General features: G+C 63.2%; 103 protein-coding genes, 2 tRNA genes, 3 pseudogenes and 1 riboswitch (1 of these 109 only partly in view). Of the genes and pseudogenes, 50 read left to right on the top strand and 58 right to left on the bottom strand.

What is annotated here, in order from left to right; all coding sequences use genetic code 11:
- Positions 1–45 precede the first annotated feature (45 nt).
- The 4 genes and pseudogenes from ACX3OW_RS15745 to ACX3OW_RS15730 all read right to left on the bottom strand — a co-directional run.
- Positions 46–135, bottom strand: a pseudogene (locus ACX3OW_RS15745) (zinc-binding dehydrogenase); the annotation flags it as partial.
- 80 nt (positions 136–215) lie between these two features.
- Complete coding sequence (locus ACX3OW_RS15740) at positions 216–1232, bottom strand: zinc-dependent alcohol dehydrogenase family protein (RefSeq protein WP_459096730.1); 1017 nt, start codon at positions 1230–1232, stop codon at positions 216–218.
- A 19-nt stretch (positions 1233–1251) separates the two neighbouring features.
- Positions 1252–1728, bottom strand: coding sequence for a cyclophilin-like fold protein (locus ACX3OW_RS15735; RefSeq protein WP_459096729.1), 477 nt, complete (start codon positions 1726–1728; stop codon positions 1252–1254).
- Positions 1725–2927: an MFS transporter gene (locus tag ACX3OW_RS15730; RefSeq protein ID WP_459096743.1), complete on the bottom strand. Its 1203-nt coding sequence runs from the start codon at positions 2925–2927 to the stop codon at positions 1725–1727. The genes ACX3OW_RS15735 and ACX3OW_RS15730 overlap by 4 nt, the downstream gene beginning before the upstream one ends.
- Before the next feature lie 92 nt (positions 2928–3019).
- On the opposite strand from ACX3OW_RS15730, the gene ACX3OW_RS15725 reads away from it, so the two are divergent.
- Entirely contained in the window at positions 3020–3907 is an 888-nt protein-coding gene (locus tag ACX3OW_RS15725) for a LysR family transcriptional regulator (protein WP_459096728.1), read from the top strand.
- Between the two features lie 400 nt (positions 3908–4307).
- Here ACX3OW_RS15725 and ACX3OW_RS15720 read toward each other — a convergent pair whose 3' ends face one another.
- Entirely contained in the window at positions 4308–4880 is a 573-nt protein-coding gene (locus tag ACX3OW_RS15720; RefSeq protein WP_459096742.1) for a TetR/AcrR family transcriptional regulator, read from the bottom strand.
- Between the two features lie 142 nt (positions 4881–5022).
- Here ACX3OW_RS15720 and ACX3OW_RS15715 point away from each other — a divergent pair.
- The 4 genes and pseudogenes from ACX3OW_RS15715 to ACX3OW_RS15700 all read left to right on the top strand — a co-directional run bounded on the left by ACX3OW_RS15715 (position 5023) and on the right by ACX3OW_RS15700 (position 8798).
- A pseudogene (locus tag ACX3OW_RS15715) lies at positions 5023–6247 on the top strand (MFS transporter).
- Between the two features lie 682 nt (positions 6248–6929).
- Positions 6930–7409 (top strand): carboxymuconolactone decarboxylase family protein, encoded by a 480-nt coding sequence (locus ACX3OW_RS15710; RefSeq protein ID WP_459096727.1) that lies wholly within the window; start codon positions 6930–6932, stop codon positions 7407–7409.
- Complete coding sequence (locus ACX3OW_RS15705) at positions 7406–8266, top strand: sigma-70 family RNA polymerase sigma factor (protein ID WP_459096726.1); 861 nt, start codon at positions 7406–7408, stop codon at positions 8264–8266. The genes ACX3OW_RS15710 and ACX3OW_RS15705 overlap by 4 nt, the downstream gene beginning before the upstream one ends.
- A gap of 133 nt (positions 8267–8399) precedes the next feature.
- Positions 8400–8798 (top strand): RidA family protein, encoded by a 399-nt coding sequence (locus ACX3OW_RS15700; protein ID WP_459096725.1) that lies wholly within the window; start codon positions 8400–8402, stop codon positions 8796–8798.
- A 458-nt stretch (positions 8799–9256) separates the two neighbouring features.
- Here the strand turns inward: ACX3OW_RS15700 and ACX3OW_RS15695 are convergent, their stop codons facing one another.
- From ACX3OW_RS15695 to ACX3OW_RS15675, 5 genes are all read right to left on the bottom strand, one after another.
- The gene (locus ACX3OW_RS15695; RefSeq protein WP_459096724.1) at positions 9257–10345 is read right to left on the bottom strand and encodes an ABC transporter ATP-binding protein; all 1089 of its coding nucleotides are present in this window, start codon (positions 10343–10345) and stop codon (positions 9257–9259) included.
- Between the two features lie 3 nt (positions 10346–10348).
- On the bottom strand, positions 10349–11176 hold the full coding sequence (locus ACX3OW_RS15690) for a carbohydrate ABC transporter permease (RefSeq protein WP_459096723.1): 828 nt from the start codon (positions 11174–11176) through the stop codon (positions 10349–10351).
- Positions 11173–12087, bottom strand: a complete 915-nt coding sequence (locus ACX3OW_RS15685; protein ID WP_459096722.1) for a carbohydrate ABC transporter permease — start codon at positions 12085–12087, stop codon at positions 11173–11175. Before ACX3OW_RS15685 ends, ACX3OW_RS15690 begins: the two co-directional genes overlap by 4 nt.
- 72 nt (positions 12088–12159) lie before the next feature.
- Positions 12160–13458: an ABC transporter substrate-binding protein gene (locus tag ACX3OW_RS15680; RefSeq protein WP_459096721.1), complete on the bottom strand. Its 1299-nt coding sequence runs from the start codon at positions 13456–13458 to the stop codon at positions 12160–12162.
- A 59-nt stretch (positions 13459–13517) separates the two neighbouring features.
- Positions 13518–15863 carry an alpha-L-rhamnosidase gene (locus ACX3OW_RS15675; RefSeq protein WP_459096741.1) on the bottom strand — a complete coding sequence of 782 codons (2346 nt, stop codon included), beginning with the start codon at positions 15861–15863 and terminating at the stop codon, positions 13518–13520.
- A gap of 229 nt (positions 15864–16092) precedes the next feature.
- On the opposite strand from ACX3OW_RS15675, the gene ACX3OW_RS15670 reads away from it, so the two are divergent.
- A complete protein-coding gene (locus ACX3OW_RS15670; RefSeq protein ID WP_459096720.1) occupies positions 16093–17139 on the top strand; it encodes a LacI family DNA-binding transcriptional regulator in 1047 nt (348 codons plus the stop codon).
- A 288-nt stretch (positions 17140–17427) separates the two neighbouring features.
- Here the strand turns inward: ACX3OW_RS15670 and ACX3OW_RS15665 are convergent, their stop codons facing one another.
- The 3 genes from ACX3OW_RS15665 to ACX3OW_RS15655 form a co-directional block, all read right to left on the bottom strand.
- Positions 17428–17628 (bottom strand): hypothetical protein, encoded by a 201-nt coding sequence (locus ACX3OW_RS15665; RefSeq protein ID WP_459096719.1) that lies wholly within the window; start codon positions 17626–17628, stop codon positions 17428–17430.
- Positions 17629–17654: 26 nt separating this feature from the next.
- Positions 17655–17882 carry a hypothetical protein gene (locus ACX3OW_RS15660; protein ID WP_459096718.1) on the bottom strand — a complete coding sequence of 76 codons (228 nt, stop codon included), beginning with the start codon at positions 17880–17882 and terminating at the stop codon, positions 17655–17657.
- Positions 17883–18155: 273 nt separating this feature from the next.
- Positions 18156–18230: transfer RNA gene (locus tag ACX3OW_RS15655), tRNA-Gln, on the bottom strand.
- Positions 18231–18409: 179 nt separating this feature from the next.
- On the opposite strand from ACX3OW_RS15655, the gene ACX3OW_RS15650 reads away from it, so the two are divergent.
- Positions 18410–18486: transfer RNA gene (locus tag ACX3OW_RS15650), tRNA-Pro, on the top strand.
- Positions 18487–18534: 48 nt separating this feature from the next.
- Here ACX3OW_RS15650 and ACX3OW_RS15645 read toward each other — a convergent pair.
- Positions 18535–19137: a TetR/AcrR family transcriptional regulator gene (locus ACX3OW_RS15645; RefSeq protein ID WP_459096717.1), complete on the bottom strand. Its 603-nt coding sequence runs from the start codon at positions 19135–19137 to the stop codon at positions 18535–18537.
- 273 nt (positions 19138–19410) lie between these two features.
- Here ACX3OW_RS15645 and ACX3OW_RS15640 point away from each other — a divergent pair, with 273 nt between their 5' ends.
- Positions 19411–19830 (top strand): MarR family winged helix-turn-helix transcriptional regulator, encoded by a 420-nt coding sequence (locus ACX3OW_RS15640; protein ID WP_459096716.1) that lies wholly within the window; start codon positions 19411–19413, stop codon positions 19828–19830.
- Positions 19831–19900: 70 nt separating this feature from the next.
- Here the strand turns inward: ACX3OW_RS15640 and ACX3OW_RS15635 are convergent, their stop codons facing one another.
- Complete coding sequence (locus ACX3OW_RS15635) at positions 19901–20512, bottom strand: biotin transporter BioY (RefSeq protein ID WP_459096715.1); 612 nt, start codon at positions 20510–20512, stop codon at positions 19901–19903.
- Positions 20513–20679: 167 nt separating this feature from the next.
- Between ACX3OW_RS15635 and ACX3OW_RS15630 the strand changes: the two genes are divergently transcribed.
- Complete coding sequence (locus tag ACX3OW_RS15630) at positions 20680–21522, top strand: MBL fold metallo-hydrolase (protein ID WP_459096714.1); 843 nt, start codon at positions 20680–20682, stop codon at positions 21520–21522.
- 18 nt (positions 21523–21540) lie between these two features.
- On the opposite strand, the gene ACX3OW_RS15625 is transcribed toward ACX3OW_RS15630, so the two are convergent.
- Together ACX3OW_RS15625 and pdxH are read right to left on the bottom strand one after the other, a co-directional pair.
- Positions 21541–22359 (bottom strand): DUF1499 domain-containing protein, encoded by an 819-nt coding sequence (locus ACX3OW_RS15625; RefSeq protein ID WP_459096713.1) that lies wholly within the window; start codon positions 22357–22359, stop codon positions 21541–21543.
- 273 nt (positions 22360–22632) lie between these two features.
- Positions 22633–23256: a pyridoxamine 5'-phosphate oxidase gene (gene pdxH / locus ACX3OW_RS15620; protein WP_459096712.1), complete on the bottom strand. Its 624-nt coding sequence runs from the start codon at positions 23254–23256 to the stop codon at positions 22633–22635.
- A 106-nt stretch (positions 23257–23362) separates the two neighbouring features.
- Here pdxH and ACX3OW_RS15615 point away from each other — a divergent pair, with 106 nt between their 5' ends.
- Positions 23363–24313: a DnaJ C-terminal domain-containing protein gene (locus tag ACX3OW_RS15615; protein WP_459096740.1), complete on the top strand. Its 951-nt coding sequence runs from the start codon at positions 23363–23365 to the stop codon at positions 24311–24313.
- Positions 24314–24468: 155 nt separating this feature from the next.
- Here ACX3OW_RS15615 and ACX3OW_RS15610 read toward each other — a convergent pair whose 3' ends face one another.
- Positions 24469–25413, bottom strand: coding sequence for an L-threonylcarbamoyladenylate synthase (locus ACX3OW_RS15610; protein WP_459096711.1), 945 nt, complete (start codon positions 25411–25413; stop codon positions 24469–24471).
- A gap of 65 nt (positions 25414–25478) precedes the next feature.
- On the opposite strand from ACX3OW_RS15610, the gene ACX3OW_RS15605 reads away from it, so the two are divergent.
- The 5 genes from ACX3OW_RS15605 (at position 25479) to ACX3OW_RS15585 (ending at position 28409) form a co-directional block, all read left to right on the top strand.
- Positions 25479–26426: a histone deacetylase family protein gene (locus ACX3OW_RS15605; RefSeq protein ID WP_459096710.1), complete on the top strand. Its 948-nt coding sequence runs from the start codon at positions 25479–25481 to the stop codon at positions 26424–26426.
- Between the two features lie 11 nt (positions 26427–26437).
- Positions 26438–26680 (top strand): exodeoxyribonuclease VII small subunit, encoded by a 243-nt coding sequence (locus ACX3OW_RS15600; protein WP_459096709.1) that lies wholly within the window; start codon positions 26438–26440, stop codon positions 26678–26680.
- Between the two features lie 8 nt (positions 26681–26688).
- Positions 26689–27294: an SCO family protein gene (locus ACX3OW_RS15595; protein ID WP_459096708.1), complete on the top strand. Its 606-nt coding sequence runs from the start codon at positions 26689–26691 to the stop codon at positions 27292–27294.
- A complete protein-coding gene (locus tag ACX3OW_RS15590; RefSeq protein WP_459096707.1) occupies positions 27291–28034 on the top strand; it encodes a TlyA family RNA methyltransferase in 744 nt (247 codons plus the stop codon). The genes ACX3OW_RS15595 and ACX3OW_RS15590 overlap by 4 nt, the downstream gene beginning before the upstream one ends.
- A 72-nt stretch (positions 28035–28106) precedes the next feature.
- Positions 28107–28409: an alkylphosphonate utilization protein gene (locus ACX3OW_RS15585; RefSeq protein WP_459096706.1), complete on the top strand. Its 303-nt coding sequence runs from the start codon at positions 28107–28109 to the stop codon at positions 28407–28409.
- 75 nt (positions 28410–28484) lie between these two features.
- Here the strand turns inward: ACX3OW_RS15585 and aroC are convergent, their stop codons facing one another.
- The 6 genes and pseudogenes from aroC to fabI all read right to left on the bottom strand — a co-directional run bounded on the left by aroC (position 28485) and on the right by fabI (position 31862).
- Positions 28485–29600: a chorismate synthase gene (aroC, locus tag ACX3OW_RS15580; RefSeq protein ID WP_459096705.1), complete on the bottom strand. Its 1116-nt coding sequence runs from the start codon at positions 29598–29600 to the stop codon at positions 28485–28487.
- A 48-nt stretch (positions 29601–29648) separates the two neighbouring features.
- On the bottom strand, positions 29649–29813 hold the full coding sequence (locus ACX3OW_RS15575) for a hypothetical protein (protein ID WP_459096744.1): 165 nt from the start codon (positions 29811–29813) through the stop codon (positions 29649–29651).
- Between the two features lie 25 nt (positions 29814–29838).
- Positions 29839–30042, bottom strand: a pseudogene (locus ACX3OW_RS15570) (PIN domain-containing protein); the annotation flags it as partial.
- 14 nt (positions 30043–30056) lie between these two features.
- Positions 30057–30314, bottom strand: a complete 258-nt coding sequence (locus ACX3OW_RS15565; protein WP_459096704.1) for an antitoxin — start codon at positions 30312–30314, stop codon at positions 30057–30059.
- Between the two features lie 79 nt (positions 30315–30393).
- A complete protein-coding gene (locus ACX3OW_RS15560; protein WP_459096703.1) occupies positions 30394–31005 on the bottom strand; it encodes a histidine phosphatase family protein in 612 nt (203 codons plus the stop codon).
- A 47-nt stretch (positions 31006–31052) separates the two neighbouring features.
- Positions 31053–31862, bottom strand: a complete 810-nt coding sequence (fabI, locus tag ACX3OW_RS15555) for an enoyl-ACP reductase FabI (RefSeq protein ID WP_459096702.1) — start codon at positions 31860–31862, stop codon at positions 31053–31055.
- 104 nt (positions 31863–31966) lie between these two features.
- On the opposite strand from fabI, the gene ACX3OW_RS15550 reads away from it, so the two are divergent.
- Together ACX3OW_RS15550 and ACX3OW_RS15545 are read left to right on the top strand one after the other, a co-directional pair.
- On the top strand, positions 31967–33382 hold the full coding sequence (locus ACX3OW_RS15550) for an FAD-binding oxidoreductase (RefSeq protein WP_459096701.1): 1416 nt from the start codon (positions 31967–31969) through the stop codon (positions 33380–33382).
- A gap of 23 nt (positions 33383–33405) precedes the next feature.
- Positions 33406–34008, top strand: coding sequence for a hemerythrin domain-containing protein (locus ACX3OW_RS15545; RefSeq protein ID WP_459096700.1), 603 nt, complete (start codon positions 33406–33408; stop codon positions 34006–34008).
- Between the two features lie 195 nt (positions 34009–34203).
- Here ACX3OW_RS15545 and ACX3OW_RS15540 read toward each other — a convergent pair whose 3' ends face one another.
- Positions 34204–34920 (bottom strand): SOS response-associated peptidase, encoded by a 717-nt coding sequence (locus tag ACX3OW_RS15540; RefSeq protein ID WP_459096699.1) that lies wholly within the window; start codon positions 34918–34920, stop codon positions 34204–34206.
- Between the two features lie 67 nt (positions 34921–34987).
- On the opposite strand from ACX3OW_RS15540, the gene ACX3OW_RS15535 reads away from it, so the two are divergent.
- The 3 genes from ACX3OW_RS15535 to ACX3OW_RS15525 all read left to right on the top strand — a co-directional run bounded on the left by ACX3OW_RS15535 (position 34988) and on the right by ACX3OW_RS15525 (position 36168).
- Positions 34988–35389, top strand: coding sequence for an NUDIX hydrolase (locus tag ACX3OW_RS15535; RefSeq protein ID WP_459096698.1), 402 nt, complete (start codon positions 34988–34990; stop codon positions 35387–35389).
- A gap of 32 nt (positions 35390–35421) precedes the next feature.
- Complete coding sequence (locus ACX3OW_RS15530) at positions 35422–35790, top strand: TIGR02301 family protein (RefSeq protein ID WP_459096697.1); 369 nt, start codon at positions 35422–35424, stop codon at positions 35788–35790.
- Between the two features lie 99 nt (positions 35791–35889).
- A complete protein-coding gene (locus ACX3OW_RS15525) occupies positions 35890–36168 on the top strand; it encodes a hypothetical protein (protein ID WP_459096696.1) in 279 nt (92 codons plus the stop codon).
- A 250-nt stretch (positions 36169–36418) separates the two neighbouring features.
- Here ACX3OW_RS15525 and ACX3OW_RS15520 read toward each other — a convergent pair whose 3' ends face one another.
- Complete coding sequence (locus ACX3OW_RS15520; protein ID WP_459096695.1) at positions 36419–37747, bottom strand: dihydroorotase; 1329 nt, start codon at positions 37745–37747, stop codon at positions 36419–36421.
- A 68-nt stretch (positions 37748–37815) separates the two neighbouring features.
- Between ACX3OW_RS15520 and ygfZ the strand changes: the two genes are divergently transcribed.
- From ygfZ to ACX3OW_RS15505, 3 genes are all read left to right on the top strand, one after another.
- A complete protein-coding gene (gene ygfZ, locus ACX3OW_RS15515) occupies positions 37816–38652 on the top strand; it encodes a CAF17-like 4Fe-4S cluster assembly/insertion protein YgfZ (RefSeq protein WP_459096694.1) in 837 nt (278 codons plus the stop codon).
- A gap of 277 nt (positions 38653–38929) precedes the next feature.
- Positions 38930–39532, top strand: coding sequence for a YfbR-like 5'-deoxynucleotidase (locus tag ACX3OW_RS15510; protein WP_459096693.1), 603 nt, complete (start codon positions 38930–38932; stop codon positions 39530–39532).
- Between the two features lie 124 nt (positions 39533–39656).
- Positions 39657–40106, top strand: coding sequence for a hypothetical protein (locus ACX3OW_RS15505; RefSeq protein WP_459096692.1), 450 nt, complete (start codon positions 39657–39659; stop codon positions 40104–40106).
- On the opposite strand, the gene ACX3OW_RS15500 is transcribed toward ACX3OW_RS15505, so the two are convergent.
- From ACX3OW_RS15500 to ACX3OW_RS15490, 3 genes are all read right to left on the bottom strand, one after another.
- Positions 40103–41140 (bottom strand): cell wall hydrolase, encoded by a 1038-nt coding sequence (locus ACX3OW_RS15500; protein WP_459096691.1) that lies wholly within the window; start codon positions 41138–41140, stop codon positions 40103–40105. The genes ACX3OW_RS15505 and ACX3OW_RS15500 overlap by 4 nt on opposite strands.
- A 321-nt stretch (positions 41141–41461) precedes the next feature.
- Entirely contained in the window at positions 41462–42019 is a 558-nt protein-coding gene (locus ACX3OW_RS15495) for a hypothetical protein (protein ID WP_459096690.1), read from the bottom strand.
- A 79-nt stretch (positions 42020–42098) separates the two neighbouring features.
- The gene (locus ACX3OW_RS15490) at positions 42099–44381 is read right to left on the bottom strand and encodes a putative PEP-binding protein (protein ID WP_459096689.1); all 2283 of its coding nucleotides are present in this window, start codon (positions 44379–44381) and stop codon (positions 42099–42101) included.
- Positions 44382–44480: 99 nt separating this feature from the next.
- Here ACX3OW_RS15490 and ispH point away from each other — a divergent pair, with 99 nt between their 5' ends.
- On the top strand, positions 44481–45452 hold the full coding sequence (gene ispH, locus ACX3OW_RS15485) for a 4-hydroxy-3-methylbut-2-enyl diphosphate reductase (RefSeq protein ID WP_459096688.1): 972 nt from the start codon (positions 44481–44483) through the stop codon (positions 45450–45452).
- A gap of 64 nt (positions 45453–45516) precedes the next feature.
- The gene (rnhA, locus tag ACX3OW_RS15480; RefSeq protein ID WP_459096687.1) at positions 45517–45987 is read left to right on the top strand and encodes a ribonuclease HI; all 471 of its coding nucleotides are present in this window, start codon (positions 45517–45519) and stop codon (positions 45985–45987) included.
- 130 nt (positions 45988–46117) lie between these two features.
- On the opposite strand, the gene ACX3OW_RS15475 is transcribed toward rnhA, so the two are convergent.
- From ACX3OW_RS15475 to ACX3OW_RS15440, 8 genes are all read right to left on the bottom strand, one after another.
- Positions 46118–47107 (bottom strand): DUF808 domain-containing protein, encoded by a 990-nt coding sequence (locus tag ACX3OW_RS15475; protein WP_459096686.1) that lies wholly within the window; start codon positions 47105–47107, stop codon positions 46118–46120.
- Positions 47108–47224: 117 nt separating this feature from the next.
- Positions 47225–49249 carry a glycine--tRNA ligase subunit beta gene (gene glyS, locus ACX3OW_RS15470; RefSeq protein WP_459096685.1) on the bottom strand — a complete coding sequence of 675 codons (2025 nt, stop codon included), beginning with the start codon at positions 49247–49249 and terminating at the stop codon, positions 47225–47227.
- Between the two features lie 78 nt (positions 49250–49327).
- Positions 49328–51235 (bottom strand): DUF2207 domain-containing protein, encoded by a 1908-nt coding sequence (locus ACX3OW_RS15465; protein ID WP_459096684.1) that lies wholly within the window; start codon positions 51233–51235, stop codon positions 49328–49330.
- A 7-nt stretch (positions 51236–51242) separates the two neighbouring features.
- Positions 51243–51800, bottom strand: coding sequence for a LemA family protein (locus ACX3OW_RS15460; RefSeq protein ID WP_459096683.1), 558 nt, complete (start codon positions 51798–51800; stop codon positions 51243–51245).
- Between the two features lie 215 nt (positions 51801–52015).
- On the bottom strand, positions 52016–52939 hold the full coding sequence (locus tag ACX3OW_RS15455) for a glycine--tRNA ligase subunit alpha (protein ID WP_459096682.1): 924 nt from the start codon (positions 52937–52939) through the stop codon (positions 52016–52018).
- A 51-nt stretch (positions 52940–52990) separates the two neighbouring features.
- On the bottom strand, positions 52991–53224 hold the full coding sequence (locus ACX3OW_RS15450; protein ID WP_459096681.1) for a hypothetical protein: 234 nt from the start codon (positions 53222–53224) through the stop codon (positions 52991–52993).
- The gene (locus tag ACX3OW_RS15445; RefSeq protein WP_459096680.1) at positions 53221–54066 is read right to left on the bottom strand and encodes a S49 family peptidase; all 846 of its coding nucleotides are present in this window, start codon (positions 54064–54066) and stop codon (positions 53221–53223) included. Before ACX3OW_RS15445 ends, ACX3OW_RS15450 begins: the two co-directional genes overlap by 4 nt.
- A 49-nt stretch (positions 54067–54115) precedes the next feature.
- Positions 54116–54775, bottom strand: coding sequence for a methyltransferase (locus tag ACX3OW_RS15440; RefSeq protein WP_459096679.1), 660 nt, complete (start codon positions 54773–54775; stop codon positions 54116–54118).
- Between the two features lie 161 nt (positions 54776–54936).
- On the opposite strand from ACX3OW_RS15440, the gene ACX3OW_RS15435 reads away from it, so the two are divergent.
- On the top strand, positions 54937–56004 hold the full coding sequence (locus ACX3OW_RS15435; RefSeq protein ID WP_459096739.1) for a polyprenyl synthetase family protein: 1068 nt from the start codon (positions 54937–54939) through the stop codon (positions 56002–56004).
- On the opposite strand, the gene ACX3OW_RS15430 is transcribed toward ACX3OW_RS15435, so the two are convergent.
- Together ACX3OW_RS15430 and ACX3OW_RS15425 are read right to left on the bottom strand one after the other, a co-directional pair.
- Positions 56001–56876 carry a 4-(cytidine 5'-diphospho)-2-C-methyl-D-erythritol kinase gene (locus tag ACX3OW_RS15430; RefSeq protein ID WP_459096678.1) on the bottom strand — a complete coding sequence of 292 codons (876 nt, stop codon included), beginning with the start codon at positions 56874–56876 and terminating at the stop codon, positions 56001–56003. The two genes, ACX3OW_RS15435 and ACX3OW_RS15430, sit on opposite strands and share 4 nt — an antisense overlap.
- A 4-nt stretch (positions 56877–56880) precedes the next feature.
- Complete coding sequence (locus tag ACX3OW_RS15425) at positions 56881–58623, bottom strand: tetratricopeptide repeat protein (protein ID WP_459096677.1); 1743 nt, start codon at positions 58621–58623, stop codon at positions 56881–56883.
- Positions 58624–58778: 155 nt separating this feature from the next.
- Between ACX3OW_RS15425 and ACX3OW_RS15420 the strand changes: the two genes are divergently transcribed.
- The 3 genes from ACX3OW_RS15420 to moaB all read left to right on the top strand — a co-directional run bounded on the left by ACX3OW_RS15420 (position 58779) and on the right by moaB (position 61696).
- Complete coding sequence (locus tag ACX3OW_RS15420; protein WP_459096676.1) at positions 58779–59591, top strand: uracil-DNA glycosylase; 813 nt, start codon at positions 58779–58781, stop codon at positions 59589–59591.
- Between the two features lie 265 nt (positions 59592–59856).
- Complete coding sequence (locus ACX3OW_RS15415) at positions 59857–61182, top strand: MFS transporter (protein WP_459096675.1); 1326 nt, start codon at positions 59857–59859, stop codon at positions 61180–61182.
- Positions 61160–61696 (top strand): molybdenum cofactor biosynthesis protein B, encoded by a 537-nt coding sequence (gene moaB, locus ACX3OW_RS15410; RefSeq protein ID WP_459096674.1) that lies wholly within the window; start codon positions 61160–61162, stop codon positions 61694–61696. The genes ACX3OW_RS15415 and moaB overlap by 23 nt, the downstream gene beginning before the upstream one ends.
- Before the next feature lie 72 nt (positions 61697–61768).
- Here the strand turns inward: moaB and ACX3OW_RS15405 are convergent, their stop codons facing one another.
- The gene (locus tag ACX3OW_RS15405; RefSeq protein WP_459096673.1) at positions 61769–63259 is read right to left on the bottom strand and encodes an MDR family MFS transporter; all 1491 of its coding nucleotides are present in this window, start codon (positions 63257–63259) and stop codon (positions 61769–61771) included.
- Between the two features lie 417 nt (positions 63260–63676).
- On the opposite strand from ACX3OW_RS15405, the gene ACX3OW_RS15400 reads away from it, so the two are divergent.
- Positions 63677–64825 carry a PA0069 family radical SAM protein gene (locus tag ACX3OW_RS15400; protein ID WP_459096672.1) on the top strand — a complete coding sequence of 383 codons (1149 nt, stop codon included), beginning with the start codon at positions 63677–63679 and terminating at the stop codon, positions 64823–64825.
- Between the two features lie 14 nt (positions 64826–64839).
- On the opposite strand, the gene ACX3OW_RS15395 is transcribed toward ACX3OW_RS15400, so the two are convergent.
- The gene (locus ACX3OW_RS15395; RefSeq protein WP_459096671.1) at positions 64840–65424 is read right to left on the bottom strand and encodes a hypothetical protein; all 585 of its coding nucleotides are present in this window, start codon (positions 65422–65424) and stop codon (positions 64840–64842) included.
- Positions 65425–65511: 87 nt separating this feature from the next.
- Between ACX3OW_RS15395 and ACX3OW_RS15390 the strand changes: the two genes are divergently transcribed.
- From ACX3OW_RS15390 to ACX3OW_RS15380, 3 genes are all read left to right on the top strand, one after another.
- The gene (locus ACX3OW_RS15390) at positions 65512–65871 is read left to right on the top strand and encodes a DUF4180 domain-containing protein (RefSeq protein WP_459096670.1); all 360 of its coding nucleotides are present in this window, start codon (positions 65512–65514) and stop codon (positions 65869–65871) included.
- 30 nt (positions 65872–65901) lie between these two features.
- A complete protein-coding gene (locus ACX3OW_RS15385; RefSeq protein ID WP_459096669.1) occupies positions 65902–66552 on the top strand; it encodes a ribonuclease HII in 651 nt (216 codons plus the stop codon).
- 98 nt (positions 66553–66650) lie between these two features.
- Complete coding sequence (locus ACX3OW_RS15380; RefSeq protein WP_459096738.1) at positions 66651–67781, top strand: DNA methyltransferase; 1131 nt, start codon at positions 66651–66653, stop codon at positions 67779–67781.
- A gap of 74 nt (positions 67782–67855) precedes the next feature.
- Here ACX3OW_RS15380 and ACX3OW_RS15375 read toward each other — a convergent pair whose 3' ends face one another.
- Entirely contained in the window at positions 67856–69139 is a 1284-nt protein-coding gene (locus tag ACX3OW_RS15375; protein WP_459096668.1) for a saccharopine dehydrogenase family protein, read from the bottom strand.
- Between the two features lie 125 nt (positions 69140–69264).
- Positions 69265–70365 carry a carboxynorspermidine decarboxylase gene (locus ACX3OW_RS15370; RefSeq protein WP_459096667.1) on the bottom strand — a complete coding sequence of 367 codons (1101 nt, stop codon included), beginning with the start codon at positions 70363–70365 and terminating at the stop codon, positions 69265–69267.
- A 187-nt stretch (positions 70366–70552) separates the two neighbouring features.
- On the opposite strand from ACX3OW_RS15370, the gene blaOXA reads away from it, so the two are divergent.
- Positions 70553–71359 carry a class D beta-lactamase gene (gene blaOXA, locus ACX3OW_RS15365; protein WP_459096666.1) on the top strand — a complete coding sequence of 269 codons (807 nt, stop codon included), beginning with the start codon at positions 70553–70555 and terminating at the stop codon, positions 71357–71359.
- Between the two features lie 6 nt (positions 71360–71365).
- On the opposite strand, the gene ACX3OW_RS15360 is transcribed toward blaOXA, so the two are convergent.
- A complete protein-coding gene (locus tag ACX3OW_RS15360) occupies positions 71366–72424 on the bottom strand; it encodes an A/G-specific adenine glycosylase (protein ID WP_459096665.1) in 1059 nt (352 codons plus the stop codon).
- Between the two features lie 239 nt (positions 72425–72663).
- Here ACX3OW_RS15360 and ACX3OW_RS15355 point away from each other — a divergent pair, with 239 nt between their 5' ends.
- The 13 genes from ACX3OW_RS15355 (at position 72664) to gcvPB (ending at position 86369) form a co-directional block, all read left to right on the top strand.
- Positions 72664–73170: a DUF721 domain-containing protein gene (locus ACX3OW_RS15355; RefSeq protein ID WP_459096664.1), complete on the top strand. Its 507-nt coding sequence runs from the start codon at positions 72664–72666 to the stop codon at positions 73168–73170.
- A gap of 91 nt (positions 73171–73261) precedes the next feature.
- Positions 73262–74029, top strand: a complete 768-nt coding sequence (locus tag ACX3OW_RS15350; RefSeq protein ID WP_459096663.1) for a thioredoxin domain-containing protein — start codon at positions 73262–73264, stop codon at positions 74027–74029.
- A 69-nt stretch (positions 74030–74098) separates the two neighbouring features.
- Positions 74099–77554, top strand: coding sequence for a chromosome segregation protein SMC (smc, locus tag ACX3OW_RS15345; RefSeq protein ID WP_459096662.1), 3456 nt, complete (start codon positions 74099–74101; stop codon positions 77552–77554).
- 117 nt (positions 77555–77671) lie between these two features.
- Positions 77672–77965: a GIY-YIG nuclease family protein gene (locus tag ACX3OW_RS15340; protein ID WP_459096661.1), complete on the top strand. Its 294-nt coding sequence runs from the start codon at positions 77672–77674 to the stop codon at positions 77963–77965.
- A gap of 657 nt (positions 77966–78622) precedes the next feature.
- Complete coding sequence (locus ACX3OW_RS15335; RefSeq protein WP_459096660.1) at positions 78623–79012, top strand: AtpZ/AtpI family protein; 390 nt, start codon at positions 78623–78625, stop codon at positions 79010–79012.
- Positions 79013–79033: 21 nt separating this feature from the next.
- Entirely contained in the window at positions 79034–79810 is a 777-nt protein-coding gene (locus ACX3OW_RS15330; RefSeq protein WP_459096659.1) for a F0F1 ATP synthase subunit A, read from the top strand.
- 67 nt (positions 79811–79877) lie between these two features.
- Positions 79878–80105 (top strand): F0F1 ATP synthase subunit C, encoded by a 228-nt coding sequence (locus ACX3OW_RS15325; protein ID WP_108462026.1) that lies wholly within the window; start codon positions 79878–79880, stop codon positions 80103–80105.
- 99 nt (positions 80106–80204) lie between these two features.
- On the top strand, positions 80205–80843 hold the full coding sequence (locus tag ACX3OW_RS15320) for a F0F1 ATP synthase subunit B (RefSeq protein ID WP_459096737.1): 639 nt from the start codon (positions 80205–80207) through the stop codon (positions 80841–80843).
- Positions 80844–80848: 5 nt separating this feature from the next.
- A complete protein-coding gene (locus tag ACX3OW_RS15315) occupies positions 80849–81334 on the top strand; it encodes a F0F1 ATP synthase subunit B family protein (protein WP_459096658.1) in 486 nt (161 codons plus the stop codon).
- Positions 81335–81608: 274 nt separating this feature from the next.
- Positions 81609–81697: riboswitch (glycine riboswitch) on the top strand.
- Between the two features lie 159 nt (positions 81698–81856).
- Positions 81857–83026, top strand: coding sequence for a glycine cleavage system aminomethyltransferase GcvT (gcvT, locus tag ACX3OW_RS15310; RefSeq protein ID WP_459096657.1), 1170 nt, complete (start codon positions 81857–81859; stop codon positions 83024–83026).
- 11 nt (positions 83027–83037) lie between these two features.
- On the top strand, positions 83038–83403 hold the full coding sequence (gene gcvH / locus ACX3OW_RS15305) for a glycine cleavage system protein GcvH (protein ID WP_459096656.1): 366 nt from the start codon (positions 83038–83040) through the stop codon (positions 83401–83403).
- 78 nt (positions 83404–83481) lie between these two features.
- Complete coding sequence (gene gcvPA, locus ACX3OW_RS15300) at positions 83482–84825, top strand: aminomethyl-transferring glycine dehydrogenase subunit GcvPA (RefSeq protein ID WP_459096655.1); 1344 nt, start codon at positions 83482–83484, stop codon at positions 84823–84825.
- Positions 84822–86369 carry an aminomethyl-transferring glycine dehydrogenase subunit GcvPB gene (gene gcvPB / locus ACX3OW_RS15295; RefSeq protein WP_459096654.1) on the top strand — a complete coding sequence of 516 codons (1548 nt, stop codon included), beginning with the start codon at positions 84822–84824 and terminating at the stop codon, positions 86367–86369. Before gcvPA ends, gcvPB begins: the two co-directional genes overlap by 4 nt.
- A gap of 141 nt (positions 86370–86510) precedes the next feature.
- Here the strand turns inward: gcvPB and ACX3OW_RS15290 are convergent, their stop codons facing one another.
- From ACX3OW_RS15290 to ACX3OW_RS15280, 3 genes are all read right to left on the bottom strand, one after another.
- Positions 86511–87098 (bottom strand): hypothetical protein, encoded by a 588-nt coding sequence (locus ACX3OW_RS15290; RefSeq protein ID WP_459096653.1) that lies wholly within the window; start codon positions 87096–87098, stop codon positions 86511–86513.
- A gap of 22 nt (positions 87099–87120) precedes the next feature.
- Positions 87121–87615: a redoxin family protein gene (locus tag ACX3OW_RS15285; RefSeq protein ID WP_459096652.1), complete on the bottom strand. Its 495-nt coding sequence runs from the start codon at positions 87613–87615 to the stop codon at positions 87121–87123.
- 122 nt (positions 87616–87737) lie between these two features.
- Positions 87738–88550, bottom strand: coding sequence for a protein-disulfide reductase DsbD domain-containing protein (locus ACX3OW_RS15280; RefSeq protein WP_459096651.1), 813 nt, complete (start codon positions 88548–88550; stop codon positions 87738–87740).
- A 112-nt stretch (positions 88551–88662) separates the two neighbouring features.
- On the opposite strand from ACX3OW_RS15280, the gene ACX3OW_RS15275 reads away from it, so the two are divergent.
- The gene (locus tag ACX3OW_RS15275; RefSeq protein WP_459096650.1) at positions 88663–89238 is read left to right on the top strand and encodes a YqgE/AlgH family protein; all 576 of its coding nucleotides are present in this window, start codon (positions 88663–88665) and stop codon (positions 89236–89238) included.
- Positions 89239–89250: 12 nt separating this feature from the next.
- Here ACX3OW_RS15275 and ACX3OW_RS15270 read toward each other — a convergent pair whose 3' ends face one another.
- The 11 genes from ACX3OW_RS15270 to coxB form a co-directional block, all read right to left on the bottom strand.
- Positions 89251–92106: a putative bifunctional diguanylate cyclase/phosphodiesterase gene (locus tag ACX3OW_RS15270; RefSeq protein ID WP_459096649.1), complete on the bottom strand. Its 2856-nt coding sequence runs from the start codon at positions 92104–92106 to the stop codon at positions 89251–89253.
- Positions 92107–92302: 196 nt separating this feature from the next.
- Positions 92303–92911 carry a GNAT family N-acetyltransferase gene (locus tag ACX3OW_RS15265; protein WP_459096648.1) on the bottom strand — a complete coding sequence of 203 codons (609 nt, stop codon included), beginning with the start codon at positions 92909–92911 and terminating at the stop codon, positions 92303–92305.
- 15 nt (positions 92912–92926) lie between these two features.
- Positions 92927–94189, bottom strand: coding sequence for a M16 family metallopeptidase (locus tag ACX3OW_RS15260; protein ID WP_459096647.1), 1263 nt, complete (start codon positions 94187–94189; stop codon positions 92927–92929).
- 54 nt (positions 94190–94243) lie between these two features.
- Positions 94244–95635, bottom strand: coding sequence for a threonine synthase (gene thrC, locus ACX3OW_RS15255; protein ID WP_459096646.1), 1392 nt, complete (start codon positions 95633–95635; stop codon positions 94244–94246).
- Positions 95636–95697: 62 nt separating this feature from the next.
- Positions 95698–96447 carry an SURF1 family protein gene (locus ACX3OW_RS15250; RefSeq protein WP_459096645.1) on the bottom strand — a complete coding sequence of 250 codons (750 nt, stop codon included), beginning with the start codon at positions 96445–96447 and terminating at the stop codon, positions 95698–95700.
- A 74-nt stretch (positions 96448–96521) separates the two neighbouring features.
- Positions 96522–97358 (bottom strand): cytochrome c oxidase subunit 3, encoded by an 837-nt coding sequence (locus ACX3OW_RS15245; RefSeq protein ID WP_459096644.1) that lies wholly within the window; start codon positions 97356–97358, stop codon positions 96522–96524.
- A gap of 2 nt (positions 97359–97360) precedes the next feature.
- Entirely contained in the window at positions 97361–97927 is a 567-nt protein-coding gene (locus ACX3OW_RS15240) for a cytochrome c oxidase assembly protein (RefSeq protein ID WP_459096643.1), read from the bottom strand.
- Positions 97927–98109: a hypothetical protein gene (locus tag ACX3OW_RS15235; RefSeq protein WP_459096642.1), complete on the bottom strand. Its 183-nt coding sequence runs from the start codon at positions 98107–98109 to the stop codon at positions 97927–97929. Before ACX3OW_RS15235 ends, ACX3OW_RS15240 begins: the two co-directional genes overlap by 1 nt.
- Positions 98109–99041 (bottom strand): heme o synthase, encoded by a 933-nt coding sequence (locus tag ACX3OW_RS15230; RefSeq protein ID WP_459096641.1) that lies wholly within the window; start codon positions 99039–99041, stop codon positions 98109–98111. Before ACX3OW_RS15230 ends, ACX3OW_RS15235 begins: the two co-directional genes overlap by 1 nt.
- A gap of 55 nt (positions 99042–99096) precedes the next feature.
- On the bottom strand, positions 99097–100794 hold the full coding sequence (gene ctaD, locus ACX3OW_RS15225) for a cytochrome c oxidase subunit I (RefSeq protein ID WP_459096640.1): 1698 nt from the start codon (positions 100792–100794) through the stop codon (positions 99097–99099).
- 23 nt (positions 100795–100817) lie between these two features.
- A complete protein-coding gene (coxB, locus tag ACX3OW_RS15220; protein ID WP_459096639.1) occupies positions 100818–101756 on the bottom strand; it encodes a cytochrome c oxidase subunit II in 939 nt (312 codons plus the stop codon).
- Positions 101757–102105: 349 nt separating this feature from the next.
- On the opposite strand from coxB, the gene ACX3OW_RS15215 reads away from it, so the two are divergent.
- Together ACX3OW_RS15215 and ACX3OW_RS15210 are read left to right on the top strand one after the other, a co-directional pair.
- Positions 102106–102570 (top strand): invasion associated locus B family protein, encoded by a 465-nt coding sequence (locus ACX3OW_RS15215; protein ID WP_459096736.1) that lies wholly within the window; start codon positions 102106–102108, stop codon positions 102568–102570.
- Positions 102571–102585: 15 nt separating this feature from the next.
- On the top strand, positions 102586–102770 hold the 5' portion of the coding sequence (locus ACX3OW_RS15210; RefSeq protein ID WP_459096638.1) for a PilZ domain-containing protein. Its footprint extends 67 nt past the window's final position; only the first 185 of its 252 coding nucleotides appear in the window; the start codon lies at positions 102586–102588; its stop codon lies off the right edge, out of view.

Here is a 102770-nt window from a genome sequence, read left to right as displayed (position 1 = left end):
GAAGGACTGACGCCATTCGTTTGAATGCGATGTTTTGCTGGCGACCTATTTGACCCGTACGACGACCTTGCCCTTGGCCCGGCCGGTTTCGAGGTAGGCCAGTGCCTCGTTGACAGCCGCGAAGGAGAAAACACGTACCTTCGTGGAAGAACGTCTCGGCACATAGCAAGATTAAAGACGCCCTCGTTTTCTGCGGGAGCTGCCCTTGGTTTGGGTTAGACGCGCAGCAGCGTTTTGATGGCGCGACGTTCATCCATGGCGCGATAGCCTTCAGCGACGTCTGCAAGCGGTAATTCCAGATCGAACACTTTGCCGGGGTTGATCTTGCGAGTGAGGACCAGATCCATCAGGTGCGGCAGGAAGCGCCGCACCGGCGCCGGACCGCCCTGCATGCCGGTCTGGGAGTAGAACAGCCGCTGTCCGTCGAGCTGGACGCCGTGCGGCACGCCGACATAGCCGATCATCGCGCCGGGGCGCGCAGCGCTGATGGCCTGCAACATCGATTCCTGCGTGCCGACGCATTCGAGCACGGCATCGGCGCCGACATTGCGAGTCAGGGCCTTGATCCGGGCCACGCCGGTTTCGCCGCGCTCCGTGACGATCTCGGTAGCGCCATATTCCAGTGCCAAGTCCTGCCGTGTCTTATGCCGGCTCATAGCGATGATGCGTTCTGCACCCATCTGCTTGGCTGCCAGAACGCCCATGAGGCCCACGGCACCATCGCCCACGACGGCGACTGTCATGCCCGGCCGTACGCGCGCCGCATCGGCGGCATACCACCCCGTACCAAGGACATCGGAGGCGGCGAGAAGGCTCGGGATAAGGTCGTCAGCCGGAATTTCATCGGTGGCGACCAGGGTGCCGTCCGCCAGCGGAACCCGGGCGAAAGAGGCCTGTGCGCCCGACATGAACTCGCGCTGCTCGCACGACGAGTGGAAGCCATATTGGCAGTGGGGACAGGTGTTGTCCGAAGTCGCAAAGGAGCCCACCACGAACTGGCCGGGCCGCACCGTTTTCACGTCGCTGCCGACCTCCATGACGATCCCGCAATACTCATGCCCCATGTGCTGGGGCGATGTGACAGGGCTTGCGCCACGATAGGGCCATAGATCGGAGCCGCAGACACACGTGGCCGACAGCTTGATGATCGCATCGGTCGATTTCAGAATCTTGGGTTCGGCAACATCTTCGAAGCGAACGTCGCCGGGGCCGTGGAGCACGGTGGCTAGCATTGTTGTATCTTCCGTTTGGTTATTTGATGAGTTCGATGCGCAGCGGGAATTCGCCACGGACCAACAGGGGTTCAAAGCCATCATCGAAACGCCCGAGCCGGATCAGGCCCTCGGAATAGCGATAGCCGGCATAAAACAGCGCCAGATTGCCCCAGGGCGCGAAATAGCAGAGATCGCCGGGCTGCTCGTTGCTGAAAGCGCCGCTCCCGTCCTCGGTGAGCTTCCGGGGCAGGTAGGCGATCTTCTCATTGCTGGCATAGTTGTCGATGGTCAGGTCCAGGGGCAGCAGGGATGCAAAATCGCGCGCCGAAGGATTGTCGTAGAGCGTTGCAGTCATCGTCATGCCATTGAAGGTCATCCTGATTTTCATGTCACTGGGCTCCTGACTGGCTGGGTCTCTGCCTTCCTGGCCTTGAGCATGCTGTGACATTGCGGCTAAGGCGAGCGCAGCGGTAAGGACAGTGCGACGGTTGAAGGTGTTCGGTTGGCTGGTCATGCTGGAATGCTCCGTGTTGAGCGCCACGCCAGCAGGGCGAGGAGAGACGAGCCGCAGAGCAGAACAGCGGCGAAGATGAAGGTGCTCCACCAGCCGGCGGTGTCAAAGAGCAGGCCGCCAATCGCTGCGCCCAGGGTGATGGCGAGCTGGATCGTGGCAACCTGCAGGCCGCCACCGGCTTCCGCATCGTCAGGCATGTAACGGCTGAGCCACAGGCCCCAGCCGACGGGTGCGGCGGTGCCGAACAGGCCCCACATCACCAACAGCAACCCCGTCAGGACCGGTGACGTTCCGACAGCGATCAGTGCGAGTGCAACCACGGCCATGACCAGCGGAATGGTGGCGACGATGCTGAACAGACGGGTGGCGAGCAGTCGACTGACACAATAGGTGCCGACCACGCCCGCCAGTCCCATCAACAGCAACAGGAGCGATAGGGTGGCGATTGAAACCTGCGTCACGGACTCGAGGAACGGCCGAAGATAGGTGAACAGCGCGAACTGCCCCATGAACAGCAACAGGGTCGACGCCATGCCAAGGGCGACTTGCGGGCGCTTCAGCAGTCGGAAGACGTTGGGCGAGCCTTCGTTTGAACGGGGCGGCAATGACGGCAGCCTGAGCCATTGCCAGCCCAGTGCCAGCAGGGCCAGAGGCACGACGAAAAAGAACGCGCCGCGCCACCCTATATAGTCCCCAAGCAGGCTACCGAGCGGCGCGGAAATGGTTGCCGCAATGGCATTGCCGGCATTGATCATCGCAAGACCCTTCGGCACCAGGGCCGTGGGCAGCAGGCGCATGACGATGGCGGTCGACATGGACCAGAACCCGCCAATAGCGACGCCCAGCAGGGCGCGACCGATCATCAATACCGTATAGTTTGGCGCGAAGGTCACGATGGCGCCGGACACCACAAGGCACGCCGAGAAGGACAGCAGCACCAGTCGACGGTCCATCCGGCGCGTCAGTCCGGCAATGAAGAGACTTGTCAGCACGGCGAACACGCCGGAAATCGAGATGGCCTGTCCCATCTGGCCTTCCGTAACGCCCAGCTCGGCCGCGATCGGCGTGAGCAAGCTCACCGGCATGAATTCGGAGGCAATCAGCACCGCCACGCAGAGCGCCATGGAGAGGATGGCGCTCCAGGCGGCAGGCGATCGCAACAGGGCGGTGTCGTGGGTAGGAGCAAAAGTCTGGGTCATGACCGGAAGATAGGCCATCGCCGTTGCTGCGATTAGCCATTGCAATCCACAAAGACTTATCGGCCTATGATATGAGTTAGGCGAGGTGATGTATGAGACGTGAGGATCTAACGGACATGCTTTGGTTCCTCGCCGTAGCCGAGGAACGCAGTTTTACCAAGGCAGCCGCGAGGCTGGGTACGTCACAGCCCACGCTCAGCCATACGATCAAGCAGCTGGAGGCTCGCTTGGGCCTGCGACTGCTGACCCGTACAACCCGCAACGTATCGCCCACCGAAGCCGGTGAACGGCTCTTGCGCGCGCTGACGCCCCGTATTGCCGACCTGGAAACCGATATCGACGCATTGATGGCGATGCGGGACACGCCTTCCGGCACGGTACGGATCACCTTGTCCGACCATGCCCTCGAGAGCGTGGTGTGGCCAAAACTCCGGCCGGTAATGCGCAACTATCCCGACATCAAAATCGAGCTGAACAGCGACAACGGTTTCCGCAACATCGTCGAGGAGCGCTTCGACGCCGGCGTGCGGCTGGGCGAGAGCCTCGACAAGGATATGATTGCGGTTCGTATCGGACCGGACTGGCGCCTTGTCGCGGTAGGCTCTGCTGACTACTTCGCCGCTCATGGCACGCCACGTCACCCCCAGGAACTGGTCGACCACAACTGCATCAATCAGCGTCAGATCAGGTCGGGCGGGCTCTACGCTTGGGAATTCGAGAAGGACGGTCGGGAGCTGCGGGTCCGGGTAGACGGGCAGTTCATCTTCAATACCTCCTACGCCCAGATTGACGCTGCTGCGAACGGCTATGGGATTGCCTATCTGCCGGAAAATCTTGTTGAACGGGACATCGCCTCGGGGCGTTTGGTCCAGGTCCTGGATGACTGGTCACCGATCTTCGCCGGATACTACCTGTACTACCCCAGCAGGCGGCAGAATTCCCCAGCGTTTTCAGTCGTTGTGAATGCTCTGCGCGTGTAGGCAAGCGAGATGTCTGAGGCAATGGCCCCGCGGGCTTTGGTCGCCAGAGCGTACGCTTTTGCGACGCGTTAGGGCCTACTGAAAGTTCAGAATGAAGGCATAAAGCCGATATTCCCCTACTACAGAGAGCGGCAGCTTTTAGGAATTCACACTTGGGGCTCGAACGACCTAAGTGGGGTCGGAATGCCCGATATCGGACGTCGAGCGGAAGTCGGCCGCCTCCCCAAAGTGGCAATCAACGCGAATGGGCTGATTGTCGGACCTCGGCCGTGCTCATTTCAGTCTCTCTTTGTCGATGTTGGCAGGCCATGTTCTTTCAATATTCCCAAGATCATGGCCAGTCTGGGGTATCTCCCGTCCACCAGCGGACGGCTAACGAATGCAGCCTTGCGGGGCGCTCTCAGCCACTCTTGACACGAAGCCCTTCAAGCAAGGTGCGAAAACCTGCCACTGCCCTCCTGGAAGTTTCCTCGGGGTTGTCGGAACTGGCAATCCATGTGGCTGCGTGGCTGCTGGCGCCGTTGATCAGGCGTGCAGCGCCCTCCGTGTCGACGTCTACAAGGACACCACTGGCTTTGAGCTCATCCAGGCTTTCCTTCAGCGCCATGACGCAGCCATTGGTGTTCGGCCACTGAGAAATGTCACCAAGAACCGCCGGCCCATCACGGAACATGATGCGCTGGATCTCAGGCTCGAGCGCCATCTCGATATAGCCGATCCATTCATCAATAAAGCCTTGCCAGCGTGTCGGTGCAAGTCCCGATATCTCCTTCAAGCGCGCCGTCATCTCTACATCGATTTCCTCGATCACCGCCCGCAGCAGGCCCTGCTTGTCACCAAAGTGATGGTAGAGGGCGCCACGGGTCAGCCCCACCTCCGCGGTGAACTCATCCATGTTCGAATCGGCATAGCCGACCGTGCCGAACGTGTGGCGGGCGGCGGCAATCAGCTTTGCCCGGGTCCCTGCGATCATCTCCTTGCGCGTCTGTCGCACCCTGTTCTCCTTCTTTACATACGCTGCGTATTTAAATTGACGTACTCAGCGTATGTAGTTATTCAGCTCACATACGCTGAGTATATACGTGACGTGCGCTGCTCATCAAGGAGCCTCTCAAATGTCAAATCCCTATGCAGAAATATTCAGAGCGCCGGGGGCCAAGGGCTTTTCGGCGGCCGCGTTCATCGCACGCTTGCCCGTAGCGATGGCGCCAATCGGTATCATCACCATGCTGTCCCAGACTTACGGTGAGTACTGGCTGGCTGGCGCCGTTTCGGCAACATTCGCCCTAACAAACGCGTTCGTGTCGCCGCAACTATCCCGTCTTGTCGACCGCTTCGGCCAGGCCGCCGTCGTCGCGCCCGCAGCGCTCGTATCGGCCGCCGCCTTTCTAGTGCTGACTTTAGCCGTGAACCAGAGTTGGCCTGTCTGGACTCTGTTCGCGTCTGCACTGGCTGCCGCGACGATGCCCAGTATATCGGCGATGGTTCGGGCCCGGTGGAGCGAAATGTTCCGCAATCGCCCGGAGATCAACACCGCCTTCGCCTTCGAGTCAGCCGCTGACGAGTTGATCTACATTGCGGGCGCCTCACTCTCGGTCGGCCTTTCCGTGTCGCTCTTTCCGGAAGCCGGCATGCTCGCCAGCGCCGCATTCCTTGCCTTTGGCACGGCTGCGTTTCTCCTGCAGCGGTCGACCGAACCGAAGGTGCGGGCTCGAGACGGTGATGCCCCACGGGGCTCGGCCATCTGGTTGCGTCCGGTTCAGATTGTCACACTGGCGCTGGTCTTCGTCGGGGCGATATTTGCCACGGCCGAAGTGACTTCGGTCGCCCTCACGAAGGAACTCGGCCAGCCGGGTGCTGCAAGCCTTGTCATCGGCGTTTACGCGGTCGGATCGTTTGCACTCGGGTTGGTCCTCGGCGCGATCAATCCGAAGCTGGCTCTCCAGCGCCAGATGCTGATCGCCGTCGTCGTTCTCGCCCTGACCACCCTGCCTTTGTTGTTTGCGGGTGGCTCGATCATGCTTCTCGCGGCTGCCGTCTTCCTGAGCGGTATCGCCATCTCGCCGACCTATCACGGCTTTCGGCCTGATCGAGCGGCAGGTTCCGGAGTCCATGCTGACCGAGGGCGTTACCTGGGTCATGACCGGCATCGGTATCGGCATGGCGCTGGGCTCACTCGTCTCGGGGTGGGTCGTCGATAGCTTCGGCGCACAGCACGGCTTCTGGGTATCTGTTGCAGCAGCAGCGGCGACCGTCCTGACCGTGGCTCTCGGCCAGCGCAGCCTCTCCGGCAAGCAGACGGTAGTTGCCGCAGACGGGCAACCTCAGCCGGCTGAGTAAGGGGAAACTCATCCACGCAAACGCGGTATATTGAAGCTACGTCGCGAGACCCTCGCGGCGTAGCTGCGGCACCTGATCGAGGCCCGCTCCGGCGTTGAATGGCGTGGGTTCGGTCGGCGGCGAAAATTTACCCTGAGCGCCAGCCTGATCGCCGCCGATGCCAACAAGCTGAGCTCCGGGCGGCGGCCACAAGTGGCGCTCAGCTCACGCCGATAGATTCGTTTTGGCGCCTCGTTGGCCGGAGCAACCGAGGTCTGAAGCAGCTGTTGTTCCGGCTCCTGGCCAGCCGATTGCGAGTCCAACTGCAGCGCCGCCATATCACCGCCCTTGGTGATCTGCGCCGATCAAATCGACCATGGCCAGAAGGCCGACAACCTTGTCGCCTGCCCAAATGCCGAAAACGTAGCCGCCTGCAATGTAGTGGATCTCTGCAAGCGTGACGGCATTGGGCGCGACACAGGCATGTTGCTCCGGATGACAACGTGTCGAGATCGGCGCGAACGACCGGTCGCAGCGATATCATGTCCCTCCAAGCCCTGGGCTGACCGGCGCAGCCAACATCCTATGGCGTCTGTGGGCGACTAGTTCCTGTCGCTGGAAAAATGCCAATCTTGGAACGGATGTCACGTTGGCGGATTTTGAATCGTCTTGATTGCGGTACCAACGGAAAGGATACCAAATCATGACCACCAAAATTGATCCCTTCACCGCAGCACCTGCAATGATGAAGGACTGGATGCGTACGTCGATCGGCCTCGCAGTCACCGCCAACTTCGATACGGCCCTCACGGAACTCGTGAAGATTCGCGCCTCCCAACTCAACGGCTGCGCCAACTGCATCAATCTTCATACAACCGAAGCGCGTGAGCATGGAGAAACCGAGCAGCGGCTCTACCTGTTGTCCGCCTGGCGCGAGGCACCATGCTATTCTGATCGCGAGCGCGCTGCGCTCGGTTGGACCGAGGCCATGACGCAGCTCTCCGAAGGACGTGGACATGCGAGCGCCTACGAAGCCCTGCAGGCCCAGTTTACAGAGGAGGAGCAGGTCAAGCTCACCGTAGCGATCAATAACATCAACAGCTGGAACCGCATCCTGGTCGGTTTTGGTCTGTTTGCCGACGCGGCAACGATCAAGGCTTTCGCAAAGTCGGCGGCTGCATGACGGGGGAGGTCAACTCCGAAGACGCAGCGGCTGGCTTCAGCCCGCTGCGTCCCAAGCTCATGCGCGTTGCATACCGCATGCTCGGCTCCGTGGCGGATGCCGAGGATATGGTGCAGGAAACCTTCATCGGATGGATGAGGACCGACCGCGACGATGTGCGCGTGCCCGAGGCGTTCCTACGCCGCACCGTCATCCGGCTTTGCCTCGACCAGCTCAAATCGGCACGCCGGACGCGGGAGACGTATATTGGGCCCTGGCTTCCAGATCCCGTCGTGGAAGCGGATGAAGTCGAAGACGTCACCTTGCCGCTGATGCTGGCGCTGGAGCGCCTTTCGCCGCTCGAGCGGGCAGCCTTTCTGCTGCACGACGTGTTTGGGCTGGGCTTCGAGGAGGTCGCAGCGACCATTGAGCGCGACGCGGTGGCCTGTCGCCAACTCGCGGCCCGCGCGCGCACTCATATCCGCCAGGCGAGACCGCGCTTCATGGTAGAAAAGCAGCGAGGCCTCGCGCTTGCCGAGGCGTTCTTCGCAGCCTCGCGTAGCGGCGATATGAAGGCGCTTGGCGCCATGCTGGCAGCCGATGTGAGTGTCCATACCGACGGCGGCGGCAAGCGTCCGTCAGCAAGGGAGCCGTTCTTCGGCTTTGATGCGGTCATGAAGTTTCACAAAGGTCTGGGGGCTTTTTTCCGGAAGCAAGGCTCGAAGCTGGTTCGCGCTGGCTTTGTCAACGGCTTGCCGGGTTTCATCGCGCTAGAGGCCGATGGTGAACTGTCGACCACCGCGCTCGAAATCGAGGACGGAAAGGTCGTTGCAATCTATGTGATGCGGAATCCCGACAAGCTGAAGCATCTGCACTAGCTCCGCCAAGCCGCGCAAGCAGCGAGAAGCTAGACCTAGGCCGGTTCAGTCTGGCTGAGCCAGCGCGGAGCCAGACAGAAGGTGAGAAGGCTTCATCTTCTGTCCCAAGATCAACTTTTATCAGGAGAACGCCATGCAGCGCGTCCGCATAACGACCCGACCAGACCCATATGAACCTTACCTGCTGTCCCAAGGTATCCGGTTGGGGGACATGCTCTTCATCTCGGGGCAGGCAGGTTATGCCGCTGACGGAACCATCGTAACGGGGGGATTTCGCGCTCAGGGAGAGCAGGCGTTTGCAAATCTCCAGCGAGCTTTGATCGCCGGTGGCGCCAATCTGGCGAATGTAGTCAAAGTCACCATTTTCCTGACGGATATGAGCGAATTCAGCAAGATCGTCGAGCTTCGCCGAAAATACTTCAGCGTGCCTTATCCCGCTGATACGATTATTGAGGTCAAGGCGCTCTACACAACCGATGCGATGGTCGAAATCGAAGCCATAGCCGTCGTTGGCAGCGCATCGGAGGAATGATCATGGCCCTCGAGACGACGAGCCAGATTTAGCATCTGCAGTGTCTTGTTTATTTCCGCTCAATAGCCTGCACCGACGCACAACTCCCGAATTTTGCCGGCTTTGCGATGAAAACCGCTGGAGGCGACTGGCGGCAACGCCGCCAGTCGCCTCCAGCTTACGCTCGCCGTCGATGCCGAAATTTCGCAGCGGCATCTGAGCTTTCTGGAATCGGGGCGATTACGGCCTAGCCGCGAGATGGTGTTGCCTCTGACCGAGCGGCTCTCCGTTCCGCTGCGCGACCGCAACATGATCCTTGCGGCTGCGGGCTTCTCTCCGATCCATCATGAATGGCCATTTCATGCGCCTGAACATGAGGCCGCTCGCGCGGCGATCGACCAGATCCTGCGCGGACAGGAGCCTCACCGCCTGCCGTCTACCAATGTGTCGCCTTCCCTCATATCCATGATGCGACCGGATCAGTTGCCGGCCGGGTGTCGGGCTCGCTCGGTGCTATCGAACAGCATTGCTACGTCTGGTGAGAAGGTCAGCGCCAATTTCTGGCCGATGCTCAGACTGTGGTCGCCGTCGAGCACGGCAAGCCAGGTGATGCCGGATGGGAGCGTCAGGTTGACGTTGGTTTCATTGCCGAGCCGCTCGATCAGGGCCACGGTGCCGACCAGTGTCCCTCCTTCGTCGGTAACGATGGCATGTGGCCGCACACCCAGGGTGAGATTGTCGCCTGCGCTGATCCCCGTGGTGTCGGCTGGAATCGTCACCGGTGAGAGGTCCTTGCTGCGGACCGTCAGGGTGCCGGCTGCCACCGTCTCAACTACCACGGGGGCGAAGTTCATTTTTGGGGAGCCGATGAAGCCAGCGACGAACAGGTTCGCTGGTCGCTGGTAAAGTTCGATCGGCGCCCCCACCTGCTGTACCGCGCCGGCATTGAGCACCACGATTTTGTCGGCCAGCGTCATGGCCTCGACCTGATCATGCGTGACATAGATCATGGTGGCGCCGAGGTCGTGATGCAGCTTGGACAGCTCCATGCGCATGTCGACGCGGAGCGCGGCGTCCAGATTGCTCAGTGGCTCGTCGAACAGAAACACTTCGGGTTTGCGCACGATGGCGCGGCCGATGGCGACGCGCTGGCGCTGGCCGCCCGAAAGCTGGCTCGGCTTGCGCCCGAGCAGATGTTCCATCTGCAAAATGCGCGCGGCTTCGCGGATTTTGACGTCGCGAACGGCCTGGGGCGTCTTGGCGAGTTTGAGGCCAAAGCCGACATTGTCGTACACCGTCATATGTGGATAAAGCGCGTAGTTCTGGAACACCATGGCGATGCCGCGGTCGCGCGGTTCGACGGCATTGCACAGCACGTCACCGATCCACAATTCGCCGCCGCTGATGTCTTCCAGCCCGGCGATCATCCGCAGCAAAGTGGATTTCCCGCAGCCCGAGGGCCCGACAAACACCACGAATTCGCCATGGGTGACGCTGAGATCGACACCCTTTATGACTTCCACCGCGCCATAGCTCTTGTGCAGCGCTTTTAGTTCCAGTCCGGCCATGGATTATCCTTTGACGGCGCCGGCGGTCATCCCCGCCACGATCTGCCGGTTGAAGAACAGGAAGACCAGCAGAGGCGGAATGGTGATGAGCGCGATATTGGTGAACAGCAGATTGTAGGACGTCTGGAACTGGCTCTGGAAATTGTAGAGCGTCAGCTGCACCGTCGCATTGGCATTGCCCGGCAGGAAATAGAGCGGGTTGGTGAAGTCGTTGAACACCGCCACCGACTGCACCACGATATTGGTGACCGTCACCGGCCACAGCAGCGGCAGCACGATGCGGAAGAACACGTCAAACGGGCGCGCGCCGTCAATGATCGCCGCCTCGTCCAGCTCGCGCGGAATGGTGGCGATGAAGGCGCGGTAGAGCAGGATGGAAAAAGGCAGGCCATAGGCCACCTCGATCAGGATCATGCCATGCAGCTTGGCGAATAGCCCAATGCCCTGCAGCAGCCAGATGGTCGGGACCACGGCGGGTGGGATCATCAGCCCGGCGAGGATCAGGAACTCGATCAAGCCGTTGAAGCGCGTTTTGCGGCGTTGCAGCACGAAGCCGACCATGGCGGCGAAGATGACCAGCAGGGTGACGCTGGCGACGGTCAGAATGGTTGAGTTGATGAAGGCGGTGAGCAGCATCCAGTTGCGGGTGGTGACCACCTCGACAATGTTGCTCCACAGATGATTGCCGGCGGGCCAGGAGAAATCGAGCAGCGACGACTGCTTCTGGTCCTTGAAGGCGGTGAGAAGGATGAAGGCGAAGGGCACCAGGAACACCACGCCCGAAACCACAATAGCGACGGCGCTGAGCCAATGGCGGCGAACGAAATTCATTCATGCCCCTCCCGACGATTGAGCAGCATGGTCAGCGGCACCACCAGCACGGCGATCAGCGCAAACAGCACCACATTGCCGGCGGTGGAGAGGCCATAAAACCCGGCCTGATATTGCTTGTAGATCACCGAGGCCACGGTGTCGGAGGCGAAACCCGGCCCGCCCCGAGTCATGGCCCAGATCAGATCGAACGTGCGCAAGCCGCCGATGAAGCTGAGGATGATGACAGTGACCGTCGCCGGACGGCACAAGGGCAGGGTGATATAGAGAAAATTCTGGAACTTGGTGGCGCCATCAATGCGGGCGGCCTCGTAATAATCCTTAGGAATGGCGACGATACCTGCAATGTAGATGACGGTGGCCAGGCCGACGCCCTTCCACACATCGACTAGCGCTACCGAAAACAGCGCCAGGCTGGGATTGGTCAGCCAGCCCGGCCCCTTGATGCCGAGCAGCGCCAGCCCCTCATTGATCATGCCCTGGGTCGGGTGCATCAGCACGGTAAAGGTGATGCCGACGCCGACGGTCGACACCAGCACTGGAAAGAACACTACCGAACGCAAATATCCCCGCGCGGCGATCTGGCTGGTCAGCAGGATCGACAGCAGCAGGCCGAGCACCACCTTTAGGCTGGAGGTGATCACCGCGTAGAGCACGGTATTGATCAGCCCCTTGATCAGAAATGGCTCGCGCAAGAACTGGGCGAAATTGTCGAGACCGATAAAGGTGGAGTTGAACAGGGTCCAGCGCGTCAGGCTGAAATACAGCGACGCAAAGGTCGGCACGAGGAACAGCACGCCATAAATGATTGCGGCCGGCAGGAAAAACCAGCCCGGATAAGGCGAGCGGCGCTTGAGCACCGGCACTGGAGCAGCGCGTCTGGCTGCTCCGGTCTCAGTCACGACGGCCATGCAGCATTCCTCCAGAAGCTGGCGGTCCCGGGTGAGACCAGGCACCCGGGACCGCCCATGTGCAAGGGCTAATTACCAGCCCGGGAGACCAAGCTGCTGAGCCTGCTTGCGCACGTCCTCGTCGTAAAGCGCGGCGCCATCAGCGGCCGAGCGAATGCCCGAACCCACTTCCACCGTGATCTGCTCCAGCGCAGGCCCCTTGATCGGCGAGAGGAATTCCAGCGCCGGCCCGTTGTGCCCGCCTTCGGCAAAATAGGGCAACATGTCGGTCACGGCCGGGGGCACGTCGGCCGGCAGGGTGCAGCCATTGATCAGATATGGCCCCGAGGCGCCGCCGGCTCGGGTCTGGGCCTCGCAGCCCTCGACACTGGCGACAAAGGCGACGAACTTTTTGGCCGCGTCCATGTTGGAGGTGGTTTCGGGAATGTAGATGCCGTCGGGCATCCACACCGTCAGGCCGTTCAACGCCGCGTCATCACCCGGCTGGGCGAAGAAGCCGACATTGTCGAGCATGTCCGGGTAGGACGCGGCAATGGCGGTGGTGGCAAAGGTCAGCATCGGATAATGCGCGCCGTCGCCGGACGCCACCATGCGCAGGCCGTCATCATATTTGGCGGCACCGAAATCCTCGTTGAACAGGCCCGCGTCATGGGCTTCCTGCAGCTTCTCGAAGCTGCGCAAGGCCGCCGGATCGGTGGCGAATTTGGCTTCGTTGGCGGTGTAGCGGCCGGCAAAGCCGGCATCATTGGCTTCGACGTTGTAATAGTCGGCCAGCACGAACAACTGGCTGGTCCAGGTATCGCCATAGGTCTGGATCACTGCGACCTTGCCGGCTGCCTTGATCTTTTCGTTATTGGCCATGAAATCGGCCCAGGTCTTGGGCACGGACAGGCCCAGTTCCTCGTAGATGGCTTTGTTGTAGTAGATGCCGCCGCCCATGGCCGCGCCCATCGGCGCGCCGCGCACCGTGCCATCAGGCGCGGTCACCACCTGCTTGAACGAATTCTGCACATCGGCCTGCCACGGTTCATTGGTCATATCGACCAGGAATTGCTGCGGGTTGATGGCCTGGAATAGCGAGCCCGAATTGTAGCGGAACACATCGGCCATGGTGCCGGTGGCCAGCCGCGTCTTGACCAGATTGTCGCCTTCCGAACCGCCTGGACGGGTTTCGATGTCGATATTGATATCGGGGTTGGCGGCTTCGAACGATTTCACCAGTTCTTCGGCCACTGCCACGCCATCGGCGCCGCTGGGGATCAGGTAGGTGAGGCTTACGCTCTGGGCAAAGGCAGCGCCACTTAGCGCCGTCATTGCCAAGAGCCCGGCCGACAGGCCGGTCAGGACAATCCTGCGGGAAGTCTTGGTCATTGGTCTCTCTCCCATTGCGCCCGCACCATGCGGGCTCGTCCAAGCCGCCGCCTGTTCAATCAGGGCGTGCGGGCATTGATGCTCTGTTCGGAGCGCGCGCGGCGCGCCACCGGCGTATGGTTGAAGCTGATGCTGTGCTGGCCAGTTGTCAGGACATGTTCGCCCTTGCCATCCCAGGCGGCGCCATCAACCACGATATCGCGGTAGTCGGGATTGAGCCGCAGTACGCCGCGCGACCCCACCGGCACCTCCACACTGTAGCGCACTGCGTCGCCCTCGACCGTCCACTCGGCGCGGATCAGACCGCGGGGACTGTCATGGCTCGCCTTGACCGGCGAGAGTTCGGCAATGATGGTCGGCTCGAAAATGATGCTGGCAAAGCCCGGATCGTTCTCATCGGGGCGGAAGCCGGCGACCGTCTCCAGCAGCCACTGGCACACCGCGCCATAGGCGTAGTGATTGTAGGAATTCATCTGCGGATTGTAGATTGACCCATCGGCCTGGATGGCATCCCAGCGCTCCCAGATGGTCGTGGCCCCCATCTTGACCTGATACAGCCAGCCGGGGACTTCCTCTTGCAGAAACACATCGGCGGCGAGGCCGATTTCGCCGATCTTGACCAGCGCCGGCAACAGCGCCGGGGTGCCGATAAAGCCGGTGCCGATGCGGCCATCGGCGCGGGCAATGGTAGCCTTGAAATAGCGCCTGGCGGCGTCGTTTCGATCGGCGGGGATCAGGTCATGCAGGAAGGCCAGCGCGTAGGAGGTCTGGTCGTCATAGGCCAGACGCCCCGAGGCGGTGATGAACTCGCTGGCAAAGGCGGCTTTGACCTGTGCGGCCATGGCTTCCAGCCGGCTGGCAATCTCGGCATTGCCGATGATGCGGGCGATGCGCGCCACCAGAGTCGAGGTAATGAATAGATAGATGGTGGCGGCGGCATCGTCGCCAATGGTCGGCAGCGGCTTGGCCGACGGCCCGCTGGGCTGCAGCCAATCGCCGAAGGAAAAGCCCCGCCTACCCCATTCACGCGGCGGCGACACGATGGGGCCGTCGCTGATCGACCAGACGAAATCCACCCATTTGACCATCGCTGGCAGCGCTTCCTTGAGGAAGGTGGCGTCGCCGTAATGCAGATACAGCTGCCACGGCACGATGGCGACGGCATCGCCCCAGCCGGTGCTGCCGAAAAAACCGGGATAGTCATCGGGCTTGAGCCGGGTCGGGTCGGGCACGACATGGGGCACCGCGCCATCCGGGCGCTGGTCGACCATGAGGTCGCGCATCCACTTTTTGAAGAAGTCGTGGCTGTCGGCAAAATAGCAGGCAGTCCCGGCAAACACCTGTGCATCGCCAGTCCAGCCCAGCCGCTCGTCGCGCTGCGGGCAATCGGTCGGCACTTCGATGAAATTGGCCCGCTGCGACCACACGGTGTTGAGCACCAGCCGGTTGACCAGCTCGCTCCCCGAAGTGAATGACGACTTGACCTCGGTCACCGAACTGATCGGTACCGAGACGATGCTGTTCAGGCTCGCTCTGCCCTCGATGGAGACGCGGGCATAGCGGAAACCCTGGAAGGTGAAATAGGGCCGGTAGTGTTCGACGCCCGCGCCGGACAGCGTGTATTCAAGCCGCGCCTCGGCGGTGCGGAAATTGACGTTGTAGAATTCGCCATCCTGATTGAGCACTTCGGCATGCTCGACAATGACCCGGGCGCCAGCGTCACCGGATACGTCGAAGGCGACATAGCCGCCACTATTCTGGCCGAAATCATAGACCGTGCGGCCTTCGGCATCGGTCCAGCTTTTGACCACCGGCAGCGAGGCCAGTTCGCGCACTGGCGTGATTTCGTGGGCTACCAGGCGGCCGGGGTCAAAGGCAATGGCCTCGGTGCCGGCCGAGACGGTTGGCGTCACACGAGCGTCAAAGATTTCGCCGAAATAAATGCCGGACTTGCGCACCGGCAATGCACCACTCTGCCAGCTGGCATCGGTCGTCAACAGCACGGTGCCGCTGCCGGAGCGCAGCTCGGCGATGGCGGCGATCTGATCGCCCCAGGTATTAAAGATCGGGGCCCTGCCCCACATCATCTGCGAGCGCAGCCAGCCATCGGCCAGCCAGATTTCGATGCGGTTCTCGCCGACGACCAATAGATCGGCGACATTGTAGCTCTGGTAGCTCAGGCGGTGGTCATAGCTGGTCCAGCCCGGCGTCAGCAGATCATGACCCACGCGCTGGCCGTTGATGAAGCAGACATAGAGCCCGAGCGCGCTGATCGTGAACACCTCGTCGCCGTTCAACGTATCGCGGGTAAAGCTCTTGGCGACAAAACATGCAGGCGTGCCGACGCCCTGATCGGCCAGCGGGCGGATCATCCTGGCATTGGCCCACAAGGGATTTGTCGCCATGGTCGGATTTGGCCGCACCAGCGTGGTCACTGCATCCGTCAAGTCTGCCTCCCTGCGCCGCCGCTTGACGGCCCTCGATTGTCGAGGTGTATAATGTTCTACGTGTATCGTTCTACGAATTTGATTTTTTGGCAATAGGCATTGTCGGCGAATGGTGGGATAAGCCGAAAACACCCAGCCAGCCTGACAGGGCACCAAACACCCGGCCTATATTGAACTGCGGAATTGTATGAAGAAGGTCGCTGTAGAAAAGCCCGCCCGCGTCACCATTCGCGAGGTTGCCGCCGATGCCGGCGTGTCGGTCGCCGCCGTGTCGAAGGTGCTGCGCGATGCCTATGGCGTCAGCGATGCCATGCAGTCCAAGGTCCGGGCGTCGATCGCCAAGCTGGGCTATCGCCCGCATTCGGCAGCGCGCGGCATGCGGGGCCAGACCTACACCATCGGCATCCTGATGGCCGACATCAAAAATCCCTTCTTTCCAGAGATCATCGACGGCATCGATGACGGCCTGGCCGGCACTCAATATGTGCCCCTGATCGGCATCGGGCGCGGCTCGACCTCAGTCGAAACCACCATCGTACAGGCCATGGTTGATCGGCAGATCGACGGCCTGATCATGATCGGCCAGCGTCTGCATGCCGCCGAAGTCGAGGCGATCGCGCGCGAGGTCCCGGTCGCCGTGATCGGCCATCACCAGCCGGACGCGACCACCTTCGATTCAGCCAATAATGACGATATGCGCGGCGGCGCGCTGGTGGCGGAATACCTGCTGGCGCAAGGTTACCAGCGCCCCACCATGATCACGCTGGGCCGGACCGATCTGCAACTGGGCCGGGCCGACGTGTCACGCATGCGTGAAGAAGGCTTCGCCAATGCCCTTCGCCACGCCGGATTTTCTGAGAGTGACATACACATTATCCCGGCTGCTGATGGTTTTGACGACGTCACCGCCACGGTGCGCGCTTTGCTCGAGGGGCCCGAACCGCCGGACGCGCTGTTTGGCTGGGCCGACTATTATGCGCTTGAAGTGCTGAGTGCGGTCCGTGCGCTGGGGCTGCGCGTGCCTGAAGATATCGGCGTCATCGGCTACGACAATTCCGCGCCGTGTGCTTTCACGCAAAACAGTCTCACCAGTATCGATCAGTCCGGACGGCTGCTCGGCCTGCAGGCAACGCGGCTGCTGATCGAGCGGATCAAGGGGCGAAGTGAGGCCGAGCATTTCGTGGTGACGCCGCGTGTGATCGCCCGCAGCAGTTCAGCACGCCGTCAGCCGTAATGCTTGAGGCATGCCGAGATGGCCATTGATGCGCTTGAGATCACGCAAAATATCGAGATGCAGCGAATTGATTTGCACCGCCTCAGTCTTGAGGCCTGCAGACCTCAAGACTGAGGCATAGCGCTGGCGCGCTCCGACCCGCTTGTCGCCAGCACGACCCGGGCCCAAGTCAGCTCCTGTTCGCTGGCGGCGAATGCGTCCGCGTTGGCGCAAGCTGTCGCGGATGAACCCACCGGCGCAAAAGCGGACCTTCTCTGGCCCGCCTCGCCAGGATTTTTCATCGGCATCTCAGTATGGCGACGGCCCGTCATCCTCTATGCTCGCAAGTGCTGCTGCCGCCCGCGAAACGATCGCCTCGTCTTCAGTTGTCATACGATCTTTGATCGCATTGACCTGCTGGAGCACCTCGTCAAGTTCGGTTTCCCTGCGACGAATGCTATCCAGGCGGGTGCGTATGTCAGCAAAAATTTTTGCCAGCGTCGCTAGCAATGTCAGCACTCCAGCCTGTACAGGCTTTAACCTACCGAAGGCCTCAAAGATCCCGCGCGGAAGGCTCCAAGTGCCCACTTTAGGTCGGGGGCGAGCGTGGCCAGATCGGGACTTTTAAGAAGTTCAGTCAGCTCGCCCAACATCATCTCTCCCGCCTCCACGGCCATCTTCTGAGTGAGAGCAGCATTTTCTTCAGCCTTTGCGGCCGCCTCCTCCCGTTTGATCGCCTCCTGCTCAGCCTTGAACAGGCACACCGGGGAGATGTTCCTTCCTAGTAAAGGCCTTAGGCGTTCCGCGCTGAATATCGGTGTCTAGATTCAGCGCGGCATACTTCCACCAGCTGGCCCGTCTGGGTTCCGGTGTCCAGCGACGCCAATAATAGACGGCGTCGCGCCGAAAACAGTGCGCAATGGCAGGCAAGCGACATGCTCCTTCAAGCATGTAACACACCCATGTAATACAGCTGAGACTAGCTGCGACTCCCCATGGGGCCGAAAACTAACCTTTTCAATGACTTATGGGAAAGTTGGCTGGGGTGCCAGGATTCGAACCTGGGAATGCCGGTACCAAAAACCGGTGCCTTACCGCTTGGCGACACCCCAACTGGCGCGGTTCCTACACGGTTTGCCATGACCGTGCAACATGGGTGCGAGCAAGATAAAAAGCCTGCATCAGGCGCTTGAATGGGACGGCAAGCGCGGCTATAACCCGCCCCATCGCGACTGGCAGCAATCACCCATTTCGGTGCTACTGCCAATTGATTCCCGGATCGCGACCCTGACGGAGTATAGCGCAGCCTGGTAGCGCACCTGCTTCGGGAGCAGGGGGTCGAGTGTTCGAATCACTCTACTCCGACCAATCAAGCCCGGCCTCTTCGGAGGTCGGGCTTTTTGTTGGAGACAGCGCTTAGCCTTCGGCGTCGTGGCGAAAAACCGCGAGCATCTGGGTGGCGATGTCCTGCACCGACAGGCGCCCCTCGCGATACCAGCTATGCGCGTTGTTGATCAGCGACAGCAGGAAAATGCGATAGGTGGCGCGGTCGAGCCGCTCCGGCAGCGGCAAATCGTCGATCAGCGCGATGAACAGTGCTTCGAAGGCGTCGCGCCCGGCGATCATCTGCTCGCGCACCCCTGGGGGCACGGATTGCAGATCATGCATCAGGGGTATCGTGATGGAGCTGGGGTCGACCTGCAGTTCCAGCAGCGTTCGGCAGGCCGCTTCCAGGCGCTGCCAGGGCTCGTCGAGCCCGTCCATGGCGCTGCGGATGCGGCCTTCTGCCCGTTTCAGGGCCGCGTTGTGGATGCGGATATAGAGCGCTTCCTTGGAGTCGATGTAGTAATATAGCGAACCGCCGCGCAGGCCGACTTTGGTGCCGATGTCGCGAATCGAGGTGGCGACATAGCCGCGCTCGGCAAACAGCAAAGCGGCGCTTTCCAGAATGTCCTGCTGCCGATCGCTGATTCTCGCATCCGGTCGGCCGGCAGCGCTCTTGTTATGCGTCTTGTCCATTCCGGCCTGTCCACCTGCGGGCTGAGCAGCCTAATGCCTAGCGCAAAACTTGGCCATGCGGGAAGCGGACAGAGCCTCCCGCGAAAAACCACCGGCCGCCTATCCCAGCCACAGTGCAATTTGAGAGAAAAACACACAGGTTTTTAACGATGCCGTGAGGTGTGATTGTGTTGCGCCCGAAAGCGTTTGTATGAATCGAGCGGCTTGGGGGATGAGCAGAGGCGACCCGGACGCGCCAGGCACCGGGATGGATCTTAGCGCCGGAGTTTGGCTTTGCCGTCCCTATCGACATCAGCGCTTGCTGAATTGCTGGAACTCACCGCCCGCATGCTGCATTCGCGCGGCTACGCGGCCGAGCTGTTTCCGGCGCAGTGGGCCGCCTTGCGCTATTTCTCCCGCGCCCCCGAGCATATGCGCACCGCCAGCGCGCTGGCCCGCTTTCAGGGGCTGGGCAACGGCCCGGTGAGCCGCACGGTGCGCACGCTGGTGGCGAAGGGCTTCCTGCATCAGGCCGCCGAACAGCCCAAGGGCCGCGCCCGGCTGCTCGAGCTCACCCCCGCCGGCCTCACCATGCTGGAGCATGACCCCACCCAGGCGGTCGAGGCGGCCCTGACCGAATTGGCGCCGGAGCAGCAAGCCTGTTTTGCGCGCGCCCTCGAGCTGGTGGTTCGCCGGCTGTCGGCTGAGCGTTAGTCCGACGCCCCCGCTAAAAACAAAAAGGCCGGCGCAAGGCCGGCCTTTTCAAAAATGCTGTCGCGGCGGCTTAGCGCTTGGCGAACAGGCTCCAGGCGCCGGTCACGGTCAGCGCGGCCAAGGCCATCTTGAGCACGTCCCAGACGATAAAGGGCTGGATAGCGCCGGCGAAGGCCGAAGCAACCACATTGTTCTGATCGATCCAGCCGGCATTGCCCGAGAGCACCAGCAGCCAGGCAAAGCCCAGCACCAGCAGCACGGCGTCGGCAACCAGCATGGCCGCAAACAGAGTCAGCGGCTTGCCCGAAGCGCCCTTGTCCGCGGCGTAGCCAATGATGGCAGCCATGGCGAGGAAGCCGAGCAGGAAACCGCCGGTCGGGCCGACGAGATAGACGAGGCCACCGCCGGTGGCGAAGACGGGCAGGCCCATTGCGCCTTCCAGCAGATAGAGCGCCACGGTGGCGACGCCGATGCGCAGGCCGAACGCTGCCGCGAGGCCAGCGATGGCAAAGCCCTGCAGCGTCACCGGCACGGGCCACACCGGCACGTTGATCTTGGCGCAGAGGGTGATGAGCAGCGTGCCGAGCACGACGGTTGCGATATTGGACACCAGTTTAGCGGCATCGCCCTTGGGCTGGAACGCGCCGAGCAGCGTGTTGGGCGTGGTCAAAGTCACAGCCATTTCATACCTTCCATGCTTCATGTGAACCGGCGTCCTCTCCCAGGCCGCCTGTCGTTCAAAAACTATAGTCTCTTTAGTCTGTCGATAAAGTGAGCGCAATGGCGTCCCCCACCCCAGCCCTATCGTTCGACCGCGACTTTGACCCTCAAACCGGTCACGCGGTCCCTGTGGCGCCCGGCATAACCCGCGTCACCGCGCCCAATGCCAGCGCCTATACTTTCACTGGCACCAACAGCTTTTTGCTGGGCCATGAACGGCTTGCGCTGGTCGATCCCGGGCCGATTGATCCAACCCATTGGGCCGCCCTCACCCGCGCCATCGCCGGCCGGCCCGTTGACGCGATAGTTCTTTCGCATACCCACAAAGACCACAGCGCCACCGCGGCGCAGATGGCGCGCACATTGAACGCGCCGCTCTGGTTCGGCGGCCAGCATCGCCTGTCGCGCCCGCTGCGCCGATTCGAGCGCAATCCGATCCGCAATTCCTGCGATTGGGATCTGGTGCCGGACCGCATCCTCAGCGACGGCGAAGCCATCACCGCCGGCGACCTCGCCATCACTGTCCACACCACGCCGGGCCATTGCGCCAACCATCTGGCCTTCAGCGCCGGCGATATCCTGCTCAGCGGCGATCATGTCATGGGCTGGAATTCGACGCTGGTTTCGGTGCCCGATGGCTCGATGGCGGATTATTTCGCCTCGCTCGACAAGGTGATCGCCCTGCCCTGCCGCCGCTACGTCCCGGCCCATGGCGGCCCCATCGCCGATGGCCCGACCTACGCCACCGCCCTGCGCGCCCATCGCCAGTTACGCAACCAGCAGGTGCTTGCCGCCGTCCAGGCTGGTGCCCGGACTGTGCCCGCCATTGTCGCGGCCATCTATCCCGCCCAGCCGCTGCCGGTGCGCCGCGCCGCCGGCATGACCATCACCGCCCATGTCGAATATCTGGAGGGATTGGGGCAGCTGCGGGTCAGGCGCAGCCTGTTGGGCACTACAATAGCCAGCGTCTGACGGGAGAACGCCGCCGCGCTACTCGACCGGCACCACCGGCGTCGCTTCGACGTCGGCTTCAACCGGCGCATTGGCATTGGGATTGTCGCGCAGCAGCGTGGTCACCCCGTCGTCCAGCGCGATCATGAAGGCCTCGATGCGTTGGCCGTTAGAGCCAAAATCATGCAGCGCATTGAGCGAGGCCGAGCGCATATCGACCACGGACTCGTCCGGCCCCCCGGTCACGCGAATCACCACCTCCTCGCGCCAGCCCGGCAGCGTGACAATCTGGGCGTTGAGCTGCCCGGCGGCCAAGCCTGCGGTCGGTTCGCGCAACCGCCGCAGCTCCCAGCCCTGATCGGCCACCAGCGCCTCCACCAGGGCAAAAGTCTGCGTCAGCCCCAGCGGATAATCGCGGGTTTCCACATTGGGAAAAATCGTGGCCATCTCGCCCGGTGCGAGCAGCTTGGGCGGTGGCATCGCCGCCGTACCCGGTTCGAACAGCAGCGGCAACTGCCCGCGCTCGGTGGTGGCGATATCGGTTACCGCCGGATAGCGCAGCAGCAGATTGCCATACCAGCCATAGGGCAGCAGGCAGAGCGCGCCGAGGAACAGCCCGGCAAACCCCAGCCCCCAGCCCCGATCCCCGGTCTGCCACAGCCGCCCCAGCGCCACCAGCGCCGTCAGCACGGCCAGCAGCGCCACCGCACCGGCCACCAGCGCAACCACCAGGAACACATCGCTGGTGATCAGGCGAAAGCGATGCAGCAACACCGAAATGATGACGAGCGGCACCGCGACGCTACCCAGCCGCCGCGCCCAAATCGCCCATTTCGATGTCCGGATCAGTATGCGCAACGCCGCCCCTTAACCTGCGTCCCAAGACTAGCGGCAAGGTCTTGCCTGAGTTTGAAGATTTTTTGGGTTCTGGATTGGAGAACGCACTGAACCCACAGTCGACACCCTCCCCCTTGCGGGGAGGGATCAAGGGTGGGGGTGGATTAGCCGCGATATCGGGGCTCTCGCACCCCCTCCCGGCTCGATCACGGACTTAGCGAAGGGCTAAGTCCTATCTCGCTCTCCCTCCCCGCAAGGGGGAGGGTGGCAGACTGATAGGCTTGATCCGCACCCCTACGGATACAGCCGCGAACTCGCCCAGCCCGCACCATCCCGCACAAACCGTACCCGGTCATGCAGCCGGAACTCGCCGTCTTTCCAGAATTCAATGCTGCTCGGCACGATGCGAAAGCCCGACCAATGCGGCGGCCGCGTCACCGGTCCATCGTCGATCCTGGTGGCCATTTCTGTCACGCGGTCGAGCAGGATCATCTTGTTCTCCAGCACCCGCGACTGATCGGAGGCCGACGACGCGATCTGGCTACCCTTGGGGCGGCTGGCGAAATAGGCGTCGGCTTCGGCAGGCGCCACCAGTTCCACCGGCCCGCGCACCCGGACCTGCCGGCGCAGCGATTTCCAGTGCATCACCAGCGCCGCCTTGGGCTGGGCCAATAGCTGATGGCCCTTGTCGCTCTCGAAATTGGTGAAAAAACAGAACCCTCTGGCGTCGTGCGCGTTGAGCAGCACCATGCGCACATCGGGCAGGCCATCGGCATCGACGCTGGCGACCGCCATGGCGTGTGGATCGTTGGGCTCGGCCTCCTTGGCCAGCGCAAACCACTCTTCGAACACCGCAAACGGGTCGAGATCGGTGCGGTCGCTGTCGTCAAACAGGCGTTCGGTCAGTGTTTGCAGCATAGACTTATCATCCCTTCGTCGCGGGAAACTGGACAAGGCGGGGGGCCGTCGCCATATAGAACGTGAACCTTGGGGCAAGCAACGCCCGACTCATTGAATGGACCAGATGCGCGATCCCTATACCGTGCTTGGGGTGCCAAGATCGGCGAGCGAAAAGGACATCAAGTCCGCCTATCGCAAGCTGGCCAAGAAGTATCACCCCGACCAGAACCCAGACAATCCTGCAGCGCACGGCAAATTTGCCGAGGCGAACAACGCCTATGAGCTGTTGAGCGACGCCGACAAACGCGGCCAGTTCGACCGCGGCGAGATCGATGGCGACGGCAATCCCAAATTTGCCGGCTTCAGTCCCGGCCAGCGCGGGGCTCGGGGCGGCGCTGGTGGCCCGGCCGGCGGCTTCTCGGCCGAGGACATCCTCAAGGAATTCATGAGCGGCTTTGGCGGCCAGCCGCGCGGCGGCATGGGCGGTCGCGGCCCGGGCGCCGGTGCGCAATGGGACCCGTTTGCCGGAACCGCCAGCGGCGCCAGCGCCGGTGGTGGTGGTCGCAGCCTCAAGGGCGAAGATATCGTGGTCAACGCCACCATCTCGCTGGAAGACGCCCATAAGGGCAATTCGATCCCGGTGCGCATGCCCACCGGCAAGGTGCTGTCGGTCAAGCTCCCCGAAAAGGTCGAGGAGGGTCAGCAGATCCGCCTCAAGGGCCAGGGCTCGCCCGGCCTGGGCGAACCCGGCGACGCGCTGGTCACGGTGCGTTTCGAAAAATCCAAGCAGTTCCGCCGCGACGGCGCCGATCTGCGCACCGACGCCGCACTGACCCTCTACGAGGCGGTGCTCGGCGCCAAGGTGCGGGTAGCGACGCTCGACGGCTCGGTCGAACTCAATTTGCCGCCCGGCGTCGACACCAGCAAGGCCCTCCGCCTCAAGGGCAAGGGCCTCTATGGCGACGGCGATCTCTATGTGAATCTGCGCGTCGTCCTGCCCCCCGGCGGCGACCCAGACCTCGAAGCCCTGGCCCGTTTCATGCGCGACCAGAAGCCGTATAAGGTTCGGGACTAACCTCAAGCCCGGTAGTCACCCCCTCCCGACCTCCCCCATCGAGGGGGAGGTGTGGTGTTGTGGTTGACCTCAGATCGTGCCCCAAATTCGATCTGATACCTCCCCCTTGACGGGGGAGGCTAGGAGGGGGTGGGGCCCCAAGCACCAGACACGTTCTACTCCCGTGGCGCCGCCGCCCGCGTCAGCCGGTCATTGATCGCCTCGCCTAGCCCCATCTCCGGAATCGGCGCCACCGCGATCACCCCTGCCCCCGTCGCATCCAGTTCATGCAGCATCGAGAACAAATTCCGGGCCGCCTCGCGCAGATCGCCACCCGCTGACAGGTTTCGCATCGTCCCGGCAAAGTCCGGCGCGGCTCCAAACGCCAGAAACGCCTCGCCATCTTTTGGCTCGGCATTGAGCCGCATCTGCGCATTGGGCGCATAATGGCTCGCCAGCATCCCCGGCGCCGCCACCGCCGCGTTTTTCGCCGCCACCGCCACCGTCACCCCCAGCCGCTGCTCGATCTCGCTCCGCGCCACCGCCCCGGCGCGCAATTGCACCAGCCGCTCGCCCTCGATCCGCAAAATCGTCGATTCCACCCCGGCACGGCACGGCCCGCCATCCAGCACCGGCACGCGCCCGCCAAAGCCGCGCCGCACCTGCGCCGCCGTGGTCGGCGATAACCGCCCCGATGGATTGGCCGAAGGCGCGGCCAATGGCCGACCCACCGCCGCAATCAGCGCCAGCGCCAGTGGATGATCGGGAATCCGGATCGCCACGCTATCGAGCCCGGCCGTCGCCACATCGGCCAGCCCATTGCCGGGCCGCGCCGGCAGCACCAGCGACAGGCTCCCCGGCCACAGCGTCGCCACCTGCAGCGCCAGCGGCGAGAATTCGGCAAAATTCCGGGCCATCGCCAGATCGGCGCAATGGATGATGAGCGGATTGAGCCGCGGCCGGCCCTTGGTCTCGTAAATCGACAGCACCGCGTCGGCATTGGTGGCGTCGGCGCCGAGGCCATAAACGGTCTCGGTGGGAAAGGCGCAGAGCTGGCCGGCGCGCAACAGGGCGGCGGCTTCCTCAATGGTCGCGGGGTCGGTGATAACGGGCTCGGTCATCCGCGTTGTTTGACAACCGGACCCCGGCGCGTCAAGACGAAGCGACGAATCAACCGGAGACGCATGTGACCACGCTGCTCGTCAGCCAGCCGAACTTTGCCGATCATGTGACGCCGCAGGGTCATCCCGAGCGCGCCGACCGCATCAGCGCCGTCGAGGAAGCGCTCGCCCGGTCGCGCTTCGACAAATTGCTGCGCCGCGACGCCCCCAGTGGCGATCTGATGCTGGCCGAGCTGGTGCATGACAGCCGCTATCTGGCCCGCTTGCGCGATAGTCGTCCCGCCGAAGGCATCGGCCAGCTCGATAGCGACACCTTCATTTCCGGCACCTCGCTGGCGGCCATTGCCACCGGGCTGGGCGGCGCGCTGGCAGCGCTGGATGCGGTGCTGCTGGGCGAAGTCGACAATGCCTTCTGCGCCATTCGCCCGCCCGGCCACCACGCCGAAATCGCCACGCCGATGGGCTTTTGCCTGATCAACACCGTGGCCATCACCGCCCGCGAGGCGCAGCGTAAATATGGCGCCGAGCGCGTCGCCATAATCGATTTCGACGTGCATCACGGCAATGGCACGCAGGATATCTTCAAAGACGATCCCAGCGTGTTCTATGCCTCCAGCCACCAGATGCCGCTATTTCCCGGCACCGGCCGGCCCGAGGAGGTCGGCGTCGGCAATATCGTCAATATTCCCCTCGATACCGGCAGCGACGGCGAAGCCATGCGCGACGCCTATCTCACCCGCATCATCCCGGCGCTGGTGGATTTCTCCCCCGATCTGATCCTGCTCTCGGCCGGCTTTGACGCGCATCAGCGCGATCCGCTGGCCCAGCTCAATTGGCAGTCGAGCGACTTCGGCTGGCTGACCGGAAAGTTGATGGATGTGGCCGAGCGCCGCTGCGGCAACCGCATTGTGTCGCTGCTCGAAGGTGGGTATGACCTCAAGGGCCTGGCCGGGGGCGTTTCGCACCATGTCGCCATGCTGCTGGACGGCGCCACTGGGCGTCTCGAAGACTAGGATTAAGTACCATGCCCGAGAATGACGACGTCAAGACGCTGAGTTTCGAGGCCGCTCTGGCCCAGCTGGAAGAAATCGTCGGCAAGCTCGAATCCGGGCGCGCGCCGCTGGCCGAATCCATCGCCATCTATGAGCGCGGCGAAGCCCTCAAGGCCCACTGCGAAGCCCTGCTGCGCACCGCCGAAGCCCGCATCGAAAAAATCACCCTGTCGCGCGACGGCAAGCCCACCGGCACCGAGCCGCTGGACGCCTGAAACCGGTCATGACCACCAGCAAATCCATCCGCAATTTTCGCATCGTGCTGTGGGTGCTGGTCGCCGTCGTGGCGATCGGCGCCACTGCGCTCTATGTATTCCAGCCGCCCAAGCGGCCGCTCGGCGTCACCGGCCAGGAATTCACCCTCGCCTCCACGGCGGGCGGCAATTTCACCCAGAACGATCTGCGCGGCGCGCCGAGCCTGGTCTTCTTCGGCTATACCCACTGCCCCGATGTCTGCCCCACCACGCTGGCCGAAACCACCGCCTGGCGTGAACAGCTGGGCCTGACGCCCGAACAGTTGCGCATCATCTTCGTCACCGTCGATCCGGCCCGCGACACGCTGGAAGCAATCAAGGGCTATGTCGAAGGCTTTGATTCCTCGATCATCGGCCTCGTCGGCGACGAAGCGCAGACCACGGCCGTCAAGGCGGCCTTTGGCGTCGTCGGCCAGCGAGCCGACGGCTTTGCCGCAGACGACCCGTATTATCTGGTCGATCACACCGCCCTCACCTTCCTTATCGGCGCCGACGGGACCTTTGTGGGCACCGTGTCCTATGAGGAATCCCAGGACGTGGCGCTGGCCAAGGTCAAACGTCTGGTCAACAAATGAGCGAACGCATCCGCCTCGATCTGGCGCTCGAACAGCGTGGCCTGGTGCCCAGCCGGGCCCGCGCCCGCGACGCCATTCTGCGTGGCACCATCACCATTAACGGCGTCACCGCCGTCAAGCAGAACCAGATGGTGGGCCGCGACGACAGACTGGCGATTGACGATCCCGCCGCCAATTACGTCTCGCGCTCCGCCCTCAAGCTGGTGGCCGGGCTGGAGATCGCCAATATCGACGCCACCGGCCTCATCTGCCTCGATGTCGGCAGTTCCACCGGCGGCTTCACCCAGGTGCTGATGGAACGCGGCGCGCGCCGCATCTATGCCGTCGATGTTGGCCACGACCAATTGCATCCGCGCCTCAAGGGCAGCGACCGCGTCGTCAGCATGGAAGGCGTCAACGCCCGCGACCTGACCGCCGAAATGATCCCCGAGCCGATCAATCTGCTGGTCTCGGATGTGAGCTTTGTCTCGGTCACCAAGGTGCTCGCCGCGCCGCTGGCGCTGTGCAGCCCTGTCGCCTCGGCGATCATCCTGTTCAAGCCGCAATTTGAAGTCGGTCGCCGCAATGTCGGCAAGGGCGGCATCGTCACCAGCGCCGAAGCCATCGAGGCCGCACTCGAGGAAGTCATCGCCTTCGTCGCCGAACAGGGCTTTGCCCATCAGCACTCCATCACCTCCCCCATCGCCGGGGGCGACGGCAATGTGGAGACCGTGCTGGTGTTCGGGCGCGGCGCGGCCTGACCCCAATTTGTGTTTGCCGGTCGCATGGGTTAGGGCAGGACAACGCTCCCCCTAACATGATCGGACCCGACCATGGCTGACGCCAATGATGACTATGTCTATGACGAACAGACCGGCGAGTGGCGCCCTGCTTCAGAAGTCGCAGCCGAGGCCGCAGCGGGCCCGACCGTCGTCGACGCCTCCGGCACCGTGCTGGTCGATGGCGATTCCGTGGTGCTGATCAAGGATCTCAAGGTCAAAGGCGCCGGCCAGACCCTCAAGCAGGGCACCGTGATCCGCTCGATCCGCCTGACCGATAATCCCGAAGAGATCGACTGCCGCTACGACGCCATCAAGGGCCTGGTGCTGCGCACCGAATTCGTCCGCAAGCGCTAAGCGGCTCTGGCCTCACCCCAATCACCGCGCAGTTCCTCCCCCTACCAGGGGGAGGTTAGGAGGGGGGCCGCCCCCTCAGTTCCGCGCAAACCCCACTGCGCCCTCGCGCCCGGTCTGGCCGCGATGGCGCAGCGCGTGATCCGCCAGCACCAGCGCCATCATCGCCTCGCCCACCGGCACCGCCCGGATGCCGACACAGGGGTCATGCCGCCCCTTGGTGATGATATCGACGTCCTCATTGGTCGTGGTCACCGTCTGGCGCGGCGTCAGGATCGATGAGGTCGGCTTCACCGCAAAGCGGCACACCACCGGATCGCCATTGGAAATCCCGCCCAGAATGCCGCCGGCATGGTTGGACAGGAAATAGGGCCGCTCGGCCCCAGCCCGCATCTGATCGGCATTGTCGACGCCGGTCAGGCTCGCCGCCTCAAACCCCGCCCCGATTTCCACCGCCTTCACGGCATTGATGCTCATCATCGCCGAAGCGAGATCGGCGCTCAACTTGCCATAGACCGGCGCGCCCCAGCCTGCCGACACACCCTCGGCCACCACCTCGATCACCGCACCGACCGAATTGCCGGTCTTGCGGATGCCGTCGAGATAGTCCGCCCACACCGCGGCCGCCGTCGCGTCGGCACAGAAAAACGGGTTCTGGTCGACCTGATCCCAGTCGAAATTGTCGTAGTCGATCTTGTGCGGCCCCACCTGCACCAGGCTGGCGCGAATGGTCACGCCGGCCAGCACCTGCCGCGCCACCGCACCTGCCGCCACCCGCGCTGCGGTTTCGCGCGCCGAGGTGCGGCCGCCACCGCGATAATCGCGGATGCCATATTTCTGGTCATAGGTGTAGTCGGCGTGGCCGGGCCGATATTTGTCGCGGATTTCGGCATAATCCTTGGAGCGCTGATCGGTATTCTCGATCAGCAGCGAAATCGGCGTGCCGGTGGTGCGCGGCCCATCGGTGCGCTCATCCTCGAACACGCCCGACAGAATCTTCACCTCATCGGCCTCGCGGCGCTGGGTAGTATATTTCGACTGCCCCGGCTTGCGGCGATCCAGATCGCGCTGGATCAGTTCGGGCGTCAGCACCAGCCCCGGCGGGCAGCCATCCACCACCACGCCAATCGCCGGCCCATGGCTCTCGCCCCAGGTGGTGAAACGAAACAAATGTCCGAAACTATTGAAAGACATGGCGCGGCCTCATGGTTGGCCGCTTTCTAGGCAGCGCAGCCCGGCAGGTCAATCGAGCCAGTTCTCCACCCGCAGATTTGGCACCCGGGCGAACTCGCGGACATTGGCAGTGATGAGGGTCAGGTCGAGCGAAAGCGCGTGTGCGGCGATCAGCAGATCGTGCGATCCAATCGGCGTCCCCCGCGCGTTCCAGCCCGGCTCGAAGCCGCCCATAGTGGTAATCCGCCGGTCCCCCGAATGGGAGAATAGTCAGGCTGCCGAGCAGCAATTCAAGATTGCGCTCAAGGCGCGACGAAGGTCTCTTGGCAAAGCCAAACTGAATTTCCGCAGATGTGATGATACTGATGCAAGCCCGGTCGACTCCATAGCCCACCAGCCGGGTGCGCGCTTTGCCTTCCTGCGGGCTGCGGATCAGGTCCGAGACGATATTGGTATCAAGCATGGCCTTTATCAGGCTCAAAGGATTACATCTCGCAATGGCGGAAGATCGTCATCGGTGATGTCAGGCCACTCCTCTATGGTGAGGGGCTCCATCTCATCGAGAGCCTCAAGCAACGACTTCCTTGGCTCGACGATGAGTCTGTCTCCATCGCGGCGGATATTCACTTCGCCCAAGGGCAACTCGAAACCTGGCGGCAAGACAACGATCTGCGCACCATCGTCCGTACGCTCCAGCCGCGCAATTGCCGACATTACTGGCTTGATCTCGTTCACTGGGCGCCTCCATCAGGCAGATGCCCAAATATAGGCCCGATGGCCGCCCCTCACAAGCTGGGTGCGCAGCGACCGCCCCCTACCCCCGCAGCAATTCCATCTTCCCCGGGGTAAAATGCATGATCGCGTCCTGCGGCGGGGCCCAGTTGATCACGTCGAGGATCGGCGCATGTTCGATCAGCACACGCAATGTGCGGGCGATGCCGCCATGGGCCACCACCACCGACGGGCCCTTGAGCACGGCGGCAAATTCGGCCAGCCGAGCTTCCACGTCGCGGTAGTTCTCGCCGTCCTGGGGACGATAGTCCCAATAGTCGGCGGTGCGCTCGCCCGGCGCGATGGCCATATTGGCCGGCAATTGCTCGAACAATTCGCCTTCCAGCACGCCGAAGGAAATCTCCATCAGCCGCACGTCATACTGCACATCGGGGAGATGGGTGGTGAAGCCGGCGCGCACCCGGTCCATGGTCTCGCGCGTCCGCCCCAGCGGCGAAGCGTGCCATTCGAACGCATTGGGGTCGAGCCCGCGTTCGGCGAACAGGGCGGCCAGGGCCACCCCGTTCTGGCTGGCCTGGCCACGGCCCTTGTCGTTGAGCGGAATATCCTTGCGCCCCTGATAGCGGCGTTCGGCATTCCAGGGCGTTTCACCATGCCGGATGAAGTAGATTTCCGGCCAGACCAGGGCTGTCATTGCACATTCCCGCGCCGCTGCCGACGCGTCCTATCGAAAGAGAGGGCCTATTCGTTGGCTGCAGGCTCGACATTGTCCAGCAGCTTCATGCCGACGACATTAAAGCCGGCGTCGACATAGTGGATTTCGCCGGTGACGCCGCTAGCTAGGTCGCTCAGCAGATACAGCGCCGAGCCGCCGACATCGTCGGTCGAGACGTTCTTGCGCATGGCCGAATTGGCTTCCTGCCAGTGCAGCATGTCGCGCAGGCCCGAAATGCCCGAGGCGGCGAGGGTCTTGATGGCGCCGGCCGAGATGGCGTTGACGCGAATGCCATTCTTGCCCATGTCGACGGCAAGATAGCGCACCGAAGCCTCAAGCGCTGCCTTGGCCACGCCCATCACGTTGTAGTTCGGCACATACTTCACCGCGCCATAATAGGTCAGCGTCAGCAGCGCCCCGCCCGGCTTCATCAGCGCTTCGGCGCGCTTGGCGACGGCGGTGAAGGAATAGACCGAGATATTCATGGTCATGGCGAAGTTGGCGGCGCTGGTGTCGATATAGCGGCCTTCAAGCTCGTTCTTGTCGGAGAAGCCGATGGCGTGGACGACGAAATCGAGTTCGCCCCACTTGTCCTTGATCTGGCGGAAGGTCTCGTCCATCGCCGCATCGTCGGTCACGTCGCATTCGACGAGGAAATCCGAGCCGACTTCGGCGGCCAGCGGCTCGACGCGGCGCTTCAGCGCTTCGCCCTGATAGGAGAAGCACATTTCCGCGCCCTGCGCATGCAGCGCCTTGGCGATGCCCCAGGCGATCGAGCGGTTGTTGGCGAGGCCCATGATCAAGCCGCGCTTGCCTGCCATCAATCCAGTGGCCATTGTTGTGTTATCCCTTGCTGGAGTCGTTGCGCCGGTTGTGGCACATGGCGGCCCGTTGGGGCAAGTTCGCCGCCCGCAATAGCCCGCCAAACTCCGGTTTTTCCATGACAGTTTCCGCCGCCGAGATCGTTACCCAGCTCACCGCGCTCTTGGGGAGCAATGCCGTGATCGGCGAGCTCGGGCAGATGGGCGCCTATCTCGAGGAGCCGCGCAAGCGCTTCCACCAGAAAGCCGCCGCCATCGCCCTGCCCGCCAGTGTGGAACAGGTGCAGTCTATCGTCCGTTGGGCCGCCGAACATGGCGTCGGCCTGATCCCGCAGGGCGGTAATACCGGGCTGGTCGGCGCGCAAGTCCCGCTACGCGGCGACGAGGTCATCGTCAGCCTGTCCAAGCTCAACCGCATCCGCACCATCGATGTCGCCGCCGGCACCATGACCGCCGAAGCCGGCGTCATCCTCGAACATGCCCACGCGGCGGCCGAAGCCGAGGGGTGCATTTTCCCGCTCTGGCTGGCGTCGCAGGGCTCCGCCCGCATTGGCGGCGTACTGTCGTCCAATGCCGGCGGGGTCAATGTGCTGGCCTATGGCAATGCCCGCGAGCTGACCATGGGCGTCGAGGCGGTGCTGGCCGATGGGCGGCTGTATCAGGGCCTCAATTCGCTCAAAAAAGACAATACCGGCTACGACCTCAAGGATCTGCTGGTCGGGGCCGAGGGCACGCTGGGCGTCATCACTGCCGCCACCCTAAAAATCTTCGCCAAGCCGGAAGAGTATGAGACGGCGCTGGTCAATATCGCCGGCCCCGAAGCCGCGCTCACCCTGTTCCAGCTGCTGCGCGCCCGCATCGGCAGCCGCCTCAATGCCTTCGAGATCATCCCCGCGCTGGGCCTCGACATGCAGTTGCGCCACGGCATGCTCGACCGCGACCCCAGTGCCGGCCCCTCCCCCTGGTATGCGCTGATCGAAGTCTCGCGCATGGAAGGCGGCCAGCCCGGCACGCTGCAAGCCGCCATCGAAGCCGCTTTTGAGCAAGGCCTGCTCGACAACGCCGTATTCGCCTCATCCCTCGCCGAGCGCAACCGCATGTGGGCGTTTCGCGAGCAGATGAGCGAGGTCCAGTCCAAGGAAGGCGCCTCGATCAAGCATGACGTCTCGGTGCCTATCGCCGCCGTACCGCAACTGATCGCCGAAGGTAGCGCGGCCGCCATGCGCCTGGTGCCCGGCATCCGCCCGGTGCCGTTCGGCCATATGGGCGACGGCAATATCCACTTCAATTTCAGCCAGCCCATCGGCGCCGACGCCAAGGCCTTCATGGCCGCCTCCGACGAAAAACTGCACGAGGCGATCTACGAAATCGTGCTCAAACTCGGCGGCTCCGTCTCAGCCGAACACGGCATCGGCCAGCTCAAGGTCGAGCTGCTCAAGCAGGTGAAAGACCCGGTGGCGCTGGACATGATGCGCGCCATCAAGACCGCACTGGACCCCAAGGGCATCCTCAATCCGGGCAAGATGCTGGGCTAGTTGGCCGTCCCACAGTCACAACCATGTGCCGTCTTGCACCCGGCGCCTGCCACCGCCATCTATGCCGCATGCTGCTCAACATTGCTTTTCTCGACGACGCGACGCGTCCCCCGGTGCAAAAACTTGAAGGTCTGACCGACGCCCAGCGTGGCCCCGGCCTGCACCTCAAGCAGATTCACGACCATCTGCGCCACAATATGAAAACCCTTGGCGCGCTCATCGAACGCGCCAATGCCGGCACGGTCACACCCGCCGAAGTCGCCGCCGAAACCGGCGATCTGGCGATGATCGCCAATTACCGACGCTTCGGAAACCTCTGCGGCCAGTATTGCCAGGTGGTCAACACCCACCATTCCATCGAGGATCACCACCTCTTCCCGGTGCTGGCACAAAAGGGCGACGCCTTCCGCAAGATCGCCGAACGCCTGCAGGCCGAACACGTCGTGGTGCATGAATTGCTGGTCCGGCTGGTCGACGCGCTGAATGCTTTGGCGCGCGAACCTGGCCCCGACAATTTCATCGCCGCCCGCACCGTCTATGAGGCGCTGGAACGCGTGCTGCTGTCCCATCTCGGCTACGAAGAAGACGCCATCGGCGACGCGCTGGGCTATTTCGAGATCATGTAGGGCAACTACCGCCCCTCTCCCAACCACCGGCCTCACCCTCCCCCTTGCGGGGAGGGACAGCGAGATAGGACTTAGCGTTTGCTAAGTCCGTCATCGAGCCGGGAGGGGGTATGGGAGCCCCGACAATCGTGGCTAAACACCCCCACCCTTGATCCCTCCCCGCAAGGGGAGGGTGTCGACTGAGAGTTCAGTCCCTCAAAACAAGCTCAGCTGCCGCGTCGCCTTCTTCGGCGCCGGCTTCTCCAGCGTCACCGGCTCGATCAGCCCGGGATCATCGTCCCGGGCCGAATTCACCCGCGTCGACACCGGATGAAATTTCAGCGCCCCGTCGCCCAGCGGCAGCGCCAGTTGCTGGGCGTCGGCGGCGCGGATTTCGCGTACATTGAGCCAGTCATCAATCGCCGCACCGTCCAAAATCACCGGCATGCGATGATGAATTTCCGACAGCTGCTGATTGGCCGGCACGGTGATCGTTGCCACGCTGTCGATTTCCTCGCCATTCGGCCCCATCCAGCTGGCGTAAAGCCCGGCCAGCGCCATCGGCCGGTCGTCCGCCATGGTGATGTAATAGGGCTGCTTGGATTTATCCGGATTGGTGTGCCACTCGTAATAGCCGCTGGCCGGGACGATGCAGCGGCCATGCTTGAGCGCATCGCGAAACGCCGGCTTGTTGGCCATTGATTCGGCGCGGGCATTGACCAGCAGCGAAAATTCGCGCGGGTCCTTCACCCAGCCGGGCACCAGCCCCCAGCGGGCAAAATGGCCTTCGCGCCGGCCATGAGCTTCCCAGATCGCGGTAATCGGCTGGGTCGGCGCGATATTGTAGCGCGGCACCACCGGCACCGAGCCGAGCAGCTTGAACAATTCCGCCATCATTTCGGGGGGAAGCGTTGAAGCATAGCGTCCGCACATGGTCCTGCCTCCTGAATCAGTGCAGTAGAGGTAGTCTCTGCGGGATCGAATCGCAAATGAGCCCCAAGTGACTGATGAAACTCCAAATGCGGCCAGCGTGGCCATCGTTCGGGACGGCAAGGTCCTGCTGATCAAGCGCGCCTATGCGCCGTACCAGAATCTGTGGACCCTGCCCGGCGGCCGCCTCGAGCCCGGTGAAACCATCGAGCAATGCGCCATCCGCGAAATCTCCGAGGAGGTGGGGCTGGTCATTCGCAACCCCCGCCCGGTGATGGTGCAGGCCCTGGGCCGTGACAGCACTTTTCGCCTCGCGGTGTTTGCCACCGGCGATTTCACCGGCCAGGTCCGCGCCTCCGACGAAGTCGCCGACCATATGTGGATGGACCCGGTCGCGCTGATTGCCCTGCGCACCACCACGCGGCTCGATGACGTCTTGGCGAAGGCCTTCGCAGTTCTGGCGCAAAACTGATAAGAACAGGCACCACGCTGCGGACCGCCATCTTGACCCTGTTTCGTCCTGCCCTCCTTGCCCTGCTGTTCGCCCTGACCGCAGGGCCAAGCCTGGCCATCGATCCGCCCTATCAGCGGCAGATGGAGCGGCTGGCCGAAATCATGGGAAGCCTCTATTTCCTGCAGCCGCTTTGCGCCGCCGGCACCGAGGATTGGCGCGCCCAGATGGCCGAGCTGATCACGCTCGATGAGCCCGATGAAGATCGCCGCCAGCGCCTCGCCGGGGCCTTCAATGTCGGCTACACCGCCTATTCGCGCTCGCATCGCGCCTGCACGCCCGCCGCGCGCGAAGCCCTGACGCGCCTGCTGAACGAGGCCGAGCGCACCGCCCGCGACATCCATACGCGCTTCGCCGAATAGGCCCGCCTGGGGGCCACTCGCTACAATCCCCTACGTGCCGTTAACCTTCGGGTTACTTCCTGCGCGCCTGTCAAATAACAGCGTGCTAATTCCAGATTCATGACTTCCAGCAAAACCATGTTTGAGCCCGCCTCCGGGCGTGGCGTCTTCGACCGTGATCAGGGCGAGCGGCAGCTGGCGCTCGAATATCTGGCCGAGGCGTGGAATCATGCCGAAGATGATGGCGTGCAGAGCGCCGCCTTGGCCCATGCCTCGCTGTTTGCCGCGCTGGCCACCTTCGTCAAAATGCATGGCGACGAAGCCACCGCCGACCTCATCGCCCTCCTCCCCGACCGCATCCGCTCGGGCGAATACAATCTAGACCGCATCTTGCAGTAACCCCCTTCTTCCCCTCGCCCCTTGTGGGAGAGGGACAGACCTGACGCGTTCAGCGGAAGGTCAGGGTGAGGGGTGCTGCGCCCGCCTATGCTTTAATGCTCGTGGCCCCACCCCACCCTCATTCCCTCCCCATCGAAGGGGAGGGAGGCGCAGGTTGCGATGGTAGTGTTCATCGTCTCCCTCCCCCTTGTGGGGAGGGATCAAGGGTGGGGGTGTCACACCCACCGGCCTCAGGGGAGAGGGAAGCGCCTTACGCTTCCGCCAGCGCCTCGAGAAACCGCATCGGCTGCCCCACCGACGGCGTCACCAGCTCCCCCTGCCACATCACCCGATGGCCGCGCACCACCGTACCCACCGGCCAACCGGTCACCGTCACCCCATCATAGGGCGTCCAGCCGGCGCGCGACTTCACCCACTCATTGGTAATCGTCTCGCGGCGCTTCATGTCCACGATGGTCAGATCGGCGTCATAACCCACCGCGATGCGCCCCTTATTGGCGATACCGAACAGCCGGTTCGGCCCGGCGCTGGTCATATCCACGAAACGAGCCAGGCTCAGTTTCCCCGCATTCACATGGTCCAGCATGGTCGGCACCAGCGTCTGCACCCCGGTCATGCCGGAATGGCTGTCGGGATAGGGATGGTCCTTTTCCTCGCGCGTATGCGGCGCGTGGTCCGAGCCCAGAATGTCGGCCACGCCATTGGCCACCCCGCCCCAGATCGCCGCGCGATGCTTGGCATCGCGCACCGGCGGGTTCATCTGCGCATAGGTGCCCAGTTTCGTATAAGCCGTCTCGTCCAGCGTCAGATGATGCGGCGTCACTTCGACACTCGCCACATCCTTGTGGTCGGCCAGATAGGCGATTTCCTCGCCGGTTGAGATATGCAGCACATGGATGCGCTTGCCGGTCTTGTGGGCCAGCCCGACCAGGCGCTTGGTGCAATTGAGCGCCACCTCGGGCGAGCGCCACACCGGATGGCTCGACGGATCGCCCGGCACCCGCAAATGCTTGCGCTCCTCGAGCATGAATTCATCTTCCGAGTGGAAGGCGGCGCGGCGTGAGATCGCCCGCAAAATGGCTTCCACGCCATCATCATCCGCCACCAGCAGCGAGCCGGTGGACGAGCCCATGAACACCTTGATGCCGGCGCAGCCCGGCAGCTTTTCCAGTTCGGCCAGCTCGCCGACATTCTCATGCGTGCCGCCGATATAGAAGGCGAAGTCGCAATGCATGCGGTTGGTGCCGGCGGCGATCTTGGCCTCGAAGGTCTCGCGCGTCGTGGTCAGCGGATTGGTGTTGGGCATTTCAAACACCCCGGTCACGCCGCCCATCACTGCCGACAGCGAGCCCGATTCCAGGTCTTCCTTATGGGTCAGCCCCGGCTCGCGGAAATGCACCTGCGTATCGATGACGCCGGGCAGGATATGCAGCCCGGTGCAGTCCACTATTTCAGTCGCCGAGTCGCCAACATTGCCCAGCGCCACGATCCTTCCGTCACGCACCGCGATATCGGCCAAGCCCTCGCCGTCCTGGTTGACCAGGGTCGCGTTCTTGAAAATAGTGTCGTACTGCGCCATGTCTGGTCCCCGCCTGTCTATCTCTCAGGCCGGTTTAGCGGACGCTCCGTCCGGGAAGCAAGTAGATCATGACCATCCATCTCCGCGCCGATCGTGCCGTGTTCCGTTTCTCCGGGCCCGATGCGCACAAGCTGCTTAATGATGTGGTGACCGGGCATATCCCCACCGCCGACGAAATCGGCACCGCTGCCGCCTGGGCACTGCTCTCGCCACAGGGCAAGATCCTGGCCGAGGGGCTGGCCGGCCAGGCCGAGGACGCCATCTGGGTCGATGTCCACCAATCGGTCGCCGATGATTTCTTCAAGCGGATGAAAATGTACCGCCTGCGCGCGCAGGCCGTGATCGACGATCTGCGCGACAGCCACCGCGTCGGCTTCGCCACCACGGCCGAACCCGCTCTGGTCAGCCACGCCGACAGGCTTGGCCCAGTCCAGCTCGGCTGGCGCGTCATCGCCCCGGTGGCGGCCAGCGCAAGCTGGATGCAGGACGATCACGCCTATCAGGCTGCCCGCATCGCCGCCGGCATCCCGGTTCAGGGCAATGACTTCCCCGCCAATGACGCCTTCGCCCATGATCTGGGCCTCGACATCACCGAGGGCATCGACTTCGTCAAAGGCTGCTATGTCGGCCAGGAAGTGGTCAGCCGGATGAAGCATCGCGGCACCGCCCGCCGCCGTCCGGTCATCGTCTCGGGCATCACCGCCCCCGCCGGCAGTGCCGTTACCGCCGGCAGCCGCGACGCCGGCACGATCGGGCAAGTGGTCGATGGCAGCGCCGTCGCCATCCTCCGCCTCGACCGCCTCACCGATCTGGATGCCGTCACCGTCGACGGCAAACCGGTCACCGTCACCCTGCCCGCCTGGGCCAGCTACGCCTTCGGCGAGACCACCCCGGCTGAGGACTGATCACCTAGTCAGCTTTGGCGTATCGGTTCCTGCGCCTCCCTCCCCCCTGAGGGGAGGGATTGAGGGTGGGGGTCGTCCAGTTAGCCACGATGCCACCCCCTCCCCGGCCCTCCCCTCAAGGGGGAGGGAGGAAAAGAGCCGATAGTCTCAGACAGACATGACGTCGCTTTAGGGGCGAAAGTGTCAGTGAACACGCCCCCTTCCGCCGATTACGTTTTAGCGAATCGTGTGCTTTGGCTACTCTCGGCGCTGACTGTCCGTTAGCATTTGGGATCCCATGACACGCAATTCCACGCGCGCCTGGCAACGCATGTTGTCTGGCCGCCGGCTCGATATTCTCGATCCTTCACCGATGGATGTCGAACTCTCCGACATCGCCCATGGCCTCGCCCGCGTTGCCCGCTGGAATGGCCAGACGCATGGGGATTACCCGTTTTCGGTGGCCCAGCATTCGGTGCTGGTGCTCGAGCTGTTCCGCGCCCACAATCCCGATTGCGAGCCGGCGGCGCAGGCCCAGGCGCTGCTGCATGACGCCCCCGAATATGTGATGGGCGACATCATCTCCCCGTTCAAGGCGGCGATGGGCGGCAATTACAAGGACGTGGAAAATCGTCTGCTCTCGGCGATCTATCTGCGCTTTTCGCTGCCTGCCAGCATGCCCGCGACCCTGGCCAAGCAGGTCAAGAAAGCCGACCGCGAAGCCGCGTTTTTCGAGGCCATCCATCTGGCCGGTTTCGCCGAAGCCGAGGCCCGCAAATTCTTCGGCGCCCCCAGCCTGCCGGCTTTCGATGTCGACGCCTTCGACCGGCTGATCCGCCCCTGGCCGACCCGCGAAGCCCATGACCGCTTCATCGCCGCCTTCGAGGCCATTGCCGCCTGACCGTCGCCGTCGGCGCTGGGGACATTAACCTTAACAAGCAATTAACTTTGCCCGGTTCAGGCCATTATGGTTTCTGAGTGGTTAAGACAATGCCGCCATACGCTTCATTTCGGGACGGACCGCCATGAATCTGCCAGATCGCCATCTATTGCTCGGCATGACCTTGGGGGCCGTCTGCGCCACCGCCCTGGCCGCCATCGGTCCCGGCGTGGTGCTGCAGGCCTTCGGCGATGAATCAGCCATCCATGGCGTCGACCCCTCGCGCCTGGTGCGCTTCGAGGAGCGCGACTATCTCGTTGATTATGAGGACTGGGTGGCCACCGACCCGCTGGCCACCGCGCGCGTCAAAAAGGTCGAAGCCGGCAAGGTCAGCTATGTGACCATCACCACCACCGATACCGGCACCTATTCCTCCGACGCCATGTTCTCCCGCCACGTCCAGTATCCGGGCATCAGCGTGCAAAGCGCCGAGCCGGACCGGAATTTCTTCCGCTACTGGAGCCACGGCGCCTGGTCAGGCTTCAGCACCGGCGTCGCCGGGTCCTTCACCTATTACCAATCCAGCCGGAACTAGCCGAACAGCCAGCCGCTCTTGAACTTGTAGAACACGTGCAGCCCGATCTGGGTGACCTTGGTCATGCGCGGGGCCCAGGCTGGGCGCACGTAAGTGGCATGGTAATGCGTCGCGTCGGCCACTTCGGTCAGATAGAGCGAACCGGCGGTGAAGCGCTGCGCAATATCTTCGGCCTGCGCCCAGGACTCGCGGTCATTGATGGTTTCGGGGATGCCGTCGCAGGCAAAGGAGAACTGGCAGGCATTGCGCTGGGCCTGGTTCTGAAACACCACGCCGCAGATGGTGCTGGGATAGCGATGATCCTTGACGCGGTTGAGCACGACCTGCGCCACCGCCACCTGACCGCGATAGCTCTCGCCGCGCGCTTCAAAATAGATCGCCGTCGCCAGGCACCAGAGTTCCTTGTCGGACACCTGCATGGCGCTGCCGGTCGAAAAGCCCCCGGTGACCGGGTTATTGGCCCTGGCATAAGCCAGCTGTTCGGAAGCCATGGCCGGCAGCGGCAGCGCCGCTGCGGTGGGGGCAATCCCGGCAATGGCGTCAAGCGCCGCAGCCGTCGAGGGGTTGATGGACGCCACCGACATGCGCGGCCCGATTTCCACATCGCCCGTCGCCGGAATGGCCGCCAGTCGCGACTGGCCCAGATCGGTCGGATCGAGCGGGGCGCCACGCAAGGCGGCGAGCCTGGTGCGGACTTCCTGAAAGCTGCGTGAAATGGCCAGCACGTCAGCCTTGGGGCGCAGCCGGTCGGTCTTGGCGGCGCGGTTGGGGCCGGTAAAGCTGGCGGTCTGGAACAGATGATCGACCGAGCCGGTGATCACCGGATCAGCGCCGGAATAGGAAATCGAGGCAGCTACGAGATCGACGTCGGACGGCAAAGCATCGCCAAGCTCGGCCGCAGGGCCAAACGCGCCATTGGTGAGCCCGGCATAACCGAGACCACAAAAAATCCCGACAGCCAGCAACCTGGTGAAGGGATGGCGGCGAACCGCTCGGGCCGGGCGCGAACGCACCGACCGGTGGGAAGAAGCCATTAAACGCTACTCAACGCTACGCAACAAAACTACTGATCGGCGAAAGTGACGCTAGAATGCCGACAAAGGTGATGATGTCTGATTAGGGTTAGCAGCCGGTAAACAGGCATTGCGGCACGGCCATGGGTTAACCATGGCCAGCTTCGGGCAGGATTGTGATTGGCGGATTTGTCGCAGGGATGTCTAGCGGAACACGCGATGTCATTCCACACTCGATGTCATCCCGGCCTTGAGCCGGGACCCATCCTGAGATCTCGAGATGGGCCCCGGGTCGAGCCCGGGGTGACACCGTGGTTGGGACTGGGTTAGCGAACGACCCGGCTAACTACACGCCGCAACCACGGGCGCGACTTCCTCGACGAAGCTATCGACCCGGAACCGCACGCTCAGCGAGCGTGAATTGACCGGGGTCACCCGCACCGTGAGATTGGTGGCGCCGTTGAGGCCATCGAGGAAAGTGGCCGCGTCCGCCGTGGTGTTGAGCAGGATGGCGGTGTTCTCGGGATTGACCGGCAGCGTGCGGCTGCGCCCGGCCTGCAGATCATATTGCAGGGTAATGCCCGCATCGCGCCCCAGCGCCGACATGGTGTTGCCGGCAAAGCTGAACGCCACCCGCAGCACGCCATCATCGCCGCAGGAGACGGTCATGGTGGCCGGGGCTCGCCCGCTGGGCCGCGCCGGAATCAGTTGCTCGGATTGCAGCGAGACGCTGAGCGCATTGGCCCCGCCATCGCCGCTCAGGAAGATCGCATCATAGCAGGCCAGCCGCTCGCCATCGGTGGCGATAGCGGTGCATTGGGCGACGCCCGATTGGGCCAGCACGGCGGTTGAGGGCATGGCAAACAGTGGCAGCAGCGCTAGAACCGGCAATAATTTCACGTCGGTATCGTCCCCATCCCATTGCGCCGGCATATAATTCCGGCCTGTCCCCTGCATATAGGGATCGTCACGTCGTTGTTTAAGCCGAAGCCTGCGCCAGCGCCAGCCGCGCCACCGGCACACGATAGGGTGCGCAACTCACATAGTCGACGCCCAAGCCGGCAAAGAATTTCAGCGAGGCCGGATCGCCGGCATGTTCGCCGCAAATCCCGATCTTGAGATTGGGGTTGGCCGCCCGGCCCCGCTGGATGGCGATGGCGATCATTTCCCCGACCCCCTTCTCGTCGATCGAGACGAAGGGGTCGCGTTCATAAACGCCCTTGCGCTGATATTCGGCGAGGAAGGTCGGCGCATCGTCGCGCGAAATGCCGAAAGTGGTCTGGGTCAGATCATTGGTGCCGAAGGAGAAGAAATCGACCAATTGGGCGATATCGCCGGCCCGCAGGCAGGCGCGCGGCAGCTCGATCATGGTGCCGAAGGAAAATTTGGCCCGCTCGCTGCGCAACAGCCCCGAATTGGTGGCGATCTGCATCACCCGCTCGCGCACAAACGCGACTTCGGTGGCGGTCGACACGAACGGCACCATCACTTCGACGGCCACCGGCGCGTTCTGCGTCTCGCTGGCGGCGCGCACGCCGGCCATCAGCGCCTGCATCTGCATCGAGAGGATTTCGGGATAGGTGATGGCCAGCCGCACCCCGCGATGGCCCAGCATCGGATTGCTTTCGGCCAGCCGCTCCAGCCGCAGCCGCAGCGTCCGCACCGCCAGCCCCAGCGAAGCGGCGGTTTCTTGGATATCTTCCTCGGTGCGTGGCAAAAACTCATGCAACGGCGGATCAAACAGCCGCACCGTCACCGGCAGCCCCTGCATCGCCGAAAACAGCGCCGAATAATCCCCGGTCTGATAATCCACCAGCCCGGCGATGGCCCGGCTGCGGTCCGCCTCGTCCTCGCTCAGGATCATGCGGCGCAGCGCCACCATGCGTTCGGTGGAAAAGAACATATGCTCGCTACGCGCCAGCCCGATGCCCTCGGCGCCAAAGCTCAGCGCCGTCATCGCCGATTCGACGGTTTCGGCATTGGTGCGCACCGAGATGGTGCGGCTGGCGTCCGACCAGCCCAAGAGCTTCCCGATAGCGCCGCCAATATGGGGCTGGGCCAGCGGCAGCATGCCGACATAGACCGCGCCGTCGCTGCCATCGATGGTGATCCGGTCGCCGCTGCGGAATTCGCGGTCGCCGATGCGGCAGGTCATTTCCGCCGTATCGACCGTCAGGGTGCGCACCCCGGCGACGCAGGGCTTGCCGGTGATACGGGCGATCACCCCGGCATGGCTGGTCATGCCGCCGCGCGCCGTCAGAATGCCGGTTGCGGCCTTCATGCCCTCGATGTCAGTCGGGCCGGTTTCGGTGACCACCAGAATGCAATGCTTGCCTCGTGCCCGCAGCCGCGCCGCGTCCTCGGGGGTAAAGACGATGGCCCCGCTGGCCGCGCCGGGCGATACGCCCAGCCCCATGGCGATGGGCGCCACGCCTTCGGCTGAACGGAGCCTGGGGTGCAGCAATTGCGCCATGCGGGTGGGGTCGATGCGGCTGACGGCATTCTGCGCCGACCACACCTTGCGGTTGACCCGATCCACCGCCGCTTCAAGGTCGGCCGCCGCCGAGACCTGCGACGGACGAGCGGAGATAAACACCACCTGGCCGCGCTGGATGGCGACACTGCAGCACATATGCCTTCCAGCCTTGGCATCCATCAGCGCCACTAGCGCCTGCACCGACTCGGGCAGTCGGGGCAGCGGCGAGCCATCCACCGGGGCTGGCCCCATGGCGCCCGTCGTCGCGTTGCGGGTGAGAAACTGCTCGATCGCGCCAGCGGCCAGCGCCTGCACCAGCACGATCTGCTTGCCGCGATCTTCGTCCTGCCGCCCGGTCCAGCCGGGACCGAAGCCATAGGAGTCGAAGGCATTCTTGATCGCCTTGGCCAGCGGCTTGGTCGGATCGACCGAATCTTCGGGATTGGCGGGCGCAGCAATGCCCAGCTTGGCCGACATCAGCCCGCCATTATGCTGGGCGGCGGAAGTCCGCACCACCAGCGCCGGCGGCGTGCCATCCTTGCCGACGAGGCGGAACAGGCAACCGACCCAATGGGTGCGCAGCCTTGCATCCTTGCGCAGGCGTTCGGCCTGCAAAGCCTCCCAGGCCGCCCTTGTGATGGCGATGGTCGGCACGGTGGGAAAGCCGGCTTCACCGACGCGGAAAATCCAGCGTGCCTTGCCGGCCAGCAGCTTAAGCTGGCTGGCGGACAGGTTCGCCTCCCCCAGAGCCGGGGCAATCGCGAACATTTCCTGCGCCAAACTCACCGTTAAGTCCTTGCCATATTTGAAGGGCCATATTGCCTATGACCTCGTGCGACCGCAACAAGGCTTGACTTGCTGCACCAGCGAAAGCATCTGACTGATATGGAAAAGCGGCCACAACTAGACATTCTGCTCTGCGCTCCGCGCGGATTTTGCGCCGGCGTCGACCGGGCGATCCAGATCGTTGAGCTTGCGCTCGAAAAATATGGCGCGCCGGTCTATGTGCGCCACGCCATCGTTCATAACAAATATGTGGTCGATGGCCTCCGCGACAAAGGTGCTATCTTTGTCGAGGAACTGAGCGAGATCCCCGAAACCGGGGCGCCGGTGGTGTTCTCGGCCCATGGCGTGCCCAAATCGGTGCCGGCCGAGGCCAAGACCCGCAACATGTTCTTTCTCGACGCCACCTGCCCGCTGGTGAGCAAGGTTCACGTCGAGGCCCAGCGTCATTTTGCCGAAGGTCACGAGATCGTGCTGATCGGCCATAAGGGTCACCCCGAAGTGGTCGGCACCATGGGCCAGTTGCCCTCTGGCTCGATCACCCTGATCGAAACCGTGGCCGATGTCGCCAGTTTCACCCCGCGCGACGCACAGAACCTCGCCTTCGTCACCCAGACCACTTTGTCGGTCGATGACACCCGCGAGATCGTCACCGCCCTGCAGCAGCGCTTCCCGGCGATCACCGCGCCGCACAAGGAAGACATCTGCTACGCCACCACCAACCGGCAGGAAGCGGTCAAGGCCGTCGCCCCCGAAGTCGACGCCATGATCGTGGTGGGCTCGTCCAATTCCTCCAATTCCCTGCGCCTGGTGGAAGTCGCCGAGCGCGCCGGCTGCAAAATCGCCATGCTGGTTGACCGGGCGTCCGAGATCGACTGGAGCCGGCTTGAGGGCATCAAGAGCCTCGGCGTGTCGGCCGGCGCTTCCGCCCCGGAAAAGCTGGTGGATGAGGTGATCGAGGCCTTTGCCCAGCGCTACGACATCAAGGTCGAAGCCCGGGTGACGGCCAAGGAAAACATCGCCTTCAACATCCCGCGCGAACTCCGCACCATCGAAGCCGCCGTTCCCCGCTAGGCACTTATCCCCGCATTTGCCCAAGCCCCTAGTGTTGGCCAGCAGCACGATTCCGGAAATTTCCATGACCGATACAGTCATCATCCACACCGACGGCGCCTGTTCGGGCAATCCCGGCCCCGGCGGCTGGGGCGCCATCCTGCAATATGGCGACAAGACCAAGGAACTCTGTGGCGGCGAACAGCTGACCACCAATAACAAGATGGAGCTGACCGCCGCCATCGAAGCGCTCAACGCCCTCAAGCGCCCCTGCACCGTCGAACTCCACACTGATAGCCAATATGTCAAAAACGGCGTCCAGAGCTGGATGCATGGCTGGAAAAAGAACGGCTGGCGCACTGCCGACAAGAAGCCGGTGAAAAACCTCGAACTCTGGCAAGCCCTGGACGAAGCCACCAAGCGCCACACCATCACCTGGAAATGGGTCAAGGGCCACGCCGGCCACGAACTCAACGAACGCGCCGACCAACTCGCCAACGAGGGCATGGCCCCCTACAAGACGAAGCGCCGCGATCCCCTGATGCCGCCGGTGTAGCCTTCATCTCTCCCAAAACTCGATGTCACCCCGGCCTTGAGCCGGGACCCATCCTGAGATCGTCCCACCGGCGCGATCGGGGGATGGGTCCCGGCTCAAGGCCGGGGTGACACTGTGGGTGGGGTGCGCTCTAGGAAAGCCCCCGCTTCGGCAACAACCCCTTCATCCCATGCCAAGCCGGCACGATCACATGCTCCACCAGCGGGATCAGCAGCGCGCCGACCACAATGCCGACAACGAGATCCTGCGCCGCCTGAGCGGTCCAGTGGGTGATGCCCGCCATCCCGGCCGGCACCAGCCCCACCACCCATTCCGCATTATGCTCGATAAAATGCTCGACATGGTCGAGGCCAAAACTGGCCAGCCCATGGATCACAATCGACCCACCCACCCAGATCATCGCCGCCGTACCGACCACCGCCAGCGTGCTCATGAAACGCGGCATGGCCCGCACCAAAAACCGCCCAAACGCCCGCCCAGTATGGGTCCGGCCCTTGCGCGCCAGCGCCAGTCCGACATCATCGGCTTTGACGATCAGCGCCACCCCGCCATAGACCACCACCGTGATGCCGATGCCCACCAGCGCCAGCACCATCGCCGTGACCCAGATATTGTCGGTCGCCACCGCGCCCAGCGCGATGGTCATGATTTCAGCCGAGAGAATGAAGTCGGTCTTGATCGCCCCGCTCACCCGTGTCTCTTCCAGCGACGTCGCCGTCTGGACCACCGGCTCCACTTCGGCCTCGACGCCATGCGCGGCATGCGGAAACCAGGCCGCAAACACCTTCTCAGCGCCCTCGAAACATAGATAGGCCCCGCCAAACATCAGCAGCGGCGCAATCAGCCACGGCAGAAAACTGCTCAGCAGCAGCGCCACCGGCAGCAGATAGATCAGCTTGTTCTTGATCGACCCCAAAGCGATCTTGCCGACGATGGGCAATTCGCGGTCGGCGGCAAAACCATCGACATAATTCGGGGTGACGGCCGCGTCATCGATCACCGCTCCCGCCGCCTTGGTGCCGGCCTTGAGCGCCTGCCCGGCAATGTCGTCCAGCGAGGCCGCTGCGACCTTGGCGATGGCCGCGACGTCATCCAGTAGAGCGAGTAATCCGACCGACATGCAGTCCCCCATCACGCCTATGCGGCGTGATGGATAGTGCATGAAAGCCGAAAAAGTTTCAGCCCGTCAGAAAATCACCAGAAAACCGCAAGAAATCTGCCAGCATGCTGGCAGAAATCAGCCAGCAATCTTGGAGAAATCTGCCACCAGATGCATGGTGTCGCGCAGCCGCGCCAGCAGGTTCAGGCGATTTTCCCGCACCGCCGGATCGGCGTCATTCACCAAAACGGCGGTGAAAAACGCATCCACCGGGCCGCGCAAAGTCGCCAGTTCAGCCATGGCGCCCTTGTAGTCATCGGTGCCGACATGGCGGGCCACGGCGGCATGAACCGCATCCACCGCCAGCGCTAGCGCTTCCTCTTCGGGCAGCCGCAAAGCCGCCTGATCGACGGCGCCAGCATAGGCTTTGCCGTCCTTTTTCTCTTCTGCTGCCAAGATGTTAGCGCCGCGCTTATAGCCGGCGAGCAGGTTCTGCCCATCCGCCGACGACAGTAGCGCCGACAGCGCTTCGGAGCGCTGCACGATCTGCAGAATGTCGTTGCTGTCGGCCGAAATCACCGCATCAACCAGATCATGCCGCGCCCCGGCATCGCGTAAAGTCACCTTGAGCCGGTCATGGAAAAACGCCAGCAAATCCGCCTCAACCTTGAGCGGGAAGCGCAGCGAATTTTCCGTGATAATCCGGATCACCCCCAGCGCCGCCCGACGCAAAGCGAAGGGGTCGCGCGACCCGGTCGGCTTCTCATCGATGGCCCAGAAGCCGGTCAAAAGATCGAGTTTATCGGCCAGCGCCACCGCCATTGACGTCGGCTCGGTGGGCACAATATCGGTTGGCCCCAATGGTTTATAGTGCATCTCCACCGCAGTCGCGATGTCCGCCGGCTCGCCCTGGGCGGCGGCGTAATAGCGGCCCATCAACCCCTGCAATTCAGGGAATTCACCGACCATGCCGGTGGTCAGATCAGCCTTGGCCAGCATCGCCGCACGCTTGGCGCGCTCGGGATCGGCCCCCACCTGCGGCGCGATTTCAGCCGCCAGTTTGACCAGCCGCTCGACCCGGGCAAACTGGCTGCCCAGCTTGGCGTGGAACACGGTTTCTTCGAGCTTTGGCAGGCCATGCTCAAGGGGCAACGCCAGATCGCCATGATAGAAAAACGCCGCATCGCTGAGTCGGGCGCGGATGACGCGCTCATTGCCGGCGGTGATCACCACGCCACCATCGCTGGCTATGGTATTGGCAGTAATGATGAAATTGGGCGCCAGCTTGCCGGCGCCATCGCGCAGGCAGAAGCATTTCTGGTTGGCGCGGATGGTGGCGATGATCACTTCCTCGGGCAATTCGAGGAAGGCAGGATCGAACGCACCCATCATCACCACCGGCCACTCGACCAGCCCGGCAACCTCTTCGAGCAGGCCTTCGTCCGCGATGACGGTCAGGCCCTGGGCAAAGGCCAGCTGCTCGGCATCGCTCTTGATGATGTCCTTGCGGCGGTCGAGATCGAGCACCACCTTGGCGCGCTCCAGCGCCGTCACATAGTCATCGAAGCGGCGCACGCGGATGGCGTCGGGCGCCAGGAACCGGTGACCATAGGTGGTCTGCCCGGCGGAAATTTCGTTGGAGGCGAAGGGGATAACCACCGGCTCTTCATTTTCCGCGCCGAAGGTCGCGGTGATGGCGCGCAGCGGGCGCACCCAGCTAAAGCTGCCGCTGCCCCAGCGCATCGACTTCGGCCAGGGGAAATCGGCCAGAATTTTCGGCAGGATGGTCGCCAGCAAATCCACCGCATCGGCGCCCGGCTTGTTGATCTGGGCGATATAGAAATCGCCCTTTTTCGGGTCGCTTTCGATCTTGGCCTGATCAATGGAGGTCAGCCCGGCCGAGCGCAGGAAGCCGTCAATAGCCGGCTGCGGGGCGCCGACCTTGGGGCCCTTCTTTTCTTCGCGCGTATCGGGCGAGCGAGCCGGCAGGCCGGTGACGGTCAGCGCCAGCCGGCGCGGCGTCACGAATGCCTTGGCACCCTCGTAAACCAGACCCGCATCGACCAGCGCATTGGTCACGGCCTTCTTGAGGTCGTCCGCCGCGCGTCGCTGGACGCGGGCCGGGATTTCCTCGGAAAAGAGTTCGAGCAGCAGTTCTGGCATAGCGGATACCGAAGTTGGAGGCGTGGTCTGATTAGCTTGGGGCGTAGGCGATGTCCATTTCCAATGTGGCAGCCGGCGTTACCAGCCGCCCCCACCACCGCCACCGCCGCCGCCACCTGAGGAACCACCGCCGCCGCCACCGCCGGAAAAACCCGACGAACTGGCCTGCACCGGCTGGGCCGCGACCATGGCGGCGGTCATGCCGGCCGAGGCGGCGCTGACGGCATTGGAAATCTTGCCCGGCGAGAAGGACGAACTGCCCGAATACCACAGTGGCCGATAGACCATGCCCGGCGTCACATCGCTGACCGCATTGCGCGCCAGCTCGGCATCGAAGTGCGCCGACCACGGCTTTTCCACGCCCAGCGCAATGGCATAGGGTAGGATGCGCTCGAAGCGATTGATCGTCATCGGCGGCTCGCCGACAATGTTCAGCCGCTCTTTCTCGGCGGTTTCCAGATACAGTTTGAAGCCGTCGATCTGGTCCATCACCTTGCGGCCCTGGATGGTCGGCGCGCGCATCAGCACGGCAAACACCACGGTGATCAGCACGATTGAGCCGGCGGCAATAGCGGCCGAATTGATGCTCACCTGGGTGAAGATTTCCAGCCCGCCCCCGATCAGATTGAAGCCGATAATGCCGACCCAGAGGATGAGGAAGAAGCGGCCAAAGCCGCTGCCCTTCCACAGCGCATTGCCCACCGTGCCGACCACGCCGAGCACGATGCCGGCGACGACGCCCACCACCAGCCATTCCGGCTCCAGCGCCTCGAACCACACCATGGCCACCAGCGCGCCGATGGCGATCAGGAAGCCGAGCGCGGCGAAACCAAAATTATGGTTGAACCAGACGCGGCGGTTCTCGCTTTCAATCGCCGTCACCAGTGCGGTGCGTTGCTTGGCCAGTTCGACGCCATTCGTCTTATCGACCGTCACAGTGCCCTTGAAGCGCAGATAATCGAGCAAAGTCTGTTCGCCGGCCGGCAATGTCTCGGTCGGCGACTTGCCGGTCACCGAGACCGACAGCCCGCTTTTGGGATTGTCGATCTTGGCCAGTCCCTTGACGCCTAGGTCAAACAAAGTGGCGGTAAAAGCCGTCCAGCCCTGAAAGCCCCAGTGATGCACATAATGGGTCAGCGCCGGCGAAAAATCCTTCGGCGGATGGAACAGCGGAATGATGGTGCCCTTGGGCGGATCGCGCCCGACCCGGCTCCACGCCGTCACATTATAGCCCAGCACCAGCACCACGCCCAAAATCGGCAGCAGGGTTTCGCGCATATCCGAAAGCCAGGCCAGCAACGCATCCATGCCCTCGGGCGCGACCAGAATGCCCTTCTGGAACTTGATGGCAAAGCTCATGCCTTCGCCGGCCCCCAGCACCCGGTCGGTGCGAAAACTGGCGCTATTGTCGGAATTGCGGGTGACGGTCACCGCCTGCTCTGTCGAGCCAGCCGGGCCGGTATAGCCGACCAGATCGGAAATCACCGCGCCCTCGGGCAGCGTCACCCGCGCGACGGAGCGGACAATCGGGAAAATCCAGTAATTGCCGGTGGCGTTCCAATAGAGTTCGTCATGGTCGGCAAAGCTGCGCGCCATGCGGTCCATGGTGTAGCTCACCACATAGCGATGCTGGCCGCGCCCGATCAGCTGGCTGCTGTCGCCGATCCAGAGGCGGATGAAATTGCCCATGCGCTCGGTGCGGAACGGCTCGGGCGCCCCATCGCGGGTAACGGACTGCACCGACAGGTCAGCACGGATTTTCTGGCCTGAGGGCGACAGCTGCACCGTGGGAATATCGCGATAAATGCCGCGCCGGATTTCGATGCCCTCGGCGTTCACCTCGATGGTCTCGGCTACCGAAACCGAACCATCAGTGCGCAAATTGACATCGGCGATGAAGCCGGAGATTTCCTCGCGCGCCACCGCCGGCAGCGCCAGGGTCAGCGCCAGCAGCGCAAGGACAGCAAAGCGAAGCAGCAGGCGCATTGTCGGCTCAGAACTTGACGCTGGGGACCGCGCGGTCCGCCTCGTTCTCCAGCTCGAAATATTGCGCCTTTTGGAAGCCGAACGGGCCGGCGATAAAATTAGACGGCACCGATTCGACCATCACATTCAGATTGCGCACGGCGCCATTGTAGTAGCGACGGGCCATCTGGATTTCGTCTTCCACCGTCTGCAAGGCGGCCTGGAATTCGAGGAAGGTGGTGTTGGCCTTGAGGTCGGGATAGGCCTCGGCGGTGGCGATCAGCCGACCCAGCGCCGACGAGAGCTGGCCTTCGGCCGCGGCGCGCTGTTCGGGGGTGCCATTGGCAGCGCTGGTGGCGGCGGCGCGGGCATTGGTCACCGCTTCGAGCGTCTCGCGCTCGTGGCCCATATAGCCCTTCACCGTTTCCAGCAGATTGGGAATGAGATCGGTACGGCGCTTGAGCTGCACATCGATGCCCGACCAGCCCTCTTCGACCATCTGCCGGTTCTTCACCAGCCCATTATAGATGCTGACGGCATAGATGGCGGCCACGACGACCAGGCCAAGGATGATCCAACCGATCATGTGCGTGACTCCCTAAAGCGCACCGAGAAGAGGGCCGACACTGGCATTGTGGTGGCCGTGGCGCAATGGGAAGGCCGGCCATGCCCAAAACTCGGTGTCATCCCGGCCTTGAGCCGGGATCCATCTCGAGATCTCAGGATGGGCCCCGGCTCAAGGCCGGGGTGACATCGGGGGTGGGGAAGCGTCTCAGCCTGGCGCGGAGAGTCGCGAAAACCCTATTCCGCGCCGCCGCCGGCAGTCTGCAGCCAGGCTTCGCCGCAGCTGCGGGCCAGTTCGCGGATGCGCAGGATATAGCTCTGCCGCTCGGTCACCGAGATGACGCCGCGGGCGTCGAGCAGGTTGAAATTATGCGCGGCCTTGAGCACCTGCTCATAAGCCGGGATCGCCATGTTCTGGCGGTTGGCTGTCGCGCCCTTGGCGAGCACGGCGCGGCATTCATGCTCGGCGTCGGCGAAATGGCGGAACAGCATGTCAGTGTCGGCGGCTTCGAAATTGTAACGGCTGGATTCCTGCTCATTCTGCAGGAACACGTCGGCATAGGTGACCTTGTCGTCGCCGCTGCCGCCGTTGAAATTCAGCTCCATGATGGAGTCGACATTCTGCAGATAGCAGGCCAGGCGCTCGAGCCCATAGGTCAGCTCGCCAGCGACGGGATTGCATTCAAAGCCGGCAACCTGCTGGAAATAGGTGAACTGGCTGACTTCCATGCCGTCGCACCACACTTCCCAGCCCAGGCCCCAGGCACCCAGAGTCGGGTTTTCCCAGTCGTCCTCGACGAAGCGCAGATCATGCAGCGCCGGATCGATGCCGATGGCATAGAGCGACTGCAGATAGAGGTCCTGGATATTGTCCGGCGACGGCTTCAGGATCACCTGAAACTGGTAATAATGTTGCAGCCGGTTGGGGTTTTCACCATAGCGGCCATCCTTGGGACGGCGCGAGGGCTGCGCATAGGCGGCCTTCCACGGCTTGGGGCCGAGGGCGCGCAACACTGTGGCGGTGTGGGACGTACCGGCGCCCATCGGCATGTCATAGGGCTGCAGGATCACGCAACCCTGCGCCGCCCAGAATTCCTGGAGCGTCAGGATCAGACCCTGGAACGAGTTCTTGGGGTCCATATGTGGCGGGCGATTGGTCATTTGGCAGTCCCTAACATGCGGGACAACCTCTAGTTTGGCCGTCCCCAGCGGTCAACGTGGTTTGTCGTCGTCGCCGGGGCGGAAGGTCCCATCTTCGTCGCGCTTGAGGTCGATGATGCCGGGCTGGGCCCGTTCGCGCTGGTCGCGTTCGCGGCGCAGGCGGCGGGCCTCTTCGTCATCGGCCTTAAACTGGCCGGTCCAGTCGCGCCAGATCTTGCGCAGGCCGAGCCAGATGACGAGGCCGATGATGGCAAAAATCAGAACGCGCAGCAGCATGCCGGTCATAGCCCAAACCTCGCCCAAAGAGCCCGGTCCTCGACCGTCGCCGCCAGCTCGCCACTCAGCCCCGCCAGCGAAAAGCCGATGCGCGGCAGGCCGAACCAGCTCCGCTTCGGCTCGATCACCTTGAGCACCACGTCGGCGCCATAGCGGCTGGTCAGCGTTTCGTGCAGGTCGCCGATAGCGTCCACCAATCCCAGCTCCACGCCGCGCAACCCGGTCCACCACTCGCCGGTGAACAACACCTCATCGGCCGCTTTGAGACGCGCGCCGCGATGAGCCTTCACATGATCGATGAACACCTGATGGATGTCGGTCTCAAACTGCTTGATGCGCTCGATATCGCTGTCCTTCTCCGGCAGGAACGGGTCGAGCGTCGATTTATTGCTGCCGGCGGTATAGACGCGCCGGTCGATGCCGAGCTTTTCCAGCGTGCCGACAAAGCCGAAGCCGGCCATGATCACCCCGATCGAGCCGACGATGGAGCTGGGATCGACAATGATTTCGTCGCCGGCCACGGCGATGAAATAGCCGCCCGACGCCGCCGCATCCTCGACAAACACCAGCACCGGCTTGCCGTGCTCGTTGGCCAGATCGCGGATGCGCTTGGAAATCAGCCGGCTCTGCACCGGGGAGCCACCTGGCGAATTGACGATGATCGCCACCGCCGGCGCCGATTTGATGGCAAAGGCACGTTTGAGCAGCGGACCAACCGTGGCGATATTGAGCCGGCCCTGCCGCTGTTCGGCGGCGATGACGCCATGCAGGCGCACCACCGGGATGACGGTCTTGCCGCGGCCGGTGAGGCGGCGCAGCCAGTTCCTGGTCGGCGTGGTCAGTTCGGCCATGCTGGGTCCTTCTTGCTTGGCTGCCAGATTTAGGGCCTACCCGCCCTGATTACCAGACAAGCCGGGCGCTGCCGCGAAAGATCGCGTCGAACTCGGGGGCGAAGGCCCGCCCTTCCCGCTCATGGAGGGCCCGGCTGGCCAGCAGGGTCAGCGGCGCGCGCGAGCCCTTGATGCCGCGCAGCAGCACGCGGCTCGCCGCCTCATCGGGACGCGGGCTCAGCGGCAGCACCGTCACCGCCCCGAAACGCTGGGTGAACCCAGCCAGCAGCGGGGCGAGGCTGGTGGCGGGATAGACGAAGATCACCTCACCACCAGCGGCAGCGGTGCCGGCGGCGGTCTTGATCCACAGATCGAGCATGGCCGCGTCCATGTGCCGCGCGCCGGCCCGGCCGGCATCGGCGGCCAGCGTGCCATCGGCAAAGAAGGGCGGATTGGCGATGACGCTGTCAAAACCATTGTCGACCAGCCCGGCCGCATGGCGCTCGGCGCCCTTGCCGGTCACATCCGCCACCACAATTCGTGCGCGGTCGGCTAGGCCATTGTCGGCCGCATTGGCCGCTGCCAGCGCCGCCATCTCGGCATTCTGCTCGGCCAGCGTGGCGCTGAGGCCGGCATGATGGGTCAGCGCAACGAAGGCGGCCGTGCCCACCCCACAGCCCAGATCGAGCAGCGTTCGGCGATTTTCGGCCACCGCCGCACCGAGCAACACGCTGTCCAGTCCGGCGCGAAAGCCGTGCTTGGGTTGCGACAGAGTGAGCCTGCCACCTAAAAAGGCGTCGCGCGTTATGGTTTGGTGTTTTACAAAGGCAGTAGGCTGGTCTAGGGACATCGCACCCTTAAAGGCCGGTTTTGCGCGACCTTATTGCGCACATGCAGCAGGCTCAACCAGATTTGCCGATAGCGGCGAACGAGGACGGAAAAACAGTGTCAGTTCTGACGCAAGTGAGAGAAGCGCCGGAGATCAATCCGGTCGAGCGTTTGCTCGTGGCGACGGCCGCCGACATGGCCGAGGTCAATGCATTGATTCTCAGCCGCGCCGATTCCCATGTCGAAATGGTGCCCGAGCTGGCCCGTTACCTCATCGAGAGCGGCGGCAAGCGCCTGCGCCCGATGCTGACGGTCGCCGCGGCCCAGTTGTTCGGCAAGGGCCAGGGCAGCGCCATCAATTTCGCGGCCGCCGTGGAATTCATGCACAACGCCACTTTGCTCCACGACGACGTGGTCGATGAGAGCGACATGCGGCGCGGCAAGCCCGCGGCCCGCATGGTGTGGGGCAACAAGGCCTCGATTCTGGTCGGTGACTTCCTGCTCGGCCAAGCCTTCATGATGATGGTGGAAACTGGCGATATTGGGGCGCTGGGCGTGCTGTCATCCGCCTCTGCCGTGATGGCCGAGGGCGAAGTGTTCCAGCTCGCCAAGACCGGCGATCTGACCACCACCGCCGCCGACTATGCCGAAGTGATCCGCGCCAAGACCGCCGTGCTGTTTCAGGCCGCCTGCGAAGTGGGCGCCATGTCGGGCGGCGCCGATCCGGCCGGCCGCGCGGCACTGGCCCGTTTTGGGCTCGAACTTGGCAATGCCTTCCAGCTGGTCGATGACGTGCTCGATTATGGCGGGCAAGATGGCACGCTGGGCAAGAATACCGGCGACGATCTGCGCGAAGGCAAGATGACCCTGCCGGTGATTCTGGCTTTGGCCGAAGGCAGCGATGCCGAACGCGCCATCATCACCACCGCGCTGGGCGATGCCGACGCGACTGCGGAACAGGTCGCCTCAGTCGTCGCTATCCTTGAGCGCCATAAGGTGCTGGCCCGCACACTGGATCTGGCTCAGGCCCATGCCCGCGCCGCCCAGCAGGCGCTGGAGATCCTGCCCGAATCCGATATTCGCTCGCTGCTGAGCGATGTGGTCGAATTCAGCGTAGCGCGCGCTTTCTAAGGCAGAATCAGCGGCGCTGCCGCCACCCAATGGTCGGGATTGGCGGCGCGCATGACCTGCGCCGCCTGATGGGCTTGCCCCGACGAGCCGAACAGGCCGAACACCGTGGCGCCCGAGCCCGACATGCGCGCCAGCATGCAGCCCTGCGTTGCCGCCAATTGCATGATGATCTCCCCAATCACCGGCACCAGCTGGACGGCCGGCGCTTGCAAATCATTGCGGGTCTCGGCCAGCCACAGCGCCAATTGCGCCGGCCGCGTCAGTGGCGCGGGGAGTTCGGGCAGCTTGTCATTGTCATGGCTCACCAGCTTGCGGAACACATCCGCGGTGGCCAGCGGCACCATGGGATTGACCAGCACGATATGACAGGTGGGAAAATCCGGCAGCACTGTCAGCTTTTCGCCGATCCCACCCATCAGCAACGGCGTCGAGACGAGGCAGGCCGGCACATCGGCGCCCAGCGTCGCCGCCAGCTCGGTCAGAGCGGTGAAGTCGATCGCCTGGCTGGATAGCCCCGCCAGCAGGCGCAGCGCCGCCGCGGCGTCGGCCGAGCCGCCGCCAATGCCGGCCGCGACCGGCAGGTTCTTGGTGAGGTGCAGGGCCAGCCCCGTGGCGACAGCATCGGGCCAGCGGGCGCGGAATGCCGCCACGGCACGCGTCACCAGATTGGCCTCACCGCCCCCCAGCCCCTTGGCAAAGGGGCCGCTGATGCTGAGCGTATCCGCCTCGGCCGGGCGCGCCGTCAGCTCATCGGCCACATCGGCAAACACCACCAGGCTGTCCAGCTCGTGATAGAAGTCGGCGCGCCGGCCGGTCACATGCAGTGCAAGATTGACCTTGGCTGGTGCGAATTGGACCTGCGGTTCGACCATCAAGCTATTCGGTGGCGTTGGCGTCGGTCAGCCCGTCCACCAGCTTGGACGCTACGCGTTCCTTGACATTGCCTTCCTCATCCACCGACGACGCCACATTCCACTGGAACTTGGCTTCCAGCCGGCGGCCGGCGCGCCAATAGGCATCGCCCAGATGGTCGTTGATTTCCGCATCATTGGGGCGCAGCAGCACCGCCTGTTCGAGCGTCTTCACGGCCTCATCGAGGCGACCGAGCTTGTAGAAAGCCCAGCCCAGCGAATCGACGACATAGCCATCCTGCGGCTGGGCCGCGACGGCCTTCTCGATCATTTCGAGCGCTTGCTCGAGATGCATGTCCTGGTCGATCCAGCTATAGCCGAGATAGTTGAGCACGGCGGGCTGATCGGGATTGAGCTCCAGCGCCTTGAGGAAATCCGTCTCGGCCTTGGGCCATTCCTTGGCCCGCTCATAGGCAATGCCGCGCACATAATAGAAGCGCCAATCGGTGGGGCTGTCGCCGCCGGTCAGCTCAAGCGCCTTGCTATAGGCCTCGGCGGATTTGACGTATTGCTCGTCATAGCGCAGCAGATCGCCCAGCACCGCGATGGCGTCGAGGTCGTCGGGACGGCTGGTCACGATATTGTTGAGGCGGCGCAGCGCCTCGGCGCGGTCGCCGGTAACGTCAAGATTTTGTGCTACCCGCACCACCGCCGTCGGCTTCATTGGCGATGTCGCCGGCACGGCTTCATAGATGGTGTTGGCGGCATTGTGCTGGTTGGCGCTGTCGAGCAACTGCCCCAGCGCCAGCGCGATCACGTCGGCCGACGGATCGAGATAAAGCCCCATGCGCAGGAACACCAGCGACAGGTCGAGGCTGCCATCGCGTGACAGCGCCACCCCGATTCCGTGGAACATTTCGGCGGCGCCGACCTGCACATTGGAGGCAAAAATCCCCGGCCGCTGGCGGGCTTCAACCTGCTTTTTGACGATGGTGACGACCGGGTGGCTCAGACCCTGGTTCTCGAATTCGGCAATGACATCCAGCGCTTCATCGAAGCGCCCGGCATTGGCCAGTATACGGGCATAGACCTCGACGATTCGGGCGACATAGGGCTCGGTGTCAAAGGCCCGCCCGGCTAGCTCTATGGCGGTATCGGTGTCGCCAGAGGCTTCCGCCATCAACGCCCGGTGGAACACCAGAAAATCTTCGAGGCCAGTGGCGCCCAATTGGTCCAGCGCCGCATCGGCTTCAGCCTTGCGATTCTCGCCCACCAGCGCCCAGGCCCGCAAAATGCCGGCGGTGATTCCGGTGAAACTGTCCTGTCCGATCGCGCCCAGCAACCGTTCGGCCGCGCCATAGCGCCGCTCCTTGAGCGCTTCGGTGGCGATGATCAGTTCGGCCAGCTCACTATTGGGATCGAGTTCGAGCAAATGCTTGGCGGTCGAGGCGGCCTGGCCGATCTGCCCGTCCGCCGCATAGGCGATGAAGGCGCGCTCGACCAGCACCGGATTGTCCCAATCGCCCTGCGCGGCCTGCGAAAAATAGCGCGCGGCTTCGTCGGTGCGCAGATCCTGCAGCGCCTGCTGGCCGGCCATATAGGCGCCGGTGACGCTGGTGCGGAACAGCGGCATCAGGCCGAAGCTGGCGAAAGGATCGGATTGCGCGGTCCGCACAGGCTGGGCCGCTTGTCCCGCCTGGAGGGCCGATGCCGAGAGCAGCAAGGCAACACAGGCCGGGCGCAGGAAACGGTTCAGAAGCGATGTCACGAGGCTGAATACTCCCTTGGCCTATCAAGGCCCGTTCTCGGCGCAAAGATTGTCCGTTTTGGGACTGCGCCGCAAGGGCGCGCCACATAGCGTGATTGCCCATCCTCCAGCGGCACGACTGGCCGCGCGAAACGGGCTGTGACATAACAGACAACATGGATCAGACGCGACCGCTAAATCACGACGAAATGCTCGCCGTGCTCGATTGGTATCGAGCCGCCGGCGTGGATATCGCCGTGGGCGAAGATCCCGTGGATCGCTTCGCCCAGCGCCCGCCGCAGCGTGTCGCGCCACCAGCCGCCGCAATGGCGACAGCGCAACAGCCGGCGCCCCGCGCCGCCGAACCGGCTCCGCTGGGTGGCGACCCCACCGAAGCGCGCAGCCTTGCCGCCTCGGCGCAGACGCTCGACGAATTGCGCGCCCTGCTCGACAGCTATGATGGCTGTGGTCTCAAGCTGCGGGCGACGCAGCTGGTGTTTGCCGATGGCAATCCAGAAGCCAAGATCATGCTGATCGGCGAGGCCCCGGGCGCCGAAGAGGACCGCCAGGGCAAGCCGTTTGTCGGCCGCTCCGGGCAATTGCTCGACCGCATGCTGGCCGCCATCGGGCTCGACCGCAGCAGTGTCTATATCGCCAATACCGTGCCGTGGCGTCCGCCCGGCAATCGCGCCCCAACGCCGGAAGAAATGACGCTGTGCCTGCCCTTTCTCTATCGGCAGGTGGAGCTGGTGGCGCCCAGGCTGGTGATGACGCTGGGTGGCTCGGCCATGCAGACGATATTTTCCACCACCAGCGGCATCATCAAGATGCGCGGCAAATGGTCCAATATCAGCATCGGCACCCATCAGGTCGACGCCATCCCGACGCTGCACCCCGCCTATCTGCTGCGCACCCCTGCCGCCAAGCAGCAAGCCTGGGAAGACCTGCTCAGCCTCAAGCTGAAGATCGACGCGCTGGGGCTGGGTTAGTCCGGACGCCGAATGGTGCAAAACACTCGATGTCATCCCGGCCTTGAGCCGGGACCCATCCTGAGATGATTTGAGCGGCGTGATCTCGAGATGGGCCCCGGCTCAAGGCCGGGGTGACATTGTGGTTGGGGCGAATCCATACTGTGCCCCCAGCCCTAAATTCCCATCCCGCCGCATTTCCGCCGTTCCAATCCCGGAACCCTGGGCTATGGTCACCCTTGCGTGATTTGCAACGTTCTTCCGCCCCTCAATTGCCGAAAGCGTCATGGCCTCCGTAATCAAGATTTATGCCCTGTTTCTGGGTTCCGCGCTGTTGATGTTTGGCGGCGGCTTGCAGGGCCTGCTGCTGTCGGTCCGTGGTGCCGAGGAAGGGTTTTCGCTGCTGTCGCTGGGCCTGATCGGCACCGGCTGGTCGGTGGGGTTCGTCGCGGGTTCGCTCACCGTGCCGCTGGTGGTGCGCAAGGCCGGCCATATCCGCGCCTTCTCGGTGATGGCCGCCATCGGCACCATCACCATCCTGCTCAATTTGCTGCTGATCAACGATATCAGCTGGATATTGCTGCGGGCGCTATCGGGCTTCTGCTTTGCCGGCGCGGCGATGATCGTCGAGAGCTGGCTCAACGAAGTGGCCGAGAACAAGAGCCGCGGCACGATCTTTTCGATCTACACCACCATCAACATGGCCGCCTCCACCATGGGGCAGATCGCGCTCTCGATCACCGGCGTCGCCGGTTATCTGCCCTTCGTCATCGGCGCCATCAGCTTTATCTGTGCGGTGCTGCCCACCGCGATGACCTCGAGCCCGCAGCCGCGCCCGCTGTCGTCGGCCAAGCTCGATCTCGGCCTGCTGTATAAAACCTCGCCAGTCGCTGCCATCGCCGCCTTTTCGGTGGGCATGGCCAACGGCGCCTTCGGCACTTTGGCGCCGGTCTATGGCTATAAGCAAGGGCTCGACGCAAGCGGCATTGCGCTGCTGTTCGCCGTCGCCGCCATTCTGGGTGCGGTGGCACAAATTCCGTTCGGGCGGCTATCCGACCATATCGACCGCAGGCTGGTGCTGATCGGGCTGGCCGGTTCGGCCGCCGTCGTGGGCGCGCTGACCGTGCTGATCAATCCGACTGCCGGCTGGATGATGTATGTGCTGTTTGCCCTCTACGGCTTCTCGGCCAATCCGATCTATGCAGTGGCGGTCGCCCATGCCAACGACTTCGCCAAGGATGGCGATTTCGCCAAGATCGCCGGCGGCATGCTGCTGACTCTGGGCATCGGGCTGGCCATCGGTCCGACCGTGGCCTCGATGATCATGGAAGTCTGGTCGCCGGTTGGGCTGTTCGTGGTCACCGCCACCTTCCACGCTCTGCTGGCGATCACCGCCTTCCTGCGCATGCGCCTCCGCAAGAGCCGCGACGCCGCCCACCGCACACCGTTCCAGCCGATGGGCGATGACCGGCAGGCGACCCCCGAATCGATTGTGCTCGACCCACGGACTGATAGTGATGAGTTCGAGTTGGGCGAGGCCGAAGCGCCGGTGCCCGAAGAGCTGTCGACGCAGAATGAGGATCGAGGCGATGTTCAAGACCGCACGGTTTGAAGACCGGGCTTTCAAGCCCCTATCCATCGCGGTGATCGCGGTGTCCGACTCGCGGACGCTGGAAACCGATACCGGCGGCGCACTGCTCAAATCGCTGCTCGAAGCCGATGGCCATCATTGCGCCGAGCGCCTGGTGATCCGCGACGATATCCAGCTCATCCGCCAGGCGGTGCAGGGCTTTGTCGCCGACCCCACCGTGGATGTCGTCCTCACCACCGGCGGTACCGGCTTTTCCGGCCGCGACGTGACGCCGGAGGCGGTCGAGCCGCTGTTCGACAAGCGCATGGAGGGCTTCTCCGTGCTGTTCCACCAATATTCGGCGACCACGGTGGGCACCAGCTCACTTCAGTCGCGCGCTACGGCCGGGCTGATCGGCACGACATTCGTCTTTTGCCTGCCCGGCTCGCGCGGCGCCTGCCGCGACGCCTGGGAGGGCATTCTCAGCCACCAGCTCGATTACCGGCACAAGCCCTGCAATTTCGTCGAGCTGATGCCGCGCCTCGCCGAGCGCTGAGTCCACCCCCTATCCCCAGAACAAAAACGGCGCCCCTCACGGAGCGCCGTTTTCGATTCATATCACCACGGCTTAGTGCCCGTGGCTCATCGCCGAGCCGCCTTCGGGCTTGCGGATCATGAACGCCGCTACCACCGCGAAGAGCGAGATGATCGCCCCGACGAAAAACGCCGAGCGAATACCACCGGCCAGGGCCGCGACTTCGTCCAGTCCGCCGGCAGCCAGCGCCGCCGTCTGGATGGTCATTACCGCCACGAACAGGGCAATGCCTGCCGCGCCGGCCAGTTGCTGGACCGAACCCAGCGTGGCGCTGGCGTGGGAATAGAGGTCCTTGGGCACCGAGCTCATCGAGGCGGTGAAGATCGGCGTGAACAGCAGCGCCAGGCCAATGCTCATGGCGATATGACCGGCCATCACGGCCCAGGTCGGGGTATCCTGACCCACCAGGGTCAGCGCCCACATCACCGCCGAGACGATCATCGCGCCGGGCACCGCCAGCACCGTGGGACCGACCCGGTCATAGAGACGACCGACCACCGGACCCATAACGCCCATGATCAAGCCACCGGGCAGCATCAGCAGGCCGGTCTCCAGCGTGTCGAGGCCGAGCACCTTCTGCGTATAGATCGGCAGCAGGATAATGGTGCCCAGCAACGCCATCATGGCGACGAACATCATGCCGATGGAGACGCGATAATTGGCAGACTTGAAGGTGCGCAAATCAAGCAGCGCCTTGTCGTCGCGCTGCAGCATCAGCTGGCGGGCGATGAAGGCCACCATTGCCACCACACCAACGACGAGCGGCGCCCAGACCGGGATCAGCGGCGCGTCGCCGACATGGCCGACCGCCTCGCCGAAGCTCGACAGCCCATAGATCAAGCCGCCAAAGGCCAGTGCCGACAGGATCACCGAGACCACATCCAGCGGCGTATAACGCGGGGTGGAGACATTCTGGATCTTGCGATAGCCCAGCACCAGCGCCCCGACGGCAATCGGCAACACCAGGATGAACATCCAGCGCCAGTCCATATGGGCCAGGATGAAGCCGCCAATGGTCGGGCCAACGGCCGGCGCCACCGACATGACAATGGAGATATTGCCCATGGTCTTGCCACGGGCGTCCGGGGGCACCAGCGACATTACCGTGGTCATCAGCAGCGGCATCATGATGGCGGTGCCGACCGCCTGCACGACACGACCAAAAATCAGCAGCTCAATGCCCGGTGCCACGGCGCAGATCAGCGTGCCGGCGGTGAAGATGGACATGGCCAGAATGAAGATCGGCCGCGTGTTCATGCGCTGCAGCAGGAAGCCGGTGATCGGAATCACTACGGCCATGGTCAGCAGGAATGCCGTGGTCAGCCACTGAGCTACGCCGGCCGTGATCCCCAGATCGGTCATCAGATGCGGAATCGCCACGCTCATGATGGTTTCGTTGAGAAACACCACGAAAGTGGAAACCAGCAACAGGGCGATCACCAGCCTGTTGCGGGCGGCTTCGCTCTGGTTGAGCGGTGGGGTGCCGGCTAGTTCGGCGTCAAAATTGCTTGTGTCGGTACTCATGATATTCCTCGAACCCAGATGGCACTGGGGCTACGGATGACGTCGATAATTTTCGACCGCATCGTGAAAAAATTCTGCGACAGCCGGTGTCAGCAGCCTGATTGTTAAGTGCAAATGTCAGACGACAGCCGCTGCCGAGGCGGCCAATGCAAAGTCATCAATTTAAACATCGCCCGAGCGCATAGCGCCCGCGAAAGGTTGGCAGGTGTAGGCCCGCCCCCTGGTTCCGTCCACCCACACAATTGCAATTCTGGCCTGCAAATTTGGGCCGCCGCCCCTTCTCCCGCATGGCCGGAGCCCCCATATGTAGTCCAGGCCGCCATACAAGTTCTTGTTTTGTTCTCAAAATACTGCTATTTCCTTAATGGCGTTCTGCAGTGACGATTCGACTGCGGCGCGCCCGGCAGGAGATGTCTCATGGCCCTTTATCAGGCCCCCTCGTTCGAAGCCCTCGAAATGCTCAGCCGCAGCCGCGACGCCGATCTGGCGCGGCGTGAACTGCTTGATCCCGACCGCATCCGTGGTCGTGGCGCTCAGAGCAATCGCAGTGGGCGCTTTGAAAAGCAGAGCCGCGAAAGCTTTGATGATGGCTGGGACAATGTCGAGCCGCTCTCGATCTTCGAGACGGTCGAGCATATCGAACGCGCCAAGACCATCATCACCTCCAATGACAGCCCGGATATCAATTTCGATCGCTCGATCAATGCCTATCGCGGCTGCGAGCATGGCTGCTCTTATTGCTTTGCCCGCCCGACCCATGCCTTTCTCGGCCATTCGGCCGGCATCGAGTTCGAGCGCGATATTTACGTCAAGGTCAATGCCGTCGAGGCGCTGCGCGCCGAGCTGGCGGCCAAGAGCTATCGGGTCAAGCCCATCGCCATGGGCACCAATACCGACCCCTACCAACCGGCCGAGCGCAAGCACAAGCTGACGCGCGGCATCCTCGAAGTGATGCTGGAAACTCGCCATCCGGTGATGATCACCACCAAATCGGCGCTCATCATCCGCGACCTCGATCTGCTGACCCAGTTGGCCGAATTGGGTCTGGTCAAGGTTGCCCTCTCGATGACCTCGATGGACCACAAGCTCAGCCGCCGCATGGAGCCGCGCGCCTCCTCCCCGGCCCGCCGGCTGGAGGCTATCCGCCTGCTCAGCGAGGCCGGCGTGCCGGTGGCGGTCTGCGCCTCGCCGATGATTCCGGCGATCAACGACATGGAGCTGGAGCGCATTCTCGATGCCGCCGCCGCGCAGGGCGCAAAAAGCGCCTCAATGATCCTGCTGCGCCTGCCCGGCGAAGTGCGCGACGTGTTCCGCGAATGGCTGCTGCGCCATTTCCCCGACCGGGTCCGCCACGTGTTGTCGCTGGTGCGCGACACCAGAGGCGGCCGCGACAACGACCCGCGTTTCGGCTCGCGCTTCACCGGCGAAGGCCCCTACGCCACGCTATTGCGCCAGCGCTTCGACAAGGCGCGCGAACGCTATGGCCTCGACGCCAAACTGCCCGGCCTGCGCAATGACCTGTTCACCGCCCCCCGCCTCGAAGAGCGGCAGATGAGTTTGTTTTAGAGGGCCGGTCCCCTCTAATACTGCGCCACCTTGCGCGCATGGCTGGCCATGAAGTCGAGCGACGCCATCACCCCGCGCAGGGATAGCCATACCTGTTTGCTCGCCCCATCGCTCAATGGCACCGTCAGCAGCAGCGCATTGCGCTCCTTCATCCGCTCGATCAGCGCCGCTGTGCGCCCGGGATCAGCGACGAAGAACTGATTTTCGGTATCGTAGCGGGTCTCCAGATCTTCGGTGAAGCTGAACTGGTCCGGGCTCATTCCGCCAAACGCCAGCACCAGCGGCCGGCCGGTATCGATGGTCACCCCATCAGCCGCCACGGTAATGGCCACGTCGAGATCGCCGGTCAGCCGGTTGCGCATCAGGGTCAGCTTATAGGCGGGCAGGCTGGCGCTGTTCAGCTCCTGGCTGCCGGTGCTGGCGAAGCAGGAAAAGCCATAATAGCTGGTGGCGCTCTCATCGATCACATCCGGGCAGGCGGCCAGCCAGTCCCGGTGATATTCCCGCCATTCGCCAAACGGATGGTGGAAGGGCTCGGCTGCCGCCGGCATGACGCTCAAGGCAAGAACAACAAGGACGCTGCCAATTCTGGCGATCATCAAATTCTCTTTGTCTGGCGCCCCCCGGCAGAAGCGATTATAGCAACCGGCCCGCGCCCGGCACAGGGCTAAAGCACGGAGATCGTCATGCATGTCACCCAGCACAAGGGCCTCGTCATCTGCGAATTGCCACCGCAGGGTGGCCTATTGGGCAGTGACCTGACCGCGCCTGACCTCATCGGCGACGTCTATGACGCCAACCCCGACCTCATCGTGGTGCCGATCTCCCGCCTCGCTCCCGGCTTTCTCGATCTCAGAACCCGCATCGCCGGCGAAGTGTTCCAGAAAATGGAGCAATATGGTCAGCGCCTCGCCATCCAGGGCGATATCGCCGCCAACGTCGCCGCCAGCACAGCGCTGCATGATTTCGTCTATGAGACCAATCGGCGGGGTCATCACCTGTTTGTGCCCGACCGCGCGGCGCTGCTGGCCCGCCTCGGCGATTGACTTGATCGGCGCCAGGATGATGCTGGCGCCATGTTGTTCGATTCGACGCTACAGACCGAGCCTGACTATTCCCATGAGCTGGCGCTCCTGGCGCGGGGCGCCCGTGTCGTTGCCGGCGTCGACGAAGCCGGGCGCGGGCCGCTGGCCGGACCGGTCGTCGTCGCCGCCGTGGTGCTCCACGCCGACGCCATTCCGCTGGGCCTAAACGATTCCAAGAAACTGAGCGAAGATCAGCGCGAAAGCCTGTTCGAGCAGGTGATGGCCGTGGCGCTGGCCGTATCGGTGGTCGTCGCCCCGCCCTCGATCATTCTCAGCCGCAATATTCGCGGCGCCACCCTATGGGGCATGGCCCAGGCCGCCTGTAGCCTCAGCCTGCGCCCCGATCGCGTGTTGATCGATGGCCGCGACGTGCCGCTCGGCCTGCCCTGCGAAGGACTGGCGCTGATCGGTGGCGATGGCCGCAGCGTCTCCATCGCCGCTGCCTCCATCGTCGCCAAGGTCACCCGCGACCGCATGTGCCGCATCATGGATGGCGATGCGCCCCAGTTCGGCTTTGCCGGCCACAAGGGCTATTCCACCGCCAAGCATATGCGCGCTCTGGTCGAGCATGGCCCCTGCCGCCACCACCGCGAAGAATTCGCCCCCGTCGCCGAAGCCTGGGCGCGGGTCCGGGTCGCCTGACCACCCCTCTTAACCTCCCGCTAACCCCTTAAAAACGCTCCATTAACTCTGCCGCGCTATAACGGGCTTGTTAGTACTGCGTTAGGGTTAAGTGTATGTTGAGTACCGCGCGTAGGGTCGTTCAGGCCACTGCGGAGGAGACCCAGCGTCTCCCCATCGACACTATTCTCGTGGGCGATTGCATCGACCATATGAATAGTTTGCCGGCCGGCTCCGTCGATCTCATCTTTGCCGATCCGCCGTATAATCTGCAGCTTGACCAGAGTCTGACGCGCCCCGACCAGTCCAAGGTCGATGCGGTCGATGACGACTGGGACAAGTTCGACAGCTTTGCCCATTATGACGCCTTCACGCGCGGCTGGCTCAAGGCCGCCCGCCGGGTGCTCAAGCCCGATGGGGCGCTGTGGGTCATCGGCAGCTACCACAATATTTTCCGCGTCGGCACCGCGCTACAGGATCTCGACTACTGGATGCTCAACGACATCGTTTGGCGCAAGGCCAATCCGATGCCGAATTTCCGCGGCACGCGCTTCACCAATGCGCATGAAACGCTGATCTGGGCCGCCAAGAGCCAGAAAAGCCGCGTCACCTTCAATTATGAAGCGATGAAGCTGGCCAATGACGACACGCAGATGCGCAGCGACTGGCTGTTCCCGATCTGCACCGGCAATGAGCGGCTCAAGGACGAGGACGACGAAAAGGTCCATCCGACCCAGAAGCCGGAAGCCCTGCTGTTCCGCATCCTCAATGCCACCACCAAGCCGGGCGATATCGTGCTCGACCCGTTCTTCGGCACCGGCACCACCGGCGCCGTGGCGCGCAAGCTGGGTCGCCATTTCATCGGCATCGAGCGCGAGCAGAGCTATATCAATGCGGCGTTGAAGCGGATTTCCACCATTCGCCCCGGCGTGTTCGAGGCGCTGCAATCGGTAACGCCGAAGCGCAAGGAAACCCGCATTCCGTTTGGTTCGCTGATCGAACAGGGATTAATCGAGCCGGGCGCGCAACTCTTCGACGCATCGAAGCGTTACTTCGCCATGGTTCGTGCTGACGGCTCGCTGATCTCGGGAACCCATCAGGGCTCCATCCACAAGGTGGGGGCGCTGGTTCAGGGAGCGGAAGCCTGTAATGGCTGGACGTTCTGGCATCGCGAACATCTCGGGCAGGTTAGCCCGATCGACGATCTACGCACGGGCATCCGTGCAAAACTTGATTTGCTTTCTGCCTGATCCTGACCTCCAATCAATCAGGCTCTTACCTCGGCCGCCGGTTTGCCCCGGCGGCCTTTTTCTGTGTCAGGCCATCAGTGTGAGGCGGCCCGCTTGCTGGCCGGCCGGCTCTCGCTTGCTTCAAAGCTGAGCGCCCGATCCCCCGCTTCATCGCGAATCCGCGTCGGCAGGCCCATGTCGTTCAGCAGCGCCAGGAACGGCTTGGCCGGCAGTTCCTCGACATTGACCATGCGCTTGGCATCCCAGAGGCCCTTGGCCACCAGGATGGCAGCCGCCACCGGCGGCACTCCGGCGGTATAGGAAATCGCCTGGCTGCCGACTTCGGCATAGCTCTCTTCGTGGTCGGCGACGTTGTAGATGAACACTTCGCGTTCCTCGCCGTCCTTGCGCCCCTTCACCAGATCACCGATGCAGGTCTTGCCGCTATAGGTCGGGGCCAACGAGGCCGGGTCCGGCAACACGGCTTTGACAAGTTTGAGCGGGATCACCTCCAGCCCCTCGGCGGTCATGACCGGCTTTTCCGAGAGCAGGCCCAGATTGTTCAGCACGGTGAACACATTGATGTAATGCGCCCCGAACCCCATCCAGAACCGGACATTGGGCACGTCGAGATTGGCCGAGAGCGAGTGCACCTCGTCATGGCCGGTCAGATAGGTCGTCTGCTCACCCACGACGGGCAGGATATCGCTGCGCTGCACCTCGAACATACGGTTCTCGGTCCAGGCACTATCCTGCCAGCTCCACACGTTGCCGGTGAATTCGCGGAAATTGATCTCCGGATCGAAATTGGTGGCGAAATACCGGCCATGCGAGCCGGCGTTCACGTCAATGATATCGATCGAGTCAATGCTGTCGAAATAGTCCTCGGCAGCCAGCGCGGCATAGGCATTGACCACGCCAGGGTCGAATCCGGCCCCCAGAATGGCGGTAATGCCCTTGCGTTCGCATTCGGTGCGGTGGGTCCATTCATAATTGCCGTACCAGGGCGGGGCTTCGCAGATCCGCTCGGGGTCTTCATGAATGGCGGTGTCGATATAGGCCGCGCCGGTATCCATACAGGCCCGCAGCACGGACATGTTGAGGAAGGCGGAGCCCACATTGATGACGATGCCGGCACGAGCGCGGATGATGAGAGCCTTGGTGGCTTCCACATCCATGGCGTCGAGCTGGTGCGCTTCGAGCACCCCCGGCACCTTCAGCGCGCGTTTGTCGATAATGCTGGCAATGATGGCATGGCATTTATCCACGGTGCGCGAAGCGATGTGGATGGAACCAAGGATGTCGTTGGCCTGGGCGACTTTATGCGCGACGACCTGCGCCACACCCCCGGCCCCGATAATCAGGACGTTCTTTTTCAATTGGCACGAAACACCTAGTCAATACGCGAGCAGCGAGACCTCAGTCAGCACTCTGAACGCGTTCCAATCGGCACCGGCGCCTGAGCGGCTCCCGGCAGTGGCTACGCTGAACCAAGTCGCCCTCTCTAGGAGAGGCTGTCGACATAGTCCGTGTAGGTGAAGCTCTTGACGAGCCGCACCCGACCGTCCAATTCCCTGACCGCAATCGAGGGCATGTGGACGCCGTTGAACCAGTTCTTCTTGACCATGGTGTAACCGCCCGCATCCTGAATGGAGATGCGGTCGCCCACGCTCAAGGGGTTTTCGAACTGGAACTCCCCGAAGATATCGCCGGCAAGGCATGACTTGCCGCATATCATATAGGTATGTTGCCCCATATTCGGGGCGATCTTGGCTTCGATCCGGTAGATCAGCAGATCCAGCATATGGGCTTCGATCGAAGCGTCCACAATGGCGAGTTCCTTGCCATTGTGCAATGTATCCAGCACGCTCACTTCCAGCGTGGTGGAATTGGTAATCGCCGCTTCGCCCGGCTCCAAATAGACTTGCACGCCCCAGCGTTCGGCAAAAAGCTTGAGCCGGTCGGCAAAATCATCGAGCGGATAGTCGGCGCCGGTGAAGTGAATGCCACCGCCCAGGCTCACCCAATCGAGCTGTTCCAGCACGCTGCCGAAGCGCGTTTCGATCTCGCCCAGAATGGCGGAGAAGCTGGCGAAATCATCATTTTCACAATGGCAATGGATCATCACGCCCGAGATCAGCTCCAGCGCCGGCTCGATCCGCGCCAGATCCCACTCCCCCAGCCGGCTATGCGGCCGCGCCGGGTCGGCAATCAGGAAATCGGAGCTGCTGACCTGCGGATTGAGCCGGAGCCCGATCTGCTTGCCCGCCGCCTTGGCGTGAAACCGCTGCAACTGGCCCAGCGAATTGAAGATGATCTTGTCGCAATTGGCCACGACCTCATCGATCTCGCCATCCGAATAGGCGACCGAATAGGCATGCGTTTCGCCGCCGAATTTCTCGTAGCCGAGCTTCACTTCGTTGAGCGAGGACGACGTGGTGCCATCCATATGCTCGGCCATCAGGTCAAACACCGACCAGGTGGCAAAGCATTTAAGCGCCAGCAGGCACTTGGCACCCGAGCGCTCGCGCAACCGCGAAATTTTCTCCAGATTGGAGAGCAAAGCCGTCTTGTCGACGAGATAATAGGGCGTGTTTAACGTCAATGAGCCTGTCGCACCTCTATTGGGGGTGGGCGCCAAAGGCCCGATAGCACCAGTGCGCCATGGCGCGAGTGGATCAGGCCTACCTAACTGCTAACGACCGATAGCTCAAGATACGCTCATGCATTCCAGCCCCGCAGTGAGCAAAACTGCCCTGCCCTTGAGCGCCCGGTGCCCACCATTGTAGATCGTGTCCATGAAACATCTCGCCCTCTGCCTGCTCGCCCTTGTCATGTCCGTGGCCCCAGCCAGTGCCAAAACCATTTGCACCGTCATTGCTGATGCGGAGACCGGGGTGGTGCTGCTGGAACGAGGCGATTGCCGCTCGCGGGTAACGCCGGCCTCGACGTTCAAGCTGGCGCTGAGCGTGATGGGGTTTGACGCTGGCGTGCTCACCGACGCCAGCACGCCCGCCCTGCCCTTCAAAGCGGGCTATGCCGATTGGGGTGGCGACAATTGGCAACAGCCAACAGATCCGACGCGCTGGATGAAATATTCGGTGGTCTGGTTCTCCCAGCAGCTCACTGCCGCGCTGGGCGTCGAAACCTTAGAGCGCTACGCGTTGGCGCTGGGCTACGGCAATGCGGATTTCGCCGGAGATGCGGGCAAGAACAATGCGCTTGAACGCGCCTGGATCAGTTCATCGCTCAAGATCGCGCCTGTCGAGCAGGTGGCGTTTCTCCGCAACCTCCTCAACCGCTCTTTGCCGGTCCAGCCCCACGCCATCGACATGACCCTGGCCATTGTGGAAACCACCCCGGCCGACGAGGGCTGGATGATTTCCGGCAAAACTGGTTCCGCCTATCCGCGATTGGCCGATGGCGCGTTTGACCGCAGCAAAGGCTGGGGCTGGTTCGTGGGCTGGGCCAAGAAGGGGGATCGCACTTTGGTCTTCGCCCGACTCGCTCAGGATGAAAAACGCGAAAGCATCTCCGGGGGGATCAGGGCGAAAGACGCTCTATTGCAGGAATGGCGCGGGCTCGTCGCCGCGCCATAGTCCGCCTTACTCCAGCCCCGCCGCTGCCAGCACCTTGCGGAACAATGTCGGCAGCGCCTCGCCCTTGAGCGCCCGGCGCTCGCTCCACCAGCCGCCATCCATGCCAGTCGCGTCCACCTCGGCCGACCACACTTCCAGTTCCAGCCGGAAATGGGTGAACACATGCACCACCTGCCCGCGATGCTGCCAGGCGCCGGTGACGGGATAGTCCGCGTCCGGCAGCGAAGCTGCCCAGTCCGAGCCCGGCACTTCGGTCATGCCGCCGAGCAGCCCCTTGGTCGGGCGGCTTTGGAGGAACACGTCACCATCGCCGTCGCGCATCACATAGGCATGGCCCTTGCGCACCGGGCGTTCAGCCTTGGCCGGCTTGACCGGATAGATGGTCGGATCGCCTGCCTTGGTCGCCACGCAGCCGGGCTGGATCGGGCACAGCATGCAGGCGGCAGTCCGCGGCGCGCAGATCGTGGCGCCCAGATCCATCATCGCCTGGGCGAAATCGCCGGCCCGCTCCGGCACCGAGGCCTGCAGCGCCGCCCGCAATTCGTCCTTGGCCTCGCGCACCGGCACCGGCAGCGCATAATAGCGCGCCAGCACCCGGTCGAGATTGCCGTCGAGCACCGCAATGGGCTCGTCAAAACAGATCGCGGCGATGGCCGCGCTGGTGTAGGCGCCGATCCCCGGCAGGGTTTGCAGCGCCACCGAACCGGTCGGGAACACGCCATTATGCTGGTCCACCACCGCCTGCGCACAGGCATGCAGATTTCGCGCCCGCGCATAATAGCCCAGCCCCGCCCACTCCTTGAGCACACTGTCGAGTGGCGCGGCGGCGAGATCGAACACCGTCGGCCACAGGCTGGTGAAACGGACGAAATAGCTCTTCACCGCCGCCACGGTGGTCTGTTGCAACATCACTTCGCTGAGCCACACCCGGTATGGATCCGGCCGCACCCCACGCGCCCGCTCCCCCGGCGCGACCCGCCAAGGCAGATCGCGCGCATGGCGATCATACCAGGCAAGAACAGCCGGCGCGTCGATGGGAGCGGGATTGGAGAGGTACATCAGCATCGGATACCCCCACCTCAGCCCTGCCCACAAGACCTGTTTGCGCAAGTCCTGCAACAAATCGCGGTGTCATCCCAGCCTTGAGCCGGGACCCATCCTGAGATGGGTTCACCTGCACGATCTGGGGATGGATCCCGGCTCAAGGTTGGGGTGAGGCAATGTCAAAGAACACCACGGTCGTGGCGCTCAATTGCACAACAGGCTCTTGTGGGCAGGGCCGGGGTGGGGGTATTCCAAGACCCATGGCCAAAGACGACCTTCCCGAGCCCAAGCGCCGCAACCGGACCATGAGCGTGGCCGACGTTTTGTCGGGCGCGCTCGATCCGGTGCTGAAAAAGCGCGGCTTTGCCAGCCGGGACATCATCACCCATTGGTCGGTGATGGCGCCAAAACCCTATGACAGCGTCGCCATTCCCGACAAGCTGAGCTGGCCGCGCGGCGAGCGCAGTGCCGAAGGCGCGACCTTGGTGCTGCGCTGCGTGCCCGGCCATGCGCTGGCCATTGCCCATGAAGGGCCCAAGATCGCGGCGGCGGTCAATCGCTATTTCGGCTTCGTGCTAGTGGGGGCGGTGCGCCTCTCATCCGAGGCATTCACCCCCGGTTCAGCCAAACCGGAGCAAACCTTCCAACCGGCCCCCGAGGTCGTGAGCAAGGTCGGGGCCATGGTGGCCGAGATCGAAAATGACGATGTAAGGGAAGCCTTGCGGAGTCTGGGTCACGCCATGTCCAGCCGGTCAGAGAAAAAATAGGGCCAGTGTTCACCTTAGGTTGATGGATGTGCCCACTTGCCCACACATTTGCCCGGTGTAGTGTCCGCACATTAAAACAGGAGCGTTCGAAGTGAAATTTACCCGCCGTGACACCCTTATGCTGGCTGCGGCCGCGTCGGCCCTGAGCCTTTGCGGGGTTGCCACCGCCAGCGCAGCCGAAGGCGACATGATCGACGTTGCCAAGCTGATGGCGCCCGCCGGCGGCGTAGCCGACCATGCTCGCGGCAGCGAAACCGCGCCGGTCACGGTCATTGAATACGCTTCGCCGACCTGCCCGCATTGCGCGACCTTCGCCAATAACGTCTCCCCCGCCTTCGTCGCCGCCTATGTCGATACCGGCAAGGTGCGGTTCATCACCCGCCCCTTCGTGCGCAACGTGCTCGACGCCGCCGTGTTCATGCTGGCCGAAGCCGCCGGCCCGACCAACTACCACAATGTGCTGTCGACCTATTTCAAGACCCAGGCCACCTGGGCCGCTTCGCAGACGCCGCGCGACGCCATTCTCGAAATCGCCAAGCAGTTGGGCTTTACCCAGGAAACTTTTGATGCCGCATTGACGAATCAGGAGCTATTCACCGGGATGGAAGCCTTGCGCGAACAGGCGCTCGATGAATTCAAACTGACGGGTACGCCGACATTTTATGTCAATGGCAAGACGCTCACCGGTGACAAGACGCTCGAGGAACTCGCGGCCGCGATCGATCCGCTTGTGCCTGCCGATTTCGTCGCCACCGAACCCGCTGCTGCCGTCCCCGCAGCCGATGCCATGGCGCCGGCTGTCGACGCGATGGCTCCCGCTGGTGGCGCCATGGCCCCAGCCGCCCCTGCTGCGCAGTAATTTCCGCAAGCACAATCAGCACCTCCCCCATGATGGGGGAGGTGTCGCCTTTTGCATGGGGGGGCAGCGATGAAGTTCTCCCGCCTCAAGCTGCACGGCTTCAAATCCTTCTCCGATGAGACCACCCTGGTCATGGAGCCGGGACTGACCGGCATTGTCGGGCCCAATGGCTGCGGCAAGTCCAACCTCGTCGAAGCCATGCGCTGGGTGATGGGCGAAAGCTCCTACAAGGCCATGCGCGCCTCGGGCATGGATGACGTGATCTTTTCCGGCTCCGGCAATCGCCCGGCCCGCAACAGCGCCGAAGTCACCCTCGTCCTCGACAATTCCGACCGCACCGCCCCGGCTGCCCTCAACAATGCCGATGTGCTCGAAGTCACCCGCCGCATCGAGCGCGAGGCCGGCTCGGTCTATCGCGTCAATGGCAAGGAAGTGCGCGCCCGCGACGTGCAATTGCTGTTTGCCGATGCCTCCACCGGCGCCCATTCCCCCTCCATGGTGCGGCAGGGCCAGATCGGCGAGTTGATCGCCGCTAAGCCCACCGCCCGCCGCGCCCTGCTCGAAGAGGCCGCCGGCATTTCCGGGCTGCATTCGCGCCGCCATGAAGCCGAGTTGCGGCTGCGCGGCGCCGAGACCAATCTCGAACGCGTCGATGACGTCATCGCCCAGATCGACACCCAGCTCGAAACCCTCAAGCGTCAGGCCCGTCTGGCCACTCGCTATCGCGCGCTGTCCGGCGATATCCGCCGCGCCGAGGCGACGCTCTATCATATCCGCTGGGTGGCGGCCCGCTTCGCCGAAAAGGAGGCCGAGGCGCAGCAGGCCGTGCTCATCCGCGACCTGGCCGACGCCACCCATCTGCAATTTGAGGCGCAGAAAAAACTCGAAGCCGCCGATGCCGCGCTGCAACCCTTGCGCGACCGCGAAGCGGTGACCGGCGCCGTGCTGCAGCGCTACACCATTCTGGCCGAACAGCTGGCCGAGGAAGCGCGCCGTGCCGGCCAGCGTCAGGCCGAGCTGGAAGACCGCATCCGCCAGCTCACCGCCGACGGCGTGCGCGAGCGCGAACTGGTCGAGGAAGCCGAGCTCACGCTGGCCACCTATGAAGAGGAACAATACGGTCTCGCCGCCGAGGGCGAAGCGGCACAAGGTGATTTCGACCAGGCCCGCATCGAGGCCGACACCGCGCGCAACGCCGTGGCCGAGGCCGAGACCCGGGCCCGCGCGGCCGCCGACACGCTGGCGCAGGTGCGCGCCCGCAGCGCCCAAGCCAGCCGCAGCGCCCAGGAAGCCGCCACCCGCATTCAGCGCCTGAGCCACCAGCTCGCCGAAGTCGAGCAGGAAGCCCGCACCGTTACCGCCAGCCTCGACGCCGACGAAACCCTCAGCGCCAAGCGCGCCGAACTGGCCGCCGCGCAGGACACCATGGCCGGTGCCGAAGAGCTCACCCTTGAAGCCGAGGACGCCACCGCCGACGCCCAGGCCAGGCTCGACGCCGCCCGCCCGCGCCTTGCCGATATCGAGGCCGCACTCAATCGGCTCGAAGCCGAAGCCGCCACCCTGGGCAAAATGCTCAATGTCGGCGCCAGTCTCTGGCCGGCCATTGTCGATGAACTCAAGGTCGCGCCCGGCTATGAAACCGCGCTCGGCGCGGCGCTGGGCGATGATCTTGATGCCAGCTCCGACGCCGGCGCGCCGATGCACTGGTCGGTGCCGGTCGATCACACCGATGACGCCGCCCTGCCCCAGGCCGCCGAACCACTGTCGCGCTACGTTACCGGCAGCCCCCTGCTCAAGCGCCGCCTCGACCAGATCGGCCTGATCCACGCCGTCGATGGCCCGGCGCTGATGCATGCGCTCAAGCCCGGCCAGCGGCTGGTCACCATGGATGGTGCGCTGTGGCGCTGGGACGGTTTCATCGCCGCCGCCGACGCGCCAAGCGCCGCCGCCCAGCGACTGGCCCAGCGCAATCGCCTCGCCGAACTCGATGAGGAAATCGCCCGCGCCAAGGGCGAACGCAACGCCCATAAGCGCGATGTAGAGGCCCTGACCGCCACGCTCGAAGCCGCCCGTCAGGACGAGCGCGGCCGTCGCGACGCCTGGCGCGCCGCCCAGCACGCCATCGGCGCGGCCCAGTCCGAAGTCGACAAAGCTCAGCGCGCCATCGGCGACCTGACCACCCGCCAATCGGCGCTCGACGAAGCCCGTACCCGCCTCGCCACCAGCCTCGAGGAAGCCGAAGCCAGTCGCGACGAGGCCGAAAACGCCTTGCATGAGGCCGGCACCGAGGACGAGGCCGCCGAACACGCCGAAGCCCTCCAATCACTGCTCGACACCGCCCGCGACCGCGCCGATCAATCCCGCCTGAAGCTGGGCAGCTTCGAAACCGCCGCCCGCATGCGCGAGAGCCGCCTCTCCCAGCTGGACCGTGACGCCCAAAGCTGGCAGCGCCGCCGCGACGGCGCCCTGGCCCAGCTCGCCACGCTCGACCAGCGCAGTGCCGAAGTCAGCGCCCAGCTGGCCAGCGTCGCCCAAACCCCCGATGGTTTCGCCGCCCGCCGCGCCCAGCTTGAAGACCAGATCGAGACGGCCAAGATCGAGCATCAGGCCGCTGGCGACAGTTTCAACGTCGCCCAGACCGGCTTTCGCGAGGCCGACCGCGCGCTCAAGACCGCCAGCGATCTGCTGGCCAATGCCCGCATCGAGCTGACCCGCATCGAGGAGCGCGCCAAGGGCTTCATCGCCCAGCGCCAGCAGATCGAACGCCAGATCGAAGAATCACTCGACATTCCGGCGAGCAAGACGCTGGAAGCCTCCGGCATTCGCCCCGAAGAGCCGCTTCCCGCCGAACACGTCACCGAACAAAAGCTCGACCGCCTCAAGGCCGAGCGCGAGCGGCTGGGTGGGGTGAACCTTTCCGCCGAAAAGGAAGCCATCGAGATTCAGGAAAAGCTCGACCTGATGGTCAAGGACAAGGACGATTTGGTGGAGGCCATCGCCAAGCTGCGCACCGGCATCGCCTCGCTCAATCGCGAAGGCCGCGCCCGGCTCAACGAGGCCTTCGTCAAGGTCAACGCCTATTTCCAGGAGCTGTTCACCAGCCTCTTCGGTGGCGGCACTGCCGAGCTGAGCTTTGTCGAAAGCGACGACCCGCTCGAAGCCGGCCTCGAAATCATCGCCCGCCCGCCCGGCAAGAAGCCACAGACCATGACGCTGCTGTCCGGCGGCGAACAGGCCCTCACCGCCATGAGCCTGATCTTTGCCGTGTTCCTGACCAATCCGGCACCGATCTGCGTGCTCGACGAAGTCGACGCCCCGCTCGACGACGCCAACGTGGAACGCTTCTGCAACCTGCTGGAATCCATGCGCCAGCGCACCAACACCCGATTCATGGTCATCACCCACAACCCAATCACCATGAGCCGCGTCGACCGCCTGTTCGGCGTCACCATGGCCGAACGCGGCGTGAGCCAGCTGGTCTCGGTGGATTTGACGACGGCGGAGAGGTTTCTTGAGGCGGGGTAGAGCCTGAAAGAAGCTGGATTGCCCGGACAAGCCGGGCAATGACGAATGAAAAATCATCTCTCCCCACCGTCATCACCGGGCTTGTCCCGGTGATCCATCTTCCGGCATGCTGGATAGATGAAGGGGTATGTCTACATCCTGGCATCCAAGAAAAATGGGACGCTCTATACCGGCGTCACATCCAATCCATCACGCCGGCTATTCGAGCATCAGCACGCACTGACGCCCGGCTTCACCTCGCGTTATGGCGTCAGAACCCTGGTCTGGCTCGAAGAGCATGATCTGGTGGTTGATGCGATCCAACGCGAGAAGTCGATCAAAAAATACCCCCGACAATGGAAGATCAATCTGATCGAAGCCATCAATCCCGACTGGGCTGACCTCAGTTCGTGGCTGTTCGACGCGCGGTGATGGCAAGAAGATGGATTGCCCGGACAAGCCGGGCAATGACGATAGGGGAAAGATAACCGCCCCCTCCCCACCGTCATCACCGGGCCCGTCCCCGGTGATCCACCTTTCCACCCCCACTTATCCATCTTATCCCCGCCCCCAATTCCCGTGCCATACTCCCCCCATCTTCCGGGATACGAGCGGCGCTGCAGCGACCGGTGTCCGGATTGACGGTCGGGAGGGTGGAGGTCGCGCTTCGCCCTGGGCTGTGCGGATGGGGCATTCGGGCATGGGGCTACGGGTCCATGCTGGGGCTTGCGGTCTGCCTTCCGAGAAAAACCCGACGCCCCGAGGCGACTATCACCTCATTTTTTACTATCCATCGAGGCGACAGCCACCTCGGGGCTCCGCTCGTCCTTTCCCTCCGTTCGGCTGGCGCCGCGCGGTCGCTGGCCGTGCCGGAATGCGACAGAATCCCCCCGTCACTGCCTCGACTTCGCCATGATCCCCTGTGGACAGCATGCCGCACCCCCGTCGCACGCTGATTTTACATTACATACCAATGACTTACAGCCGACAAGGCCGTCTTGACACTCTCCAACCCCACTACTATGTTGCGCGCGACTTAAGAAGGTGTCCCGGAAATGCCGGGCAGGGTCGACCGAGGCAGGCAAGCGGATGACAAAACCGCCGAGTGGCAAAGGTCAGCCAGACAGCACCAAAGAGGTGACGCGCGATCTCGCATCGCGTATTGCCTCGGCCAAGCGGGTACGCGATATCGAGGACAACAAGGCCTCGGCTAGTGCAACCCCGGAGATGAGCGGTATGGCGCGCGGCATGCGCATCGGCACCGAATTCATCGCCGCGATATTGGTGGGGACCGGCTTCGGCTATCTCATCGATCTTGGCCTGGGGACCAGCCCCTGGGGCTTGCTCACCATGTTCCTGGTGGGCTTCGCCGCTGGAATACTCAATGTCACCCGTGTGGTGGCACAAATGAATGCCGCATCGCCTCCCCCGCCGGGCTCCGATCTAGGACCCGACGTGGAAGACGAAGATGTAAATTGATGACGTTTAGAGGGCTCTATCTTGGCCGGTACTGATCCGATCCACCAGTTCGTCATCGAGGACATGTTCCCGCTATTCACCCTTGGTGGTGATGGTACCGAAGGGTCCGGCGTCCACTTTGCGTTCACCAATTCGTCGCTGTTCATGGTGGTGACGATTGCGATTATTTCGCTCTACCTGATCCTGTCGACCGGCGCGAAGCGCGTGGTGCCCAGCCGGGCCCAGTTGGTCAGCGAGCTGGTCTACGGCTTCGTCGCCAATATGGTGCGCAGCGCTGCCGGCACCGAGGGGATGAAGTTCTTCCCGCTGGTGTTCAGCCTGTTCACCTTCATTTTCGTGGCCAACATGCTCGGCATGGTGCCGTATTTCTTCACCGTCACCAGCCACATCATCGTCACCTTCGCGCTGTCGATGCTGGTGTTCCTGACGGTCATTGTTTACGGCTTCCTCAAGAACGGCCCCAAATTCCTCAAGCTGTTCGTGCCCTCCGGCGTGCCCGGCTACATTCTTCCCATCGTGGCGCCAATCGAGTTCATCTCGTTCATGAGCCGCCCGATCTCGCTTTCCGTGCGTCTGTTCGGCAACGTGCTTGCCGGCCATATCACGCTAAAAGTCTTCACCGGCTTCATCGTCACCATGAGCAGCCTGGGTTTCCTTGGCATCCTGGGTTCGGCGCTGCCGTTGATTATGGGCGTTGCCATCACCGGACTGGAATTCCTGGTTGGTGCTGTTCAGGCCTATGTCTTTGCGGTGCTCACCTGCATGTACCTCAACGACGCGATCCACCCGTCTCACTAATCTACCCAGTCACGGCGGGCTGTTCCGCCAGAACCCCCGCTTAAAAGTCGCTTGAAAGGACTAAAAAATGGAAGCTGAAGCCGCAAAGTACATCGGCGCCGGTATTGCTTGTTTCGGTATGGCTGGTGCCGCCATTGGCGTGGCCAACATCTTCGGCAACTTCCTGTCGGGCGCCCTGCGCAACCCGTCGGCAGCACCGAGCCAGTTCTCGAACCTGATCTTCGGCTTCGCCGTGACCGAAGCTCTGGGCATCTTCTCGTTCCTGGTTGCCCTGATCCTGCTGTTCGTCGTCTAATATTCGACGTCACACGCCTGTCTTCGCGGCCGGGACTCGTCCCGGCTGCGTATATTTATCCGGCTACTCGCCGGCTGACCGGATTTAACGGGACCGCACCTGATGGTAACGCAAGCCTATGCCCAAGAAGCGGCTGCACCGGCCGAAGTCCACGTAGAGGGCGCTGATAGCGTCGTTGATGTGAACCTCGCCGATCCAACCGCTGACACCCATGCCACTACCGAAGCCTCGGCTGGCGAGCATGATTCAGGCGTATTCCCGCCCTTTGATCCGGCAACATTCCCATCGCAATTGCTGTGGCTGACGATCACGTTCGCCGCGCTCTATCTGCTGATGAGCCGGATTGCACTGCCCCGCATTGGCGGCATTCTGGAAGGCCGCAAGGCCATCATCGACGCCGATCTGGCGGCCGCTGATGCGTCGCGCCAAAAGACCGACGCTGCCATCGCTGCCTACGAAGCGGCTCTGGCTGCAGCCAAGTCCAAGGCACAGGGCATTGCCAGCGAGACCCGCGAATCGATCCAGGCCGATCTGGCTGCCAAGCGCAGCGCCGTCGAAGCCGACCTCACCGGCAAGGTGACGGAAGCCGAGGCGCGGATCAACACCACCAAGACCGAAGCGCTGACCCATGTCGATGAAATCGCCACGGAAACCGCGCAGAGTGTCGTGACCCAGCTGGTGGGCGACGTTTCGGCCGATAGCGTCCGCGCCGCGGTCGCCAAGGCATCGAAGGAGTAAGCGCCATGGAATGGTTGGACAACAGCTTCTACGCCTTCCTCTCGCTGATCATCTTCATTGCAGGGGCGATGTATTTCGGCATCCACGGCATCATCGCCAAGATGCTCGACGCCCAGATCCAGAAGATCGCCGACGACCTGGCTGCTGCCAAGCAGCTGCGCGAAGAGGCCGCTGCCCTGCTCGTTGAATATGAGCAGAAGCGCGTCGCCGCCGAGAGCGAAGCCGAAGGCATCATCGCTGCCGCCAAGGACGAGGCCACCCGCCTCACCGCCGAGGCTCAGGTATCGCTGGCCGATCTGATCGCCCGCCGCACCAAGTCGGTGGAAGACAAGATCGCCCAGGCCGAGGCCCAGGCCGTCGCCGAAGTGCGCGCCCGCTCGGCTGACGTCGCCATCGAGGCAGCCCGGCTGGTGCTGACCGACGAAATGAACCGCAAGGGCGGTTCGGTCGTCGACAACGCCATCGCCGATGTCGGCAACCGGCTGAACTAAGCTTCAGCCACAGAAATTGAGAAAAGGGCGGGCAAGTTATGCCCGCCCTTTTCGTTTGCGCTATACTGATCTTGCCTTCCCCTCGCCCCTTGAGGGAGAGGGACAGACCTGACGCGTTCAGCGGAAGGTCAGGGTGAGGGGTCCTGCGCTCGCCCATGCTTTGACGTTGTTGCACCAACCCCTCATCCGCCCCTTCGGGGCACCTTCTCCCTCAAGGGGAGAAGGAAAAGCGGTGGTGAGGCAATTGACGCCTTTCAGATTCTCCACCATGGTGCCCCGAACTGCGGGAGAGACTGGTTTTTCTCCGGCGCCGAAGGAGCAACCGCCCCGGAAACTCTCAGGCAAAAGGACCGCAGCACCACTATAACTCTGGAAAGCGGACCGGCACCTTGCCTGGTCCCACCGAAGGAGCAACCGGCGCTCAGCCGGGAAATCTCTCAGGTGATCAAGGACAGAGGGGGCACGGAATTCGCCGCAAGGCGAGTGTAGTCGTGTCGCCTTGTTCAGTTCCAGGATGTGTTGATGGCCCAAACCTCAGCCGAAGACCTTAAATTCACGCCGCTCTACGAGCGTCACCTTGCCGCCAGTGGTCGCATGGTGCCGTTCAGCGGCTATTCGCTCCCCGTGCAATATCCCAGCGGGATCATGGGCGAGCATAAATGGACCCGTGAACAGGCCGGCCTGTTCGATGTCAGCCATATGGGGCCGAGCTTTCTCGTGCTCAACAATCCCAGCGGCGACGCCGATGCCGATCACGCCGCCGTCGCCGCGCTGATCGAGCCGCTGATCTGCGGGGATATCGCCGGGCTCAAGCCCGGGCAGATTCGCTACACCCTGCTGCTCAACGAGGAAGGCGGCACTCTCGACGATCTGATGATCGGCCGCTCGCCACTGTTCGGCGGCGCGCTCTATATCGTGGTCAATGCCGGCACCAAGGAGGGTGACTTCGCCCGTATCCAGGCTGCCGCCGGTGACGCTGCCAAGTTCGGCCGCGTCGATGGCGACAATGCCCTGCTGGCGCTGCAAGGCCCCGAAGCCGTCAATGTGATGGCGCAAATCGCTCCCGGCGCCATCGAACTTGGCTTCATGCAATATGCTGCCTTCGACTGGGGCGGCGAGAAGCTGATCGTCTCCCGCGCCGGCTATACCGGCGAAGACGGCTTTGAAATCCTGGTCTCGAACGCTAATGCCCTCCTGCTCTGGGATGCGTTGCTGGCCGATGACCGGGTCAAGCCCGCCGGCCTCGGCGCCCGCGACAGCCTGCGGCTGGAAGCCGGCCTGCCGCTTTATGGGCACGAACTGAACGAAACCATTTCCCCGATCGAAGCCAATCTCGGCTTCGCCATCGCCAAGCGCCGCCGCGAAGCCGGTGATTTCCCCGGCGCCGCGCGCATTCTGGCCGAACGCGAAAACGGACCATCCCGCATCCGCGTCGGGCTGCTCGTTGAAGGCGCCCCGGCCCGCGAAGGCGCCGAGATCCTTGATGCTGACGGCACAGCCATTGGCGTCGTCACCAGCGGCGGCTTTGCCCCCTCGCTGGGCAAGGCCATCGCCATGGGCTTCGTGCCGCCCAGCCACGCCGAGCACGGCACCAGACTGCAGGTCTCGGTCCGCGGCCGAGCCCAACCGGCAGAGGTGGTCCCCACGCCCTTCGTGCCGCATCGCTATTTCCGCAAACCCACCGCTAGTTGAGAGCGCAAATCATGACCACCAAGTTCACCCCTGACCACGAATATATCCGCGTCGAGGGCGCGACCGGCATTATCGGTATCACGCCCTATGCCCAGGAATCGCTCGGCGACATCGTGTTTGTCGAGCTGCCCAGCGTCGGCAAGGTGCTCAAGAAGGGCGACGAAGTCGCCGTCGTTGAATCGGTCAAGGCCGCGTCGGAGATCTATGCTCCGGTCGCCGGCACCGTGACTGAAGTCAACGAAGCGCTGTCCGCCAATCCGGGCCTGATCAACACCGATCCCGAAGCCGCCGGCTGGATCTACAAGCTCGCCATCGCCGATGCCTCCGAGCTGGACACCCTGCTCGACGCAGCCGGCTACGCCGACCTGACCAAGTAAGCCAAGCCCCCTCCCTGCCCGCTCCGCCACGGCGGGACAGGGAGGGGGTGTCCGCCACCCACTGGAAGCCTCCTCCCCATGCGCTACCTCCCCCATTCCGATCACGAACGCGCCGAAATGCTCGGCGTCATCGGCGCGGCCAATGTCGATGCCCTGTTCAGCGCCGTCCCGGCCCGCGCCTTCAAGAGCTTTGATCTCGGCCTGCCCGCTCACAGCCCCGAATTTCTCGTCGAAGCCCATATGAAAGCCCTGGCCGGCAAGAATCAGGCCGGTGCCGATGGCCCGTTCTTCGTCGGTGCCGGCGCCTATCGCCATCACGTGCCGGCCACGGTCGATCATTTGATCCAGCGCTCGGAATGGCTCACCGCCTATACGCCGTATCAGCCGGAAATCTCGCAGGGCACCCTGCAGATGCTGTTCGAGTTCCAGACCCAGGTGGCCAAGCTCACCGGCATGGATGTGGCCAATGCCTCGCTTTATGACGGCTCCACCGGCACTGCCGAAGCCGTGCTGATGGCCCGTCGCCTCACCCGTCGCAACAAGATCGTGCTATCGGGCGGGTTGCACCCGCATTACCGCGACGTGGTCCGCGCCTACCTCAAAGACGACGCCGATCTGGTCTGTCTCAGCGCCTCGCCCGAGGGCCAGGGCGACATTCTCGACCATATCGACGAGACGACCGCTGCCATCGTCATCCAAACCCCCGATTTCTACGGCCATCTGCGCAATATGCAGGCCGCCGCCGACGCCGCCCACGCCAAGGGCGCGCTGCTGATCGTGGTCATCACCGAAGTGGTGTCGCTGGGCCTGCTCGAAGCACCCGGCGCGCTCGGGGCCGATATCGTGGTGGCCGAAGGTCAGTCGATCGGCAATGCCCTCAATTTCGGCGGCCCCTATCTCGGCCTGATGGCCACCCGCAAGAAATTCATCCGCCAGATGCCGGGCCGGCTCTGTGGCGAGACCGTCGACGCCGAAGGCCAGCGCGGCTTCGTGCTGACGCTGTCGACCCGCGAGCAGCATATCCGCCGCGAGAAGGCGACGTCGAACATCTGCACCAATTCGGGGCTCTGCGCTCTCGCCTTCTCGATCCATATGGCGCTGCTGGGCGAAGCCGGCTTCACCCGCCTCGCCCGTCTCAACCACGCCAATGCCTGCAAACTGGCCGATGCTCTCTCTGCCGTGCAGGGTGTCGAAGTGCTCAACAAAACCTTCTTCAACGAGATGACCATTCGCACCAGCCAGCCCGCCGCCACGCTGATCGAGCGTCTGGCCCGACGCGGCATTCTGGGCGGCGTCCCGGTCAGCCGGCTCGAACCAGACGATCCGACGGTAGAAAACCTCATCGTGCTGGCCGCCACCGAACTCACCACCGATGCCGATATCGCCGCACTCTGCGCCGCCCTTTCGGAGGAACTCGCATGAGCATGAACACGCAAGGCCGCCCCACCGGTATCGGCACCTCCGGCTTCGCCTCCAGCTCCGGCTCGGCGCTGCTGCCCAATGAACCGCTGCTGTTTGAAATCGGCGATACCGAGCATTCCGGCGTCGACCTGCCGGATGTGACCATCTCCGCTGACCGCCTCGGCGGCTTCGAGCGCAAGCTGAAGCTCGATCTGGCTGGCCTCACCGAGCCCGAGGCGATGCGCCATTATGTGCGCCTCTCCCGCCTCAATCATTCGATCGATAGCGGTATGTATCCGCTCGGCTCGTGCACGATGAAGCACAATCCGCGCCTCAACGAGAAGATCGCCCGCCTGCCCGGCTTCGCCGACATCCACCCGCTGCAGCCGGTCTCCACGGTGCAGGGCGCGCTGGAGATGATGAACCAGCTGTCGCACTGGCTGATGACCCTCACCAACACCGCTGCCGTGGCGCTCTCGCCCAAGGCCGGCGCGCATGGCGAGCTGCTTGGCATGATGGCAATCAAGGCGGCGCAGGACGCTGCCGGCCAAAGCCATCGCAATATCGTGCTGGTCCCCGAAAGCGCCCACGGCACCAATCCGGCCACCGCAGCCTTCCTCGGCTACACGGTGAAGGCCATCCCGGCCCGCACCGACGGCACCGTCGACGTACAGGCGGTCAAGGATGCGCTGTCGCCCGACGTCGCGGCGATCATGCTGACCAATCCGAACACCTGCGGGTTGTTCGAGCCGCAGGTCATCGAGATTGCCCAAGCCGTGCATGACGCCGGGGCGTTCTTTTACTGCGACGGCGCCAATTTCAACGCCATCATGGGCGTGGTCCGTCCCGGCGATCTCGGCATCGACGCCATGCATATCAACCTGCACAAGACCTTCTCGACGCCGCATGGCGGCGGCGGCCCGGGCGCGGGTCCGGTGGTGCTGTCGGCAGCGCTGGCGCCCTTCGCTCCGGTGCCGTTCGTGCGCCAGGGCAGCGCTGGGCTGGAACTGGTGGAACATGCCGAGGGCGACGCCCTGGGCCGTATCACCGCCTTCCAGGGCCAGATGGGCATGTATGTTCGCGCGCTGACCTACATGCTCAGCCATGGCGGCGATGGCCTCGCCCAGGCGGCCGAGGATGCGGTGCTCAATGCCAATTACATCAAGGCGCGACTTGAGCATGTCTTCTCGGTGCCGTTCAATGACTATCCGACCATGCATGAGGCGCTGTTCGACGACAGCTTCCTCGCCGGCACCGGCGTCACCACGCTCGATTTCGCCAAGGCGCTGATCGACGAGGGCTTCCACCCGATGACCATGTATTTCCCGCTGGTGGTGCATGGCGCGATGCTGATCGAGCCGACCGAAAGCGAGAGCAAGCAGACGCTGGACCGCTTCTGCGATGTGATGGAAGAGCTGGCGATCGACGCCAAATCCGGCAATAGCACCCGCTTCACTTCCGCCCCGCTCAAGGCCCCGCGCCGTCGCCTCGACGAAACCCGCGCCGCCCGCTCGCCGATCCTGCGCTGGGAACGGCCAGAGGAACTGCCCAAGGCAGCGGAGTAAGCTCTTCCTCGCCCCACCCTCGATGTCACCCCGGCCCTGAGCCGGGGCCCATCCTGAGAAGCCTCCCAAACGGGAAGAGAAACAAAAAAAGCCCCGTGGACTTATCCACGGGGCCTTAAACTTCACTATTCTCGGCTGATGTCAGCTCTTGGTATCGAAACCGACCCAGATGGTGATTTCCTCGCCGCCCAGATAGGGGATGGCGACGTTTTCGATGACCTTGACGAATTCAGCCGAACGCGCCGGCGCGGTGATCGCCACGGGCAGCGTATATTTTTCCGAGAACACCGCCTGGCCATCGCGCTCCACCGCAAAGCGGATCGGGGCATTGACCGTGCTCTGCTTGCCGGCGGGGCCGAGCAGCACGCGGCCGACAACACCCATATTGACAGTGATCAGCCCGTTGCTCACCACGCAGTTGCGCGAGCTTTCGTCGATCACGCCCTGATATTGCAGCGACTTGGCGTCGCCGGTGCGGCCGCCGCCATAATAGAACATCGCCTCGCTACCGGCGCGCACACGGATGGGCGGGCATTCGGTGGCGATGGCAGGCAGCGCATTGGTCTGCGCCTGCGCCACGGCCGCCGGGGTGGCGGTGGCGTTCTGCAATTGCTGGTTCTGCGCGGCATTGCCGCCGCCAAACATGCCGCCCATCGAGCAACCGGCCAGCACGGCAGCGGTGACCCCGAGGATCGGCAGGCGCAGCATCAGGGACGAAGGCAGGTTCATGAGGGTATCTCCTGACGCGACACTAGCTATTGGCGGCTTCGAGCGCCATCAGAATGGCAGGCGCGCCGCTGGCTGTCACGCCCGGCGCATCTTCGGTGAACACCGCGTCGACGACGCCATTGCGGATCAGCATGGCCGAGCGGGCGAAGCGCTGGCCCATGCCGGCGCCGGAAAAATCCTTGTCGAGGCCCAGCGCCGTGGCCAGCTCGGCATTGCCATCGGCGATGAATTCGATCTTGCCCAGCGCGCCCGAAGCTTCGCCCCAGGCCTTCATCACGTGATGATCATTGACCGAGGCGCAGACGATGCGGTCGACGCCGGCCGCGCGCAGCTTGGCCTCATTGGCGACGAAGCCGGGCAGATGGTTGACGTGGCAGGTGGGCGTGAACGCCCCCGGAACGGCAAAGAACACGACCAGCCCGGAGCCGAGAACGGCGTCGCTGGTTGTATCCGTCGCGCCATCGGCACCCACAAGTTTCACCCGCACGGACGGGACCGGACTGCCGCGATCAATCATAAAAGGATATGCCCCATGACTTTGGCCACCGGGCGGCGGCCGTTCCTCAGTCTTAAAGTGCTTTCGGGATAAGCGGCTTTGACGCCGCCGACAAGGCCAAAAGGCCCTTTCCCTCGCACCGTTCAGTCGGCCGACGCATCCACGATGGTGCGCGTCACCTCAAAAGCTCCCATGCCGGTAAGGAATGTGAGCTGAACAGCCTGGTTTTCCAAGTCGATTGCATCGCTTTTGCCCAGGATGGGAATGAGCACTAGGTTCGGTTCCGGGCTTTTTTGCGGCACGCCGAATAGCGGCTCGCCACTGGCGCTCGAAACGATCAGCGACGCCGGATCCAGCGTGGGGTCACTGAGATGAACCGCCAGCATGCCCGCCTCGGCCTGCCATTCGACCGCGCCAAACGGCTGGAGCTCGCCATCCCAGTCGATGGGCGCCGTCGCCAGCGCCTGGCGGATGCGCAAGCCATTGGGCCGGTCGGGCTTGGCGTCGGTCAGCGGCAGCGAAAACCGCGCCTGTGCCGGGACGCAGATTTCGGAGCAGACGCCGAGCATGGCGCTCAACTCGACATTGGCGGCGCCCGGCGCCAGCGTCAGTTCGACGGGCAAGACGGTGGGACCGAAATAGACGTAATCGAGATAATCGTCGGTCTGCTGCCGGGTTGGATAAGGCCACAGCACCTGATGACCCAGCACACCACTCGAGCCGGCAAAATCCAGCTCGGTGGGCAGGCCGGTATCGCCCGGTATGCGCCAATAGGTCTTGGTGTTCTGCGGCATGTCGAGTTCGAGCCCGAGCAGCGTCCTGCCATCGGCCTTGATCTGCCCGGTGCTGACCAGCCGCAGCTTCACGCCGGGGGCAACCTCCTGCCACGCCGTCTCGCCCGCAGAAGCGGGCATGGCAAGCAGCAGCAAAGCGGAGATGAGGATCAATGGACGCATGGCCAAGCCATTAGCGCAGGATGGGGTTTAGAAATAGCTGACAGGCCATCAGGCCTTCGTGATGATCGCATCGTAACTTGGCATTGTGCCGCCGCGTGCCTACAATTGGGCCATGAACTCGCTTGAAGGACAATTTCTCGTCGCCATGCCGGACATGATGGACGAGCGCTTCGCGGAAAGCGTTATCCTGCTCGTCGGCCATGGCAGCGAGGGGGCGATGGGGCTGGTCGTCAACCACGAGCTGGCCAATCTGCGCTTTGCCGACGTGCTGGACGAACTCGATTTGGGCGATCCCGATGCGGTGATCCGGCTGCCCGATTCCATCCGCCAGCGCGTGGTGATGCGGGGTGGTCCGGTGGAAAAGGGCCGCGGCTTCGTGCTGCATTCCCCCGATTATCACAGCGGCAACACCTATCAGGTCACCGAAGGCATCTGCCTCACCGCCACGCTGGATATTCTCAAGGCCATGGCCTTTGGACCAGCGCCCAAGGCGTCGATGTTCGCTCTGGGCTGCTGCGGCTGGGGCGCCGGTCAGCTGGAAGACGAAATCGGCGACAATGGCTGGCTGACCGCGCCCTTCTCACAGAAGCTGCTGTTCGATACCCCGGTCGAAGACCGCTACGAAGCCGCCCTCGCCAGCCTGCGCATCACCCGCGCCACGCTGAGCCCCGACGCCGGCCACGCGTAAGCCCTCTTGGTGCTACCGCGCCAGTTGTGCGCTCAGCTTCTTGCCGAATTCGCCGCCGGTCATCGCCGCGCCAAAGGCAAAGCCCTGGGCATAGCGGCAGTTGAGCTGACGCAGACGTTCGATCTCATCCAGCGTCTCGACGCCTTCGGCGATCACCATCAGGTCCAGATCGGCCGCCAATTGCACCACGGCCTTGATAATCGGCCCCTGTGTATGGGCGATGCCATTGCTGCCACCCATGGTCACGAAGGGTGCGGGGATCTTGATGGTGTCGAACGGGAAGCGGTGCAGATAGCTCAGCGAGGAATGCCCGGTGCCGAAATCGTCGAGCGCCAGTCCCAGCCCCAGATTGCGCAATGCCTGCAGCATATAGGCGGAGTGCTCGGGATTGGTCATCACCTGGCTCTCGGTGATCTCGAGCTTGAGGTGGCGCGCCAATTCCTTGTCCTGGCTGACCAGCATCCGCATGTCGTTGAGCAGCGTCTCGGTCGCCAGTTGCGTTGGCGACAGGTTGACCGAGATGAAGAATTCCTCGGGCAGGCCCAGCGTCGTCATCCAGTCCTTGGCCTGGGCCGCCGATTGTTCAAACGCCAGCCGACCGAGCTTTTCGATCTGGCCCGAGCGTTCGGCCAGTGGCACGAATTCGTCTGGATTGACCACGCCGCGCGTCGGGTGGGTCCAGCGCATCAGCGCCTCGGCGCCGGCGATCTGGCCGGTCTGGATATCCATCACCGGCTGGAACTGCACATGCAGCTCGCCCTGTTTCATGCCGCGCTCGAGGTCTTCCTCGCTGGCCCGGTTATAGGCGGCGATGGAGCGCGCCGAGGCGCGATAGGCCTCGATGCGGTCGCCGCCCAGGCGCTTGGCGTAATACATCGCCAGCTCGGCGTCGCGCAGCACATCGGTCGCAGCGGCGGGGTTGCTGTCATAGATGGTGACGCCGATGGAGGCCGACAGGGTCAGGTCGCGGTCGCCGAAATTGAAGGGGGCCTTGAGCGCCTTGCGGATCTGCTCGGCCGTCTCGGCAATCTTGCCGGCGGCCTGCTCGGAGGCCAGAATCACCGCGAACTGGTCGCCGGTGATGCGCGCCACGGTATCGAGCGGCCGCATGATGCGGGCAATGCGGCGCGAAATCGCCAGCAGCACCGAATCCGCCGCCGAGTGGCCGATGCGTTCTTCCAGCTCCATGAAGCGGTCGATATCGATCAGGAACACCGCCGGCTTGGTGCCGCCGGGCGTGCGGGCCCGCACCAGGGCGCGCTCCAGCCGGTCGAGGAACAATTGCCGGTTGGGCAGGCCGGTGAGGCTATCATGAACCGCGTCGTGCAGCAGGCGCTCGCGGGCGGCCCGGTCTTCGGTGACGTCCTGCAGCGTGCCAACGATGCGATTGACCTGCCCGTCGCCGCCCAGCACCGGCTTCACCCGCATGCGGAAGCTGCGATAGCTGCCATCATGGCCGGCAATGCGCATATCGGCGCTGACCTTGCCGCGCCGCAGCTCCACCAGCGTGTCGAAGGCGGTGCGGAAACGATCGCGATCATCGGGATGCACGCGGTCGAGCCAGCGCTTGATGGCGCCGCGCAAGGCACCGCGCTTTTCGCCGAGGCGGGTTGCCAGCTCATCGCTGACCGAGACGCGGTCGCGCTCGATATTCCAGTCGAAGACAAAATCGCCCGAGCCGGTCAGCGCCAGCGCCCGGCGCTCGACTTCGGACAGGGTGCCGATCGACACCTGCCCTTCGGAGAAGGCGTGTTGCACGGCGGTAAAGCCGAGCAGCATCACAATGAGTACGAGACCGCCCCCAACGGCGGGCTGGGCCACGTCGTTGGACACCTGCCCCGACACGACGAGATAGGAATAGAACAACCAGGCGATCAGGATGATCCAGGTGGGCACCAGCAGCACGGCGCGGTCATAGCCGCGCAAGGCCAGCAGCAGGATCAGGAAGAAGCCGGAAACGCCGAGCAGCGCCAGCACCAGCCGCGCAATGGTGGCGGCAATGGCGGGCTGGAAGAAGGCAAAGGCAAACAGCGCGAGGAACAATGCCGCCAGCCCAAGCGCCAGATGGATAAAGCGCAAATGCCAGCGATGCAGGTTGAGATAGATAAACAGGAACCCCGCCAGCGTGGTGGCTATGCCCGCCTCCGCCGCCGCGCGCAAAGGCTGCATGCCCCCCGCATCGAGCCCGAGCAACCGCCCCAGCACGCCAAAATCGATCAGCAGATAGGTCAGCACCGCCCAGGCGAAGGCAGCCGTCGCCGGGAACACGCCGCGCCCCTTGACCACGAACATGATGGTGAGGAACACCGCCGCCAGCGATGCGACGCCCAGCACCACGCCGCGGAACAGCGTGAACGAGTTGACGTAGTCGCGATAGGCGTTGGGCTGCCACAGATAAAGTTCGGGCAGATCCTGCGCCGTCAGCTCGGCGACAAAGGTCACCGTGGCGCCGGGGTCGAGCGTGACCTCCCAGACGTCGGCTTCACTGTCCGTGAGGCGCACTGGTCGGATGCCGGCGCTCGGCGTCAGCGCCTTGAGCCGGTCATTGCCCAAATCAGGCTGGAAAATGCCGGAGCCCGGCAGGCGGAAAAACGGCGCGACCAAGAGGCGCTCGATCTGCTGATCGCTCTCATTGCGCAGTGCAAACAGCACGAAATTGGGATTGGTCCCCGGCTCGCTCGCCAGCACCTCGATGCGGCGAATGATGCCGTCTTCGCCGGGCGCGGTCGACAGCTGCACGCGGCCATTGGCGCCGGGCTGCAGCTCAACCACATCGCTGAGGTTGACGGCATTGACGTCTTCGGGGACCGAAATGACTTCGAAGGCGGTGGCGGGCACGAGGCCAGACAGCGCGAACGCAAGACACATCGCGAGTGCAATTAGGTGACGCATCACGGGCGAGTATATCCTGCGATAGGCTTCATTGTGGCAACGTTTTGGCAATGTGGTGTAAAACAGCCACGTGCTGAAACGGCATCCTCTTGGCGGGAGCGCCTCTTTGGTAGCGGGGATTGCCGCCTGCGACAAGGTTAAGGGACTGTTGCTAAATGGCAACAAGGCGAGCCTAGGCCCGGCGCAACAACCGGCTCAGCTCATAGCGTTCCTTGGTCAAACCGAACAACACGTGGTCTTCCCAGCGGCCGTTGATCTGCAGATATTTTTCGGCAAAGCCTTCTTCGACAAAGCCGTTCTTCTCCAGCACCCGGCGCGAGGCCATGTTGCCGGGCAGGAATGCGGCGTGGATTCGGTGCAGATCGAGCGTATCAAACACAAAGGGCAGACTCAGCCCCACGGCTTCGCTCATCATGCCCTGCCCGGCATATTGCTGGCCCATCCAATAGCCGAGATTGACGAATTGGGCGGCGCGGCGCCGCACATTGGAGAGCGTGATGCCGCCCACCAAAACCTCCTGCCCGTCTTGGGCGAGGAAGATGAACAGCGAATAATCGGTGCCCTCTTCGGCCTCTTCACGGGCCCGCTTGACCCTTGTGGCAAAGATGCGCTGCCCCAGATCGGCCTCGGTCCAGCGCGGCTCGAATGGCCGCAGGAAATCGCGGCTGCCCCGGCGCAAAGCGTACCACGACGCATAGTCGCTCATCAGCGGCAGCCGCATCAGCAGACGCGGGCCGCGCAGGGCGATCAGGGGCGTGGGTGACGACCAGGGCCAGAGCATGGCAGTTCGATCGCCCTACCGCTTGAGATGGTCGCTGATGGCACCGACATCGGCGAGGCCACCAATGGGGCCGATGCCCGCCAGGGTCGGCGCGCTCTGGGTGAAAATCTGCTCAGCCACTTCCTGCACCCGCTTGGCGGTGATGCGGTTGATGCGCTCGACGGTTTCGGCCATCGGAATCGGCCGGCCCCACAATATCTGCTGGCGCGCCAGCTGCCCGGCGCGGGCCGAGGGGCTTTCGAGCGACATCAGCAGGCCCGCGCGGATCTGGTTGCGGACGCGGATCACTTCGTCATCGCTGATGGATTCAGTGGCGCGCTTGAGCTCGTCCAGCACCACCGGCACCAGATCACCCACCTCATCCTCGCCGGTTGCCGCGGCAACGCCAAAGACGCCGCTATCGGCAAAGGCCCAGTGGAAGGAATAGACCGAGTAACACAGCCCGCGCTTCTCGCGCACTTCCTGGAACAGGCGCGAACTCATGCCCCCGCCCAGGATCGAGGCCAGCACCTGCGCGGCGTAAAAGCCGTCGGAATTATAGGCGCGGCCCTCGAAGCCGACGACGATGTGGGCCTGCTCGTGGTCAGAAACCAGCCGCTCCTCGCCGCCCTGATATTCGGCACGCTGCGGCGCCGGGGCGCCATTGGGCTTGAGCGTCGAGAAATGCTGCTGCGCCACCTCGACCAGTCCGGCATGATCGACATTACCGGCCGCAGCCATCACCATGTGGTCGCCCACATAGTTGCGGTTCATATATTTGCGGATGGTGTCGGGGCTGAATTCGCGTACCGAATCCACCGTGCCCAAAATCGTCCGGCCAATCGGCTGGGTGGGGAAAGCGGCGGCCTGGAACAGGTCGAACACATGGTCGTCGGGATTGTCGCGCGCCGCGCCGATCTCCTGCACGATCACCTGCTTTTCGCGGGTCAGCTCATCGTCATCAAAAACAGAATTCTGCAAGATATCCGACAGAATATCGGCAGCAAGAACCACGTCATCTTTCAGCACGCGGGCGAAATAGCCGGTGTGTTCGATGGAGGTGGCGGCGTTGAGGTCGCCCCCCACATTCTCGATGGCCTCGGCGATCTGCAACGAGGTGCGCGACGCGGTGCCCTTGAAGGCCATGTGTTCGAGCAGGTGGGAAATGCCGTGCTCAGCCTTGCGTTCGCTGCGGGCCCCGGCCTTGACCCAGACCCCCAGCGAAGCACTTTCGAGATGCGGCATGTCGTCGGTGAGCACCACCATGCCGTTATCCAGGATCGTTGTTTCTACGCTCACGCGAGGCTCCTCCCAGGCCTGGCATTCGAGGGACCGCGTCGGCCCTCGAATGCATCAGGCAGCGCGCGTACGCGCTGAAATGAAATCTTCGACCGCCGTTTGGTCGTTGGCAAGGACGCTTAGGCGTTCCTCGCGCGAATGCAGATCGGCCAGCCAGGCCGGCAGGGCCGGTGCGATGCCGGTGGCATCCTCGACCGCCGCCGGGAATTTGGCCGGATGGGCGGTGCCCAGCGTGACCATCGGCGTCGCCCCGAGATGAGCCCGCGCGACATGCACGCCGACTGCGGTATGCGGATCGAGCAGATAGCCGGCCGCCTTGAGCGTGGTGGCAATCGTCGCCTTGGTCTCGGCCTCGCCGGTGGTGCCGGCGGCAAAGTCGCGGCGGATGGCGGCCAGCGCCTGCTCCGGGACGGCAAAGCCACCCGATTGCCTGAGGCTTTCCATCATGCGGACTACGGTAGCGGCATCGCGGCCGGCGCCCTCAAACAGCAGGCGTTCGAAATTGGACGAAATCTGAATATCCATCGACGGGCTGATGGTGGGCGCCACGCCGTCCATCTCGTAGCGGCCGCTATCCATGGTGCGGCGCAGAATGTCGTTGGCATTGGTGGCGATGATCAGCTGCTCGATCGGCAGGCCCATGGCCTTGGCGCAATAGCCGGCGAAAATATCGCCGAAATTGCCGGTGGGCACGGTGAAGCTGATCTTGCGATGCGGGCTGCCCAGGGAGGCCGCAGCAGTGAAATAATACACGATCTGCGCGACGATGCGGCCCCAATTGATGGAGTTGACGCCGCTGAGGCGCACGCTGTCGCGGAATTTATGGTTGTTGAACATCGCCTTGACGATGTTCTGGCAGTCGTCGAACGTGCCATCGAGCGCGATATTATGCACGTTGGCGTCGAGCACGGTGGTCATCTGCAGGCGCTGCACGGGCGAGGTGCGCCCCTGCGGATGCAGGATGAAGATATCGGTGGTGTCGCGCCCGCGAAACGCCTCGATGGCGGCCGAGCCGGTATCCCCCGAAGTGGCGCCGACAATGGTGGCGCGCAGGCCGCGCTCGGCCAGGATGTGGTCCATCACCCGGCTGAGGAACTGCATGGCCACGTCCTTGAAGGCCAGGGTCGGGCCGTGGAACAGCTCCAGCACGAAATGGTTGGGCTCGATCTCGACCAGCGGCGTCACCGAAGGGTGGCGGAACACGGCATAGGATTCGTCGAGCATCGCCTTGAGAGCTGCCGGGGCAATTTCATTGCCGGTGAAACGGCTGATGATGGCATAGGCGACATCGGCATAGGGCTTGCCGGCGAAACTGGCGATTTCAGCGGGGCTGATCTGGGGCCAGCTCTGGGGAACATAGAGTCCCCCATCGGACGCCAGGCCGGCGAGAACTGCATCCGAAAAACCGAGCACGGGCGCCTGGCCGCGCGTTGAGACAAACTGCATTCGGGGAAAGGGCCCTTTTAGAAACGCTGCAACCTATTCAAACAGCGGGCGAACCGCAAGTTTCACGGACGCCGCTGGCGCCGAAGCCAGAAGCCCAGCATGACCACGGCGACAATGGCGAAGCCATACCAAGTATAGGCATAGCCCAGGTGGTTGTTGGGAAATTCGATGACCGTCTCGCCGCCCTGCGGCAGTTGGCCCGGCGGACCGGCGGGAAGATCGACATAGAACGGGGCGAAGGGCGCCAGCGCCGGATCGACCATCGCGGCCAGCCGTACCGGGTCACGCACCCATTCGATGCGGTTGGAGGTGTCGGGGCCCGGCGTCATGAAGCCGGCCGCCTCGCCAGGACGCAGCAGGCCGGAAATGGTCACCTGGCGCTCATCGCCTTCAGCATCGGTGACAGCGGCTTCCTGATGGCTCTGGGGCACGAAGCCACGATTGACGAACACCGAGCCGCCATCGGCCAGCACGAAGGGCGTCACCACCCAATAGCCCGGGCCCGAGGCGGGGCCATTGGCATTGCTGAGGCTGGTGAACACCGTCACCGTCTGATTGTAGCGGAAGGCGCCGGTCAGCGAGACCGGCTGGAAATTGAGGGCTTCGAGATCGAGGCCCGGCCATTGCGCCATTGGCGGCGCCGACACCGGATCGGCCCCGAGACGGGCGTCGACAGCGGCGATCAACGCTTCCTTCTCGGCGAGGCGCTGCATCTGCCAAGTGCCGAGCCAGAGGCAGGTGGCGGCGAGCGCCAGCATCAGCACGACGAAGGTCCAGGTCATGGCTCGCCCGAGGGCGCGTTGTTCGGTCATTGCTGGCTTCCGGGTCGACAAACAAATTGGGGCGCAGCTTGCGGCTGCGCCCCATGAATTTTGGTGGGCGAACCCTAGTGGCTAAGAGCCACGCCCCAGCTGCCCCACACATAGATGGCAGCAAACAGGAAGATCCAGACCACGTCCACGAAGTGCCAGTACCAGGCGGCCAGCTCGAAGCCGATATGGCGCTGCGGGGTGAAATCACCGCGGACGGCGCGCAGCAGGCAGACGGCGAGGAAGATGGTGCCGATGATGACGTGGAAGCCATGCAGGCCCGTCACCATGAAGAAGGTAGCGCCATACATGTTGCCGCTGAAGCTGAAGCCGGCTTCGCTATATTCGATAGCCTGCACGATGGTGAACAGCACGCCCAGCAACACGGTCAGCCCCAGACCCCACTTGAGACCCTCACGGTCGTTCTCCAGCAGCGCATGGTGCGCCCAGGTGACCGTCGTGCCCGAGGTGAGCAGCAGCAGCGTATTGAACAGCGGCAGGTGGAACGGATCGAACAGTTCCACACCAATCGGCGGCCAGATGCCACCGGTACCGGCAACACGGGCATACTGCTCGATGTCATCGAGGCGGAAGAAGCCGTCGAAATAGGCCCAGAAGAAGCCGAAGAAAACGAAGATTTCCGAGGTGATGAACAGCATCATGCCGTAGCGCAGATGCATCTGCACCACCGGGGTGTGATCGACGCCGTTATTGGCTTCCTTGATCACGTCGCTCCACCACGCATACATGGTGTAGAGCACGCCGGTCAGGCCGATAAAGAACACCCATGGCGTCCACTGGCGCATCCAGAAGACGATGCCCAATGCCAATATCAGTACGGCAGCCGACATGACAAAGGGCCATGGGCTCGGTTCGACCATGTGATAGTCGTGGTTCTTGGCTACTCCGGCCATGGTCAGCTTTCCCCGTTATCTGAAGAGTAGAAGGTATAAGAGAGGGTAATCTCTTTGATGGTTGCGAGTTCGTGGTCATCCGCAAGATCGGGATCCACGAAGAAGACAATCGGCATCTCGGCGGTTTCGCCGGGCTGCAGCGTCTGCTCGGTAAAGCAGAAGCATTCGATCTTGTTGAAATAGACGCCGGCCTTGTCGGGCGACACATTGAATGTCGCCATGCCCGAAATGACCTTGTCGGTATTGTTCGTCGCCACGTAATGCACGGTGTCGACAGTGCCGATCCGGTCAGTGACAGGCGCGGCGGCCTTGACGGTCCAGGCCAGATCTCCGGCCACGTTGGAGTCGAAGCTCACCTTCATTTCGCGGTCGATGGCGCCCTTGGGCGCGCTCTCGGCGATCTGCGGCGTGCCACCAAAGCCGGTGACCTGGCAGAACAGCTGGTAGAGCGGCACGGCCGCATAGGCCACGCCGACCATGCCGGCTGCGATAAACACACCCGTCAATGCCATCCGCTGGTTGCGGCGGCGCGTCATGGCGTCAACATCATGCTGCTTCACATCGGTCATTACAGCGCCCGATCGAACAGAGCCGGCCCCATCTTGATGATGGTCAGCGCGTAAAAGGTCAGGGCGAACAGTGCCAGCGCAACGCCCAGGGCAATCGAGCGACGGCGGCGGATTTTGGCGCGTGCGGCGGCAACTTCAGCCGTTTCCGGCGCGACGCTGCGGATTTCGTCAGGAGAACTCATCAGAACAGTCCCCCGAAACGCGTCAGCAGATTGTCGGTCATGTAGGCGAAGAACAGGACGAACAGATAGCTGAGGGAATAATTGAACAGCGAACGGGCCGACTTGCGCATCGCCACGTCCTCTTTCGTCCGCAGCAGGCGCCAGGCGAAATAGGTGAACGAAGCGCCGGTGATGACGGCAACAGCGGTGTAGATCCAGCCGGCATAGCCGAAGAAGGTCGGCAGCATGGCCGAAGCCGACAGCAGCAATGTATAGGCGAAGATCTGCACCTTGGTGGAGTCGACACCCACGACATTGGGCATCATCGGCACACCGGCAGCGCCATAGTCGGACTGCTTGTAGAGCGCCAGCGCCCAGAAATGCGGCGGGGTCCACAGGAAGATGATGAGGAACAGCACGATGGGTTCAAACGCCACCGAGCCGGTCACCGCCGCCCAGCCCACGATGGGCGGGAAGGCACCCGCAGCACCGCCGATGACGATGTTCTGCGGCGTCGCGCGCTTCAGCCACATCGTATAGACGACGGCATAGAAAAAGATAGTGAAGGCGAGCAGGCCGGCAGCAACCCAATTGGTCGCGAGGCCCAGCAGCGCTACCGAGAACACCGACAGCACCAGCCCGAAGACCAGCGCCTGCTGCGGCGTCATGCGACCAGCCGGGATCGGCCGGTTCTGCGTGCGGCTCATGATCCGGTCGATATCGGCATCATACCACATGTTGAGCGCGCCCGAGGCCCCGGCCCCGATGGCGATGCAGGCAATGGCGATGATCGCCAGCACCGGATTGATACCACCCGGCGCCACGATCAGGCCAACGATGGCGGTGAACACGACCAGCTGCATGACGGATGGCTTCAGCAGCGCGAGGTAATCCTCGACGCTTGCTTCGCCGGTCAGACCGGACAGGTTCCTACTGTCATCGATGAGAGCCACTAGCTTGCCTTTATCCTTGTAATGGCGGGCCGCGCGAACGCGGCCCGGAATTGCATTAATGTGCGTTGGTCGAAGTTTCGAAGTTCGGCAGCGTGGTGAACTGGTGGTGCGGCGGCGGGCTGGACAGGGTCCATTCCAGCGTCGTGGCACCAATGCCCCACGGATTGTCACCAGCCGGACGCTTCTTCCGGAAGGCTTCCCAGGTTGCGTAGAAGAAGATGATCATCGCAACGAAGGTGATGTAGTAGCCGATCGAGGAGACACGGTTCCACAGGGCGAAGGCATCCGGATAGTCGATATAACGACGCGGCATGCCGGCGAGACCGAGGAAGTGCTGCGGGAAGAAGATCAGGTTCACACCGACAAACATGATCCAGAAGTGAGCCTTGGCCATGAACTCGCTGTACATGTAGCCGCTCATCTTGGGGAACCAGTAGTACCAGCCCGCGAAGATGGAGAACACAGCGCCCAGCGACAGCACGTAGTGGAAATGCGCCACGACATAATAGGTGTCGTGCAGCATCCGGTCCGCGCCGGCATTGGCCAGCACCACGCCCGTCACACCACCAACGGTGAACAGGAAGATGAAGCCGATGGCCCAGAGCATGGGCGACTTAAAGGTGATGGAGCCGCCCCACATGGTGGCGATCCACGAGAAGATCTTCACGCCGGTCGGCACTGCGATGACCATGGTGGCGGCCACGAAGTAGCGCTGCACGTCAAGGCTGAGGCCCGTGGTGTACATGTGGTGAGCCCACACGACGAAACCGACGAAGCCGATGGCCACCATGGCATAGGCCATGGCCATGTAGCCGAAGATCGGCTTGCGGCTGAAGGTCGAGACGATGTGGCTGACAATGCCGAAGCCCGGCAGGATCATGATGTACACTTCGGGGTGACCGAAGAACCAGAACAGGTGCTGGAACAGGACCGGGTCACCGCCCTCGGAAGGCTTGAAGAAAGCCGTACCCAGGTTGCGGTCGGTCAGCAGCATGGTGATGGCGCCAGCCAGCACCGGCAGAGCCAGCAGCAGCAGGAAGCCGGTGACGAGCACGGACCAGGCGAACAGCGGCATCTTGTGCAGCGTCATGCCGGGAGCGCGCATGTTGAAGATCGTGGTGATCAGGTTGATGGCGCCCAGGATCGAGCTGATACCGGCCACGTGCAGCGACAGGATCACGAAATCCATAGCCGGACCAGGCATGCCGGTCGTCGAGAGCGGCGGGTAGATCGTCCAGCCGCCACCAGCACCGAGCGCCTCGGGACCAACGCCCTCAACAAACAGGCTGATCATCAGCAGGATGAACGCCGGCGGCAGCAGCCAGAAGGCGATGTTGTTGATGCGCGGGAATGCCGTATCGGGGGCACCGATCATCAGCGGCGCGAAATAGTTGGCAAAGCCGCCCATGGTGGCGGGCATCACCACGAAGAACACCATGATCAGCGCATGCGCCGTGGTGAACACGTTGTACATGTGCTTGCCGGCGTCGAGCGCGGCGTCGCCATCAATGCCATAGACCATCCCGGCGAGGCCGTGGAAAATCTGGATACCCGGCTCCTGCAGTTCCAGGCGCATGACGCCGGACAGCAGGCCACCGATGATCCCCGCCACGATGGCGAAGATCATGTACATAATACCGATATCTTTGTGGTTGGTCGAATAGACCCAACGACGCCAACCGGTCGGCGTATGGTGTTCATGCGCAGGAGCAAGTCCGGCAGCATGGGTCTCGAGGTGAGCTGTTTCGGCCATGTGTTGTTTCCCCTGACCCGTGTTTACTGCACTGCCGCAAGCGTGGCGTTGGCAGCAGCGTAACCGCCGCTTTCATACGCCGCCATGAAGGCGGTGAATTCTTCCTTGGTGACGACGCGCACGGCGATCGGCATGAACGCATGGTCCTTGCCGCACAGCTCAGAGCACTGGCCGTAATAGATGCCGGTCTCGCGTGCATTGAACCAGGTCTCATTGAGACGGCCCGGCACGGCGTCGATCTTGATGCCGAAGGACGGCACGGCGAAAGCGTGGATCACACCGATCGGGTCGGCCGTGATCTGCATGCGCACCGTGGTATCGACCGGAACGACCAGCTCATTGTCGACTGCGAGCAGGCGCGGCTGGTTCGGCTTGTCGGCCAGGCGCTCTTCTTCCTGCAGCATCAGCGACGTCAGGGCGAAACCCTGGTCGACATATTCATAATCCCAGTACCACTGCTGGCCGATGGCCTTGACGGTCAATTCGGGAGCCGGAACCTCGACTTCGCCGAACGAGAAGATGTTGGCGCCGAGATACTTGCGCTCGCCATCAGGGGTGGTGAGCTGGTCGCTCAGCACGCCGAAAGACGGAATGGCAATGATGATCAGCACGACGATCGGCAGGACCGTCCAGATGATCTCGACCATCGTATTATGGGTAAAGCCGGCCGGAACCGGATTGCGCTTGGCGTTGTAGCGGAAAACGATCCACGCCAGCAAAACCAGCACCAGGACAACGATGAAGCTGATGGACCACATCAGGATGCCATCGTGGAAAGCCACGATGGAGTCCATGATCGGGGTCACCGATGGCTGCAGATGAATCTGGCCTGGGACAGGATGTCCCGCTCCACTATCCTGCGCCGTGGCAAGAGCTGGGGCCAGCGCCATTGCGGCCGCCGAAATCGCCCCCATCTTTCTCAAGAACTGCCCGGTCACATTAAACCCCCGTATCGACTTCAATTGGTGCTCCACACCGGGATTGAGGGGCAAAAACAGCGGCATAGCATACGCCGCCCCGACTCAACCTCGGAGCGCAAAAACTCTTCCTGACCTAAATCACATCGCCAAGGCCGAGTCCATTGCGGCAAGCGGGCGCGCCACTGCGTCATATTGTTCGAGGCCAACCGCAAAAATGCCTCACCACCGCCGCAGTTTGGCGCGCATAAGCCTTGCAAAACGGGGCTTTGGTTGACTTGAACCCCAGCCTGTCGGAAACAGGAAAGCTCGCGTTCGCGCGCGATTCGTCTGGAGAATTGATACAGTGAAGCCAATTGTGAAGCGTCGCCTGGCCGGTCTGGGCCTTGCACTTATGGCAGTGGCGGCAGCAGCCGGCGCCAGCTTCGGTCAGGGCGTGGTCCGCGCCCAGTATGGCGACTGGCAGATGAGCTGCGACACGCCCCCCGGCGCCAGTTTTGAACAATGCGCCATCATCCAGAATGTGATGGCCGAGGATCAGCCCAATGTGGGCCTGTCGGTCATCGTGCTGCGCACGGCGGATCGTGAAGCCCGCCTGCTGCGCGTGCTGGCCCCACTCGGCGTGCTGCTGCCCAACGGGCTCGGGCTCAATGTCGATGGCGAAGATATGGGCCGCGTCGCCTTTGTGCGCTGCCTGCCCAATGGCTGCGTCGCCGAAGTGGTGCTTGATGACACGCTGATCGAAACCTTGTCGAAAGGCAGCAATGCCATTTTCGTCGTGTTCAAGACCCCCGAAGAAGGTATCGGCATCCCCGTATCGCTCAATGGGTTTGCTGATGGCTTCGCCCAACTCCCCTGATCCGGAGTAAAGCCGATGACTGACGAGCACCGCATATCGCCACGCCAGCGCACGCTGAAAGGCGGGCGCATCGTGGTCAATGACGGGTTTTCGACCTTTCAATGCACCGTGCGCAATATGTCGGAGACCGGCGCTCGCCTCAAACTGCCCAGCATTGTCGGCATTCCCGACAGCTTCCAACTGGTGATGGATGACGGCCG

This window comes from Devosia sp. A449 (assembly GCF_054489375.1).
The sequence above is the reverse complement of the archived record's forward strand: the minus strand, read 5'-3'. Positions and strand labels throughout refer to the sequence as shown.

Excerpts from the sequence above, each read along its gene's own strand:
- ACX3OW_RS15740 (WP_459096730.1), bottom strand. The coding sequence starts at position 1,232 with ATGCTAGCCACCGTGCTCCACGGCCCCGGCGACGTTCGCTTCGAAGAT.
- ACX3OW_RS15735 (WP_459096729.1), bottom strand. The coding sequence starts at position 1,728 with ATGACCAGCCAACCGAACACCTTCAACCGTCGCACTGTCCTTACCGCT.
- ACX3OW_RS15730 (WP_459096743.1), bottom strand. The coding sequence starts at position 2,927 with ATGACCCAGACTTTTGCTCCTACCCACGACACCGCCCTGTTGCGATCG.
- ACX3OW_RS15725 (WP_459096728.1), top strand. The coding sequence starts at position 3,020 with ATGAGACGTGAGGATCTAACGGACATGCTTTGGTTCCTCGCCGTAGCC.
- ACX3OW_RS15720 (WP_459096742.1), bottom strand. The coding sequence starts at position 4,880 with ATGATCGCAGGGACCCGGGCAAAGCTGATTGCCGCCGCCCGCCACACG.
- ACX3OW_RS15710 (WP_459096727.1), top strand. The coding sequence starts at position 6,930 with ATGACCACCAAAATTGATCCCTTCACCGCAGCACCTGCAATGATGAAG.
- ACX3OW_RS15705 (WP_459096726.1), top strand. The coding sequence starts at position 7,406 with ATGACGGGGGAGGTCAACTCCGAAGACGCAGCGGCTGGCTTCAGCCCG.
- ACX3OW_RS15700 (WP_459096725.1), top strand. The coding sequence starts at position 8,400 with ATGCAGCGCGTCCGCATAACGACCCGACCAGACCCATATGAACCTTAC.
- ACX3OW_RS15695 (WP_459096724.1), bottom strand. The coding sequence starts at position 10,345 with ATGGCCGGACTGGAACTAAAAGCGCTGCACAAGAGCTATGGCGCGGTG.
- ACX3OW_RS15690 (WP_459096723.1), bottom strand. The coding sequence starts at position 11,176 with ATGAATTTCGTTCGCCGCCATTGGCTCAGCGCCGTCGCTATTGTGGTT.
- ACX3OW_RS15685 (WP_459096722.1), bottom strand. The coding sequence starts at position 12,087 with ATGGCCGTCGTGACTGAGACCGGAGCAGCCAGACGCGCTGCTCCAGTG.
- ACX3OW_RS15680 (WP_459096721.1), bottom strand. The coding sequence starts at position 13,458 with ATGACCAAGACTTCCCGCAGGATTGTCCTGACCGGCCTGTCGGCCGGG.
- ACX3OW_RS15675 (WP_459096741.1), bottom strand. The coding sequence starts at position 15,863 with ATGGCGACAAATCCCTTGTGGGCCAATGCCAGGATGATCCGCCCGCTG.
- ACX3OW_RS15670 (WP_459096720.1), top strand. The coding sequence starts at position 16,093 with ATGAAGAAGGTCGCTGTAGAAAAGCCCGCCCGCGTCACCATTCGCGAG.
- ACX3OW_RS15645 (WP_459096717.1), bottom strand. The coding sequence starts at position 19,137 with ATGGACAAGACGCATAACAAGAGCGCTGCCGGCCGACCGGATGCGAGA.
- ACX3OW_RS15635 (WP_459096715.1), bottom strand. The coding sequence starts at position 20,512 with ATGGCTGTGACTTTGACCACGCCCAACACGCTGCTCGGCGCGTTCCAG.
- pdxH (WP_459096712.1), bottom strand. The coding sequence starts at position 23,256 with ATGCTGCAAACACTGACCGAACGCCTGTTTGACGACAGCGACCGCACC.
- ACX3OW_RS15615 (WP_459096740.1), top strand. The coding sequence starts at position 23,363 with ATGCGCGATCCCTATACCGTGCTTGGGGTGCCAAGATCGGCGAGCGAA.
- ACX3OW_RS15610 (WP_459096711.1), bottom strand. The coding sequence starts at position 25,413 with ATGACCGAGCCCGTTATCACCGACCCCGCGACCATTGAGGAAGCCGCC.
- ACX3OW_RS15600 (WP_459096709.1), top strand. The coding sequence starts at position 26,438 with ATGCCCGAGAATGACGACGTCAAGACGCTGAGTTTCGAGGCCGCTCTG.
- ACX3OW_RS15595 (WP_459096708.1), top strand. The coding sequence starts at position 26,689 with ATGACCACCAGCAAATCCATCCGCAATTTTCGCATCGTGCTGTGGGTG.
- ACX3OW_RS15590 (WP_459096707.1), top strand. The coding sequence starts at position 27,291 with ATGAGCGAACGCATCCGCCTCGATCTGGCGCTCGAACAGCGTGGCCTG.
- ACX3OW_RS15585 (WP_459096706.1), top strand. The coding sequence starts at position 28,107 with ATGGCTGACGCCAATGATGACTATGTCTATGACGAACAGACCGGCGAG.
- aroC (WP_459096705.1), bottom strand. The coding sequence starts at position 29,600 with ATGTCTTTCAATAGTTTCGGACATTTGTTTCGTTTCACCACCTGGGGC.
- ACX3OW_RS15575 (WP_459096744.1), bottom strand. The coding sequence starts at position 29,813 with ATGGGCGGCTTCGAGCCGGGCTGGAACGCGCGGGGGACGCCGATTGGA.
- ACX3OW_RS15560 (WP_459096703.1), bottom strand. The coding sequence starts at position 31,005 with ATGACAGCCCTGGTCTGGCCGGAAATCTACTTCATCCGGCATGGTGAA.
- fabI (WP_459096702.1), bottom strand. The coding sequence starts at position 31,862 with ATGGCCACTGGATTGATGGCAGGCAAGCGCGGCTTGATCATGGGCCTC.
- ACX3OW_RS15550 (WP_459096701.1), top strand. The coding sequence starts at position 31,967 with ATGACAGTTTCCGCCGCCGAGATCGTTACCCAGCTCACCGCGCTCTTG.
- ACX3OW_RS15545 (WP_459096700.1), top strand. The coding sequence starts at position 33,406 with ATGTGCCGTCTTGCACCCGGCGCCTGCCACCGCCATCTATGCCGCATG.
- ACX3OW_RS15540 (WP_459096699.1), bottom strand. The coding sequence starts at position 34,920 with ATGTGCGGACGCTATGCTTCAACGCTTCCCCCCGAAATGATGGCGGAA.
- ACX3OW_RS15525 (WP_459096696.1), top strand. The coding sequence starts at position 35,890 with ATGACTTCCAGCAAAACCATGTTTGAGCCCGCCTCCGGGCGTGGCGTC.
- ACX3OW_RS15520 (WP_459096695.1), bottom strand. The coding sequence starts at position 37,747 with ATGGCGCAGTACGACACTATTTTCAAGAACGCGACCCTGGTCAACCAG.
- ygfZ (WP_459096694.1), top strand. The coding sequence starts at position 37,816 with ATGACCATCCATCTCCGCGCCGATCGTGCCGTGTTCCGTTTCTCCGGG.
- ACX3OW_RS15510 (WP_459096693.1), top strand. The coding sequence starts at position 38,930 with ATGACACGCAATTCCACGCGCGCCTGGCAACGCATGTTGTCTGGCCGC.
- ACX3OW_RS15505 (WP_459096692.1), top strand. The coding sequence starts at position 39,657 with ATGAATCTGCCAGATCGCCATCTATTGCTCGGCATGACCTTGGGGGCC.
- ACX3OW_RS15500 (WP_459096691.1), bottom strand. The coding sequence starts at position 41,140 with ATGGCTTCTTCCCACCGGTCGGTGCGTTCGCGCCCGGCCCGAGCGGTT.
- ispH (WP_459096688.1), top strand. The coding sequence starts at position 44,481 with ATGGAAAAGCGGCCACAACTAGACATTCTGCTCTGCGCTCCGCGCGGA.
- rnhA (WP_459096687.1), top strand. The coding sequence starts at position 45,517 with ATGACCGATACAGTCATCATCCACACCGACGGCGCCTGTTCGGGCAAT.
- ACX3OW_RS15475 (WP_459096686.1), bottom strand. The coding sequence starts at position 47,107 with ATGTCGGTCGGATTACTCGCTCTACTGGATGACGTCGCGGCCATCGCC.
- glyS (WP_459096685.1), bottom strand. The coding sequence starts at position 49,249 with ATGCCAGAACTGCTGCTCGAACTCTTTTCCGAGGAAATCCCGGCCCGC.
- ACX3OW_RS15465 (WP_459096684.1), bottom strand. The coding sequence starts at position 51,235 with ATGCGCCTGCTGCTTCGCTTTGCTGTCCTTGCGCTGCTGGCGCTGACC.
- ACX3OW_RS15460 (WP_459096683.1), bottom strand. The coding sequence starts at position 51,800 with ATGATCGGTTGGATCATCCTTGGCCTGGTCGTCGTGGCCGCCATCTAT.
- ACX3OW_RS15455 (WP_459096682.1), bottom strand. The coding sequence starts at position 52,939 with ATGACCAATCGCCCGCCACATATGGACCCCAAGAACTCGTTCCAGGGT.
- ACX3OW_RS15450 (WP_459096681.1), bottom strand. The coding sequence starts at position 53,224 with ATGACCGGCATGCTGCTGCGCGTTCTGATTTTTGCCATCATCGGCCTC.
- ACX3OW_RS15445 (WP_459096680.1), bottom strand. The coding sequence starts at position 54,066 with ATGGCCGAACTGACCACGCCGACCAGGAACTGGCTGCGCCGCCTCACC.
- ACX3OW_RS15435 (WP_459096739.1), top strand. The coding sequence starts at position 54,937 with ATGCAGCAGGCTCAACCAGATTTGCCGATAGCGGCGAACGAGGACGGA.
- ACX3OW_RS15430 (WP_459096678.1), bottom strand. The coding sequence starts at position 56,876 with ATGGTCGAACCGCAGGTCCAATTCGCACCAGCCAAGGTCAATCTTGCA.
- ACX3OW_RS15420 (WP_459096676.1), top strand. The coding sequence starts at position 58,779 with ATGGATCAGACGCGACCGCTAAATCACGACGAAATGCTCGCCGTGCTC.
- ACX3OW_RS15415 (WP_459096675.1), top strand. The coding sequence starts at position 59,857 with ATGGCCTCCGTAATCAAGATTTATGCCCTGTTTCTGGGTTCCGCGCTG.
- moaB (WP_459096674.1), top strand. The coding sequence starts at position 61,160 with ATGTTCAAGACCGCACGGTTTGAAGACCGGGCTTTCAAGCCCCTATCC.
- ACX3OW_RS15405 (WP_459096673.1), bottom strand. The coding sequence starts at position 63,259 with ATGAGTACCGACACAAGCAATTTTGACGCCGAACTAGCCGGCACCCCA.
- ACX3OW_RS15400 (WP_459096672.1), top strand. The coding sequence starts at position 63,677 with ATGGCCCTTTATCAGGCCCCCTCGTTCGAAGCCCTCGAAATGCTCAGC.
- ACX3OW_RS15395 (WP_459096671.1), bottom strand. The coding sequence starts at position 65,424 with ATGATCGCCAGAATTGGCAGCGTCCTTGTTGTTCTTGCCTTGAGCGTC.
- ACX3OW_RS15390 (WP_459096670.1), top strand. The coding sequence starts at position 65,512 with ATGCATGTCACCCAGCACAAGGGCCTCGTCATCTGCGAATTGCCACCG.
- ACX3OW_RS15385 (WP_459096669.1), top strand. The coding sequence starts at position 65,902 with ATGTTGTTCGATTCGACGCTACAGACCGAGCCTGACTATTCCCATGAG.
- ACX3OW_RS15360 (WP_459096665.1), bottom strand. The coding sequence starts at position 72,424 with ATGCTGATGTACCTCTCCAATCCCGCTCCCATCGACGCGCCGGCTGTT.
- ACX3OW_RS15355 (WP_459096664.1), top strand. The coding sequence starts at position 72,664 with ATGGCCAAAGACGACCTTCCCGAGCCCAAGCGCCGCAACCGGACCATG.
- smc (WP_459096662.1), top strand. The coding sequence starts at position 74,099 with ATGAAGTTCTCCCGCCTCAAGCTGCACGGCTTCAAATCCTTCTCCGAT.
- ACX3OW_RS15340 (WP_459096661.1), top strand. The coding sequence starts at position 77,672 with ATGAAGGGGTATGTCTACATCCTGGCATCCAAGAAAAATGGGACGCTC.
- ACX3OW_RS15335 (WP_459096660.1), top strand. The coding sequence starts at position 78,623 with ATGACAAAACCGCCGAGTGGCAAAGGTCAGCCAGACAGCACCAAAGAG.
- ACX3OW_RS15325 (WP_108462026.1), top strand. The coding sequence starts at position 79,878 with ATGGAAGCTGAAGCCGCAAAGTACATCGGCGCCGGTATTGCTTGTTTC.
- ACX3OW_RS15315 (WP_459096658.1), top strand. The coding sequence starts at position 80,849 with ATGGAATGGTTGGACAACAGCTTCTACGCCTTCCTCTCGCTGATCATC.
- gcvT (WP_459096657.1), top strand. The coding sequence starts at position 81,857 with ATGGCCCAAACCTCAGCCGAAGACCTTAAATTCACGCCGCTCTACGAG.
- gcvH (WP_459096656.1), top strand. The coding sequence starts at position 83,038 with ATGACCACCAAGTTCACCCCTGACCACGAATATATCCGCGTCGAGGGC.
- gcvPA (WP_459096655.1), top strand. The coding sequence starts at position 83,482 with ATGCGCTACCTCCCCCATTCCGATCACGAACGCGCCGAAATGCTCGGC.
- gcvPB (WP_459096654.1), top strand. The coding sequence starts at position 84,822 with ATGAGCATGAACACGCAAGGCCGCCCCACCGGTATCGGCACCTCCGGC.
- ACX3OW_RS15290 (WP_459096653.1), bottom strand. The coding sequence starts at position 87,098 with ATGAACCTGCCTTCGTCCCTGATGCTGCGCCTGCCGATCCTCGGGGTC.
- ACX3OW_RS15285 (WP_459096652.1), bottom strand. The coding sequence starts at position 87,615 with ATGATTGATCGCGGCAGTCCGGTCCCGTCCGTGCGGGTGAAACTTGTG.
- ACX3OW_RS15280 (WP_459096651.1), bottom strand. The coding sequence starts at position 88,550 with ATGCGTCCATTGATCCTCATCTCCGCTTTGCTGCTGCTTGCCATGCCC.
- ACX3OW_RS15275 (WP_459096650.1), top strand. The coding sequence starts at position 88,663 with ATGAACTCGCTTGAAGGACAATTTCTCGTCGCCATGCCGGACATGATG.
- ACX3OW_RS15270 (WP_459096649.1), bottom strand. The coding sequence starts at position 92,106 with ATGTGTCTTGCGTTCGCGCTGTCTGGCCTCGTGCCCGCCACCGCCTTC.
- ACX3OW_RS15265 (WP_459096648.1), bottom strand. The coding sequence starts at position 92,911 with ATGCTCTGGCCCTGGTCGTCACCCACGCCCCTGATCGCCCTGCGCGGC.
- thrC (WP_459096646.1), bottom strand. The coding sequence starts at position 95,635 with ATGCAGTTTGTCTCAACGCGCGGCCAGGCGCCCGTGCTCGGTTTTTCG.
- ACX3OW_RS15250 (WP_459096645.1), bottom strand. The coding sequence starts at position 96,447 with ATGACCGAACAACGCGCCCTCGGGCGAGCCATGACCTGGACCTTCGTC.
- ACX3OW_RS15245 (WP_459096644.1), bottom strand. The coding sequence starts at position 97,358 with ATGGCCGGAGTAGCCAAGAACCACGACTATCACATGGTCGAACCGAGC.
- ACX3OW_RS15240 (WP_459096643.1), bottom strand. The coding sequence starts at position 97,927 with ATGACCGATGTGAAGCAGCATGATGTTGACGCCATGACGCGCCGCCGC.
- ACX3OW_RS15235 (WP_459096642.1), bottom strand. The coding sequence starts at position 98,109 with ATGAGTTCTCCTGACGAAATCCGCAGCGTCGCGCCGGAAACGGCTGAA.
- ctaD (WP_459096640.1), bottom strand. The coding sequence starts at position 100,794 with ATGGCCGAAACAGCTCACCTCGAGACCCATGCTGCCGGACTTGCTCCT.
- ACX3OW_RS15215 (WP_459096736.1), top strand. The coding sequence starts at position 102,106 with ATGGCAGTGGCGGCAGCAGCCGGCGCCAGCTTCGGTCAGGGCGTGGTC.